Genomic DNA, 115,343 nt, shown 5'->3' on the forward strand with positions numbered 1-115,343 from the left:
GAGATATTACCTTGTATTTGCAAGGCTAAATCCGACATTGAAATTGAAAGCGTAAATTATGCGTTAAAAGAAAAACGCGCATAACTATGCAAATTATAAAAAGCCCGGCTTGTTATGCCGGGTTTTATTTTATTATTTAGGCACGAATCTGAATACCGGATAAGAACTCATCGGCGGTCAACATGGACACTGCTTTGTCGGCAATCTCTCGTCCGTCATCATCGAATAAAGACAAGCGGTAGCCTAATGAATTTTCTTGATTTTTTTCTTCCGGAGCATGGAGCCACATAGAAATAACGTCCTGATTATCATCGCTAAGCGCCTCTCCTAAAACAACTTTCTGACTCGCCACCTGATACCAAACCATTATTTTTGAATGATGGAACATGCTTACCTCCCTGAGCAAAACCCGCGACGAACTATCATTTTAAGCACAATTGAAACAAATGCACGTTGCAAATAAGCGACAAAGTTGGCATCTATTTAAAATCATCAATTTAAGCGATAGATGATTTTCTTCTAAGAAATATTTATGAAAGCATGCGAGTAATAAGAAACATATTCATTCACTTATTACTGCATGCTGCTCGGTAGGAGTTTGACAGTTTTTTAAGCTTGTTCTAGCCAGCAATAACACTTTGAGGGACATACATTTCTTTTTCCCTGGTCAGTGAACTGTAATTCGGAAACATGGTTTTTCCTGAGAGATAGCGTCTCAACATATCAGCTGCGACTGTCGTGATAATGGTCGTTTGGTCAGTTCTAGAAAACGTTCGGTTAAAGGTGAGTGTCTGCCCCCACTCCCCTTCTCTTGCCGACATAGCCACTGAAAAAGTTCTTTCTGTTACTTTACCTGTAGCGATGGCTATATCGGTCGCACATTTATCTTTGGTCGCACCTGCAAGTGCAAACGCAGCAGCAAGTTCATCGTTATCACTGTTCCCGACATCCACTTTATTACCGAGTACCCACCCATGGCCGCAGTAATTAGCCGCTTCTTCGTTTGAGTGAAGCCATTGCGACAAACTACCGTGAGTCGATTGCTCCGCAGTCGAAATCGACAGCTTTTTCTCGAGAATCAAATGGCCGACATTCTCTTGCATTGATTCATCAACGCTCACCACGTTACTTTCTATCAAGTTGAAAACCAGCTGAAGTAACTTAACGCGGTTATCTAAATCACCTTTAGGGCCAAATAATTTGACTTCAATATAAGGCAGATAGGAACGGTAACCTAAGAAATAGCCTTCGGGTAGCTGCACTTTATCAAGTTTATCTGACAACGCGGACTCAGAGGTCCCAAAGGTATGAAGTTTGCTACATTCATAACCGGTAACGTCAGCATACTTCTGTTTCAGGTGTGGCAAAATCTGAGACTCTGTCATCAACTTAAATTCGCTTGGTACGCCAGGAGTAAAGTAAAAATCACAATCGTTAAAGTTCAACAAAAAACCGCAAGCAGTACCGATTGGATTATCCAGAATTACCGATCCTTGTGGCAACATAGCTTGCTTACGATTACTTTCTGGCATTGCAACACCGCGAGCACTAAAAAACTGCTCCAACTTCTCTAGCCATTCAGGATAAAGCTCTAACTCCTTATCCGAGGCTTGCGCTGCTGCTTCTGCACTAAGATCATCCGTGGTTGGGCCTAATCCACCATTTACAATGACAACATCACAGTTAAAGCTCAACATCATCAGCTCTTCAACCAGCGCTGACTGGCTATCACCAACCGTTGAACGTTTCGATAGGGAAAAGCCTTGTTGAAAGAATTTTTCTGACAACCAAGCCGCATTAGTATCAACGATATCGCCGTGAAGGACTTCTTCACCGGTACTTAACATCGCTATTTTCAACATAATTATTTTTCCTTTCAGGAAGCCTTTGGTTTTATGTCACAAACAAAGACAATCAAACTGCATGTTTTCATTGTTTGAGTGTAATTAAGAAACTAAGTTTCTTAATTAAGACAATTTCCGGTTTCCATTCCTCTTGCTTTAATGGATAATTGTGAGCCTGATCATAATAAGATATAGACTGTGGAGTTTATCCGTGTACAAAAAACACATCACCGCTTTGATGTTGTTGGCTTCTGCTTGCGCCAATGCCAATATCTACGATTCTCCTCAACATATTGAGTTCTCTTATACCGTAGATAACACCGAAAACTACAGTCTTTTCAGCAACTCTTATTCCTATAAGCCTAGCAATAGTTATGCCTTAGGTTTAACAGAAAGTGAATTAAAACTTGAAGAGCCAGAACTCCCTAGATATCTCACTGTACAAAGTGAGAAAGATTGGGATTACCTCAAAGGCCAAACTTACACCATTTTAGGTCTTAGTGTTGCGACAGTTGGCTTGATGACACTACTGCCGGAATCCATAACAAAATGGGATGAAGAAGATCGTGATTTGAGTGGTTTAGGTACAAAATGGAAAGATAATGTAACCTCAGGACCGGTTTGGGACCGAGATGACCATTTCTTAAACTATGTCATGCACCCTTATTTTGGTGGTGTTTACTATACAGCAGCCCGTCACGCTGGGTTCAATGAATTTGAATCTTTTTTATACTCTGCCACTCTCTCTACCTTCTTCTGGGAATATGGTGTAGAGGCCTTTGCTGAAGTCCCATCATGGCAAGATCTCTTCATAACGCCCTTCTTTGGTGCCGTTGTTGGTGAGATGATGTTTGAGGCAGAGCAAGACATCGTCGCGACTGGCGGTGAAGTTTGGGGATCTCAAACCATGGGTGACGTAACCTTGTTCTTCCTTAACCCTGTTGGGCACATCCACGGCTGGGTAAGCAATGCTTGGGGCGGCAGCGCTGAATTTCAATATAATAGTAAACCTTGGTTTGGTAATCAGGGGGCCGCGAAATTTGCAATGGATGCTGGTGCCAGCTACGACAGCGTTTTCTATGGCGTAGAAATGAAAATCAGCTTTTAACCTGAATTCAACAGTCATTGAAAAAGCGGCACTCAGTTGCCGCTTTTTTATGCCTGCTGCACAATATTATCCCCATAACCTAGGAGACAAGGCTAAAATTTGACCTGAATCAAACCTAACTTTCCTGCGACTCCTACACTCAATTTAGTTCTATAAAAAGAAATGCTTGCATTCAGGAGGCACATTATGAATTGCACATTTATCGTCAACTTTGTTGGTAAAGCAACCCCTGCCACGATCAAGCAGTTGGCGGCGGTCACTCACGAGAATGGAGGAAAATGGTTAATCAGTAAAGTGAACTTTATTGAGAATCAGGTAGCTGCAGTCATCAAAGTGGAACTCCCTGAGGAGTCAGCGGATGCAGTTAAAGCGGCCTTTCGCAGCAACGATGAGTTATTGGTCCAGATAGTCGACTCTGAAAGTAATACGCACAATGCCGATGCCATCTATCAGGTCCGCTTAGACTCCAATGACCGAGCGGGCATTGTTAATGAGATCACCCATGTTCTGGACAATCAAGGCATTAATATTCTAGATATGGACTGCCAGCGTGTGTTTATCGCGGGTGGTGGAGGCGTTAGCTCTAGCTTGTTCACGGCGAATATCGCATTGAAGTTACCGACCGAAGTTCAGATAGACGATGTAGCTAAAGAGCTTGAAGCCTTAAGCGAAGATATTCGAGTCATGGTGGAAGCATAATAAACACAAAGAGCAGCGATTAGGCTGCTCTTTTAGGTTATTCGACACTCCACTGTGAGAGCGAGCGTTTGAAATCTGAATAATCGAATTCATTTAGCTTCTGAATTTCACCGCCTGAGCGTTCACAGTACACAGAAGGCATTCTTAAGCCGTTAAACCAGTTAAGCTTCACCATTGTATAGCCCGCACTATCTAAGATATGAAGACGCTGACCTATTTCCAATGGTTTATCAAAGCTAGCTTCACAGAACTGATCACCCGCCAAACATGAACAAGAGCCAATCACATACCCATGCTCACCTTTATCCGAAGCTTCTAGAATAGAAGCGGGTTCATTGTAAATTAGCGTATCCAAGCGATGAGCTTCAGTTGCAGAATCAACAATCGCTGTTTCTTTAACGTTCTCAACGATATCCACCACGGTCACAACCAAGTCTGTTGTCTTGGTGATGATAGCTTCACCCGGTTCAAGGTACATTTGAACACCGTGCTTCTCAGAAAAGGCTTTAAGCGCTAAGCCAAGTTTTTCGATGTCATAGCCCGGCCAGGTAAAAAACACACCTCCGCCCATACTCACCCAGTCAAGCTTATCCAAGTACTGACCAAATTGCTCTGAGATGGAGTCAAGCAGACCGATAAACGCGTCGACGTCTTTGTTCTCACAATTCATGTGGAACATCACACCGTCAATATCTTCAAAGACTTCTGGATCAATATGGTCCGCTTGCACACCAAGACGAGAAAACTGACGCGCTGGATTCGCTAAATCTTGGCCGGCATAACTCACACCTGGGTTAAGGCGTAAACCCAGCGAAGCCTTTCCTTCTACAATGTGTCTATACGCAGCCAATTGATTTTGTGAGTTAAAAATCATTTTGTCGCAAATATCAGCCACATCACGGACATCATCCTCACTGTATCCAACACTGTATGCGTGAGTTTCACCACCAAAAGTTTCATGCCCCAGCTTAACCTCGAATGGGCCGGAGCTCGTTGTGCCATCCAAGTAAGGCTTGATGATGTCGAAAACACCCCATGTAGAAAAACACTTCAACGCCAGTACCAGCTTCACACCCGAGATTTCTTTGAGTTGCTTGGCTTTTTCTAGATTTTCGACCAACTTATCTTCATTGATCATAAAGTATGGTGTTTTCAGTTCGTTTTTTTGCATTTTATATTCTTACCCAATTAATACCGTAAAAATCGAACAAAGCCGACACTAGTGCATCGGCTTAATCTTATAAATCCAAATTAAGAACAATAAGTGCTTACTTTAGTTTGTGGATAACAGGTTGACCCGGCTCTAGTTCCTGAACATGCCAATCAAGACCAATGCTTGGCATAGTCTCAAGGAATGGGTCTGGATTGAGCTGTTCCATATTGAACACACCTTTATCCGCCCATTCACCACGGAAGAACTGAAGTGCAGCGGTGATCGCTGGTACACCTGTGGTGTAAGAAATTGCTTGATGCTCAACGTCTTCGTACGCAACTTCATGATCAGCGTTATTGTAGATAAATACGCTACGCTGTTTGCCGTCTTTCGTGCCCTGAACCCAAGTACCGATACAAGTTTTACCTGTATAACCTGGGGCAAGAGAAGTTGGGTCTGGCAGCAGTGCTTTAAGTACATGTAGAGGCTGTACAACCGTACCATCGTGAAGCGTCAGCGGATCTGGGCTTAGTAAGCCGATGTCACGCATACAGTTGAAGTAGTTCAGGTATTTATCGCCAAAGCCCATCCAGAACTCGATACGTTTAGCTGGAATGAACTCTTGCATAGAACGAACTTCATCGTGCGCCATAGAGTACACTTTGTGCTTACCCACCAGCGGGAAATCGAATTCAAGCATACGTGAGTGACACGGGACTTGTTTCCACTCTTCATTTTCCCAGTAGAAAGAGTCCCCTTGGATTTCAAGCATGTTAGTTTCTGGGTCGAAGTTGGTCGCGAACTTCTTACCGTGATCACCTGCATTTACATCCATTACGTCAATGGTGTCGATTTCATCAAACAGATGCTTCACTGCATACGCTGCAAATACCGAAACCACGCCCGGATCGAAACCAGCACCCAAAATACCTGTGATGCCCGCTTCAGCGAACTTCTCACGGTAGCCCCACTGCCAATCGTAAGCTTGAGGAACTTGCTGGCCTTCAGAACATAGGTCAACAGCAACAGAGGTATCTAGGTAGTTCACTTTTGCTTGGTAACAAGCTTCCATGATCGTCATGTTAACCCAAGGAGGGCCTGCGTTAATGACAAGGTCAGGTTGAACTTCTTTAATAAGAGCAACTAATGCCTCAACGTCATCCGCATCAACAGCACGCGCTTCCAGCTTCTTCGATGGGTCTTTCAGGTTGTTTTTCTTTTGAATAGATTCGATGATTTTTTCACACTTGCTCACTGTACGTGATGCAATAGTGATATCACCCAGTACTTCGTTGTTTTGCGCAGCTTTATGTGCAACTACCCAGCCAACGCCGCCTGCACCAATCTGTAGAATTGCCATAGTTTTCCGTTACCTTAATTACGCCAGCTCAGCGGCTAGCTTATTGATTTTAATTAGTAAAGATTCAAAATCAGCCATCGTCAGGCACGGATTAAGAATCGTAAATTTCAATGCGGTTTTACCATCAACAATGGTTTCACCTAATACCGCAACGCCACGAATCAAGGCTTCCAGTCTTACGACTTTGTTCAGCTCGTCCAGATCTGCTACCTGAGCATTTGCTACGCGGAATAACACTGTCGACAATGATGGCTCAGCCAGCAATTCTAAGTTGTCGTCGCTACGAACGAGATCTGCGACTTGCTGAGTTTGTTCGAGAAGATGGTCATACATGGCACCCAATGTATCTGGACCAACATTCTGCATCGTCATAAAGACTTTCAATGCGTCGAATCGCTTCGTCGTCGCAATCGACTTATCCACCAAGTTAGGCAACTCATCATGCTCACGGTTGAGGTAATCCGCATGATGCAGCAGATACTTGAAGTTGTGTTTGTCTTTAACTAACAAAGCTCCACAACTGATGGTTTGGTAGAACAACTTATGAAAGTCAACGCTGACTGAATCTGCGCGCTCAATACCTGCTAGACGCTCTTTGTGGCGGCTTAAAATCAGTGCACCACCGTAAGCACCATCAACATGCATCCACATCTGGTGTTTTTGCGCTGCATCGGCAATCACATTCAAATCATCAATTGCACCATGGTCAGTGGTTCCTGCCGTCCCAACGATGGCAAATGGAATCAACCCTTGAGATTTCGCCTCGCTAATCACTTCATCTAGCTGAGCGACATCCATCGTGCCGTTACTATGAGCATCAACGGTTAGCACCGCTTTCTCACCTAACCCCATCCAAGATGCTGATTTCTGAACCGTAAAGTGAGACTTTTTCGAGCAAATAATACGAAGTTTGTCGGCGTAATCCGGCAATCCAAATTTCTGGATAGAGTGTCCTGACAGCTTGTCTGCAACCCTATCACGAGCCAGCATTAAACCCATTTGGTTACTTTGGGTACCACCACTGGTAAATATGCCGTCAGCCTGTGTGCCAAGCTCGTACTTCTCGCACAACCAATCCACCACTTTCTGCTCCACATAAGTCGCAGAAGAGGCTTGGTCCCAGGAATCCATTGACTGGTTAAGAGACGCAATCATCGCTTCTGCTGCAACGGCCGACATTAGCGGCGGAGTGTGAAGATGAGCGATACAGTTTGAGTGCTGGGTGAAAATAGCATTCTTTGCCACTAGTTCTGCGGTGTCCGTGATCACATCCGTCAGGCTGGCATTTTTGTTGTTTAGATCAACCGCATTAATCGCCTGTTCTAACTGCTTTGGTTCAAGACCTGAATAAGGCGCATCGACTTGTTCAAAGACTTGTTTCATTGCCGCAGTTGTGTGATTCATAACTTTGCTGAACTCATCACTGCCAGACTCACCGGTATGAATGAAATGCTGTTTCCATTGCTGATTGGCGTCTTGCGGCTCTACATGGCTTCCACCAGCGACCAGAATCGCCTCTTCCAGCACTCGAAGTGCAAAGTCGATCTGCTCAAAGGTGATGATCAATGGTGGCAGGAATCGAATCACCGAACCGTCACGTCCACCTTTTTCAACCATCAGCCCTCGTTCAAGGGCTGCTCTCTGAATCGCCAAGGTCAATTCACCATCAGCGACTGGCTCACCAAATTTATTGCGTTCTGTACCGGGTTTGCGGATTTCCACACCAAGCATTAAGCCTTTGCCACGAACTTCAGCAATACAGTTGACTCGTTTTTGAATCGACTCAAGCCCCAAACGCAAATACTGACCAGCAACATTCGCATGCTCAACAAGATTATCTCGCTCGATGATTTCCAGTGCTTTCGCCCCAGAGACCATCGCCAACTGATTACCACGGAATGTGCCCGTGTGCTCACCTGGCAGCCAAGTATCATGTTTCTTATTGATGACCAGGAGCGACATTGGCATACCGCCACCAATCGCTTTCGATAGGCAAAGAATGTCTGGCACAATGCCCGCTTCTTCAAACGCAAAGTTGTAGCCTGATTTACCTACACCACACTGAATCTCGTCAAAGATCAGTAAGATACCGTGCTCATCGCAGATACGACGTAGTTCTTTCAACCAAAACGCAGGCGCAGGTACAACACCGCCCTCGCCCTGAACAGGCTCAACAACTATAGCGGCTGGTTTCATGATTCCAGCTTCATCATCATTGAGTAGACGCTCAATGTAACGGATACCGGCTCTTGCACCTTCATCACCACCTAAACCAAATGGGCAGCGCAGACTGTAAGGGAATGGCATAAAGTGCACATCTGACATCAAGCCAGTACGACGCGCTTTCGTTCCTAGATTACCCATCATTCCCATAGTGCCATTTGTCATGCCATGGTAAGCGCCACGGAAAGCAAACATGGTATTACGGCCTGTGGTTTGCTTCGCCAGTTTGATTGCAGCTTCCACAGCATCCGCACCTGACGGACCACAAAATTGGATCACGCAGTTTTCGCTCAGCTCTTGAGGAAGAAAATTCTTCACTGAGCGTATGAAATTTGTTTTGGCTTCTGTTGCGATATCCAGCGTCTGATAAGGAAGACCAGAGTCGAGCTGATCTTTGAGTGCCTGGTTGATTTCTGGATGGTTGTAACCCAGAGCCAACGTACCCGCACCGGCAAGACAATCTAAAAATATTTGACCGCGAGTGTCTTCAACCAGTGCGCCATAAGCTTGTTTGATCGCAATCGGAAGGCGGCGAGGATAAGAACGTACCGCTGATTCGTGCTCGGCCTGATCTTGTAATACCAGATCAGGTGTCAGATCATAAACGCCTGCAACGACAGGAATCTGGGTGGAAGAAAATGGTGTTGCGATAGCGGTGTTGTTCACCGAATTATCGACTTCAAAGGCTGTGCTCATGATTTAATCCCTTTGAAATGTAATTCTCCTGCCATACGTGAAATGCAAATAGCAGGTACAGTTATCCATTTCGTGTAACTCAAATAGCGCGTACACGAAATCGCTCCATCATTTCGATGGACTACATGTTCAATAGGTAAATCAAGGTTCAGTAATGCTGCTGTTTTGCAAAACAGGGCATTTAGGAAGAACTAAGCTGATTAATGGTTGTTTGTTATGTGAGTTCAATGTTGGGTTTCCCATAAACATGCCGCTACAGCGACAACAGTATCCCGTCTATCGACAAAAGGACTTGCCGATACCTACCCTACGGAGTGTTCACTCAGCCTGAATGCTCACTACGCGTATCCCCCAGAATGTCTTTTTGCGACTCACCTCCGAGATTGCGCGCGAAGTTATCACAAAATGAAAACAGTTCGCAACATTTTTTAATTTTTGGCTTTCCGATTATTTATCAACGTATCAAAAAGGCTGATCTAGCATCAGCCTTTTGTTGATTTTAAACCTCTTATGCTGCATCTGTTTTTAATATTTGAGCAAGCATATTAAGCTCATCAGTAATAGAATTGTTGACTATCAATCCTGCGTCCTCAAATGAAGAGGTTACCCCTTCCATAACAATGGTTTGCTCCTTCCCTTCATCTGTGACAGTTAACACCACATCATCTTCATCAACAACCAACTCAATCTTATCGATCAAGTCGGCGACTTCTACATTATCGTCGTCTTGCAATATATCGGTAAGGTCTATTAGATCACTACCTAATTCAAAATTATCAATGACATCTGTCCCACTATCTAGGGTTGAATCGAGCCAAGTAAAGACGTTGTCCTCACTGTCTCCAAGCATCATCTGGTTACCTAATTGAGAGGTCAACTCATCCCCGAGCTCAGCAGATAAAACTTCATATTCAGGTGAATCTGATACATCAATAGTCACCGTTGCTTCGTTACTCACTGCAAGGTCTGAGTCAACAGCCACATAGTCGAATGTAACATCTTCAGTAATGTCCTGAGTGCCTGATATATATCTTAGCTCCCAGTTCCCGCCTGTTGACGACAACTCCATTTGTACAATCGGATTATCTGGCGACGAGTAGCTAAAATCGTAAAGGATTTGGCTATTACCCACGTCTCCTTCATCTTTCTGATACTGCTCGACATGCGTGGTACCATCTTCAAATGTATACGTGACTTCTACATAAACATTACTATTAGTGTTGAACTCAGCCCCCATACCATCTAAACCAAATGTAACAACATCGAGTGGATTCTCACTAAAGTCGACAATTAAAGTTTCTTGGGTGTTCATACCATTACCATCGGTATCCCCTATCCCCCAGCCTACATGTGGAACCCCTCCGGTATATTGTTTTAGGGGTTTGTCATTGTTGTCAGCGATGCTAATTCCAATCGTATTACCGTTCTCCAGTGTAATAAGACGCTCTGTGTCGCTAACATATTCACCCCAATTGTAAAAACCATCCTCACCTAAAACGATGTCTCCTGAATCACCGCTATAGCCAATTTCAAACGGATCACCAGCCCCTGGTACATAAGTAATGTTGTCCGGGTTAAACAGTTTATCAACATCCACCTCATCTCCAATGGTATGAAGATCGGCTTCAGTCAGTACACGTGTTTCACCAAATTCATCGGTATACAGTAAGGTTCCGTACTGTGGAAGTGATGTGATCATCACATTGAGCTGGACATCATTAAAATCGTCATCCTCATCAGATATGTGGTCTAGCGCTTCAGTATCCGAGTCAAACACAATAGGCACAATAATGGCGTCACCAGCATCAACATCAAAGTCTTCTGCCACTGGAATTTCATTCACATTAAGCTCTGATAAAACCACATCAATATCAGTAGCTTTTTGTGTACCAAAACCATCGACTTCAGTCGCCGTTATCACGAGGCTATGAACATTCGCCAGTGCTTCGAAATTATTAGTAAATGCCAAGACACCTGCGGATGTGAGGGATATGGCCCCTGAACTCGGATTGATGGTAAAGAGAGGCTCATTTGAATCATTAAACACATTGGTTTTTATGCTGTAGGTAACCGCTTCACCATCCGCATCCGTCGCAGATACTGTACCAATTACGTATTCGTCATTATTGTTTTCAAAGTACGAGAAGGAGTATTGGTCACCATCATTTGGGTCAAATACAGGAGCGTTATCATCTAAATTGATTTCTTCCAGTGTGACATTGACATCTGTAGCCTTCACTTCGCCTAGACCCGCGACTTCAGTAGCGGTTACGACAAGGTTATGGATATTAGTCGCCAACTCATAATCGTTGGTAAAAGCGATTACCCCCGCGACAGTCAAGCTGATCTCACCAGTCCCCGAATCAATCTCAAATAGAGCTTCATCAGCATCGTTGAGCACGTTGGTTTTAATGCTGTAAGTTATCGCTTCTCCATCCGCATCGGTCGCATTTACTGTACCGATAACATAGGCATCAGTAGAGTTTTCGTCATAGCTAAAATAGTATTCGTCTTGCTCATTGGGGTTTTGGAATATGGGCTCATTATCATCAAGATTAAGCTCACTCAGTTCGACAGTTACATCGGTCGTTTTTACTTCACCAAAACCTTCATCTTCGGTCGCAGTCACCACAATATTATGGACGTTTGCCGCCAATTCATAGTCGTTAGTGAATGCTGTGACGCCAGCCGCAGTAAGACTAATTTCACCACTGTTTGCATCAATCTCGAATAAGGGTTCATCGGCATCATTTAGCACATTCGTGGTGATGCTATAGGTGACGTTCTCTCCATCGGCATCAATGGCGACTACCGTACCGAGCACATCGCTGTCTACCGAGTTTTCGTTATAACTGAACGCGTAGCTCTCTGTAGACTCTTCTCCATCGTAGAAAACAGGCGCGTTATCATCGAGATTAAGCTCACTCAGTTCGACAGTTACATCGGTCGTTTTTACTTCACCAAAACCTTCATCTTCGGTCGCAGTCACCACAATATTATGGACGTTTTCCGCCAATTCATAGTCGTTAGTGAATGCTGTGACGCCAGCCGCAGTAAGACTAATTTCACCACTGTTCGCATCAATTTCGAATAAGGGTTCATTGGTATCATTTAGCACATTCGTGGTGATGCTATAGGTGACATTCTCTCCATCACTGTCACTCGCAGAGACCGTACCAAGTACATCCTCATCCAATGAATTTTCATTGTATTGGAAAGAGTATCCACCATCTTCATCTGTATCTTCAAACACAGGGACGTTGTCATCGCTATTTAGCTCATTAAAGAACACATCTACGTCAACTGACTGAGGTCCACCTATGCCATCCCCCTCCGTGACCGTAACAATAATTTGATGAACATTGTCCAATAGCTCAAAGTCGTTTGCATATGAAGCGGCCCCTTCATCTGTAAAACTTATTTCACCCGTATCAGGATCAATTTGGAATAAATCTTCACCGTCATCATTCTGAATGTTCGTTGAAATACTAAAAATGAGCACATCATTATCAGGGTCAACGGCTGCGACTTGACCAAGAACCGCACCTGATAACGAATTTTCAGGGATATCGAAAGTATACGCTCCATCTTCAAAAGCAAATGTGGCCAAGTCACCGTCATTCTGAGTCTGGAAGTCATTGGTCGCAACAAATTGAGGTAGGTCATTGGTACCATTGATGGTCACGGTCACACTACCCACAGTGCCATCCGCAGATTCGATTGGAAATACATCAACCAAGGAGTCGCCTATGTTGAGCTCATCAAACGCACTGTTGGCAACGTAAGTCCAGTTACCATCCGCATCAATAGAAAAAGTACCATGTTCTCCGGCAACATCATCTTGCACAACAAATGTTGGCACATCCGTTTCTGTTGCCTCAATTAATCCATTAACAACTAAAGGAGAATCTGTTTCAAAAACCGTGACCGAGTCATCCCCAACAAATAACGCCTGTGCGACTAAATCAAGTAGTGTCAGGCTCTGAGTTTCAGACAGCCCTTGAGACTCTAGCCCAGAGGTATCAAACTCTGTCTCTGCGAGGGTTTCAGCCCCCGTTCTTTCAATATCCCCACTTCCTGTAGGGCTTGAACCATTTTGCCCCCCAGCAGCGGTCGCAAAATCTTCATTTTGCGTTGGGTCTACACCTTGTTCGATTTGTTCAAAAATGGAGGCGATTTCATTATCCAAATTGATATCGAACGTTTCCCCATCGTCGGCAATAAGCTGAGCATCAATATCCGTCGCTGCTGTGTCCCCTTGAGCAACTACCACAACGACTTCCCCCGGCCCTGGTTCTTCTCCTGGCAGCAGCGATCTTAACTGGCCATTGATATCAATCACAACAGTCGTATTTGCCATTAAGAATGGCGCTAGTGTTTTGGCATTCATAAGCAGATCCTCGGTCTGCAATACGCGCAAAACCTCTACTCCAGTGATAGAAGTTTTTTAAAACGCGCATTTATACATGATATAAACCTTAGTCGTCACGCCATCGACTCACCAGTTAATAACAAAAAAGTCCATACGAAAGTTTATAACCCTCGGATAAAGTTCGACTTTTTTATTTTCGAAAAGATTCTCATATTGCAGCGGTCTCGACTAAGCTTCCATTAGTGTATTCAAGTTCGAAGTCTGTACCTGAAGTACACCAAATACTCTCTCCTTTTTACTAACAAGGAAAATTAAAGGAGGCTCCCTTGAACTGGAAAAAAACAATTTTGGCAAGCTGCATTATCGCAATAAGCTTTAGCAGTTATAGCCAAACACTTGAGCAAGCGGTGGCAATCACACTCGCGACCAACCCTGAATTGAAAAGTGCCTTCAATGAATATAAGAGCGCCCGAAAGCAAGCTGATGCTTCCGGAGGAGCCTATCTTCCTAGTATCGATCTTGATGCGGGCATTGGTTATGAAGAAATCAACCCAGCAGAATCCACTGGACGGTCAGATACCGACCTAACACGAAAGGAAGCGACGATAAGCCTAACTCAGCTGATCTGGGATGGTAACGCTACACTGAACGATATGGACCGAACTGCTGCTGAAGCAGAGTCGATCAGACTTCAGCTCTGGGCAGATGCCTCCGATTTAGCTTTGCAAGTAACTCAGGTTTACCTAGATGCGGTAAAGGCTACCGAAGTACTGGCATTATCAGAAAGTAACCTCGCTGTGCATAAAGATATCTACCGAGACATTAAGCGCAGAGCAGAGTCAGGGATCGGGTCAACTGCAGATGTTTCTCAAGTCGAAGCCCGTATTGCTAAAGCACATGGTAATTTACTGGCAGCCCAAAATAATCTCGTTGATACTCACACCCAATTTAGGAGATTAGTCGGTCAGACCCCTCTAGGTTTGATCTACCCGAGGGCGGATGAGTCAATGCTGCCCCTTTCGCTTGATGAGGCCTTGGATGTGGCATTCAATAGACACCCTGTCATACAAGTATCAAAAGTCGATGTCGATTCTGCTCGTTATCAATACAAACAGTCTAAAGGCAATTATTACCCAACCATTTCAATCGAAGCCAGTCAGACTTGGCGGGACGATGCGGGAGGAGATGTTGGAAGTAGTGATGAAGCTTTGGCTATGCTTAGGCTCAGTTACAACCTCTACAATGGTGGCTCAGATAGTGACTTATCCGAGCGTGCCGCGTATCAATTAAACAAGGCAAAAGACTTACGCAGCAATGCCTATCGGCAAGTTGAAGAAAGCTTAAGGCTTTCTTGGAGTGCTCTTGACCTTACGCTACAGCAGAAAAACTTCTTGGCTGACCACGTTGACTCTGCTTCAGAGACTGTCATTGCATACGAAAAACAATACCGCATTGGTCAACGAACGTTACTTGATTTACTCAACACTGAGAATGAGCTTTTCGAGGCAAGGAAAGATTACCTCGATGCCCATTACTCAGAACAGTACGCAAAATATCGTGTGATGAATGCCACCGGTAACCTGCTAGATGCTTTGCTGGTTGACGTACCAGCAGAGTGGGCACAACGAGTGGAGTATTGATTATGTTGAAAAAAGCCTTACTCTCGCTCTCCGTTTTAAGCCTGACAATGTCTAACACATTAACGGCAAGCGAAGATGAATACGACTATATAGATACACCAACCGCCAATCAGATATCAGATATCACCGACGATGATAGAGATGGTGTCGTCAATGCCAGAGATATATGTCCAGACACGCCCCTCAATGCTCAAGTAGACAATGATGGTTGCGGCACTTCAGTCAGAGAAGAGGAGGAACTACAGCTTAGGATTCTTTTTGCTAACGACTCTTACGAAATTAACCCTATCTTTTCTGATCAAATCCAAACCATGGCTGAGTTTTTAGCTAAATATCAATCCGCTTCCATACAGATTCAAGGCTATGCCAGCAAAATCGGTACACCTGAATATAATTTGGAACTATCCAAGAAACGGGCTCATGCAGTACAGGATGAACTTTTATATTTTGGTACCGAGCCAGAGCGAGTAACTATCGTGGGCTATGGTGAGACGAGACTGGAAGCCGATGGCGATGATGAGACCTCCCATGCTTTAAACCGAAAAGTCACGGCTACCGTTGTTGGTTTAACGGAAAAAGTAGTTGATGAATGGACCATTTTCACAGTCATAGAAAAATAATTCATCGAAAAAAAACGCTCCTACCGAGGAGCGTTTTTTTACTGTTCAGATTTATTGATTAGCTTCAGTCGCTGGCTTATCTGCCAGCGTTGTCTTTTTTGGTAAAGAGATGTGCAGTAGTACGTAGCCTATTATCGCGGCCGTCGTTGAGCCCATCAATATCCCGAGCCTCGCATAAGTATCAAACTCTGCGTTAACTGGGCCAAATGCCAGTGATGAGATAAAAATCGACATCGTAAATCCAATACCACACAGCACAGAGACCGCAAAGATATGTCTGAAAGTGATCCCCTCTGGCAACTTCGCCACGCCCGCCTTAACGGCAATCCAACTAAAGCTAAAGATACCCAAAGGCTTACCGAGCAGCAGACCAAGAGCAATCCCTAGAGGTAGCATTGAAGTCAGCCCGTCGACAGAAATCCCTTCAAGAGAAATACCTGCATTAGCGAAAGCGAATACTGGAAGGATACCAAAGGCTACGTATGGGTGAAGTGCGTGCTCCATATGTTTGAGTGGAGACCTCTCACCTTGATTTCCTTTAAGAGGAATCGCAAAACCTATGACTACACCCGCTAACGTCGCATGCACACCAGATTTGAGCACAGCAAACCAGAGTATTGCCCCGACAATCATATAAGGTGTTAACTTAGTGACCTTCTTCGAGTTGAGCATAAACAACGCTGCGGTCATAGCAAAACCAACTGCAAGCGCAGAAGTTGATAAGTCACCTGTGTAGAAAAGCGCGATAATGACAACAACACCAAGGTCGTCAATGATAGCCAGTGCCAGTAAGAATACCTTCAGGCTTACTGGGACACGCTTACCCAGCAATGCCATAATACCTAACGCAAAAGCAATGTCGGTTGCAGCAGGAATAGCCCAACCTTGAATAGCTTCAGCATTACTGTAGTTAAAGGCAACATAGACAAGGGCTGGTGCGAGCATACCGCCTACAGCAGCGATCGCCGGGAAAATCGCGGTCTCACGAGATTTCAAAGCCCCTTCAAGAAGCTCACGCTTAACCTCCAGACCAATAAGAAGGAAGAATACAGCCATCAAGCCATCATTAATCCAGTGTGAAACAGACATGCCAAACACATAAGAATGCAACACTGTTTGATAAGTATCGTTAAGTGGTGTGTTAGCTATAGTCATTGCGATTGCAGCAGCGATAACGAGAAGAATTCCCCCTGCTGACTCCATTTTGAAGAAATCGCGAATAATATCACTCATGATATCGTCCTTTTATTTATTATGTTAATAAACGATGAACAAAGAATAGAGTTGAGTTTATAGATATCGATTCTTCAGGAAAAATCGCTTGTTTGGATGTTTAACTTCGGAATTTTCGATATAAACACTCTAATGCAACGCTTATTCCTTAAGTAATTATAGGTAAATTCAAAAAATTACCAACACCAACAAAAAACGCAGTTCCTCAAATAGTGAGAAACTGCGTTTTAGTCACTTAGTCGTTCGTTTTTACTTAGTATCCTGTCAACTGCATAAAACCTTTCGCCTTATGAGTGCCCGTCGTTTGAATTGGCCCCTCCCAATAAGGAACAACGAACGGTAGCCAGAGCTGTTGGTTAAGCGCCTGAGTTGTCAGGTTAATATTATATCGAGGGATATGAATATCCCATTGTAGCGGGATACGTTTTCCATTGCTAAATAGAGTCGACTCATGAGGTTCGATTGTTATATCTTCTGCTGATAGATTAACCACCTTTCCATCATTGCGAGACAGCGTGCCAAATAAATAAGGTAATTGCTGGGCATGGCGATAACGACTAATTGACAACGTCGTTTCATCATCAAGATGAAAGACAAACCAATCCCAGCCTTTTTGCCCCTCAACAATGAGACCACTACCCCATTCCTTGCTCATCCAAGCGCTCCCCTCAACAGGAACCAACAGACCTGAATCTAATTGAAGAGCACCCTTTACTTTGATAAATGGGCTGGTGAGATTGTAAGACGCAATCGGCAGAAGATCGTGTTTTTCAACGTAGCCTTTATCACCCGGTAATACATAAGGCCCATGAGCCACGGCTTCTAGCTGAACATTGAAACTATCGCTCGCGGCACTCAACTGTCCCGGGAACGGAGTTTGCCCTAGCGAGCGCCAAGACCAGTTATCAATCCAGAGACGAAAAGGCCGATTAGCCATACCCGCTTGACCAATACCGCCACGAGCGAGCCTTTGCTCTTTCCATACTTTGTCTTTATCCGATACAACAACGTGGGATACATAAAGTTGAGGGTTTTGCCAACCCATTCCCTCTCTATCATCCATCGCCACTCTGAAGTAGCTCCATTGAATGCCGTATTGTTTGCCATTGACATCTTCAACATTAGCAAAAAAGTGCCACCACTCATGCTGATACTCATCATGAAAGCGAAAGTCTTGGGGTATTTTAACTGGGATATTTGGTAATACGGGCTCAAACACCTGGGTCGATTTAGATTGCATCACATTCTCAACAGAGCCCTGCTGAGTAACCGGAGGGGCAAGATAGAACCAAAGGTACACTCCTCCAGCAATCACACCTGCAAAAATAAGCAGCATCAATACGCCAATCACTTTGGCTTGGACTGATTTTCGCATTTATAACGCATCCCTTAGCGATTTCATTGGCGTATTTCGAATCATCCTCAACACAGGTAGCGCTCCAGCCAACATCAATGAGCCCATCGCCATTAAACTGGTCTGGAAATACTCTTCAGGAATCATTTGCAGTTCAAGTGTCCAGCCGAAAGATTGCTTTATAACAATATCCACAACCAAGTTGGCTAAAGCGAGTCCGAGCGGCAATGCGATTAATATAGATATGGCACCGAAGACAAACAGCTGCAGCCCTCCCATTACAACTAGCTCCTTACCAGACATGCCTAAACAACGTAGTAAGGACACGTGCCTTTGCCTCGATACTTCGCCAGCTACGGTCGCAAAGAAAATACCAAACACAGCAATAATCAATGTAATATTGCCGAGTGTATCTGCAATGGAGAAGGTTCGGTCAAACACTCTCATTGCCTGCTTATGGATGTGGCCATTATCGAAAATACGCTCTGAATTCAAACGGAATACAGATTCCATACGCCGTTTAAGACCGATAGAGTTAACACCATCCTTGAGTACAGCGCCAAGTGCTACCGTCCCATTTCCTGCAAACGCATACAACCAATTTCGGTGGGAAAGCAGTACTTGGTTATACGGGTTACCGTAGTCGTAATAGACGCCAACCACTTGCCAGCCTTGTCCCAACTTGCCCGATAAATCAATGTAATCACCCGGACGGATACCAAGCTTTAGCGCCATCGATTCACTGATCATCACACCTTTAGAATGATGGAGATGATACCAGTAATTAGGAATACCCAGCTTGACCGTAAGAGAATCCAACTCACCTTCTGAAGCGCCAGTGCTGACTACTTGAAGTACACCTTTGTTGGAGTTGACTTCTTTCTCCCAGCGCCACCAAACAGAATCCACTTCCGGTTGTTTAGACAGCCAGCCACTCATGCGTGCAGCCGCACTATTATTGGGGTAGATATACAAATCAGCAGCTAGACGTTGGCTTAACCATTTATCAGTGGTATCACGAAAACTCCCCACCATGGTTTCAACGCCGATATTAGCAGCCATTGCTAACATAAATGCCATGGTTGCCACTCCACGATAGCTCATGCTAGCGGCAGCATCGGCAAAGAACCAACGAATCTTCACCCATTTAAGAGAATAAGAAAGACCATCGAAAACTTTCCATATCAAATACGGCGTAAATAAGGCGACACTCAATAGCATTAACCCAATGATTGCCAAGCCAGACTCCTGAGTTTGAGGAGCTTGATAAATCGCAATTGCAGCAACACATAATGCGCACGCTAATAAAGCCTGAATGGCAAACTCAATGCCTGCAAAACGAACCAATGATAGACGAGCAGTTAATCGAATTGGCTGTGCTCGTAACAAGCGTACCAGCGGCCAAGCACAGGCAACAAAAGCACCAATCACTGTCATATATAGACTGTAAATGCTCGACTTCCAACTCCACGCGATGAGTAGCCCAACGTTGGCATCATAAAGATCACCCAAGCTGGCTGATACCGATGGAATCAACTGGTTGGCAAGTAAAATGCCAAGGACACTTCCACAAAGCCAACTAACCAGAATGAGAACCAAAAGCTCCATACACAAAGCTTTCGCCAACTGCCACCCCGAGACCCCAGTCTGGCGCATCGCACCGACCAAAGGCTGTCTTTGAGTCAGAGATAATGACATCGCTTGATAGAAGATAAAAAGACCAACTAAAAACGCCAACATCCCCATTGCGCTTAAATTCATGTGGAAAGCCTTCGTCAGCGACTCCAACTCTGCACGAGAACTACGCATAATACTCATGCCATTAGGCAGGTACTCTTTCAAACGAGCAAGCTTTTCAGGGGGCATCTCTCCGCATGCAATGACAGAAATACCTGAACTTCTTTCTAGCATACGTAGTAAAGAAATATCAGCAATAATTCGAGTACCATTTAACCGCTCTTGCGTATCAACAACGATAGGGCCTAATTTGCTGCCATCACTCAAGACGATAAAATCGTTATCTTGCCATTTCATATGTGCCGCAAGATCTGAACTCACCATAATTGGATATGGGCTGTTCATTAACTTAAGAGAAGAGAAGTCATATATGCTGGTCGCCGGATGGAACTGCAGCATCGCAACTGGATCCACTCCCACTAACATAAGGTCTGTACCATTGGCCATGCTCACGCGCAGACTTTCAAAGGGAGCACATTGGTTGAACCCATCACGGCGAAGCTGAACATAGAAGCCCTGTGGGATTTTATTGGTCACATGTTTAGGGCGTATACGATAAGGAAGAGGATTAGAGAAAAGTTTTTCACCGTGCTCATAACTTTGTCTAGCGTGTTCATTGATAGAGGTTACTCCCACTAACAACGATACACCCAACGTAAGACCAAGCCAGACAAGAAGAATTTGAAAAGGGTAGCGTCTGTAGTGCCCAAGCAGTGCTTTAACTACGGGCCATAACATGAAGCTGCCCTCCTTGAAGACGAATTCTCCCTTCCATATGTTCGGCAACACGCTCACTGTGTGTCACGAGCAATAATGTGCATTCCAACTGGCGAGTCAGTGTGGTAAGAAGGCGCATAACCGCTTCAGCATTACGCTCGTCAAGGCTTCCCGTTGGTTCATCGGCCAACAAAATCTTGGGTTCCATATAAAGCGCACGAGCAATAGCGGCTCGTTGCTGCTGGCCACCTGAGACTTCTTCAGGGTAACGCCCAAGTAATGGCATTAAATCGAGAGCAGAGAGGATCTGGCGCCATAGCCCCTTGTCCTCAGGAAGCCCTTTAAGCTGTCGACAGAAGCGAATATTGTCAGCGACATTAAGGGTGGGAAGAAGATTAAACTGCTGAAATATAAGACCAATATTATTTCGTCGATAGGCCGTACGTTTCGTTTCAGCGATTTCATGCATGGAGAAGTTAGGAAACCATATTTCTCCTGAATCGACCGTATCCAAGCCCGCGATCAAATTCAGTAGCGTACTCTTGCCAGAGCCACTTTCGCCCATCAGAGCGACTTGATCACCTTGTTCTAATGTCAACTCAGCACCTTGTAAGACAGGGTGAAACTCGCCACCATCGACATAGCCTTTACATAGGTCTGTTAGCTGAAGCATTAAAAGTCTCTTAATCGTTCAAAATTGGACTGTGAATCTACACTAAAACCACGCTGGGAGGAAGTATTTTGGATACTGGATCACAAGATATGCATCAAAACACACCAGATGAACGATTCATGTCTAATTTTCGATCAAATTCTTCATCCAGCGTTGAGTTTTCATTCTATACAAAGAGCCGCCCCATTTAATGGCTTCTTCTGTTAAAAAGAGTAGGAAAACCCACTCAGGCTCCCACCCTAAGCCAATGGCCGCAAATGCTGCGAGGGGTATGCCAATTAACCATTGAGCAATCAAGTCTTGATAGAGGCAGAACTTTACATCTCCCCCCGCTCTGAGCACACCAACGATCACCATCATCGGGACTGAACGTAAAATGATGCCAAAACAGAGAATCACCATAAACTTCTCAGCCAGTTCACGAGTCTCATCGGTCAGCGCGCTGAAGGCATCGAGCACCACGCCTTGACATAAGTACAAGATCAACGCAACGACAATGCCAACCATCAAACTCAGTATGGTCATGCCAATCGCCTGATAATAAACCGCCTCATAGTGCTTTGCTCCGATTTGGTTACCGACCAACACCGCTGCTGCATTGGACATGCCGATCAGTAATGCCAAAGCAATGGACTCAACGGGAGACATCACAGACAACGCAGCAAGACCTTGAACACCGGACTGACCCATAATGGCGTGATAGGCAAACAGCCCACCCGCCCAAGCAAGGAAATTAAACGTAGTGGGCAGAGAAAGTTTTAGAAAACGTACAACTCGCGACCACTCCACTACTGCTTTGAGGTCTTGAATTCCAAACGCTAGAAGATGCTTTTTCGCGTAGATATAACCAAACAGCGTGGCTACTTCAATCGCTCCACTCATCACAGTAGCTATGGCGGCACCTTTGATTCCCATTGCAGGGAAGCCCAACTTACCGAAGATCAACACCCAGTTAAGAAAAATATTGGACACAATACCAATACCACTAAAAAAGGTACTGATACCGGGTTTGTGCATCGAACGCAGACCGACAGACATACTGGCCACACAGGCTACTGCAAACATGGTCACTGCTGTGATCACCAAGTACTGACTACCTAACTGATTCACTTCCTGAGATTCGGTGGTCAAAGACATAATTTCGCTCGGGAACAGGATGAAAATCACCACAGTAAACGCAGCAAAAATCATTGCTACCAGCCAAGTTAGAGCAGTACTTTCTTTGACGCCTTGCCGATCAGCCGCCCCCCAGTATTGAGCCGTCAGCAAAGCCCCACCAGTCGTTACTCCTACTAGCATGATAGTAGTAACAAACGTGGCTCTAGCGGCTACGCCGACCGCAGCTATCTCGGCTTCGCCTAACTGGCCAAGCATTAATACGTCCACTAGGCCACGACTGGAGAACATGATGCTTTGAAGCGTAATGGGTAAGGCGATAGCGATCATTCGTCGCAAAAACTCACCGCGTGTATGGAATAGAATCTGTGAGACCGTGCTCAATTACTCACCTCAAACGACAACACTATGATAGAAAGGGAAAAATATACCGTTTATTATATGATCAGCCTTGCTCATAAACCATATTATTAATAAGGGGTCGAGATGAAAAAAGTGCTAGTACTGGGCGCATCCGGCTACGTGGGTTCGCAATTGCTACTGCAATTATGTAACAAAGGCTATCATGTAACAGCAGCGGCTCGGCAAATTGAGTATTTGAAAGCACGAGTTACTCCCCACCCCAACCTTGAACTCATTTATCTTGATCTCGCTGATCAAGAAACAACACTACGTACTGTACCAGAGTTTGAGATCGTGTATTTCTTGGTGCATGGGATGGCACACGGCCATGACTTCCTTGAATACGAACTCTCCCTCGCTGAAAACTTCAAACTGGCCTTAAAAGACAGCCATATCAAACACGTTATCTATCTCAGCGCAATTCAACCTCAGACAGGTAATTCCGAGCATCTCAAAGCACGCCGAATGACAGGCGACATTATTCGCAAAGCAGGCGTACCCGTGACTGAACTCCGAGCTGGAGTGATTATAGGCCCCGGCTCTGCCGCATTTGAGATTATGCGAGACTTTGTCTATAACATGCCTCTACTTATCACTCCGAAATGGGTCGACTCTAAAGCCAACCCTATCGCTTTAGAAAACCTCAATCACTACTTACTAAAGCTGGTCGAAGAATCCCCTACCAGCCACGCACTTTTCGAGGTCGGCGGGCCTGATACTCTTAGCTATCGAGAACAATTTGAAACCATTAGCGCCGTTATTAGAAAACCTATCAAGCTCTGGTCAACATCATTACTTACGCCCCAACTCGCATCACATTGGCTGGGCATTGTCACTTCAGTTCCATCAAGCATAGGTGCCGCGTTGCTCTCTGGTCTAGAACACGATTTTATCGCCGAGTCAGATGACATTCGTCAACGCTACCCTCAAACACTTATCAGCTACGAACAAATGGTTAAAAAAAGCATCGACGAAGAAGGTCATTTTGTTCGCAGTGAAATCTGGGGCTTCGACCCTGCTGCATTGACCCGCTGGCAAGCAGGCTACGGCTATTACCCCAAACAAACTGGCGCCAGCATAGAAACAGACTTGAGTTTTGAGCAACTATGGAAGGTGATTAAGCAAATTGGCAGCAGAAAAGAGGGATACTTTTTTGCCAACCTAATGTGGCGTACAAGGGAATGGCTCGATCTGTTTTTTGGCGGAGGGCGACCGGTGCGGCGCTCTCCTCCCGGGCCAGAGTTGCAAGTGGGTGACTATATTGACTCTTGGAAAGTGATTCGCTGCGAAAAAGAGCAATTTCTGTCACTATTGTTTGGTATGAAAGGCCCTGGCCTAGGGCGCTTAGAGTTCCTATTAGAAGATCTAGGAAAAAAGCGCAGGCTAACCGTAACGGCCTGGTGGCACCCGCAAGGGCTACGAGGCTTACTTTACTGGTTTGCCATGATGCCTGCGCATCTGTTTATATTTAAAGGCATGGTGAAAGCCATTGTTCGAAAAGCAAAAGAGCTTCCTTAACGGAAGCTCTTTTCTAATCCAAAAGCACAGCAAGCTAAACTTGATAACCGATTGGAATCTCAGCCAAATGATTGCCTTGGTTACCTGGATAAACCAGATACTCGCCATGGTACTTAACGTTTGACTTGTAGTCGGTAATTTTGTGCAACATAAAACCTGCTGCCGACGCTTTTTCAACAAACTGCGCGTGGTTACCACGAACAAACCAACTCATTGGCTTTATCAGCGTTTCCCCGTCAAAACAGTCATCACACTGGTTAGTACACAGCGCGAAAGAGTTTGGGCCTTCAGTAAAAATCTGAACTTTACCGCAGTTAAGAAGCGGCTCTGACGTTGACACTTCCCAACCGCCTTCTTCCATCTGGTCGAGAAATGCATTAATTTCACTGTCTTTAATCACTCGCTCCGCTTCCCCTTGAGGGAAAAACTCAGCATAGAACTTAGAAATACGCTGGAAGGTAAACATCAGCCCAGCTTCGTTACCTTTCGAGCGCCCCGCTTTTTGCCAGCGAGTGAGATCATCAACCACGCAGCGATGGAAGCGTTGTGATTTGAGAGCACGAGTCACCCAACGCACCAGATAATGATTGTTCGCCACAGGCGCATCTACAGCCTTACCTGATTTATGATCAGTGGCCAGCTCTTCCAGAGCGGTATTGACTAAGTTTTGAATTTCAACAGTGTACTGAGACATTACGCCTTTCTTCCAAATATCCAGTAAAATGCGGCGGACAGAATTGAACACGCCGTCATAACAGTAATCATTGGCCAAGTCGCCCCATCAGGCAACACAGCAACCACAACGCCAATCACAGAACCGGTGCCAAAGCGCAGCGTTCCTGCTAGTGAAGAAGCCGTACCCGCCATAGCTGGGTATCCACTGAGCAATAAGCCCATGGTGTTACTACCAATTGTCGACAAGGTACCAATGAAAAGGACCACGAAAGGTACAGTGCCCCACAGCCCTAGGTCAAGCATCCAACCAACAAATAACCCCAATCCAGCGACAAGTTGCACCAACAGAGCAAATCTGAGCATGGCATGGGAGCCGACCTTCTTCACCAGACGGCCATTAATCGTTGTCATAATGATCATCGCCACGATGTTCAGTGCAAACAAATAGCCGAAATGATTAGGTTGCACGCCATAAATATCGATATAGACAAACGAACCTGCGGTCAGAAACGCAAACATACCTGCAAACGAAAATGAACCAGACAGAATTAATCCCATTGCAATCGGGTTTCGACATAAGCGGACATAGTTACGCATTGTGGTAGCAAATCGAAACGGTTGCTTATTCTCTTTACTTAACGTTTCTGGGATTTTCCAAAGGACTAATGCAATCACTACCGCAGCAAATGCAGCCAGAATCCAGAAAATCGCGCGCCAGCCAAACCAAACCGCCACATACCCTCCAATCATAGGGGCAATTAAAGGGGCAATGGTAATGACTAAGGTCACAAACGACATAGCACGAGAAAAATCCTCGCGATCAAACATGTCACGAACCACAGCCTGAATGATGACAGCCGCCGCTGCGCCCGCAAAGCCTTGTGCTGTACGTACCCAAATCAGGGCTTCTATGCCCGTTGTGGTGGCACTCACTACAGATGCAAGTCCAAAAAACAAAACACCTAAGATCAGAACGGGCCTACGGCCATAACTGTCGGCGAGTGGACCATGAATCAACTGACCAATGGAAAAACCTGCGGTATACGCGGTTAAGGTAATTTGCACTGCCCCGTCTGCCACGCCTAGGTCACGGGCGATGGTTGGCATCGCGGGCAAGTACATGTCGATGGCTAGTGGCGTCAATGCGCCGATGGCACCCAGAACAAGAAAAAGAAGAAAAGTGATTTGGGGTGCTTTGGTTTGCTCTAATGCAGTATCAGACATAAATCTCCTACTCGGTTGCGTTAGATATGCAGCTTCCGTGCTGCAACCAAACAGAAAAGAGAGACTCGCATCCACGAGTCTTGTAGCCGATCTATACTGAGCGATATCTCTATAAAAGACTAGTTCCTAGTTGGAACTAAACTATTTCCAACTTAGATGATTAGTTCCAGACTGATTCAATTTCTTCTTGCGTCAAGTAGCGATACTCACCAGGTTCCAACTCGTCATCCAGAATGATATTGCCGATACGTTCACGGTGTAGGTGCTCTACTTTATTACCCAACGCCGCAAACATGCGTTTTACCTGATGGTATTTCCCTTCCGTTATGGTCAGCAGTACTTCTTTTTCTTCTTCATCAACGATTTCCAGTTTCGCTGGCAAAGTGGCCGCCTTTTCATTGCGAAGTTCAATACCCTGCTCAAACTGTGCCACATAATCAGCCCCAATCGGGTCAACCAGCCAAACGCGATAAGTTTTTTCACATTTGTGTTTCGGCGAAGTAATACGGTGTGACCACTGACCATCATCGGTGATCAACACTAGACCTGTTGTATCTACATCTAAGCGCCCTGCAAAATGAAGATCTTCCATCTTCACTTCGTCGAGTAACATAAAGGCTGTTTGATTAAATCCATCTTCATGCGAACAGACAAAACCATCGGGTTTGAACAACATGATGTAACGAGGACCCGGTTTCTGAATCTCACGTCCTTGCCATTCGACAATACAGTCATCCGTCACTTTCACCGCACCACTTTTCTGTACGATATCGTTGACGGTGACGTCACCACTTTTAATGATTTTTGTTGCTTCTTTACGTGTCGCACCCAGTGCATCACACAAGTATTTATCTAAACGCATGAATACCTCATCTTAATCAGGTGAGGTATTATAGAGCCACTAGACTAAATAGTTGAGCTATTTCACACAATTTATGTATACACTCCGCCCATACCAAGCCGACTCGGTGAAAGCCGTTATCCACTATTTCCGCAAGCACTCCAGCCCCGCCGTCCTTGTGCTACCAACAGGAGCAGGAAAAAGTCTGGTTATTGCTGAGCTCGCCAGACTGGCTAAGGGACGAGTGTTGGTCATGGCGCACGTCAAAGAGCTGGTTGAGCAAAACCACACTAAATACGAAGGGTACGATCTCAAAGGTTCAATCTACTCTGCGGGTTTAGGCCGTAAAGAAACTGACCAACAAGTGGTTTTTGCATCAGTGCAGTCTGTGGTCAGAAATCTCGATGACTTCAAAAACCAATTCTCGCTACTTGTGATTGACGAGTGCCACCGCGTTCCGGATAACAAAAACACCAGCTACCAGAAAGTGATTTCTCACCTGCGTGAGCTGAATCCGGGCATCAAAGTGCTCGGTTTAACCGCCACGCCTTACCGACTTGGCATGGGTTGGATTTACCAATATCATACACGCGGCCTAGTCAGAACAGAAGAACCTAGGTTCTTTCGAGACTGCATTTTCGAGCTGCCTATTCGTTATTTGCTTGATGAAAAGTTCCTCACCCCTGCTCGCATGATGGACGCTCCCGTGCTGAGCTATGACTTCTCACAGCTTAAACCCGCAACCACAGGTCGCTACAAAGAAGCGGAGCTGGACATGGTGATCGACAAAGCCAAACGGGCGACGCCTCAAATTGTCGAGCAAATCATTCACCTCGCTAAAGACAAACAAGGCATCATGGTTTTCGCGGCAACGGTCCGGCATGCTCAAGAAATCTACGGTTTGCTTCCTGAGGGCCAAACTGCTCTTGTGATTGGCGACACCCCAACACCTGAGCGCGACACCATCATCCAAGATTTTAAAGATCGTAAAATTAAGTACTTGGTTAATGTATCCGTGTTAACGACAGGATTTGATGCCCCTCATGTCGACCTGATAGCCATTCTTCGCCCAACCGAATCAATCAGCTTATATCAGCAGATTGTTGGACGAGGGCTACGTCTTTCTCCGGGCAAAGAAGAGTGTCTGGTATTGGATTATGCAGGCAACAGCTACGATCTCTATCAGCCTGAAGTGGGTGATGCCAAACCTGACTCCGACAGCGAAATCATTACCATCCCCTGCCCGGCTTGTGGCTTTAACAACAATTTCTGGGGAAAACTGGATAACAATGGCTTCTTAGTTGAACATTATGGCCGAAAATGTCAGGGCTTTTTCGAAGACGAAGAGACAGGTGAACGAGAGCACTGTAACTATCGTTTCCGCGCTAAATACTGCGGGGAATGCGGTGCTGACAATGATATCGCTGCGCGAATTTGTCACGAATGCGATGCCACCTTAGTGGACCCAGACAAAAAGCTTAAAGAGGCGTTAAATTTAAAAGACGCCTTGGTATTCGAGTGCCTGTCGATGGATTTGAGTGTTCACAAAGATGACAAAGGCAAAAGTAGCCTCAAGGTCTCTTATGTGGGGGAAAACCAAGCTCAGGTGCACGAATTCTGGTCTTTAACGACCAAGAAACAGAAGCAGACATTCAAAAATATGTTTGTTCGCCCTCACCTAGCGGACAAACATCGTCCTTTTGATGAGACTTCTCCGGCCAAAGTGGTCAATAATCAACATCGTTTCCGCCCACCCCAGTTTGTGATCGCGCGTAAAGCTGGCCGGTTTTGGAAAATGCGCGATAAAATCTTTGAGGATGAGCTGACCAACTAAGCGGCTCCGTCAATATTATTCACTTTGTATTCAGAAAAGATTTATTATACTCAGCCATAGAATTTCCGAGAAGGTAACACTATGTATCATAAGCAGTTAGTCTGCGCCCTTGCCGTCACATTTTGTGTTGTGCTTGCTTATCCCTCCTATGCGGACAAGCACCATGATGGGCACGCTCTCGTGCAAGATGTCCATAAAGCCGGGACAGAAATTGAATTCGAAGAAGATCAAGATGAAGTTTATGACGCTGTTCGTAAAGGTTATATTCGTCCCTTTTCCGATCTTTATGCTGCAGTAGAACAAGACCTTCGCGGACGCATTATCAAAGTCGAACTTGAAGAAGATGATGACATCTGGATTTACGAACTAAAGTTAAATTACAACAACAACATCATCAAAGTTGAGTACAACGCGAAAACGCTTGAGATGATGCTCATCAAAGGTCGCAATTTCAAACAAGCTCTTAAGAATTAGAAGAAGAACGTCATGAAAATACTTGTAGTGGAAGATGAACCTCGCCTTGGGGAACAAATCATAGAAGCCCTTGAACAGAACGGTTGGGTACCTGAACTGTCAACAGATGGCATTGACGCACTCTACCGTGCAACCTCCGAGGAATGGGATGCGATTGTACTTGACCTTGGCCTACCAAAGATTGATGGTTTGACCGTTCTAAAAGGCATTCGAGATGAGAACATCAACACGCCCGTCATTATTCTGAGCGCGCGTGATACCCTAACTCAACGCGTTGAAGGCCTTAATGCAGGTGCAGACGATTACCAGACCAAACCGTTCGAAATGGTTGAACTGATCGCTCGCATTCGCGCCCAGCTTCGCCGAGCCTCGGGTAATGCCTCACCGGTTATGCAAGTCGGCAACCTTAGCTTAGATACACGCTCATCTAAAGTCATGTGGCAAGGCCAAGCCGTTGACCTAACCGCACTCGAATACAAAGTTGTTGCTTACTTTATGCATAACCCTGAGAAGGTTATTTCTCGTACCGAGTTGGTAGAGCACATCTATAAACAAGACTTTGACCGCGATTCAAATACCATCGAGGTGTTTATTGGCCGCATTCGCAAAAAAATAGCCCCTAAAGTCATCAAAACGGTACGAGGACTGGGGTATCAGCTTAATGCCGAATAAAAAAACGCATTTACTCAAACGGCTCAGTCTAAAGAGCCGTCTAGTGCTGGCCGCTGTTGTCTGGCTAACAGCCATGATCATCGCGGCAGGTGTTACAGTACCTTCTCAAGTTTACGTCTACATGGAAGGTGACGCTAAAATTCAGCTTGCTACTTACATGGATGAGATCGCGGCTACGATTGAGGCGGATGAGGAAGGCAATGTAACCATCACCACTCCTCTCTCTGATCCAAGGTTCAACCGCCCATACAGTGGACTTTACTGGTCCGCCAAAACAGATAAAGACTTACTGCGCTCTCGCTCCCTATGGGATAAAGTGCTAACCCCAAAAGGCAAACATGATTTGCTGGGTGCTCGAGGTGAAAAGCTCATCTACATTGAGTCCACACTGTACTACCCAGATTATGATGGCCCAATTGAAGTCACTATCGGTATTGATGAACAACCGATAGAAGACACGGTACGCAGTCTGATGGGCCAACTTTGGGTTATACTCGCCCTACTTTATCTTGGCATCCTGACCCTTATCATTATTCAAGTGCAGTGGTCTCTGAGCCCACTCACCAAGATGCACAAAGAGCTCTCTCAACTGCGTTCAGGTAAAAAGACCCAGCTTGAAGAAGATTATCCACGTGAAGTAGCTCCTGTCGTTTCGGACTTAAATGCCTTGGTTTTCCACTATCAAGAGTTGTTAGAGCGAGCTCGTCACCATGCGGGGAATTTATCCCATGCACTGAAGACTCCCCTTTCTGTCCTTAAAAATGAAGTCGCCAACAAAGACGAACACACAAAGCAACATCTTCAACCTTCGCTCGATCAAATTCAAAACCAGATTGACTATCACTTAGGCCGAGCTCGAATGGCGGGCTCTAAGAACATTTTATCGGTTAAATCCTACCCTTCTAGACGTGTGGATGCGATCTCAATGGCTTTCGACAAAGTCTATGCAGAGCGTGATATTACTTTGATCAACGAACTGGACTCAGAGTTAGTTACCGCCGTAGATCAAACCGACTTGGATGAAATGATAGGTAATATTTTGGAAAATGCTTACAAGTGGTCTAACAGTATCATTCGCGTTCACTCCGCTCAAAATCACCACAATGCAGAAACCATCGACATCATTGTTGAAGATGATGGTAAAGGCATCCCTGATGAAAAACTCGAACAAGTCACCAAACGCGGAGTTCGTCTAGATGAAACGACTCCAGGTACAGGATTAGGCTTAAACATTGTCAGTGAAATGGCCCACAGTTATCGCGGTAAATTGACACTAGATCGAAGTTCCATGGGAGGGCTGAAAGCCATATTATCGCTAAAAATTACCCACTAAAACGACTAAAAACTCAAGAGCAGGCTCCTGCTCTTTTTCATATCTGAACCGATTTCAGCCGCCACATCTTTATGCCCGTTCGCTTGGAACGCCGCCTTTCATTTACATCATTTGAGAACAACAGCACTGAGACAAATCATTATTCATGATGATTCAGTTAACATTTTCAGGTGGGGCAAACACAATGAGCAAATATTGTTCAAGAACTGTTTTATTCTCATGAAAACAAAGTTAATCATTGCTCTTGCTGCCGCTCTAAGTACGAGTACAGTTCATGCGGAGGTTGAAGAGACACTTCCTAAAGACCCTTTTACAGCTCAAACAAAACTGGGCTTTATCTACACTGAAAACACCAGTTCTTCCCTGTCATACAATACTGCGTTGAATTTAAAATACAGTGAGAACCAATGGGAACATAAAGGTGGATTTGAAAGTTACTATACAGACGCTGACAACGACGATGATGGTGCTAATCGCTATACGATCAACGCTGGCTCAACCTACGATTATACCAAGGCTAGCTTCTTAAAAGCTGCCACACGATTTGAGAATGACCTATACGGTACATATCGCAAGCAATGGGTTTTAATGAGTGGTCTCGGTTTCTATTTACATAACACAGAAACAGCCAAGCTGTCTGTATCACTCGGTCCGGGTTATCGAATATCTGAACGTCAGCCAAACGACAGTGAATTCCCTTCTTTACGCAACTACGAAGTGATCGCAACTTCGAATATTGATGGCTCAGTATCGTTTTCAGAAACCTTTTCTGTGGGAGCCGCCGTTGACGTCGCGCACGGTGAAGAAAATACCCATTACAACACCAAAGCGTATATGAAGAATATTCTCATGGGCAGTTTGGCGTTGGTTTTCGATGTGGAATATATCTACAACACCACAGTGGCAGACGATCAATCTAACGATGAAATCTACTCAACCATGAGCCTCAGTTACGATTTTTAAGGTTATTTCATTTATTAATTAGATTAACACTCCGTTAGGTTTGAGTTATGAAACAACATCAAAACAGATAAAAGCAAGAGGCTAGACAAGGATGATCGAATGAATAAAGCCCTATTGGTATTAACTATTACCGGCATAACTATAGCTGGTGGCAGTCTTGTCACCAGCTACCTACGCGTAACTCAAGATAAACGCATAGACGAACAGGACGTGCTAACCGCGATTCAGAATGACAATCAACTCACAACACCTGAGCGTATCGTTCAGACTTCGGAGCTGTTTATCGGAGTCGACTATGAAACCAACACTCTCACTTCCATCAACTCAGAGAAGGAGGAGTTGGTTAAAAACTTTAATCATGTCGATTGTTTTACCCTACTTGATTACGTGACTTCCCTCGCCTTCTCGGACTCCTTCAACCAGTTCGACCAAAACCTTAAGCTGGCACGTTATCTCTACGGCAACGTTGATTTCATTACACGTCGCCATTTCTTTTCTGACTGGTTAGACGACAGTGCATTTCATGTCCAGGATGTCACCCGTCAGCTAGATGCGAGAGCCGTTACGACGGTCAAGCAAATCAACCAAAAGACCCCAGAGGGTGAACGTTGGATCCCTTCTGTACCCATAAAGTACAAAGATATCAGTTTTATTCCGCGTGAATTTGTCGATGACGCTTTGATTAGAGAACTAAAAAGTGGCGACCTGATCGGCATTTATAGTCATAAGCGAGGATTAGACGTATCCCATACCGGCATTTTCATAGAAAATGGAGACACTCCGCTTTTGAGACATGCTTCATCTAAGGAAGGGAAAGTCGTTGATAGTCCGATGCTGGAATATTTAGGCAATAAACCAGGTATTATTGTTTATCGATTCTCTCCAGATACAGCCTCAAGCTAAAAAAAAAAACGGCAACGAAAGGTTGCCGTTTTGTGCCCATTAAAGCCCGTGATTAATAAGTCATATGCAAAACGACTTTGTGCCCCACCAGAGCAGCACTATTTTCACCCAACTTAGCCACTTTCATATGGCCGTCAAAAGAACCAGGCCTGACAAACAATTGTTCAACCATGCCTTGACGTAAAGGTTCAATATCCAACGGTTCATGCTCTTCTACAGCAAAGAACACACCATCACTATCAAGTTCATAACGACCCGAACCTGTGTAACCCACGCGGCTTTTCGGTAAAACCGCGTACACATCGTAACGGCTGTTCTCTTTTAAGGTAAGCTCAAGACGTAATGGCAACGTGGCAGAGAAATTCTCATCTGGATCACTTGAAGTCACATGTGCCACCGTGTGGCTTATCATATGACGATTCAGTTGGTTATCGTCACTGTAAGACACCGCCGCTCCGACAACCGCACCAGCGATAAGAGGAATGATGGTCAATAACTTATTCACAACTCACAACTCCACTCTCTGCACTGAAACTCAAAGATCGACCTTTGCTATCCACTAACAAGGTGAGTTCATCAAAATCATATAGCGTCGCGTTCTGGTAGCTCACTTTCGCTCCGTTGTTTTCGGGTGTGAACCAGCAAGAAGCAAACTCTTGCTGTTCGAAAGACGTGTACGCTAATGGCGAATGCGAGTGTTCGACGATCAAGTAACTCGATACAGCACCAAAAGCAAACAAACCGACGGCCATTAATTGGGTACGGTACTGCGCGATTCGACTGCCTAACGTCTCTTTAGCTGGCGCCAAAGAAGCGGGTACCTCGACAACCTCAGGGGCTGCGGCCTCAGCAGGTTCTGGATTAGACTCCGGTTGATACTTTTCGACACGACCAACAAACTCATAACCTGTTCCACGAACCGTGCGGATGATTTCACCCGCACGATCTTCCAAGGCTCGTCGGCAGTTTGAGATACAGTGCAGCAGGCTACTGCTCTCAACCACAATACCTCGCTTCAACCAAACCTCATGCATCAGTTCATGCTTGGTTAACGTTTCTCCGACATGATCAATCATGTAAGTCAACAACGCAATTTCATTGATTCCAATTGGATGGCGGACATTGCTTCCCTGACTATGGATATACCCCTGTTCAATATCAAGAATATGACTTTCATTAATGATTAACACGTCTTAGCCCTCCACAAGCTGCTTACGCGCCAAGCTTTTTTCGCGTATTTTAGCAACAGCGACATAAGCCATAGGCACAAAGAACAAGGAGAAGAAAGTACCAATTGTCAAACCACCCACCAGAACAAGGCCAATATTCACTCGACCTAATGAACCGGGGCCTTCAGCTAAGGCAAGAGGCAGAGAGCCAATGATCATCGTCAGAGACGTCATCAAGATAGGACGAAGACGAGAACGCGCACTCATCAATGCCGCCTCCATAACTTCCATCCCTTCTTTACGCTTAAGGTTGGCAAACTCTACCATCAAAATACCGTGTTTGGTTACTAAGCCTACCAAAGTCAGCAAACCAATCTTGGAGTATAGGTTCAAGCTCTGCCCAAATACACTGAGCGTTAATATCGCACCAACCAGACATAGAGGAACGGTGATCAGAATAACCAGTGGGTCAACGAAGCTTTCGAACTGTGCAGCAAGGATCAGGAAGATAAAGATCAATGCCAGACCAAATAGCATCTGCATACCCGCAGAGGACTCATTAAGCTCTTTAATGACACCGTCATATTCATAGCTCTGCCCCGCTTTTAGCAACTCTGGCAACTGAGCATCAATGAAGGCTTGAACATCATCCGCGCTGTAACCAGGGACTAAGTCCGCCGTAATTTCCGCTGCATCCTTGCCACCATATGTTTTGATGTTCGATTCTGCAGTTACTGGTTTGATTGAGACAAACTGAGACAATGGCAACCTCTGACCCGATTCAGAGCTCACATAAAGCTTATCTAAGACTTTAAAGTCCCCCAGCGCTTTACGGTTAACCTGAACCTGAATTGGGTAAGTAAAACCATCATCGGCTTGTAAATCCGCGGCTTTCACTGAACCTAAGAAAGTTGAAATCGCATTAGTAACGTTAGCGTAGTCAACACCGGATAATACAATCGCATTACGGTCAATTGACAAATCGAACCTTAACTGGTCACGATGCGTTGAGTTATCAACGTTCGATAGGCCTTCATAGTCTTCAAGCAGCTTCACCACTTTTTCTGCAGTATTAGACAGTTCATCCAGATCACGGTTGACTGTTGTGATCTGCAGAATCAGATTGTCCGCAACATCAAGGTTATCTGCAGAACGTACTGAAAAAGAGGTCGTGTAAGCGGAGATGATTTCACTCGCTCTAGCACTCATCTCTGCAATGACTTCATCTGCACTCTTATCGCGCTCTTCCCAAGGCTTCAACAATACATGGTTAGTTGGAGCGGTTTCGATATAAGCAAGATTGGCTTCAATCGCATCATTTCCTCCAAAGACTTCATTGATTTGACCAGCATTTTCAAGGTCATATAGACGACCAGCGCCAGCAGGTCCATGAGAGGATACTTCTATAAAGCCAGTATCCTCTGTTGGCAGAAGGACTTTAGGCATGAACCAGACCGCGACAATGGACAAAGCAATCAAAGCAGCCGTACCTGACATCACCATACGTGGACGTTTAAACCAAGCATTCAAATAAGCCATATACTTATCTGTCATTGCATTGAGCTTAACTTCAACCCACTGGAACCACTTTGGTGACACCGTAACAGAGCGTAACATGTACGCACTCATCATCGGAGATAAGGTTAAAGCGACAAATCCTGAAATAATGACGGCTGCTGCCAGCGTAAAGGCAAACTGTCTAAATAAATCCGCTGTCAAACCAGACATTAAGCCAATTGGAAGGTAAACCACTGCCAATGTTAAAGTCATCGCAATAACGGGGAAAACGATCTCTTTACAGCTTTTAAGCGCCGCTTGGAAAGGAGGCAGCCCTTCTTCAATATGACGATAACAGTTTTCAACCACAACGATAGCATCATCGACCACCAAGCCGATGGCGAGAATAATGGCAAGAATGGTCAGTACATTAATGCTAAACCCTAGTAAAGCCATCACTGCAAATACGCCAATGACACAAACTGGAATAGTGATCAGAGGGATCGCTGCGACGCGTAACGAGCCTAAAAACAGCACCACTATCGCAGATACAAGGACAATTGCTTCGACCAAAGTCATAAACCCTTGGTCGATAGCCTCTTCGATGAAGTCCGCTTGGTTGTAAACCATCTTCATCTCAATGCCTTCTGGCATTTCCATCCTTGCCATTGCATCTTTTACGCGATTCGCTACTGTCACTGGGTTTTCAGTCTTCAAAGGAAGAACCTGCAGAGACATAGCCACATCGCCGTCAACGTGCAGCATACTAGGCTCTAAACTCTCTTCTCCCATCTGAATATCAGCCACATCGTTAACGCGAATGATGTTACCATTATCGACACGAATCACTAAGTCACGAACATCTTCGATAGACGTGACCTGATTGACAGGGTTGATTGAGAAATCACGAACTTCGCCTTTAATCGTGCCAGCAGTAAATGTGGCATTATAAGTACTCAATGTCCCAACCACATCTGACGCACTAACATTCAACGCCGCCATACGCTCAGGCTGCAGCCAGACGCGAATTGCTCGATTAGAGCCACCATATGGACCCCATACACCACCCACGCCAAGTACGTTCTTAAATTGAGGCGCAAGCTGTTGGCTGATGTAATCAAACATTTCTTGTTTGTCCATCGAGCTACTGCGATTGACAAAGGTAATGATATTACTTGGCATCGATGTCTCAGAAGAGTCATCGGTAACCGTTGGCTTGTCAGTCATCGCTGGAGGGAAATCAGAAATACCATCCACTTTGCTTCGCAAGTTATTCATCAAACTTGCGTACTCAACATCACTGATCCCATCTTCAAATTGAATTTTGAGAGAACAGCTGCCCTCTTGGCAATCTGTGGTCATGGTTTTAATCTTATCCAGACCAGTGACAGCAGTGATTAATTCTTCTGCCACATTTTGCGACATAAACTCAGCACTTGCTCCCGTAATCGAAGCACTTACTGACGCAGAAGCAGTTTGACGTTCAGGAAAATATTGAATAGCCAGTTTCTGATAAGAAACAATACCCAATAAAACGATCGCTATACTTAAAACAGATGCAAATACTGGGTGTTTAATACATATCTCAGGAAGCTTCATCCGTCACCTCTTCAGTTTTGGTATCCGTTGGTTCCACGACCGCTTGTGATTCTTCTGTATTAACTTCAGCGGCCTCTGTTTCTGGAGTTTCAGAACTTACCGGCGTCTCATTTTCCGCTACTGTTTTTTCTTCCTCGACCTGTTTTTCAGGTTGGGCTGGTAGAGTCCGAGAAGGCAGTGTGAGCTGTGACTTGGTCTGCTTAACCGCCACGCGAGAGCCTGAAGTTAGGTTTTGACGCCCCGTAACAACCACTGTTTCGCCTAGATTCAAGCCAGACTCGATCACAACATAGCCATTGTTGGTATTTTCACCGAGTGTGATAGGACGCTTGATGGCCTTCTCATTTTCAACAACCCAAACAAAGCGCTCATCACCGTCTGTCTCAATTGCCGTTTGAGAAACGACCACTTCTGCATGTTCCTCACTAACGGTCTGGGAGACCTTAGCAAACATGCCAGGGACCAACGCATTGTCAGGGTTGTCCAGATGCGCGTGAATTTCGACTCGACCCGAGCTTTCGTCTACAAGTGGTGCGATGTAATTAACGGTACCAGTGAAAGTCTGGTCTTGGTAAGCATCCACGGTTAATGACACTGTTTGACCTAACTTAGCTTTACCAACTTCTGATTGGCTGATCGAGTAATGCACTTCAACTGGATCAAGTTTAATAAGGCTAACCAGTGCTGTTGCTGCTTCTACACGGCTACCGACAGAATGGGTAAAGTTCGTTAACTGGCCATCAAAGGGCGCAATCAACTGATAATTTTGCATATCGGTTTTCTTTTGGCGAAAATCAGCACGCGCTAGGTTGGCCTCCTGCTTTAATTCTTCAACATCCTGCGCAGACATGGAGTCAGGCTGCTTCTTTAAGAGGGCCAAAACACGATTCAATTTAGACTCGGCGAGTGCCAACGAGCTCTCTGCTTTATCCAGTTCAGCTTTTGCTTGGTCATCATCAAGCTGAGCAATCAACTCACCTTCCTTAACAACATCACCATCACTGAAGTTCAATGCTTTCAGCTTTTCACCTGCACTGAAAGTCAGCGCGGCTGAGTCTGTAGCTTTAATTTTCCCGACTTCATTAATTGAAGCCGTACTGGATTGTTCAGCAACAATCTCTACGGTCACCGGAGTGGCTGGAGCTTGCTCTTCTGCTGTCACGTTCACGGCAAACACGGAGCTAGCAGTACATAAAACAGACAGTGGCAACGCCTTGTAATTTTTCATGATTTGTCTCTAATTGATGAAACTTGCCGCTTGTTATACCTAAGATTTTTCTTGCTAAGTTAGGGCTTTGTCAGGTGAATGATATTTAATCATGAACCATTATAAAAAAACCTCAAAGTCATGTTTTAAAAGAAAAAATAGCATAAAAAAAGCCAGCATTAAGATGCTGGCTTTGCACTGTTTTTGTACATTATTTTTCAGCGGTTACAAACAGGTAAGAATACCTCGGTGCCACCAAGATCGTTTGCTCTTTACCAATCCGGATCACTTTTAGCTCTTCCATTGAATGCATTCCTCGTTGACTAAACATCGTTTCCATTAAGTTCAGTGTTTTTCCTTCAGGGATCACTCGTTCTGCAGAAGTGGGCATCAGCGATAAACCATAAGAGTTAAAATCGTACTGACCCGTCGTATTAAATCCAATCATGTTATCTGTTAGGAAGTACAACTCGTATTGGCCAGAGCGCTTTAAATTCAGTGAGGCACGCATCTTAACAAGCTCACTCCCTTCTCGATCAGGCACCACAATTTGCGTATGACTATCAAAGTTCTGATTCATTGTAGGTGAATTGTCGTATGCCGCCAGTCCACCAATGAGTAGGCCTGCTATCACGCTGAAAAGGGTTATTTTCTTATTCACACACCACCTCCACTTCTTCCGGAAGGTAGCTGACCGACGTCCCATCCTGATCCACCAGTATCACCTGATTTCCTGTTTGAAAGGCACGTACGTTAGCTAAAGTAATCGGCTCATCCGTCTGTACGGTGCACCCTAAGTAACGCGTTTCTATATACTCAGCCTCCACCCAAGGTGAGCGAATAGCTGAGATAAGAAGATAACCCACCAGAGCACTCAAACTAAACACCACTAAATAACGTGCATTCTGCTTCCTCAATACTGATGACGCTGCATCCGCCTCTCCAGAAACGTTCAATGATGTAGATTGAGCTGACTCATCACTGTTTTCCTCAGGCTCATAATCTCTGACATCACCATTAAATTGATAACCAACACCACGTATGGTGCTGATAATTTCACTATTTCTGTCTTGAAGCGCTTTTCGGCAGCTTGACACACAATGAAGCAAGCTACTTTCTTCGACAATAACCCCTTTCTTGTGCCAGACCTGTTCCAGAAGTTCTGACTTAGATAAAGGCTTATGAGGGTGTTCGATCATGTATTGAAGCAACGCAACTTCATTACCGCCAAGCATAGTTTTTTGTCCGGATTCAGCATCTTCCACTGAGCCAGCAAGCAAGTTGAGAATATGATTATTATTAATTATCAGCATCGTAATAGACTGAATATAGGCAATTTATATACCTTAACCATATCTTAAAAATTATAAAAAAGGAAAACTCAGCTGATTGAAGCTGAGTTTTATTAGAGATTATGCTAGCGAGATTCCAGTCTAATCGCTAATCGCGTAGAGAGGTACTCCACCTCCCCCTTCATTACGCGCCACTTTAAACGTGGCTATACCCTGAGTCTTACTGCTCTTTATAATGGCCGAACTTGTTTTCCATCTCTTTATTACGCATTTCACCGAAAAAGAATCGGCGCACATTGGCTTTGAAGTAAGTCATGCCCACTTTGAAAATACCCTCTTGTTCTAAGCGGTGAGGATCAAAGCCGAACGTCAGATTCAAGAAGCGAAAGCGCCATGTTTTGCTAGCACGCTTCACGTAATCACAGCCTTCACACAAAACGATTTGCTCATCAAAACCATTCAACTGCTCGTGAACACGTTTGGTCGAGAAAATACACGCCCCGACCGCTGTGGGAAAAATATACTGTGTCGTAAACAGACCTAAGTTAAACAAACCATAACCTAGCTTGTGTACCACAGGCAGATCTTTGGCGCCCATATACACACCCGCAACCTCAAGCTGCTTTTCTTCTAACTGGCTGACGACGTTAGCTAAAAAGTTTGGCGCTAGTCGCACATCGGCATCGAGAAATAACAAACGCTCATGCTTTGCCATAGATACGCCCGTATTACGCCCTAAACTCTCACCACGTGTATCCATCTTATGCACGGTCAATGCAGGTAAAGAAGCCTCATACGCACTCGCCACTTCTCTAGTTGCATCTTCGCTGTCTGAGTCAACAAGAATCACTTCAAAACCACGGTGTGTCTGTTTACTCAAATCTTCCATTAGGCGGCCAATTCTCTTCTCTTCATTCAACGCGATAACCACAATACTTACTGAACTCATAAAAACTCCTCAGTCGATCTCTCATTTACGATATGAACAATACTGTGGTGAGGCTTAATCACGCGTGAGAAAGATATTCAGATTCGGTTCATTTGAATACTTGTTTGGAGATGACAATATGGCTATCTTGCATTTGGTTCAATCGACAGTAAGCGACTGAAAATATTTACTCAAAAGATACCTTGTTAAGCGGGTTTTCTATTGCGAGAAAAACCAGAGAGTGATAGTATCCGCGCTCGCTTGAAGAGTTACTACCAATTACTCGAAAGCGCTTACCACATTCACGCGAGGTCGCATCGCAGAATGTGACGTTATTTTTTCATATTTGAGAGTAAATACTATGAAATTTGAAGCAGTAGTACGTACTGAACTAGGTAAAGGTGCGAGCCGCCGCCTACGTCACGCTGGTCAATTCCCTGCTATCGTTTACGGTGGTGAGGCTGCACCAGTATCTATCGTTCTTAACCACGACGACGTTGTTAACCAAATGGACAAGCCTGAGTTCTACGAAGGTATCGTTCTAGTGATCGATGGCGCTGAAGTAAAAGTTAAGCCACAAGACGTTCAACGTCACGCTTTCAAGCCAAAAGTTGAGCACATGGACTTCATCCGCATTTAATTCCCTACCAAGGAATTAAATAGGATTACATCCAGCCTTTTGCATAAAGAATATCGGCCTTACCAACCGAGACTTCTAAAAATTCGAAACCCCGATGCTACCAACATCGGGGTTTCACCGTTTTAGTGCCCCAAAAACAATATTTACTCATAATCATAATTCTATGATTACTTTTGTTTTGTGTGGATGTTGGTGCACTACGATTAAAAAACACCTCGCAGCTCTCTTGCCACCTGTCACGGTTCACGATCGCAACGCATCTGACATTTTCATTAGCTGTGTATTGTTAGGTAATCCGCACCTGTCTTTTTGGCCAACCGACTCCCTTTCCTACACTTTCGGCTTGAACTGTACCTCTCTTTGGCTCAAACTAAGCACTGTGTATTTAAACAGTACTTAGTTGTATGCATGTAATCCCAATCTACGCAAGCGCAGGTGTATCAGGTTTTGAGTCACCTGCCGCTGAATACGCTCAACTTGGTTGTGACCTGAATGAATTCCTTATAGATCACCCAAGCTCAACTTTTATCGGTCAAGCTAAAGGCGATTCGATGCAAGGGGTTGGTATTTTTGATAATGATATTCTGATTGTAGACCGCTACCCTACCGCTCAACATCTAGACATAATCGTTGCAAACATAAATGGTGAGTTTGTATGCAAGCAATTCGACTTAACCAAGCGATTACTACTTTCTGCCAATCCAAAGTATCGACCTGTTCCGATTATGGAATATGACACATTTTCGATAGAAGGCGTCGTTATACGCTCCATTCGCTGCTTTAGGCCTTGTTACTTGTTGGACTAATATGTTTGCTCTCGTTGACTCTAATAGCTTCTATTGCTCTGCAGAGCAAGTGTTTCGGCCAGAATGGAGAGGAAAACCTGTCGTTGTTCTATCAAACAATGATGGTGTGATTGTGGCGGCAAACCGACAAGCAAAAATAGCAGGTATTCCTAAATTTACGCCCTATTTCAAAGTTAAAAACCTTTGTGAGCAAAAAGGGGTCATTGTTTGCTCATCTAATTATGAGCTTTACGCTGATTTATCATCAAAGATGATGGACGTAATAGGACGCTTTGCACCTCAACAGTATGTTTACTCAATCGATGAGTCGTTCCTTTCATTTGAGCGTGTTTACCCTGCAATTCCTGACTTAAAAGAGCATGGCTTAAAACTGCGTAAAGCTGTTTGGAAAGAGTGCCGTTTACCTGTTTGCGTTGGTATTGCACCTACCCTCACCCTTTCAAAAATCGCGAACCACTGCGCTAAAAACATTCGTGATCATCAGGGAGTGTGCATATTAGGAAATCAGCAAGATATAGACAAGGCTCTGTCTTTGTTCGAAGTTTCTGACGTCTGGGGTATTGGCAGGCGCTTAACTACTCACTTTAAACACTTAGGCATTACTACTGCCCTGCAGTTAAAGAATTACCCTGTTGGTCTTGCTCGTAAAAATTTTAACGTTGAAGTCGAACGAACAGTGAGAGAATTAAATGGTGAAAGCTGTAAAGTATGGGATAACGTCCAGCAAGATAAAAAACAGATTTACTCAACTCGCTCTGTGGGTGAACGAATCAAGACACTTGATGAATTGACTCAGGCACTAAGCCAACATGCAAACATCGCTTCCCGTAAAGCACGTAACCAAAAGTCACTTTGTAAAGTGGTGCTTTGTTTCGCTGCAAGTAGCTCTTATGATGAAAAAACATTTTCATATAGAGCTATACACCGCTTCGCTTACCCGACTTCTGACGTGAACCAGATAACTAAAGCTTGTGTTACCATGGCTAAAGAAATCTATAAGCCTGGTGTGCCTTACTATAAAATTGGGGTGGGTTTGCTTGATTTGGTTGATGGTAGATATGCTCAACCTGACCTTTTCAACCCTGAACCAAATAACGATAAGCTTATGTCTGTGTTTGATAACATCAATGACCGATACGGAAGAGATACTGTTTTTCTTGGCGCTCAGGGAATACAGAAAAAATGGGCTATGCGTAGAGATTTGCTCACTAGACAATACACAACGAACTGGCAACACATACCTATCATTGCGTGTAAGTAATACTCTATATGTTGTAGAACGTCTATCCTACAAGATAGCCATGACTTAACTCACGCATTCACTTACATCATGTTGTCCAGAAATGAGCCTATACGTGACGAGCTCAAGCCACATTATGTATATCAGAACGCTCAAAGTACGTATATGCCCTTACAACTTAAAGGGGAACTTTTCGTTACGCGTCACCCCTTGCTGACATGAACTTTCTATTGAAAATGGGGTTCAACGATTTGTTTTTATGGATGTTTATTGGTAACTTGTTCGAATGAACAATATTTCTGCACTCACTTCATCTTTCTTCTGGTGGCGCTCTAACTAGAGCGGCACTGAATTCTTACATTCTTTAGCTGCTGGAAGGTAGCTAAGTATGTCACTTCTTTTATCTCCAGTAGCAACCTATTTAACTAGGAGATAAAATCATGCTGAAAAAGCAATCAACTGAAATACGAGAAGTTATCTTAACCGGAGATAGAGCGACCGGCCCATTGCACCTCGGACATTATGTCGGGTCTTTAAAACAGCGTGTCGACCTACAGAACACTCATGAGCAAACCATTCTTGTTGCGGATATACAAGGCCTTACTGATAACGCTCATAACCCGAAAAAGGTATCTTCGAATATCCTAAATGTGGTTGCGGATTACTTAGCAGTCGGCATAGACCCATCTAAAACGACCATTTGTCTACAGTCACAACTACCAGCTCTTGCCGAATTAACTATGTATTACAGTAATCTCGTTACTATCAGCCGGCTAGAGCGAAACCCAACGGTCAAAAGTGAAATTCAAAACAAAGGATTTGAACGTTCTATTCCAGCAGGTTTTCTTACCTACCCTATATCTCAAGCTGCTGATATCACGGCTTTTAATGCCTCTCTAGTTCCCGTTGGCGATGACCAGATACCCATGCTAGAACAAACCAATGAGATAGTGAGGAAAATAAACTCATTAGCTGGAAAAGATGTCTTAAATGAATGCCGTCCTTTACTCAGTAACGTTCCCCGTTTACCTAGTACAGATGGTAAAAATAAGATGTCTAAGACGATGGGCAATACCATTAATCTCGGTGCCAGTGAAAAAGAAATCTCTGTAGCGGTCAAATCCATGTATACCGACTCCAATCACCTGAGAATAGAAGAGCCAGGGTCCATCGAAGGCAATGTCGTGTTTACCTACCTTGATGCTTTCCATCCAGATAAGGATTATATCAGCCAACTCAAAGAACATTATCAACGCGGCGGGCTGGGTGACGGCACAACAAAAAAAATACTAGAAGAATGCTTACAAGAGCTACTTAAGCCCATCAGAGAAAGAAGACAGATGTTTCTTAATGATCGCGCCCAATTAATTGATGTTTTGAGGAAAGGAAGCCAAACATCTAGAGAGAAAACAGAGACCGTTCTTTTTGATATTAAAGGGAGCTTTGGACTAAATATTTTCTGAACTGATGTATTAATTCAGACCTGATCTGACAGTTACTCCCTTTTCGACTCGTTCCTGTCAGATTAGATCTGAGCCATTTCCTTTTCACATAGTTTTACTCGCCATTCATCATTGTTCTAAAGAACCATTTTGCTATAAATCAGCACTAAAGTAGCTTCGCCAGCAATGTAATCCACGAGTGATATGGGCTAAAGGCTAATACCCTTGTTTATTAAGTTGATAGAATAAATGTCTCCGCATCGCCCTAATTGTTACAGTGACAAGAAATTCATATTAAACATAATTCATATGTGATTCATATCCTATCCTTTTTAATCATTTCCTTTAAAGTTGGCTCACCTTTATCAACTTGCTCAATCTGGTTAATGAAACGGACACTACTTTGGGTCGTGCTGCATGGGTTTGCCATGCTGTGTGTTCTGATGAATCTTTTCACAGGCTTTCGCATTGCAACAGTAAGCCATCCGCAATGGCTTTTCTTCTCGGTGTGGCTTCCTCAAGGGCAATTGCATTCAATCCACATCTATTCCGGTATTGCGTTGAGTGCTTTGGCGCTCTCATATTGTATTTATCGTTGGAGGCTCAAGCCGAGTGTTAAATCGAACCAGCGTCGAGGCATAAACGCATTTAATCAACGCTTCATTAAAGTCAGCTACCTCCTCTTCCCTGCATTAATTGTGACTGGGTGGCTGCTGCTTGGCGGTTACGCAGGTGATGCAAGCAAGCTTCACTTTTATCTTGCACACGGGGCACTACTTTACGTATTTCTGCACGCTGGCGGTTACTTTATTCAATATGGTGTGGCGGCATTTCTCACTATCTTTTCAACTCGAATAACCAAGCATGAAATACTGCAAATATTAGCCGTATTAACGCTTACCCTTCTCCCTTGGGCGGGCATCTTTCTGACTTCCTCTGCGGTGCTGACGGCCACAACCCTACCTTCAGAGCAAGTTATCAACATTGATGGCATTGCCGAAGAGCCCATTTGGCAAAATACACCATCGACCTACGTAGAAACCTATGGTGGAGAAGGGTTTGAAAATGGGCATACTCGCATCAGCATCAAAGCGCTCCACAACCAGCAGGATATTTTCTTCCACATCACTTGGGATGATCCAACCGAAAGTCTGGATCACCTCCCTCTGGTTAAAACAGACAAAGGTTGGCAAGTCCAAGAAGACGGCTTTTATCGCTTCGACGAAAAGCGATTCTATGAAGACAAACTTGCAATTATGATCTCCAATTCATGCAACCTAGGCGCCGATGGAACCGCTCACCTTGGGCCTAAGCCACTAGAGGGAAAACCTGCCAATTGGCACGGCAAAGGTTATCACTATTCGCCAGATAACAGCCTTCGTGATCTATGGCATTGGAAGGCTGTACGAACCAATGGCATGTATCAGGCGGATGACAATTCGTTCACTACTCCTCAGCAAGTTGACCCAGCGAAGAGGCGCTATACCGCTGGCTATATCACTGACGGCAAAGAGTCTGGGGCTTACGTCATGAATTGGCAGTGGTATTCACCTAATGGCGTCACCCCGAAACGACTGCCTAATACAGACCTAACCGGCTCTTTTTCGTCTATCAACCAATCTACGAATCACACTCCTTACCTGAGCTGGCACGACACCAAGGTTTACTCACATAACATTGACCAATCTCCCCTCAAGACGCCCCTTCCTTCGGTATTACATAACTCCAATCAGTTTGAAGGTGACCGAGGTGATGTCCGTGCATTTGGGCAGTGGAACAACGGAGCATGGTCACTCGAAATCGCTCGAAAATTAGATACAGGATCAGCTCAGGACATTGCAATACATGATGGTGTATGTCTTTGGGTTGCCGCTTTTGACCATTCCCAAATAGCACACACACGACATGCTCAAGGCATACGTTTGGCACTTGAGGTAACACAATGATCAAACGACTGTCGATACTCGCTACTTTGATTGCAAGCATAGTGGTCATCGCCTACTTCAACCCCATTGAGCAAGCAGAACCACAACCATCACGATGGCAAAAGGTAACTATGAGAGGTCAACCCATCGATATCTGGAGTGGGCCTTGGAACTGCGTGTTGGATAAGAAAACTGGATTACTCTGGGAAGTAAAAACAGACTCTGAAAACATCCATGATTCGTATTGGTCGTACTCATGGTTTGATGGCACGCGAGGTGTCCCAGATCGCGGTGATTGTTTCTTTGACGATGGTCGCTGCGACAGTTTCGACCATGTCACTCGAACCAACGCCGAATCCTTGTGTGGCCGCAGTGACTGGCGACTCCCCACAACGGACGAGCTCTCTACACTGATTAACCTCTCGGTGCCGAATGGACAGGTCAAAATCAGTGGCGGAATTTTCCCTAGGGTGCGCAAAGGTGATTACTGGACAGCAGACCATTCGATTCCTTTAAGCGGCTTTTACTCTCGATTGGGCGAAGGGGCAAACGCCGTTGACTTTCGTGATGGGCAAGTGAAAACCCTTCCCTATCGAAATGCCGCCTTTTTAATCTTGGTCACTCAAGCCCGATAGTCGAATTTTCATGGTCAGTTTAGACCGATTCTAACCCATAAACTATGGACTTTATTATGATTCGAAGGATTGCAACACTGTCACTTATAGCCGTAGCCGGGCTCACGAGCCTGAATGCGGGAGCCGCGGCACAATATCATCGAGTAGTCTGGGACAGTGACCCTGCTCGAGAAGCGGTCATTGGATTCTCTCCTAACGGCGAGAGTGAACAACCCTATGTGCAATATGGAACGTCAACCGATGAAGCCACATGGCTAACCAAACAGCCTAGCTACGATCATGTATTTGCTGGCGACTTACTCAGCTATTTTGTCCGATTGGATAACCTGACGCCGGATTCCCCCATTTACTATCGTGTCTGTGACCAACAAGGTTGTGGTGAGCGCTTTTGGTTCCGTACCGCTCCTATAGACAATAGTGAGTTTGTCATGATCGCTGGGGGCGATACTCGCACAGGGTGGACCAACCGAAGAATGGGGAATCAGCTAGTCGCGAAGGTTCGCCCCTTATTCATTCTTCACGGCGGCGATTACACCAGCCAAAACAGCGCGTCGCAAATGGCTCAGTACTTAGAAGATTGGGCATTGACCTTTTCCAGTGACCAGATAGATGGCAAAGCGTACAAACGTACCTACCCATTCATTCCAACCCACGGCAACCACGAAGATTACGATTACTCAACGCTGTGTAAAGTGTTTGGAGTCGATGCTGACGGTAATGGCGAGTGTAATCCTTTTGATACCTACAACGTTGTTAACATTTCGCCATTACTTCGCGTCTACACGCTGAACAGCCAATTTCGCAAAAGTGGCTGGTCAAGCTATGCCTCCCAAATGAACAAATGGCTAGAACAAGATTTGGCCACTCATGGCGAAGAGAACATCTGGCGCGTGGCACAATACCACAGACCAATGTTTCCTCACGTTTCATCCAAGTCTGATAGCCCAGATCTGTTTAGCTGGTGGGCAGAGTTGTTTTACCAGCACAGTATGAATCTCGTTGTCGAATCAGATAGTCACTTAACCAAAGCGACCCGAGAACTGAAACCGGACGGTAACGACTTTGTTAGTTCGCCAACCGGAGGAACAGTGTACATCGGTGAAGGCAGTTGGGGGGCAGCAGCCCGCTCTGCTAATGACCCTAAAAGCTGGACGCTAGATGCAGCAAGTATTCAGCAAGTAAAAGTCATTCAAGTGTTGAAAAACTCCATGACCGTCCGAACTGCGCAGTTTGATGCTTCAGCTTCAACGCTGACAAGAGAGGAGAGAGAAGCGGATAGCCTCCGTTTACCAGAGAACGTGAATTGGTGGTCACTCAACGAAGTCGGAGAAACGATGGAATTGGTTCAATCCGCGGATCGTCTCTCGATACTTAAAAATCAAGATCCTGATACCTCCCCTTCGTTCATTCGCTTATCCGCCACACAAGATGTTTTTGTCGCACAATCACAGCCAGACACTAACTTTGATGGACACGAAGATGGCTTGCTCGCCGATGCATCTGATTCTACCTACGGCAGTACCATGAGCCTCATGACCTTTGACGTTTCATCCATTCCAACTTGTGTCGACATAGCCGGTGTTAAGCTTGAATTACAAGTCACCAACAAATCTTATGGTAAATATGGCGCTCATGTCGCTGCACAGGAGTGGAAAGACTCATCGGCGACCTGGAATTCGGTGGATGGTGAACAAATCGCCGGAAGAACACTGACCCAATTCATACCATCATCAACGGGAACGGTCGATGTTGATTTAACCGACAGCCACCTACTCGACCTATGGAATCATGATGGCAATTTTGGCCTAGTCATCGCGTCAGCCGGTACGACAGATGGCCTTGACTTTGATTCAAGCGAAACAGGTACACCACCAGCACTAGTCGTGAGCTACAACGAACGCAAAGACTGTGAGACACCTGTTAACTCATTATCGTTACCAACCAGCGACGATACCTTTATCGCCTCCAGCAAAGCTTCTGAAAACTTCAACAATCATGCAGACGGCTTACTTGCTGACTTGCTTGATACCAAATATGGAAAAACCAATGCGCTGATGAAGTTTGATGTCTCTGCATTACCTGAAGGCGTTGAATTCGATTCAGTGATATTGGCATTACACGTGACCAATGCTTCGACTGGCAATTTTGAATTATATCGCGTCAATCAAAATTGGAATGAGCAGACGGCGACCTGGCAATCGATTTACGATCATGGCGGTTCTGGCGACTACCTAACCACCTTCTCACCAAAAGAGACTGGTGTTTACCGTATCGATTTGACCAACTCGGGCTTACTTCAATCTTGGCTTAACGGAGAAAACACTGGGCTTATCATTGTACCCAAGAGCCTCAATGGTCTTGATATCAGCTCCCGCGAACTGGGAATGGGCCCCGTTTTAACAGTCACTTATCATTAGCGACTACGAATAGCTCGGTTTCAATCTGGGCGAAAGTTTCAACGCCCAGATTGAACGCTTTCACAGTTATTGGACGCTGACGTCTTTCTCACGAATTTGCTGGCTGTTGATATGCGCTGCCGCTTTTTGAGCAGCCGATTCTATAAGCGTAAGATCAGCTTCCGTTTGAATAGAGAGATATTGGTGGCCTCTGAAATCTAAATCAAAATACCGAGCGGTCATCACAAATGGTTCAATAAAACACGATGGACACGTAGATTGATAGCCCGTAGAAATGACCGACATGCTTTTTCCTGCCCATCGCCGACCTAAAAGCTTGTCGTTCTCCGTCAAGTCCGACAACCTGTCAAAAAACACTTTCATCTGAGCTGACATCGAATACCAGTACACAGGGGACGCCCAAACTATATGGTCTGCATCCACCAATGTATGCATCAACTCAAGAAAATCATCGGATTCGTTCCGATGTTCGTAGTCGTAATATGTAATATCATAATTTGACAAGTCAAACACGCGGCCCCCTGAAACAGCAGCAACGGCTTCAGCGAATTGAAGCGTATTGCCATCTGCCTTTGATGAGCCAAGCACAATCGCGATTCGCATATCTCGATCTAATTTTACATGATCTAAATTGCCCATTACGCCTCCCAAACCTGACGCTGCAATACAACGCGGTAACCATCGATGTCTTCAAAAGTACATCCAACGTTTTCCCAATAAGGATTGAATGAGGTCACTTTCTGAAAACCCGCATCGAGCATATTCTGACAGCAACGCTTCCAATCACTTTCGTCAGGTAAGTAAAACACCAGTAAGTTATCTTGACTTGGTGCAGGCGCAACATGGCTGCCGTAGTAGTGTGTAAATTCTAAATGATAGGGATGAGCTGGATGACCGATGATGGTTCCGCTAAAACCTTCATGGTCGGTAAAGCTGCTCAGCAATTCAAAGCCTAAGCCGTTGATATACATATTGGTGAGAGTATCTAATTCGTTCGTTGGTCGAGCGACACGCAATGTTGAGTTCCTTGGGATCATAGTTGCTCCTTATCAAAATCCTGTGCTCAGCGATGCCCCATCTCTGGGCCTCCTTTAAACTAAGAAAACGCAGGATAAAACCTCAACCTAACTTGAGATCAAGAACCAATTTCTTAGATGCACCTTGTTTACGAAAGAGTCCAAATTGCTCACTCGGCCTCTAAAGGCTCTGTGTCACTTTTCCATTCCCTGCAATCCCGAAATGCACTATGCTAAGACCGCCCATAACAATGGGTACTTAATACATATATTTATTCTCAGGGCGGGGCGAAATTCCCCACCGGCGGTATATCTTTAACAAGATGAGCCCGCGAGCGCTCGATTCGTCGAGGTCAGCAGATCTGGTGAGATGCCAGAGCCGACGGTTATAGTCCGGATGAGAGAGAATTGATGCACACCAGCTGTTTCATTGCGAAACGCTGGTGCATTTTGCGTTGTCTTCTATCCCATATTGCCCTGATTCTGGTAAACAATAAGGAAACACCATGAATCAGACATCTTTACTTGCCGAATTTGGCACTCCTATCGACCGCGTCAACGCGGCTCTTGATGCTCTAAAGCGCGGACAAGGCGTTTTATTACTTGATGATGAAAACAGAGAAAATGAAGGTGACTTAATTTACTCTGCTGAACATCTCACACCCCAGCAAATGGCACTAATGATTCGAGAATGCAGCGGGATTGTCTGCCTGTGCTTAACGGATGACAAAGCCACTCAACTCGATTTGCCGCCTATGGTTAGCCGTAACGACAGTGCGAACCAGACGGCATTCACAGTTTCAATTGAAGCTAAAAAAGGCGTTACCACCGGCGTCTCAGCCCATGACCGCGTCACCACTATCCAGACCGCTATTGCGCCAGATGCAAAGCCGCAGGATTTGGCGCGCCCTGGGCATGTATTTCCCTTACGTGCACGCTCTGGTGGCGTTTTAAGTCGCCGCGGCCACACAGAAGGAACGGTCGACTTAATGACTCTAGCGGGCTTAGCTCCTGCTGGCGTTCTGTGTGAAGTAACAAACCCTGATGGCACCATGGCTCGCGCTGCAGAGATTGTTGAGTTCGCACGAGAGCATGGGATGCCAGTTTTAACGATCGAAGACATCGTCGCCTATCGACTACAAAACACCAGCTCTTTAGCCAGTTGATCGTAAGGAGTAACGCCTATGTTTACAGGAATTGTCTCCTCCATCGCGACGATCCAACGGATTGACGATCGCGGAGGAATTCGAACCTTTGAGCTTGAGTTTGTCGATGACTTTTGCAAGGACTTAACCATTGGAGCAAGTGTGGCCGTTGACGGTGTTTGCCTAACGGTCACACACCAAATCAGTGACACCCGAGCATCTTTTGATGTTGTCCTACCGAGCATTCAGATCACGACTCTCGGCAGCGAGCAGGTCGGCTCACTCGTCAATGTGGAACGGGCCGCCAAAGACGGCGCCGAGATTGGTGGCCATCCTTTGTCCGGGCATATCGATGCTCAAGCTCCGGTTGTCTTAATCGAAGCAATAGACAACAACTATCGGCTGCGTTTTGGGCTCCCTGAAAACTTGAGTTCTTATGTGTTTGCAAAAGGATACATCGCCATCAATGGTGCCAGCTTGACCGTGTCCGCTGTCGATCATCAAGCTCAGTGGTTTGAAGTCTGGCTTATTCCCGAGACCCGACGTCAGACAACGTTGGGCGCTAAGTTGGTCGGTGATCGAGTTAACATTGAAATTGACCGTGGGACTCAAGTGGTTGTCGACACCATCAAGGCATCTGTCGCTGAAACCTTGGGACCTTTACTGCCCCACTTTGAGCAGTTTCTCGCTGCACGAGGCAGTAGTCTCAATGCTCTGACTCATACAACAGCACGTCCTCTGCAACGACCTTAAGCTTTATGTCGCGCCATCGCTTAGCAACGGCGCGGCATTATTACTGATTTATCAAGAGCCCTACCCTGCTCTTTTAAGTTACACCACTCTTTAGCAGTAGATCATAACCTGCAAGAAAAGGCGCAACATTGGAGGAGACAATCTATTTAGACAAAGGTGAAGTCTAGAAATCAGACACTATGATACAGATCACTTATGAATATTGAGTTTTCTATAATAATTAGCTTTCAATATTAATCTCAACTCATATAACACCAAGGAGGGATTCAAATGAAAAGGGGAATCCTAGTCGTCGCTTGCCTTGCCAGCCTAACCGCGTGCAGCAGCTCAAACCAACTGACTGTTTTTGACGGACTAACCTACACCGCCAAAAACGAAGGAGGGATTAACGACCCGATACGTTTTTATCCTCTGCAAACGACTCAAATAAGTCTAGATGGTCAGCTGACCTATCAGATTGGAGATTTGTGCTATTCAGACAGAAACCGCTCGCCAATGACTTCAAACTGCTTTAACCAACCATCAGGTAGTAACCCAGTCAACGCAACGGTAATTCAACATGAGTATAAATCGGATAGCGAAGATCCAATCGCGATTTCAACCCTCGCCTTTAACCTCAATCAGGCCCTCACAAACGCTACATTAAATTTAGCCACATGTAACGAAGAAGAATGCCAAGAAGCGCTCACTTCGAGTAGTAAGAGCATCAATAAAGCCGCCAATACTCTTCAGGAAGAATTGAATAGAACAAACGTAAGGGTCTACAACTGGAGTGATACTATCAAGCATTCCGCCGACAGCGGTTCGGAAAGCCTAAAAGCCTCAGGAGAATCCGCCACTCAGGGGATCACTATCGTTAATGGTTACAGCATCAATGAACTCAAGATCTCATGTATCAACAGTAAAGCGATTACTGCAAGCAAATCGGATCATTTGAAAGTCGTCACTAAAACCCTTGCCGCTGATTCTATTTCTTTCATCAACACCCAATCAAAAATATCAGAACTTGCCGCGACGTTGGATGCCAAAGAAATTGCGCAAGATTTAAAAGGGTTTTCGAAAGAGTTGCTCGCTTTAGAACTTTCATTAAAGTCCGCCAGTACAATTTCTAGCATGGGAATGCTACATAAAACAGGTACGGTCGTAGGCCCAGCAAACAACTCCAAAGCTTCGACTTACCTAGCCGTACTAACCGATCTTGAAGATTTAAGGGAACATTTTCCAGAGTGCGAAAAATGATACCAGTGATCTGTCAGTTCTAAATTGACAGATCACTCCCCAATCGACGCCATGTAAGCCTCATAATCTTGACCATGAGTGAGATAAATTTGTTTTAGTTCACCAGACTGGATAAGTTGTGGCATATGGGTATCAAACATCTCAATGAGCTTGTTTGATGACTCGGTGTTAGAAAATACGACGTAAAGTTTCTCCCCTTTCTTGGCAACTTCAGTAACAAGCGCTTCTGTCGCTAACAATTCTGAACTAGCCATGCTTGATGGATAGTCTATTAGAGCGTTCACTCTGCCCTTTTTTAGAAGTTTCATCCCTTGCTCGGCGCTGTCTACCTCAACCAGTTCAAGCGGAATATCTTTAAGGAAGCCCTTCTCAAAACCATAACCCCGAACCCATGCGACTTTCTTATTTACCAATGATGAAAGCTGCAGCTCTTCCCAATCAAGCGAGCCTCGAGCAAATACAACAATTACATTTTCTTCCACACTAAGGTGCCATTGTGGATATAGAAACGCATCCGCGTTTGGATAAAAGTAATCGCCCAGATAAGCGCTGGCTTCCTGTTTTCGGACAAGATGCTTGGCTCGTTTCCATGGCAATACTTCTAGGGAAAGGGGAACATTCAAAGGTTGGAAAACGGCTTTAATAATTTCCCAGTAAAAGCCTGTACCGTCGCTGTTGGTGTAACCGGACCATTCTTGGCTAACTATTTTAATTCGTTCACTATCACTGGCGTAGGAAACTGAAGTAACCATCAGTAATACCACACTAACAAGCCAAGACTTCAACCTCATTCGCAGACCTTACCTTTATCAATCCTTATAAATAGAGTCTAGTCCAGCAGATATAACAGAGGCTTGCGAATTTGGCTCACCCGCGTGCAACAAGGTCTTTGCTGAATGCCTCTAATAAAAAGTCGATAAAGACCTTTTTACGTTTCGGCATGAGTTGCCTATCTGCGTAAACCAAACTCACAAGCACTTCTGGCATCTTATATTCAGGAAGCAGTTGTATAAGTCGCCCGTTAGCAAAGTGCTCTCGGCAAATGAATTCAGGTAGTACTGCGATGCCAAGCCCGTCCAGACAGGCTTTCAGACAGGCGGTAATGGTGTTGACTCGCAATCGGTGTGGCAGGTCAATTTGCAATGAGTCTCCGTCTTCCGGGATCAAATGCCATTTAGGTAACCTCACCGCGCGGTTATACACCTCAACCATTTGATGCGGTGGAATTAAGTCACGATGAGACTCAATTCCGCCATGCTCCTCTAGATACTCTGGGCTGGCAACCAATACACGCTGTGATTTCGTCAGTGGACGAGAAACCAAAGCAGAGTCTTCTAATTCACCAATTTGCGCGTACAAATCAATGCCTTCAGCGATGATGTCGACTTCTCGATTCGACAGCTCAAGGTTTATGGTGACGCAGGGGTATTCTTTGAGAAAAGCGTTGATGTATGAGCCCATGATTTGATGACCCAACTCAACAGGCAACACCACATTTAAAGGCCCACGAATCAAATCCTGATTGGCAGACACTTCAAGCTCAGCCTGATTCATGATCTCCAGCATTTGCAGGCTGGATTGATAAAACCGCTCACCTTCCGGTGTTAACACTAGACTTCTCGTTGAACGCGTGATCAAGCGCACACCTAGATGCTTTTCCAGCTCAACTAACTTTCGGCTCACAGTTGACTTGGTCATATTCAGCGCATCTGCTGCATGAGTAAAACTCCCACAATCAACAACTTGTGCGAAAACGGTAATCGCATTCAAATCCATCTCATCACCTTACGCCTCAATTGGTTAAATTTTTACAACAGTGTTTCTCTTTTTTCCTATCTTATCAATCAATCCAGATTATTTACAATTTGTAACATCCGCCGTAGATGAAAACTGAATACGAGAAAAATAATGACAGATACACATACTGATACTAAGCCAGCAAAAACCAGAAAAGCCCCTCTTATCGCGACAGCCATTATGCTTTCACTGGGTTTGCTGGGCAGTGGATACTGGTTTGGATACGGTCAGTACTTCGAATCCACCGACAACGCCTACCTTCAGGGAGAGATCACCACGATTAGCCCTAAAGTGGCTGGCTACATTGAACACTCCTTTGTCAGTGACAACCAAAAAGTCAAAAAGGGCGATCTGTTAGTCCAAATTGATGACCGTGACTACCGCACTGCTCTCGAACAAGCGAATGCACACCTCACCGTCACACAGTCCAGCGTAGAGAATTTAAAAGCACAGCAAACCTTGCAACAAAGCCAAATTCATCAAGCAGAAAGCCGCGTCGATTCAGCAAAAGCGGAATATGATCGCGCTGTGCAGCAAGTACAACGTTCACGCAGCCTTCTTAAACGCAACTACGCTTCGCAAGATGAAGTCGACAACATGCTGGCTCAACAAAAAGTCACTCAGGCCGAGCTGGATGAAGCGAAAGCGAGTCTGGTTGCAGCTCACGATCAACTCGCGGTCATCGATAGCGACATTAAACAAGCTCAGGCATCCATTGTTGAGTCTCAAACAGCCGTCGAGCAAGCTCAGCTCAACCTCGACTACACCAAAATCTATGCGCCGGTAGATGGTATCGTGGGCAAGCGCAGTGTGCGTGAAGGTCTATTGGTTCAAGCTGGCACACCATTAATGAGCTTGGTGCCGACGAGTGATGTCTGGATAGAAGCTAACTTCAAAGAGACTCAATTGAGCGGCATTCATCAGGGACAAAAAGTTGAGATAGAGCTTGATGCCTTTCCGGGCCAACCATTAGAAGGTGTTGTAGACAGCTTTTCACCTGCCACTGGCGCTAAATTTGCGCTATTGCCTCCGGAGAACGCGACAGGTAACTTCACCAAGATTGTTCAGCGCGTACCAGTTAAGATCACCATCCCTGACCAACAAGCATTGAAAGGCCGACTGCTACCGGGGTTATCGGTTGTGGCAACCATCGATACCAGAGGTTAATCCATGTCGGAAGCAACCTTAAACGCACCTGCCGTTGAAGAAAATGAAGTGTCAACACGCCACTGGATCTCTTTATTTGGTGGTTTGATTGGCGCCTTCATGGCCATTCTTGATATTCAGATCACCAACTCGTCGCTGAAAGACATACAAGGTGCCTTGTCTGCGACTCTGGATGAGAGCTCATGGATTTCGACATCCTATTTAGTCGCTGAGATGATTGCTATCCCACTCAGTGGATGGTTGTCTAAAGCCCTAGGCAAGCGTCGTTACCTGACTTGGACTACAGCAATCTTCACACTGTCATCACTGCTTTGTTCCTTCTCATGGAACATGACCTCGATGATCGTCTTCCGCGCAATGCAAGGGTTTAGTGGCGGTGCATTAATTCCTCTCGCCTTCTCTCTGGTTATTCAGCTACTGCCGATTAACAAGCGAGCCGTTGGTATGGCGTTGTTCGGTGTTACCGCTACGTTTGCTCCGTCCATTGGTCCAACGTTTGGTGGCTGGCTGACAGAAAATCTTTCCTGGCACTACATCTTTTATATCAACATTCCACCAGCGCTCCTGGTGATTACAATGATTCGCTATGGATTGGATGACGAGAAGTTAAATCTAAATACCCTCAAAAAAGCCGATTGGTTCGGCATTGCGACCATGGCGTTAGGTTTGGGCTGTCTCGAAGTGGTGTTAGAAGAAGGAAACCGTGAAGAGTGGTTCAGCTCTAGCTTTATCATCACACTAAGCATTATCTCTGCCGTGAGCTTAGTGTACTTCATTATCAATGAGTTACAGCATAAGAAGCCCTTAGTAAACCTAAGATTGCTACGTGACGGGCAGTTTGCCATGTCGTGCATCGCTTATCTGATTTTGGGCATGGCCTTGCTAGGTTCAATCTATGTTCTACCTCTCTACTTAACTCAGATCCAACAATACAATGCGATGGAGATTGGTGAAATCCTGATGTGGATGGGCTTTCCTCAGCTCTTGATCTTTCCGCTGGTTCCGAAGCTGACTCAAATCATCAAACCTAAGTATTTAGTTACCTTTGGCTTCGCGATGTTTGGCTTGAGTTGCTACGTCAATACTCACATGACGATAGATTTTGGTGGTCACCAGCTCATTCTGTCGATGATTCTACGTGCAATTGGCAGCCCGTTCATTATGGTACCTTTATCTCTGGTCGCGATGAAAAACATCAGCAAACTAGACACTCCAGATGCCTCAACTCTAACCAATGTTATGCGTAACCTTGGCGGTGCTTTCAGCATTGCCATCATTGCGACTTTACTCGACAACAAAACCCGTGAACACCTAGCACATATTAAAGAATCTCTGCCGTCGGTGAGTGCATTAGGTTGGGATACGCTGCACCAGCAACAAGCCTTCTTTATGCAATCTGGAAGTGACGCCGCAACAGCCATGATGCAAGCTGAAGCCAGTTTACTCAGTACTATGCAACGCGACGCCGCGATCATGGCCTACAACGATGTCTTCCTGATGATGGCCGCTTTTCTAGCGTTAGCAGCGGTACTTATTCTTAATATGAAGAACTAAATTCATAGCGAAGGTACAAATCTGGGCGCGACGTTACCAAGTCACCTCGCGTCCATTTTCCACCACGAAGCCTGAACTTAGAATCGTTGTCATAACCAATACGTTTTTGGGCTCGACAGAAAAACTTTCTGATAAGGCTTTTGCCAACCCCAACTGTAGCGCGCTCACTGACTTTTCTGACCAGACTGACGGTAAGAAAAGGTTGGCAATGATTTGGTACGGCCTCCCCTCTTGTCGCTCAGTCCGAACAAAATTAATGGTCATATCTGTGGTAGGCTGCTCAGACAAACTACCCCAGCGCTCAATAACTTCACCGGTCTCTGCTTTGCAAACCAAATCCGGCGAGATTGTACAATGTGCTATTGGCATATCAGCCCCCTGTTTTTTCCGATTTAAACAGATATAGGGCAAGCAGCGACACTCCTACTTCTAACATGAGATAGAAATGCATTGTACTGTTGGTTTCACCATCGCTTACCAAGCCGATGATTCTCCCCGTCGCTATACTCCCATTGACAAAAATGACGGCCAGTAAGCCTGTACTGTGTGTTGACGTTTTTTGCGAAAGTAGGAACAGGATAAGCGCGACACCGATAGACATGCCCCCATAGGTTGCCCGCATATCAACCAGCATGGATGCAGAAGTCGCATATCCACCAGTCGCATGGCTAAGCATACTGTTCGGGGCAATAGCGAACGCCAGACCATAGAAAAAGAATACGGCAGAAGTCAGTAGAATGAGGCCTTTTGACATAGGGAAAATTCCTCTACCCCTAGAACACTAGTTTGGCTTAACCTGAGCGAGCTTGAGATATGAGTGTAGTTCACCATTTTTGTATTCGATGGGGGAAGAGGCAAAAATGCCTCAGCTTGGTTCATAGTCCCCCCCTCCTAACTAACAAAGATGATGATTCACTCGTTTGAATTCTTCTATCGCTCGCTTATCGGCCTCAATCGAAACTGAATCTGATTCAAGCTTTTCCCAACTTACGCTCTCCGCTTCCAGTGCTTTAATCTCACCTTGCCACTCAGTCACAACGTAATAATGCAGAAGCTGTAACTCAGAGGTGGGATGGTAAAGAGAACACAAGTAATGATACTTATTGGCGGTAAGATCCAATTCTTCTTTTAGCTCACGGCACAGGGCTTGTGGCTGAGTTTCGCCATCTTCGATATGTCCACCGGGAATACAGGTTAAGCCAGGGTCACTCGCTTTATGTATCGATCTCTTTTCCAGCAGTATTCGGTTGTTATCCAATAAAAGAAATGACACACATTCAAAAGGCTGCATTAATTACACTCCCTGTATTTATCATTTTGTCATGTTTAGCTTGCCATTGTTTTGATGTGTTTTTTCACTTTTTTCAATGCCATACGCTGCTTTAATGGAGAAAGATAGTCGATAAACAGATTACCTGCCAAGTGATCGATTTCATGCTGCATGACAATCGCAAGAAAATCATCACTTTCAATCCTCACAGGTTCGCCGTGTCTATCTAGAGCTTCAACGACAACGGATGTGTAACGCTCAACATCAGCATAATAATCCGGGACGGATAAACACCCTTCTTGTCCCATCGCTCGATTCTTACCCTCTACTACTTCTGGATTCACTAATATCAGTGGCTGATCTCGGCTCTCCGACAGATCAATAATCACGATAGCCTCACGGTGGCCCACTTGAGTTGCCGCCAAACCAATTCCATTACTTGTCGCGTAGAGTGTTTCCAGCATGTCATCGATTAGGGTCTGAACAGATTGAATGTCCGATACTTTTTCAGCTTTTATCTTTAGCTTTGGATCTGGTGCGGTAAGAATCTTTAAGACAGCCATTAGGTTCCTTATATGAAAACTAGATTGCGCAAATAACCTATCATTTAGGCTATATAAGTCACTGTAAATAATGAATATATGCGGAAACGCTCAAAGTTATTAGCTTTGAGCGTTTCTTCTAACAGATTGAGTGACGACAAACCGAGACTTAGAGCGTCATATGCAAAATTGGAAATGGTTTTCCCATATCATCAACAGGTGAGCGCGACTCAACATGGAACCCCATGTGTTTATAAAAGTCGACCGCCATTGGGTTTTGCTCATTCACATCTACTTTGCTTACACCAAGATGCTTAATGGCATATTGCAATAATGCTTTCCCTACTCCCTTTCCTCTCGCGGCGTCTAACACAAACAGCATTTCTACTTTTGCTTCATGAACACCCATAAAGCCTAGAATGTTGCCGGTTTCGTTTTTTATACACTTCAGTGTGACGGCCGGAAAAGCTTGTTCAATAATAATAGGTTTAAAAAACTCAATATCTTCTTCTGTTATGAAGTCATGAGTCGCTCGGACTGAGTTTTCCCAAACATCCAGCATCTCTGCGAAATTTTCAGGAAGCACATTTTCTACATTCATAATGAGTCACTTAATTCGTAAGTTGTATCCATGTGCAGCCGCGAATGCGGATCCTAGCAACCGAAAGGAACAATGTATAGATTGAAGAAAAGAAATGATAGGATGCTAACTTTTCGCTTCCAGATTCAACCCAAGTTCACTTTGCTTACGTTTACTCAAACCTGACGCAACCAGCCGATAAGACTCGCGCAAGTAGTACTCTAGTTCTTCATCGAGTTCACCCGACGTTTCCACTTGCTGAATCCATTTCATACCCCGATTCGCAAAGTAAGGCGCAGGAATATACCCATAATGATCGCTGAGAAAATCAAAATTTAGCGGGGAGGTTTTAAATGTAAAAGCGGGTTTGTCCGATTTGCCCCAACCGCCGACGGCAAATACCTTTCCTCCCACCTTCCAAACATGAGAGTCCCCCCATTGCACAATATGCGTAGTCGCGGGAAGTTCAGAACAAAACTGATTAAACTGCTCGTAAGTCATGTTTATCTCTTCAGTCACTTTTAGATCGAGGTTAACGAGAGCTTAGCGCATCAAGAACAAATCGTGATCGTTGCTCAACACTACCTGTCGGTACTTCCGTTAAGGTGTAGCCAAACAATTGATACGCTTCGCGCATTTTTTCAAAAGTGGCCACGGCTTCAGCAAAGTCTTGCTTCCTTTCCGCATCGTTGGCAAATATCTCTTTCCAAGGTGGGAACACAAACACCTGTAGGTTATGCCTGAGTTGATTGCAGTGCCGTGTGAGATTCTCAGTGAGGGGCAAACCTTCTAGTAAGCTGTAACCGTAACTATCAACAATGCTTCGATCAAAAAATACGTACTCTTCCCCAACACCAATTCGACGATACTTGTCGACTTCTGCTGAAACCATGGCGTCACGAAAAGCGGTTTTATCCAGCCATGGAAGGGCATTGCCACCGCTCTCTACCTGTTGTTGAATCACTCGTCGACCAACTTCGTCAACGGTCTTGTACCCTAGACTTTGCAGGTGCTCTATAACCGATGTTTTCCCTGAACCGGGCCCACCTGTAAATACAATAAAACGTTCCATTGAATTCCTATTAGCTGAAAGGATAAATCTTATTTTATTGCTACTTAGCGAAAAACTAATGGTACAGCAATGATGTGATATCAAGAAAGAAGTGAAATCTGAGAAGAGCTACCTTGAAGAGTTTAGGCGGGATAACTCTATCCCGCCCAGCAAGAAAAGTCAGTCGATTACGAGGCGCTTACCACCAAGCTTCTACCTGCATACCAACACTGATTTCTGTGTCTTTACCAGTGCCAAAAGCATTATCATTTTCTGCATCATTCAGATACGTAGCGAATACGCGAATCTCAGGTCGAGACCAAAAACCCGCTTTAGGTACCCAAGCCTGTGCAACAGTAAACTTGCTACCTGCACTATCTACGTTATTAATCTTTTCTGAGAAACCACCAATTTCCAGAATGGTACGCATTCTATCTGTCCATTTGTATAGCGGACGAACTACCACGCTGAGTGTGGAATCATCCGTCGCAGTACCATCCACATCTGTGGCTGTGGCATAACGGATAGAGTGACCAAATTCAATTTTGTCTCCAACAGAAACAACACCCCAGTTGATCAGACGGTAACCTTTCGCATCGTTGTTTGCAGCATCACGAACCAGACCATTACCGTGACCAAATGTCGTCATTTGCTCCGCGTAACCAGAGTTCGCTAACTGTAGGATTGTTTTGTTGAAACCATTGTCCAGTGATTGCTGAAGGCTTGCCGTAAACATCAGGCTGTTGTCGGCATCCAGTGACTGACCACTACGTTCGTTGCCCGCGTGATAATCCAAGCCGACTTCCAGATCTGCATTTTCCCACATTGGGATGCCAGCGTATCGAACATCGGCAATAACAGCCGTCGTTTCCTGACCATCATCTAAGTCGTCAGCCACAGTATCTTGTAGAAGCGCAACGGACAACTTACCCGGCCCCATATTAATGTGTTCAACACCACCACCGATACCGCTGACGTCCCAGTAGTAGTTATCTACGATATGAACGTCGTGACGTTGGTAGTAACGCTCACCCGCCCAGATAGTAATGTCTTTATCTTCAAATAAACCTGTTGCCTGAACGTTCAGCTGTGCTAACTCAACACTGCGATCTTTGGAGTTTTCATCTTGCCCTTCCCAGTATTTAAGCATCGAGTCAACCACAAAGGAGACTTCGTCTTCTGCATAGACTTCTTTTTTCAGGCCAAACTCACCATACAGATCATCTTCGTTACCAAGACGACCGACCTTGTTCACTTCCCATTTGCTGTTAGAACCGCCCTCATTACTTAGCCCGACTCCACCACGCATGTAGCCGTAAAATTCGACGGGAGAAGTGGCGGCTAATGTGCTGGTTGATAGAATGGCAACAGAAAGTGCACTGGCAATAGGTAATAGTTTCATAATTCTTTCCTTGTAGCGTAAAGCTCAATTGATTCACTCAAGTTTGTATATTTTATGACTTATGGGAACAATCCCATGGGATCGATCCCATCCTGAAGTGATAAGTAGACCAAGGAAAGCAATCACTGTAATTATTGTGATCGCCTTAACTATTAGAAATATTAATAAGTGAGCTGGTTATCGGTTTGACAATAGAGCGGCTGAATAAGAAAACCGCTCAAATTCATTCAAAGAGAAATAGAGGACAATGGAGAAAACAAGTAGAAAAACCAATTAAGCATTGATTTTAAATAGAAAAGTTTAAAGCAAGTGAATACTATTTGTGCTCAACAAAAATAAGCCGGTTCGTGTCAAACCCTTTCTCGTTGGCCATAGCAACAAACTTGTTAATGACATCTTGCTCTACTGAAGCGGTGCGAGCTAACAACCATAGGTAATTATTATTAGGCCCAGACACAAAGGCGTAATCGTAATTTTCTTTCTCAAGCTCAAAAACAATGTATGAGCCATAAAATGGCCCAAAGAATGATACTTTTAGATAGCCTTGATCTGCGCTTCGAACAAAATACGCCTTGCCTTCCGCTTCTTTCCATTCGCTAAGCTCTTCGGAAAAACCGCGGTTAATCACTTTAATGCCCCCATCATGTTTTAAGCGATACTCTGCGGTAACTTGGCTGAGCCCTTTCTCGAAAGAATGATCGAGCCTTGCGATCTCATACCATTTTCCCAAATACCTATCGATTTTAAAGCCTTGTACAGGTTTCACATCTTTCGGCATTCCTAAACAGCCGCTGATAAAAAGTACCGCTAGCAAAAAAATTACTCTGTTCATCATATCTCGCAGTCGTCTATAACCTTGTTGTAAAAATCACAAACCTTTTAGTGCCAATAAAGGATCACTTAGATATGAAAGGGAATAGGATTCAAAAGTTCACATGATACATTCTTGTGACAATTTGGCTTGTTCAACCCCATTCTCAATCAAAGCGATAGCATCTTCACTATTCACCGACGACAACAATTGATCTACTAGTTCAGAAGCGGTGGATTCAGAGGAAGTTTCAACCAAGCAGCTGTATGCATTTGCAATATGCTCCTTAGCTTGGGTCAAAGCTTCTGGGTTATCAAAATCAATGCTGATGGCCTCCTCTATAGATGTCGCCATTTCTTTAGCAGACTCAGTTGCAGCGCCAAGCTGATCAAGGTTTAACTTATCCAAGTCAATTGACTCCACTTGCTGCTGAATATCATCCACCGCTTTATTGGCGGCTTCTTGCGCTTGATCGATGGCTTTCGTTGCATCATCACAACCAATTAGAGCCCCTAGCATCACAATTAAGCTCACTGTTTTCTTCATGAATAACCTTTTTAGCCTTGTATGTTGTTAGACAATCTTAAAACAACATGAATCTCGAGCAAACAGGAATAAGGTAACGGATTGTTGATGAGCTTTTCTCCAAGTAATGCGTTTAATCCATGGTCGGATTAAACCTTCTTAACAAATTGCGCCGTTACCATCATTTCCCCTGTTCCATCGACTTTACAGTCCAGTTGATGATCCTTGCCATCGACAATACGTCGAATCACTGCTTTCGTACCAATTTTTAAGACCAGTGAGCTTCCCTTCACCTTAAGGTCTTTCGCTAATGTCACCTTATCCCCTTCAGCGAGGAGTGTTCCATTGGCATCTTTCACATGCAAAGTTTCAGCTTCCAATACTTCGGCTGGATTCCACTCATAAGCACACTCAGGACAAATCAGATGATCTTGGTCTTGATAAACATACTCAGATTGGCAATTAGGACATGGGGGAAATGACATCTTAAAAGACTTCTCTACAATTATTTTTCAATATGATACTGCGAGTTTTAGCTCTAAGCGAGCCATTACCTTCAACAACGAAAAGGCTTTTTAAGTACCCCAAAAGGGGGATATTTAACACATTGATAGTCTCTGAGATGCTTATTTTACAAGCCAGGCCAGAATAGCTCTACTCGAATACCACTTGGGTCGTAACACATAAGATGTTTGGCAGGGCCGGATTTAACAAGCTCAGGACCAAACTCAACCTCAATCCCTGATTTGAGGAACTGCTCTCGTAATTGATCTAATTGCCCTTCACTTTCAACAAGCAAGGCTAAATGATGTAAGCCGACATTCGTTTTTCGGTCAAACGGAGTAGGGTTAGCAACCTGGGAAGACCATAGCGTCAGCATGATATTGCCATCACTAACAAATATGGCTGGATAATCGGGGTTCCTCTTTACTTCATTCCAACCTAAGTGCTCAATAAAAAACTGAGTACTGGCTTCTAAGTCAGATACGGTTAATCCTACGTGATGTATACCTTTTGTTAATGCTGCCATTTCATTTCCTTATTATGTAAGTTATTGATGATAAATCATAAAACAACAAAAATTAGCAACAACACACATATTTAAATCAAGTCATTCAATATTTTCGAACAAAGAAATAAACGCTAGCCAGTAAAAAAGAGCGCCAACAGGCGCTCTCTATATAACCAGATGCTAATACTACTCAGTAAAGGTCGCGTTCAATTTCACCTTATAGTGAGCATGAATGTTTGACGAATAGTGGCTAGCAACCAGTTTTATCTTCAATTTCTCTACATCAACGGGTTGCTCCAAAGCAACAGATTGTCGGCCAGGGAATTTAAGGTAGCTTGAATAAACTCGGTTGCCATTTTCATCATGAATGAATGCAACGACAGATTGATTTCGAGCGTTGTCATTTGTTTCAACGACCAGCTCTAAAGACTTCACTTTCTTATTATAAGTTGGGGTAATTTCGATCCAATCCGTCACTGGCTGACCAAAACGGACATACATTGATGTTCCTGCTGAATGTGTTTCGTCAAAGTCAATTACAGGATCGTGATCAGGAAAGCTGTTTACGTCGTTCGGCTTGCTGTTACCAAAATACTCTTGAATTAAGCTAAAGTTGTCTCCGTCATAATCGGTATTTGCATCGAGTCCAACTGAGTTATAAGTTTTCTTCCACCATGTAGGTAGATGATCGTTGTCAATACGCGAGCTTTCACCAAAGTTAAAACGAAAATTCCCTTCAAATCGCTGACTCGATTGAGAAAAATCTGCATTATACAAAGAGATAACAGCTCGATAATTATCCTGCCAGTAAGCGATAGGCGTAGCAAATGTGTGCTCACCAATACCTGCGCGACAGTCTAGATAGTGCAGTAACGTACTCGCACTATCGTAAATACTAATCTTACAATCCATTGAAGAAGGCTGGTTGTTGTCATAACCTAACGTTGCCAAGTGGCGTCTGTCTTCAGGTAGTGAAAGGTTAACGGGAATATTCAAGCGCTGACCTTTATATATCGTCTGACTTACTTGGGTATTGTACGTTTCCAAGTGAGGATTAGTGTTCGCCACTGCCGCGAACGAGAGAAAGGGAAGCGCAAATAGAAGTTTTGTTTTCATTACATTAACCTATAGCCATTTGTTATTAATAACCTAAAAATCGATTTACAGATGCTATTGATCACAAGTAAGGTATGTAAATACTCAATTGAAGAAACCAATTGATTTACAAATAGCTATAGGTTGTTACATCGTAAAATGTGACTGGTTTAATCTAGAACGCACTCTCCTTTTAAGTGAAACCCCTTAGGCAACTTCTGTCTCTTCTTGGTTCCGCTCATCTACTGGCTCAATCTCAGCATCTCTTAGCTTTTGAATGAGCACAGGCAGATCATTACGATAAAAGCTAGCATTGTAGCCTTGAGCAGCAGATGGTAGAGACTGAACAAACTGACACAATGGCTCGCATGTCACAGTGACGTCATCACTATTATTAGGGACGAGCAACACCTTTTCATTAACCGTCAATAACACGCTTTCTAATGACTGTTCGTAATGTTCTACGTTTTCAGACGTTATCGGCTGAAAAACAAAAAAATAGTTCGGCAATCGAATCATCGTGCTCTCATCCTGCTTGGACAAGGCTCCAGAAAACATCCATTGCTGAACTTCTGACTTGAATCGCTTTTTCATTTTTTCGACACGCACGGTCAGTGCTTTTTTCGCATATTGTGCTTCCTTTTTCCGTTTAGCTTCAAAATAGAAGTACAAGGCAAAGAGGGTTAATAAAACAAAAAGGAGCGTAATAAGAATAAAAAAAGGCATGATGATTAGCTTAAAATTAGGTACTGAGTATCTGAAAAATAAAAGGAATTATATAGAATGATTCCACTTGGAATCAAAGGTTATTACTCAATTGGTAACATAAAGAGGATATACATAGATAACCAATAGCAAACCACTTCATTTCTTCATGAGCAGCTCTACATGTGAACGTCACTTCAAGCACAACATTCTTAACCTTCACAATAAGCCAAAAATCACACTTTTCTGTTCACGGAAGTCGCTATAAAGGTACAGGTCTAAACGAACCGAGGATGATTCAATGCCTGAGAAAAGCCCGTTTCTTAGAGAGGTATGTGAGTATATGAGGTTAAGTGGCTACAGTATTCGTACTGAGAAATCGTATCTGTACTGGATTCGTTCGTTTATTTTCTTTCACGATAAACGACACCCTCAAGATATGGGCGCATATGAAGTAACTCAATTCCTATCCTACCTCGCGAACTCTCGTAATGTGGCCATAAATACACAAAAGGTGGCACTTAATGCGCTGGTTTTCCTCTATCAGAGCTATTTAAAAATTGATTTAGGGGATTTGGGGTTTAGCTTAGCCAGTAAGCAGAGACAGTTACCGATTGTATTGACGCCGAGTGAAATTAAGCAAATCCTTTCTTATCTAGATGGAAAAGAAAAACTGATTATTGAATTACTTTATGGAAGTGGGTTAAGAATCTCAGAGTGCCTAAGGCTTCGGGTACAGGATATCGATTTAAACAACTTGTCTATTACCGTGAGGGATGGAAAAGGCAAGAAAGACCGTCAGACATTACTCAGCCATCAGTGTGTTAGTCAGTTACACCAACAAATAGATGCAGCTAAAAAGTTACAGCTAGCTGACAACCAGCATGGTATTGGCCCATCTTTACCAAATGCACTGCATAGAAAGTATCCTAACGCGTTTCAACAACTCGGCTGGATGTTTATCTTCCCCTCACCTTCTATTTCTCACAACCCACACAATCACCGCCCTTCTAGGCACCACCTTCACAGCAGTGTCGTGAGAAAAACCTTGAGTCGAGCTGTAGCTAAAGCCGATATCAACAAAAAGGTATCATGCCACACATTTCGCCATAGCTTTGCGACACACCTACTGCAGGCTGGCAGAGACATTCGCAGTGTTCAAGAGCTGTTGGGTCACAACGACGTTAAGACGACACAGATCTACACACATGTGATAGGCCAGCACTACGCGGGCACAATAAGCCCATTAGATAACCTCAACTAGTTCGCTCATAATACGTCTAGAGCAAACCGAGCGCTACGTGCTTCCGACAGAGAGCATCCGGTTCGCTCCATCAATTCATTTAAGGTGATAGCAGAGTTAGAACGCAATAAGCACTCAAGCTGTGCAGCAAGAGGCTCACAAGGCGGTGCATGGAAATCAATAAACGCTTCTAGTTTGTTCAACACAAACTCTAAATTCGATGCATGCTGATGTAAAGAATTGACCAGATCACGTAACGCTTCAGGTTCGCCAATCAGTTGCCAATCTCTAGACCGACGAATGCGCTTTAGCTCACAGTGATGTTGTTTGGCGATGACACGTAACTGTTTGTTCTGTTCACTACCAACCCGACGAATCAGCGAAGGGAGGGGAATAATCAGCTTATCGGTAAGCATCTAGTATCTCAATTGGATAACACTGGGGCACTGTAACCTACTCTGATATTTATGCCGAGGCTTTATTAGCACTCACATTAAACAAAGAGAAAAACTCTTTACCAGACAGGGGCTGAGAAAACAAATAGCCTTGATATTCATCACATCGCTCCTGACGAAGAACCTCCAGTTGATCTTCATCCTCTATTCCTTCTGCGACCACTTTAATGTTTAAACTGTGCCCCATCTGCACTATCGTTCTCAGCAACATTCTGTCGGAATCGTGAATTGCACAATCATCAACAAAACACTTATCAATTTTTAATACATCAACCGGAAGTTGCTTCAGATACTTCAAGCACGAGTATTCCACACCAAAATCATCAATCGCAATTGAGATTCCCAACGCTCGCAGTTGCCCACAAATATCCGTCACACTCTCAGGATCTTTCATCAATGTGGACTCCGTGATCTCAATCTGTAATAAGTGGGAAGGCAGTTGCACTTCTCTAAGAATTTCACAGATCACTTTAAACAAATCGGTGTGAGCAAACTGTACATTGGACACATTTACCGACACACAGATATCAATCCCCTCATCATGCCAAGCTTTAATTTGCTTACAGGCTTCACGTAAAATCCAGTGCCCTAAGGGAACTATCTGCGCTGTTTTCTCAGCAACCGGAATAAATTCCGCTGGCGTTATCGCCCCTAACTGTGGGTGTTTCCATCGAATCAGAGCTTCCGCACCAACCACTTCCGACGTGGTCGTAGAAACTTTGGGCTGATAACAAAGCACAAATTGATCTTTGGCTAACGCTTCTTTAATTTCTGTTTCTATCTGATGCTGGCGAATCGTCTCATTCAGCAAGGCTTCATCAAACCAGCACACTGTACCCGCTCCTTCCGAGCGCGCTTTGTACAATGCAAAATCGGCATTTTTAATCCAAACATCGGTACTTTCAGAGGCGTCTCTCGCAAAAGCGACGCCAATGCAAAACCCAAGCCTATGACTGGTATTATCTATGTTAAATAAGGTTTTTTTGTGCCTCACAAGAATCTCGACTACTTCATCAAGCACCAGTTCCACCCCGGTGGACTCGACCATAAGAACAAATTCATCTCCTCCCAACCGATACAATTTTCCATAGCCACCAACTAATTGCTTAATATGATTAGCAAACGCCACCAACAACACATCACCATGACGATACCCCAAACGGTCATTCACATTCTTAAACCCTTCAAGACCAATATGCAGCAAGCCAAAATGGTCAGCATTGCTGCCATTGACTTGTTTAATATCACTGTAAAAAGCGTGCAAGTTTGGCAGTTTAGTTAGATAGTCAGTGACACTCTCTTTCTTGTAGGTAAGTGCTTGTTCTCGTGCTTTAACATAGAAATATGACATCACGGTCAATGCAATGGTAATAGCACTGACTTCGGTAGCCACTTCGACGAATAACTCGAAGTCAGTGGTCGTTAATTGGTAAAGATATCCATTGATGAGCGCCGCTCCCACCGCGATCGGCCACAAGGAACCTGGGAACAATACGATGTAGCACAAAGGAATGAGCATTAAACTATCTCGGATGGAAGCTACATCAAACGGTTCAATCAGACCGCCGACTAAGAACATAGCCACACCAGAGAATGAAAATAAATGTCGAAGTGTTAAATCAGACGAGATTAAAGACAGTATCATTAGTATCGGGAATAAGAAGAAAATTCTCGACCAGGTGTGATCCTGATTGACTAGGCTATAAGACACAACCCCTACAGCACAAAGGAAAGCAAGGTTGGCAATAATTTGAAACCACTCTGTACTGTTATTCTTATGCACACCGCTTCCTTACTGCATTAGCAACGTTAACTACCTCACCTCTTAAAATTAGTAATAAAATGTTTTCTTGCCCACTTTAGGCGTAAAAAAACCTCTCATAAGAGAGGTTTCATATCAAGATTCGTTAGACTTGACTATAAGCCTAGCTCGTCAGTCAACGCTTTCATCTGCTTGAGATCCATTTGATGCACCCTGATCATCTGATTGACCTGACTTAAACGAGAGTTGGCTTCATCTTGCTTGTCACATGAGTCAGATTTTGCTTCCCAAGACGTCCCCGCCAGATACAGATCACAGTCTTTTTTAAGTTGCTTGATTTTAGGCTCCAGCTCTTCCCGTTCTTTTTCCAGCGCTTCTAATTCTTGTTTGACCTTAAGCTCCTGCTGGAAAAGCTCTCTAGAACGCTCAAACATTGTCGCTTGCATATCGGCTTGTCTATTTAGCTGCGTATTTTCTCTATTTGCCTCTGCAATTTCTTGCTTTTGCTGATTGAGTTGCTCTTCAAGAGACAAATTGACTTTCTCAAGCTCCGACACTTCAGAGCGTAGTGCTGCCAGAGCCGCTTCATGCTCTTGTTGCTGCTCATCAATGGCTTGCTGAAGTTTAACGGCAATTTCATCATCGACTTTCGCAACCTTAACTTCGACTTGGTTCACGAGTTGTTTCTTATCTTCAACCAGTGACTGATACTTTTCTTCCAGCCCATCATATGCTTTTTGCCATTTATCAGCCGTAACAACGGCTCCGGCAAGGCCGCCTAACGCTAGGCCTATGACACCTGCAATGACAATATACAAATAGCTGCGCTTGTCCCGTTCTTCGATGACCACAACATCATCATTCTCAACTTCAGACTCGTTGTTCAATTCTTTGCTCCTACAGATTTAGCGCATGAGTTCCGTAACCACTAGTGTCGTGGTATAAACTAGAAAGCCAGAGACCAGTGTTATGACGACGTATTTTTGCAATTTTTCATTGGTTCTATATCGTATTAGCACAAACGCTAACGCCACCAAAAAAACTATAGCAATCAATCTTGTCATACTCTCTCCTTAGCCAGACTCTGCGAGAACCTCAATAGCCTGTTAACTCATTCATTTATACCATTTTTTAAGAGCATTGGGTCAGAGTTCAGTTTGTTTTACACTCATTTGATTCAATTATATACATTCCCATTCCAGTTTCGTTATGTGATATCAAGCTAATCGTAACAAAACACAACCTTTTCAGTCTAAACGGCTAAGACTAGGCTTTAACAGAATTAAATTTGGGCCTGCATCAAATATAAGGTATAACGAACTATCTCGAAAGTTTGAGGCAAAATAATGAAACCATATAAGTTAGAAAATAAGAAACGCCGTATCCAGAAGAAGCTATTTTTGGGTGAGTTCGCGATGCTTGGCTTTGAAGTCAACTGTGAAACAACGATCACTGACTTTGATAGCTACGACGCGTTTGTTGACGAGTTCATTGATTACATCGATGCACTTGGATTGAGTTTTGGTGGAGGTGGCCTAGAGTTGTTTGAAGGCTTTATTTGTCACTCAGAAAGATATCAAAGCGTAACAGAAGAGCAGCAAGCCAAGGTTGCTGCATGGCTTGATGCGCGAGCTGATGTGAAATCAGTGCAGGTTAGCGAGCTGGTTGACGCGAACTACTTCTAAGCTTTGCAGTAGCGCCCTACTCAGGGCGCTATTACTATGTCATATCTATTTCACTTCCAAACCTAGATTGTATTGCGCCAAGCATCGGGTGACATAACTCACTTTCAAAAACGCAGCTATTACGATGGTACTGATATGCGCCGCAATTTGAGTATTCAGGCTGAAGGAGTTAGCGTATGGATAAGAAATCAGCACGCTGACCACCAGTGCGAGAAAAGTGACAACCAGTCCAATATTTGAAACAGTCAAAAGTGTTTTAAATGCGGTGCGAGTTGGTTGAGCAAACATAGAGACCTCACTAGATTATTTTGTTTTTCTCTCTACATAGCATTCTTCCTGCCAACTTTAAAAATTCTATATAATCAATAAAATAAAAACGCCATCAAGTTAATCAGAGTCAATAAGACTCAATAACAATCAAGTCAAAAAGACACTAAATGGTCGTTTTATTTAAACTCAATTTAAACACTCAAACACTCCATCCAATAGTTTTTCAACCAGATAAAACTCAATAATTTTAATTAGTTAAACTTTCACATATATCAATTAGTGTAAACACTCTAAATACTATTGATATGCCAATTGATTTGTATGTAGTATGGCTTCTTCAGAGCAACGAAATTCAACTTTTCGCCTGCTCTGATATTCATCGAGAGCTTAAGTTAGTCCGCAGTCAACTTGTTGTAAGTCTCATTCCGCCATGAATTCCTACTTCATTAGTGAGGAGAGACCTCCATGCGATATTTAGCCTTATTCGCTGCCTTATTTTCATTAAGTACAAATGCATCACCCAATTTTCCTGATTTATCCGATTATCAAAAAATCGACAAAGTACCAGGAACAACATCACTTTCACGTAACGTCGGCGTCATCGGAAACCAAATTATTTTTAAAGATTTTGGCGTTTGGAAGTTTGGCCCAAGGCTTCCGGTTACCGGCAGTGGATATACCGATAAGTACATCTACAACACAGACCGCTTTATTGCTATCGGCTCCAACTCTGAGCACAAAGTTTGGCTGTATGAGCGCGAGAACGCATTCAAACCGAACTGGACGTTATCTAGTACAATCGAATTGCCAGACGACGTTGATCCACAACTTTCTCTATTTGGTGAGTCTGTTTACCTTGATGACCAGCTACTCACAATTTCCGATCCCAAACAAAGAAGCGTTTACGTATACCTCAGAAACTCTGGGGAATGGCAACTGGTCGATAAACTAGACGTCAATAGCTTCCCCGACCCTACTTTTCGATCTTTAGGATTTACTGTTCGCCGTCATGCGAACGAGTTGTACATCAGCGAATCTTCGGCTGAGCGTATCTTTATTTTCCGAAGTAGAGATCTTAATACTTGGCACTTAGGTGATGTCATTGAGTCACCAGATAAAACCCCGACTCAATCCAGTCAGTTTGGCTTCGCGTTTGACGTGAATAAACACTTTTTAGTCGTAAGTAGCTACACAACATCGTACGTGCATATCTTCATAAGACGCCACCCCTACGAATCTTGGAGCCTACAGCAAACGATCAAGCAAGCGGATATCGATACCGAAACAGGCGATTTCGGTCATGATGTGGAGCTAGATCGTACCACCTTCATGATCGGTGATGACGCGCTAGGTAAAGTTTATCGTTTCGATATCCAAAAAGGTAAAGAGTTGTCTTGGCAATTGGCTGACATCTTTCAGACTGGAGATGGAAGCAGTCGATATGGCTCTAGTTTTGGGTTTGAATCTGGCACGTTATTGATTAGTGATATCCGTAATGCACACCTATTTACGCGCCCTACTTCAAAAGTGAACATTGAAGGATATGTGTATTCTCAGGCTGGTATCCCTGTTCAAAACGCAGACGTAAGGGGTTACTTCTCCATCGCTAGAACAGACGCTAATGGCGCGTACACTTTACCTGTACCAAGAGGTTGGAGTGGCAACCTATACGCGGAAAAGTTTACTGGGGCAATTTACACCAGTCAAACCATTGATCTCAGTCGCACATATCAAGATGTCACACTCGAAGACTTTACTATTTCAGAGCCGATTATGTTTTCTACCACTATTGCCATCTCAGGAAACTGCCGTGATTCTGAAATGTACATAGAGGAAATTCCTAGAGGAGATCAAGACAATGTCTTTAGTCGACGTATTCGATTTGATCTTCGCCATGGTACTAGCGGAACCTTAACCCCTATCTCTGAAATCTGTGACGTGACCCCTACGCAAATTGAGTATGACTTCGTGGATGACAATGTAAGCTATAGCGTCAATGCACGACACAAAGAATAATCCTTTAACTGAGCCTCTAAATTTATTAGAGGTTCTTCCATACCTCACATTTCCAATCGTTCCCCACCTTGTAAAACATGCAAAATAATTATTGAATTACACAAAAATAATGATAGAGTTCACACGTTGACAGCAACCAGTGCTATCAACCAACTTTTGCTCGCTTTACGAGCAATCGTTCCAATGAAGACTGCAGGAGAGTGGTTATTTACCAAGTTTTAACATTTGGACAAAATAACCTACCGAAGAAGTAAATCTTTCAGGTGCTGTGAAAACAGCGAGGACTGTAGTTGGAGGAACCTCTGGAGAGAACCGTTAAATCGGTCGCCGAAGGAGCAAGCTTCATACTATCAATGTGTGTAGTGAAACTCTCAGGCAAAAGGACAGAGGAGTGAAAAGAACAACCTAGCTATGATCGCTTTTCTGCCTGTAGCGTTTGTTGAGACTTGTCGTCTCTACCCTTTCACTCTTCTCCTTAGTAATGCTTTATCAATTAAGGGGAAATCATGGATAACCTTCAATCTTTACTTAAAACTATCGACAGCTTTGTCTGGGGTCCACCACTGCTTATCCTGTTAGTGGGAACCGGTGTCTACTTTACTTTTCGCTTAGGCTTACTTCAGTTTCGACACCTACCGACTGCACTGAAAATGGTTTTCAGCAAAGATGATTCTAAAAAACCAGGTGATATTTCAAGCTTCGCCGCTCTTTGTACCGCGCTTTCTGCCACCATTGGTACAGGTAATATTGTTGGTGTCGCAACCGCAATAAAACTTGGTGGCCCGGGTGCACTGTTCTGGATGTGGCTTGCTGCTCTGTTCGGAATGGCGACCAAATATGCAGAATGCTTATTAGCCGTTAAATACCGTAACGTAGATGACAAAGGCCAGATGGTTGGTGGGCCAATGTACTACCTCCAATATGGAGTGGGTTCTCGTACGCTCGCATCGCTATTCGCCTTCTTCGCTTTGGGTGTTGCCTGCTTCGGTATTGGTACTTTCCCTCAGGTAAACGCGATTCTAGACGCCAGCCAGATCTCTTTTGGCGTGCCACGCGAAGCATCCGCAGTGGTACTGACGCTACTAGTGGCGTTTGTCACGCTGGGTGGTATTCAGTCAATTGCTAAAGTTGCAGGCAAAGTCGTGCCAACGATGGCGCTGTTCTACGTATTGGCTTGTTTGAGCGTGATTGTCATCAACAGCGATCAACTGCTCAATGCTATCGAGCTGGTTCTGGTGTCTGCTTTCACACAAACGGCGGCAACAGGTGGCTTCCTTGGTGCGAGCATCATGCTAGCCATCCAGTCGGGTATTGCTCGTGGTGTTTTCTCTAACGAATCGGGTCTTGGCAGTGCTCCCATGGCAGCAGCGGCGGCGAAAACCGATTCGTGTGTGAGACAAGGTCTGATTTCGATGACAGGTACCTTCTTCGATACCATCATCATTTGCACGATGACAGGTCTTGCACTGATCCTGACTGGTGCCTGGCAAAGTGACTTTGCCGGTGCAGCGATGACGACTCACGCTTTTGCTGTTGGCCTGAATGCTGAAACGCTTGGCCCTATTCTGGTTTCCGTTGGTTTGATCTTCTTCGCCTTCACAACCATTCTGGGTTGGAACTACTATGGTGAGCGCTGTGTCGTATTCTTGTTCGGCACCAAAGCCGTTCTGCCATACAAGGTTATCTTCCTTGCTTTGGTGGCATCAGGCGCTTTCCTACACCTCGATATGATTTGGATTATTGCTGATATCGTTAACGGCTTGATGGCGGTGCCTAACCTGATCGGTTTGATCTTGCTACGTCATGTTGTGATTGAGGAAACGAAAGCGTATTTCAAAGCCGCTGTCGATAACATAAAGCAGCCTCAGATGCAGAGCTAACCAATAAAAAAACAGCGGCTTAAGCCGCTGTTTTTTATTCTTCCACCATAAGTTTCACACCCAAGCCAACGAGAACCACTCCCGTTGTTGCTTCCATCCGGCGCATAAACTTAGGGCTTTTAAGTAGGTTCTTCGCTGAGTTCAAAGTACCTGCTAAGCCACACTGCCAAATCATGGCAATCACAAAGTGGATAGCCGCCATCAAACTGGATTGCAAAAATGCCGAGCCCTCGGGATTGATAAACTGAGGCAAGAACGCGAGATAGAAAACCGCTGTTTTCGGATTGAGAATATTTGACAGAAACCCTTCTCGAAGCGAGCGTTTCATATCCAGATTATGCGTATGAGACTCCATATTCGATAGAGCAACATCCCCTTTCCAGACCTCTCTTAAAGTCGTCGCTCCCAGCCATATAAGATAAGCGGCACCAACCATCTTTACTGCATTAAACAGTTCTGCCGACTGAGCCAAAATGGCGGAAATACCAATTGCTGAAAACGTCGCGTGAACAAACAGACCTAAACAAATACCTAGACTGGTGGCAACGCCATCTTTCACTCCACCTCGGGAAGAATTGCGTAGCACCAGCGCAGTGTCCAGACCCGGTGTTAGCGTTAAAATGGTAATGGCGATCAGAAACGCTTCCATATTGTTAATCACATCTACTCCTTTCTATGCCTCTTCTCGAATTCATCGAGGTCATTTGATAACCCTCTTCTATCATCAAAACGTCAGTGAATAAACAACGAGGTGGAATTCTTTTTCGCCATACCAATAACATTTAAATCACTAAATGCTAGAAATAGTGTGATTTAACAGGGACTCAATCCAATGGATGTAACCGGATAGTACTTGGTCTGATTACGCGAGGTTGATACACTTTCCTTCTCCTAAATAGTCACGGAAGGCGACCCATGAGCGCATTCGAAAAACTCAAAGCACATTCTAAAAAAATCTCTCATTTCAGCCACCTTGCTTCTATTTGTGGTTGGGACCAAGCAGCAGTTATGCCTAGCGGCGGTAACCAAGCTCGCTCTGAAGCCATGGCGGAACTCTCGGTTCATATTCACGGCCTTCATACTCAGCCTCAACTGGCAGACTGGTTTGCAGAAGCCGAAGGTGAATCACTCAACACAGATGACAAGGCGACACTTCGCGAGTTGAAACGCCAGTGGCAGCAAGCCAACCTTCTCCCAGAAGAACTGGTGCAAGCTAAATCTCTCGCAGGTTCCAAATGTGAACATGCATGGCGTACACAACGTGGTGACAATGACTGGGTTGGGTTCGAGAAGAACTGGGCTGAGGTAGTGAAACTTTCTCAGGAAGAAGCGCAAATCCGAGCAGAAGCAAACGGACTCACTCCATACGATGCCATGTTGGATATCTACGAACCCGGCACCAGCTCTGCATCCCTGGATACTTTGTTTAGCAATGCGAAAAGCTGGTTGCCAGAACTTATCGATGAAGTGATTGAAAAGCAGTCTTCTGAGCAGTTTGTTCAACCTGAAGGTAAATTCGCAACAGATAAGCAGAAAGCACTTGGTCTCGAAGTGATGAAGCTACTGCAGTTCGATTTTGAGCATGGTCGTTTAGATGAGAGTGTGCACCCATTCTGTGGCGGTGTGCCATCGGATGTACGAATTACGACTCGCTACGACGAAAACGAGTTCGTTCAATCGCTGATGGGCATTGTACACGAAACGGGTCACGCTCGTTATGAACAAGGACTACCAAAACCTCTTGCTGGATTACCTTCTGGTGAAGCTCGCTCTATGGGTATTCACGAGTCACAATCGCTATTTTTTGAAATGCAGGTCGGGCGCAGCGACGCCTTTATCGCTCATCTGGCAGGTTTTGCGGCCAAGCATTTCGATGGCCATAACCCAGCGCTATTCTCGCAGGAAAATTTCCACAAGCTATACACCCGCGTGAAAAAGGACTTCATTCGTGTTGATGCCGACGAGCTTACCTACCCTGCTCACGTTATTCTGCGCTACGAAATTGAGCGCGATCTGATCAACGGTAAAATCAAACACACTGACGTCCCTGAACTGTGGAATGAAAAAATGCAGGCTTACCTTGGACTGTCGACCAAAGACAACTTTAAGAACGGTTGTATGCAAGACATCCACTGGACAGACGGCGCATTCGGCTACTTCCCATCTTACACATTAGGGGCAATGTATGCCGCGCAGTTTATGGCGGCAATGAAGCAAACTGTTGATGTTGATACAGCCATTCAAGCTGGCGATTTAACGCCAATCTTTAGCTGGCTATCAGACAATATCTGGAGCAAGGGAAGCTTACTCACAACAGATCAGTTAGTGAAGCAAGCGACAGGCGACACTCTCAACGCGCAATTCTTTAAAGATCACCTCAAGAATCGCTATCTAGGCTAAACGCTAAGGCTGGTGAATTCACCAGCCTTTTTTATTTCTCAACCTGCCAAAAGTCTGAAATCCCAGCAACGCCGTGCGCACCGTAGCTTTGTGCATGTTCTACGTTATGGGTACTTTGCCCACCGAGGGCAAAGGTTGGCATGTTCGCCAATTTGGATAGCTCCGCAAAGCGCTGCCAACCAATCGGAGTGGCATCAGGATGAGAGTTCGTCGCTTCCACTGGCGAAATAGTAATGAAGTCACACCCCGCTTTATTCGCCAGCTCAATCTCCTGCTCATTGTGGCACGATGCCGCCAGGTATTGCGCGCCGCTGTGACGAACTGACTGAATTAAAGCCTTATCTGAGAGGTCTTTCGAAGTAAGGTGCACGCCATGAAAAGGAGCTACATCCGAGCCGTCATAGGAAGCAGAATTGACTAACACAATCCCTTTCACGTTGGGACCAATTGCTTGCTTTAGAGACGATAAACTGTACGACTTGGCTCTCAGTTGGCACAAACTGTCAGCGCCTTGCAAAACAAGTAATTGCGCCAACTCATCTAAACTCTTCTCATTACGGGTAATGGCGTACTTTGTAGGTAACAACATTGGCGACTCTTTTCTCTTAAATAAACTCTGCTAAACATCTGAAATGTTACTACTTGAGCGCGAGATTTTCACTACCATCGTCACCTGAGCAGTTCAAGAAAATACAGACTTAAAAATAGCTATGCACAGCATCGCTATTTTACTAGCCCTATAGTTCACTGCTTTGGAAGCCAAGGTCTTGACCTTGGCTTTTCAGTATTAGGCAAGCTCTCCGGCACCTTGCCTTGAACGTTCGCTATTCTCGACCAGAAACACTGTCGCGGTCTGCTTTAGTAATTCCCATTCTTCGTCTTCAACGAAAATGCCCTCTCGCCATGAGGACTGCTGTGCATCGACGAGCTCCTTAGCATCAACATACACGTTGTAGCCTTGCGAACTGGCGCTGACATCAAAATCACTTACCGCCAATTCAATCGTCATCGAGTGATAACTTTCTATCGAACCACGGCTCTCTTCTGAGAAATACAGTTCCGGTGCAATATTACCTCGATTCAAGACGTACAATACATTTTTAGGGCTGGTGCCATTGGTCCAGCGAGCACGACACGCGATACCTTTAGCTGCCAACTTCACTAACTCGCTGTACGCCAACCAACGGTTATGGCACTGCTTGAGCTCAATTGTAATGGCTTTAGATTGGACCATTTTCTCCAGCGCAAAATCCAACACGGCAGGTAAGTGACAAGCCACACTGCTATTGTGCAAATCCACCTCTAGACTCTCATCAGAACGTTGCGAAATCGACACCGCGCAGTCAGAATCTAAGCCAAGAAAACGACTGGCATTATTAAAGTGACGGACACCATGCAATCCGGCCATTTGTAAATCGGCCACCATATTGGCAATGACATCCGCTTCACCACACAAACGACGTGCGCCTAAGAATGCTTTATTGACTGCCGCAACCAGCTCATTGTGTGACACGATCATAATGCGTTTCCTCCTTGGACCTTGTTCGACTGACGATTCTGGGTCTCACTTTCGGTTGGCATTAAAGGGAAGATCCAATTGTCGTTGTGCTGCTCTGAGCCGATTTCGTCCAGCAAAGGCGCACCTTGAAAGAAGGTCACCCGTACCCAGCGATCTGAGCGGGGATCAAATTTCGTCGCACCAAAGAAAGCCAGCTTACAGCGCAGCAAATACATAGGCAGTGCATCTTGGCGTAACACGTTCATCTGAATATCACCCATCTGGCGATGGCCCAAGGTCCAGACTCGACGCGCAATTGAGCGATATTGAGGATGTTGTAATAGAAACTGAGCCAGTGACATCTCACACGGCTGTTGAGAGACTGCGTTAAACAGGCGGTTGACCTGACGGCCGATATCAAGCGGCAGCTCTCGGTCTTCACCGGATTCCTCTCCGCGAACCCCAAGTCTCGGTTCTTCTTTATCCTCAGAGCGATACCAGAACCAATAGTTGTTCTCTGCCAACGAATAATCGGCGTCAATCGCCCAGCGATATTTATCGTTTAACACATCAAGCAAATCACCAACACTTTTCCCACTAGCAACAGACAAAGTTTCATCGGTGTTCATCTGCTCTTCAAAACGGTTAACCAGTTCGGGATAAAGCTCGATCAAACAAGAAGTGACAATCTCTTGAGTTTCCAAACTGTAGGTCGTCAACCCCTCCATCACACCCTGCCAGTTGGGCTGTTGTGAAGTGATGTTCGCCAGATCTTTATGAATAAGAGTCAGCTCAGCAATCGCCTGTTGATTCAACGCATTCTGATGCGGATTGATGGTCACTACCTGCTCTAAATGTTTGATGGCTTTATTCAATAACTGACTCAAAGGCCCATGCATCTCTGAATCGCATGGCTTTACTAAAACCTTCGCTAAAGCACTTTCACGTGCCGTCATCCATTGATCAACGATACATGGGTGATTAATCAAATAAGGCGCCATTCCCAGCCCAGTGGCATTACCAACGCCAAGATAGCGTTGCAGTCCTCGGTCTAACTCCACTGCATTTTCACCACCTTGCTGACGTGCAAGGTAATGCACCCAATCGAGACTGAACTCGCGCAGCAGGTACACAGCGCACATCTGCGCACTGAAGGACAGACTGAAGTCCGGGTTGTTCTCCAGTAGCTTGAAGTCCGCAATCCCAAACTTACCGTTGCCATACACGGCTGTTGTTCTGAGGATGTAACCCACCTGTGCCAGCTCTTCGCCTTGTGGTTGAACGCCTTTAGCCAGCGCCGAGACAATATGTTCGAACACTCGTACACTTTTGTTTGCTCTTGCCAGCACCAACACATTGTTTGGATTGCGCCCAGCTTCCTGAAGCGGAACATTGGCACGCAATTGCTCAAGCAAACTCACATCAACATCACCGTAAACCAAGGCAAACGTGACATCCCACCTTTCCGCGATGACTCTGTCATTGCGCTCTTCGTCTGCAATCTGATCACAAAACACCACGAGATGATAAACATGGTGCGGGGTGTTAAGTCGATAAATGACATGGCCAAACCCTTGCGGGCACAGTTGCCAATCATGACGGCTCACCTGCCATTGCTGTCTAGCCATTTTGCGAATCAGACTGCGTACAAAACTGATTCGATTTTGGTGCATAGCTCCTAGCCTTTCTGGCGCCATGACTACCTCTGCATTGCGCAACGATGTTTCAGTGTAAGTAGAACGATGTGCATCCATTTTGCTCACCACCTGTTGTTATTGTAAGAATGGTTAGAGTGTGCGGATAATTTCCGCACACTGTTCACGTTATTTGTTGTTAATAAGTAGTCTCTAGTACCCTTGTGCTTTCGCCATCTTGATCGCGATTTGTGGCGCATTCCAAAGTGATGGCAGCAGTATCAATGACACCGGAACCGCAGTGATCACGATAAAAGACTGCAATGCAGAGATCCCGCCAGAACCCAGTGAAATCAGAATCAGCGCCGTTACACCCATGGCGACACCCCAGAATGTACGCACGATGGCATTGGGCTCAGTATCTCCACTGATCACCACGCTGATGGTGTACGTCATGGAGTCACCGGTTGTAACGATGAAGATCGTCGTCAGGATAAGGAACAGCACCGACACCACCATAGGTAACGGTAGTTGTTGAGTGACCGCCAATAGCGCACCCGGCAGATTGAAACCTTCGAAAGCTTTACTGACACTACCTGGCTCAGCAATTTCAAATGCCAGACCAGAACCACCAACAATGGTGAACCAGAAGCAGGTCGCCAGTGGTGCCACAATGCTAATGGTCGAGATTAACTGGCGGATACTGCGACCGCGGGAAATGCGCGCAATAAAGATCGCCATCATAGGTCCATAGCCAAGGAACCAGCCCCAGAAAAAGACCGTCCACCAGCTAAGCCAGCCTTCATCCCCACGATAAGTCGCCATTGGGATGAAGTTATCGAGCATGCTGCCCACACCCTGAATGTAGCCGTTGAAGATAAAGTTCGTTGGGCCAAATAGAAGAATGTAGATCATCAGAGCGATAGCCAAAATTACGTTGTAACGGCTAAGCATCTGCATTCCACGATTCAGACCACTCAGAGCAGACAAAGTATAAAGTGCGATGGCAAACAGAATAATGATCAGCTGAGTGGTAAAGCCGTCGGGAATATCAAACAATGCGTTTAACGCGTAGCTAACCTGTAGACCTAGGAAGCCAATTGGACCTATCGTCCCTGCAGCAACCGCGATGATGCAACACGCATCAATGATCGCACCCGTATGACCTTTTAATGCACGTTCACCAAGAACCGGATAGAGAAGAATACGAGGTTTCAGCGGCAGACCTTTATCGTAATGAAGATGCATCACCACAATGGCGGTGAGACTGCCAACAATGGCCCATGCAAGGAACCCCCAGTGCATAAAGGATTGCGACAGTGAGTTGACGGCTAACTGTTGAGGGTTATCTTGTGGGCCGTAGAGTGGTGGTGGGCTAACGTAATGAGCAATTGGCTCTGCCGCAGCCCAGAACACACCACCACCAGCGAGTAAGGTACAGAAAATGATCGCAGTCCAGCGGAAAGTATCCATTTCGGGTTTGGTTGTGCCACCGAGTATCACCTTACCTGTTCGCCCTGCAGCGAGCCCAAGGCCAATAAGAAAGGTGAGAAGCAGTAGCAACTGCCAGTATGGACCAAACACTTTCACTGACCAGCCAAATCCTGCATTGACCAGATTAGACAGCAGTTCGCCATCATAGAGCGCTAAAGCAACAAACAGAGCGATGAACCCACCGCTATACCAGAAAGCGGGATTGCTCAGCCCAAGCTTGTCAGGCGAATTTTCATTGGCAGACGTATTGTGCTTAGCCTGTGATTTGTCAGATGCCATGTTCATTGCGGCAGCTTTCATGCTATTGGTTAAATCAGACATATGCTGACTCCAGAAGTTTTTCGGTAGTGGCGATCAGGCCAGCTACACGAGTGTATTCAACGACCCACCTTGTTTTAGTTGTTGTGGTGGGCTGCTCCATGTTTGGGTTAAGGTTTATGAAATAGGCTCAAGTCCTTCTTTCAGAAAGTTAAACCAGTTATCACCCAGTATTTGTCCCGCCTCGGACTCACTGAATCCATGACGAATTAATCCGTTGTAGATGTTCTCCATCCCTTTACTTCCGCTAAACCACGGCAGCGCATCCGGCCAGCCCGAATTGCTTGCAGAGCCTTCGCCATAATCCATCGCCTTAGACCAGCGCCCATTGCGCATCCACTCCAACACTTGTTGTGGTTGGTTGAGGCATAAATCGCTGCCAATACCAAGGTGTTCAACACCGAATAGCTCGGCCGTTTTCGCCACCATCTGGCAGAAATCCTCTAGTGAACATTGGCTGCCGTTTGGCAAGTGAAATGGGTAGAGACTGAAGCCAATTAGGCCACCACGCTCCGTCAGCGCTTTAATCACTGTGTTGGATTTGTTACGAAGCGCATCGTGAGCAAAGCTCGGGTTCGCATGGCTAATGCAAATCGGGCGAGAAGAAAGGTCAATCGCTTCCAGCGTCGAACGTTCCGCGCTATGGGACATATCAATGATCATCCCCACTCGGTTCATTTCTGCGATAGCTTGCTTACCAAAGCGAGTAATGCCCGTATCGTTTGCCTCGTAACACCCGGTCGCAAGCAAACTTTGGTTGTTGTAGGTTAGCTGCATAATCAGTAAACCTTGGCGGCGCATCACCTCAATCAGGCCAATTTCATCATCAATTGGCGAGCAGTTTTGCGCACCAAAGAAGATGCCGACCTTGCCTTGTTGCTTAGCGGTTTCCACATCGGCCATTGAGTAGATGGGCATGATGAGATCGGAGTTTTGTTCAAAACGTAAATTCCATTCAGCAAATCGGCTCAGGGTTTCACGTGCATTTTCGTGATAAACAATGGTCGCATGTACTGCGGTGATTCCACTGGCCTTGAGAGTTTGGAAATACTCTCTGTCCCAGTTGCAGTACTGAAGTCCATCAATGATGATTCGTTGTTGGTACATAACCATTCCTCATTAATTCTTTGAACTGCTTTATGTCGGGCAGCCCAGCGACTGCCCAATGCAGATTTAGTACGGACGTTGATATGCCGTTTTCACTACGGTGTAGAACTCTTTGGCGTATTGGCCCTGCTCACGAGGACCAAAGCTAGACTCTTTACGGCCACCAAATGGAACGTGGTAGTCTGTCCCTGCAGTTGGTAGGTTGACCATCACACAGCCGGTCTGTGCTTGCTGTTTGAAGATGGCACTCGTGCGCAAGCTTTGCGTCACAATCCCGCCAGTCAGACCAAAGCGAGTATCGTTGGTGACAGCAATCGCTTCATCCAAGTCAGCAACTCGAATCACGCTCGCCATTGGCGCAAACACTTCTTCCTGATTCACTTCCCAGCTGTTTTGCGTGTTGAGGAATAACGTTGGCGACATGTAGTAGCCATCATGTTTGAGGTTCAAACGCTCGCCACCATACGCTAGCTCAGCACCGCTTTGACGTGCTTTCTCAATCCACTCGAAGTTTGCCTCTAGCTGATTGCCATCAACGACAGGGCCCATAAAGATGCCCTCTTCCAACGCATGGCCTACCTTAAGTTCGCTCATGCGTTTGATCAGCGCTTCTACGTAAGCGTCATGGATCCCGTCCATCACCACTAAGCGTGAAGAGGCTGTACACTTCTGACCCGCACCGGAGAATGAACCCGCGATGGTTGCTTCGACTGCAATTTGAATGTCTGCATCATCGGCAACTACTAGGGCGTTTTTGCTGCCCATTTCAAGCTGGCAGCGAACAAAGTTTGGTGCTGTTGCCGCCGCCACTTTGCGTCCTGTATCGACGGAGCCAGTAAAGCTCACACCATTCACGTCTGTCGAATGAATCAGTGTGTTACCAACTTGAGAACCGCTACCCAATACCAAGTTAAATGTGCCTGCTGGCAACCCTTGGCGATGAATAATTTCAGTCAGTGCAACGGCACTGGCTGGCGTCAAGTTGGCAGGTTTCCAAACAACGCTGTTACCAAATGCCAGCGCTGGCGCTATCTTCCAAGCAGCGGTTGCAGTCGGGAAGTTCCAAGGAGAAATAATGGCGATAACACCTACGGCTTCGCGAGTCACTTCAACAGAGACCCCTGGACGGACGGAGGCAGCGTTATCGCCAATCTGACGCAACACTTCGGCAGCGAAATATTGGAAGAACTGGCCTGCACGGTAGATTTCACCGCGACCTTCAGCAAACGGCTTACCTTCTTCACTCGATAGTAACTTTCCTAGCTCATCGCAACGGGCAATCAGTTCATCACCAATCGCTTGCAGTACTGCCTGCTTGCGCTCGATGGGTGTTTTTTCCCACTCAGGTTGAGCCTGCTTAGCCGCCTGAATAGCTTGTTGAACCTGAGCTTCACTCGCCTGAGCAAAATCACCCAGATTCTCGCTGATATCGGATGGGTTAATGTTGGCAACGGTATTGATGCCTGACTGCCATTCGCCGCCAATGTAGAGCGATTTTTCGGCCTGAACCTTGTTTAATGATGTCATGATTGCTTCCTTTGTTCTTGCTGACGGCTTTACTCGCCATCAGGCTGTTATTCGTAATAAGGGGTTACTGGGCTTGGTTCGCAGAAGCGTAAACGACAAACTCCACCAACATCTCTTCTCTTGCCAGGCCAGCAACGACCATGGCAGCACGATTTGGGTACGGCGCGTCAAAGTACTCGGCGTAAACTTGGTTAACCGTTTTGAGGTATTCGCGGTCAGTCACGTAAATCAGCACTTGCAGAACAGAGTCCAATGACTCGCCTGCGCATTCTAGGGTGTGCACCAAGTTGTTAAATGTCTGACGGGTTTGCGCTTCAATACCCCCTTCCACTACAGCACCAGTAGCATCAATCGGGATTTGCGCGGTGTACAGCGTGCCATTGTTAACAATCGCCCATTCCAGAGGAGCCTTTGAAGCGAACAGTGATGTTTTGACTGGGTGTTTTTGAGTTTGAGTATTCACGTGCCTTCAACCTTTTGTAACCAAATTGTTTCGCAATAGTTAAATCTTGCACTTTGACAGACGATAAATCGAACGGTAAATTTCTTACATTCGATAAAAAAAACTTATCACCTTACTGAGACTATGGTGAATAAAGGGATGGTAAGGAGTCCGAGTTGAGCATCAAATTTCAACAATTAAAGCATTTTGTGATGGTGGTCGAAGAAGGCGGTTTTCGCGCAGCATCACATCGCGCCAACCGTTCTCAGGCCGCATTATCTACATCAATAAAAGAGCTGGAAAAGATATTGGGACAAGCATTATTCGAAGCGGGTAACAAAGCCAAGTTAACCCCATTTGGTGAAATCTGCTTGCCGAAGATCGTTCAGTTTCTCAATATCTACACAGCGCTAGACAACGATTTGCGAGCTGCTGCAGCCGGCCAGCAAGGAAGGGTAAAAATTGCCAGTGTTCCCTCTGTCGCCGCTAAACTCATTCCGAGCGTTTTAGGAGCATTCTGCGAGCAACACCCAAACGTAGAAGTCAGTTTGATCGATGACAATGCCGCAGGGGTCGAAGCGAGATTACTCTCTGGCGAGGTTGATTTAGCACTGGGAAACCCGTCTCATCTCGATGATGACAACATGACGTTCACGCCTTTATTATCGGACCCGATTGGTGTGGTGTGTTTGAGTGATAATCCGATTGCGACTAGCCGAGAAGGCATTGAGTGGCAAACATTGCTCAAGCAGCCATTTATTCGTAACGGTACCTGCACTTTGCTTGATCCGACGCCTGCCCGAGCTCTAAGTCAGCAAGCCCTCTACTCGGTAGAGAACATTACCTCGCTGTTTTCCGTATTAGAACTGGGCATCGGTGTCACAACCCTGCCGAAATTGGCCTTCCCTACCAATGAAACCAGATTGGTATGGATACCACTTATCGACCCGCCATTGGAAAGACAAATCGGTATCTTCACGCTCAGCGACCGCACTATTTCTCCGCAGGCACAAGCGTTTCACGATTTATGTGTGGAGTACTTAAACTATCAGGATGATGACAGTCAGGATTGATTATAAAAGCAACCCCGCCAAAATCAGCGGGGTCAGGACTAAAACCACTTTGGCTGGTTGAGTGTCAGCCAGTCGGATATGCGCCGTGCTACGGCGCCTGACTGCTCCATGCTGGAGAGGTGACCGCAGCTTGGTAATACGTGCAACGTCACATCTGGGATGTGCTTAGCCATCAGTAAGTGATTGTCGATAGGACACAGCAAATCATCTTTGCCGGTAATGACGAGGCATGTTCGTCTTCTCACTAGTTCTACTGTGGGGAATCAACACCTTCACCGATAACGCACCAATGTTTATCAACTTTGTTCGTGGCTGCTCGATTGTCGTTGCCATCAGTGTTGTTGCCTACGCTCTATATTCACTACGAGGTTCTAAAACAGTCAAACCGGAGCAGGTTGAGACGGTGGAATAGTTCTGGGTTGTACCCAATCAAAGTAGCCTAATAAACCAAAAGCCTTATTTTAACTTAAGTAAGGCTTTTTCTCTTTATGACTACGTACCTATTTATGTTAGGCTTGCTGTGTTTTTGTCACTAGATGAACGATAACCCATGAACTCCACTAAGCAGACAGTCACGTCAAAAGATGTCGCAAAACTCGCCGGTGTTTCTCAATCAACCGTTTCTCGTGTTTTCGTTCCTGGCAGCTCAGTGTCAGAGAAAACAAAACAAAAAGTTTATGAAGCTGCTAAAGCGTTGAATTACCGTCCCAATGCGTTTGCTCGTAGTCTAACAACCAACGAGTCCAAACTTATCGGTTTGGTTTTTCCTGATGCCGATTATCCGATTCATATGAAAACCCTTCAGCTTATTTCGTCAGAACTACAAAAACTGGGTTATTCAGCAGTTTTGATTCCGTGGCAGGTTGATGACAAAGAAAATCATTCTATCCCTAATATATTCCAGTACCGCGTGGATGGCGTGATTGCCGCTTCGGCCACGTTCAACAAAAGCCTCTATGAAGAGTGTGAAGAGTTCAATATTCCCATTGTTCAATACGCGCGTGTCGTCGAGGGAACCAAAAGTAGTTACGTGATCAGCGATAACTATGAAGCAGGCCAACAAGCCGCACAATTATTAGTTGAGTGCGGCGCGAAACATCCCGTCTATCTAACAGGCGAAGTACCAACTTTCACCAATGATGAACGCCAAAAAGGCTTCTGTAGTGAGTTTGAAGATTTGACAAGTACGCTCCCTCAAGTTGTTGAAGCAAACTACGACTATACCGCCGCGCTTGACGATATTCGTCAGCTGCTAAAAAGGACAGAGCGCCCTGATGCAGTGTTCTGCGCGACGGACAATCTGGCGATGGCATTAACGGATGTCGCTCGCTATGAATTTAGCTTACGTATTCCTGAAGATTTACAGGTGATCGGTTTTGATAATATCCCTCAAACCGAGTGGCTGAGCTACCAACTCACAACATTCAGGCAGGACTTCAAGCGCCTAGCCAGAGAAAGCGTCAAAATTGTGGTAGATCAAATCAACGAGCAAAACACCAGCATGGTCAAAATGATGGTGCCAGTTAAACGGATTGAACGACGCACGACCAGCCGTGAGTAAGTCGCGGCTCATGCTTTTCTAGAATGATTCTGAATGCTAATGGGTAAAGCTGAGGTTGGGTAACTGAAGTGGTACCTTTACCAAATAAGATACCTACATTATGAGGGATATTAAGCGATTAAGAAGCTTCTAATTTGCGTTGATGAAACGTTCAGCACTTGCGAACAAAGTCTCACACTTTTTTTTCTGTTTAATATGCTCAGGGCTGCCTTCAGCCATAGAATCAAGCACTTCTTTCGCTTTATTATATTCGGCTACCATGAGAGAAAATCGCTCTTCGAAGTTACTTTTGCGAAGTTTCTTACTTGATTTTTTTAAAGGTTTTTTCATTTTCATCTCACAGTTCCCATAGCTTTTTTTGTTCTCGTTCTAATAAAATATTCTCAATCTTTTTTCTAACTGTGTGAATATTTTCTTTACGATCACCATTGGCATCGCTTTCTAAATTTTCTGTTTTCGATTTTCGACCACTTGCTTTTTTCACAGCCTAATCTCCTTTGCCTGATGAAAGATAAAAGTGTCCCAAGACCATACCTTGTGAACTTTTTATTTCCCCAGTATTTTCGAATTCACAGAATGTGAAATTCAAGTCAAGGCAGTGAGTATGTACTCTCGGGAGGATATGACGCCTTAAAACGTCGCTATTGAGTTGGTTTATGGTCGATGACCAAGAGTCTTTGTTGTGATTAAGGTAATATTTAATTTGGTACAATTAACTTTTCTCTTTAGGTATTCTCTGCTCACGCAATACGTAATACCAATATGTTTTTCGATTACTTCTTCTATTCATTTCACTCCTTAATAAGTGATTAAAGGGAGAGATCTCGCCATAACTAGGAAGCTAGCAAGATCTCACCAAAATTCTTACAGTACTGTAACGTTAGCTGCTTGTGGGCCTTTGCCGCCCTGCTCTACGTTAAAAGATACTTTTTGGCCTTCAGCTAAAGTTTTAAAGCCATCACTAGCAATAGATCTAAAGTGAACAAATAGATCAGCACTTCCATTATCAGGTGTGATAAATCCGAAGCCTTTTGTTTCGTTAAACCATTTTACTGCGCCAGTTGTTTTATTTGACATGTATATCTCGATAGATTGAGTTGAAAATAGAGCTACTAAATAAGGAATGAAGAAAAAGGTATCGCAGGATAGATATGACGAGTCAAATCGAAAAAAACTGAGAAGATCTTGAACTAAATAAGTTATCAATAGCTCACTGTTTTGAGCTGGTAGCCACTATACACTGTATGAGCACAATAGATACCTATTTATTTGATTATTTTTAATATCTTTAAAAATCAACAAGTTAAAAATAATCACAATCTACTTAAAACGATGATATCTTCTATCGACTCATGTCTGTATCTCGGCCACTATTGCATGGCGGCCGAGATGCACACTTATTAAGACTCTACAAACTTCTTTCCCATGATCCAATCCGATACTTTTATAAAGTTAAGCGTATCGACGTTGTGCTTCTTAAACACTTTCACTACTTTCTCATGCATCATAATATGAGGGGTACTGCTGAATTTAGGCATAAAAACCAAGCGTTCTTCTTCTGGTATCGCTTCTAATTTTTCATCACTCAAACAGTATTGTTGAATTTTTTGCCCCTCTCTATTGGGATTTCTTTTCCTAATGGCACACCTATCCATATCCAACACATCCATTTTTTCAAATACGTTGAATACCCAGTAATCGTCATGGCTCTTACCATGATCATCCACAATCACTGCGGGATAAGTTTGACAATATTCATTATCAATATTGCCAAGTGACTGCTTAATAGCATCGGAAAACACAGGATAGGTTGAATCTAAGTGTACCTGTTTAATTGGCCTTGAAACCCCTTTCGCCAAATCTTCATCGCGATAGCAATTTTCAAAAAACATTGGCTCACCACCACTTAGCTTAGTGTATTCATAGTCCCTCATGGATGAATGTTTTTGAGGTTTTAGATACAAAGTATTTTCATCATAATCTTTAAAAACAATATAGTATTGATCGTTAAATCGACTCATTTTCCTACCTTAGACGTCTGACTTGATACCTGATCGTTTTGGTATTCCACGATAAACGAATCAACAAAATACCATGCCCTTTAGTATTCATCTCCAAGTTGATAACTTTCAATGGAATAAAATTTGAGATAAGGAATTTTTTTCTCCAGCTTCCTCTTGATGGTTTTATGTACAACTATTGGAGCTAAGTCATCTCCCCCCATCTTGAAGACCAATCTCTCTGATTCCCAAATTTCATCAAGAATAACGTGATTTAGGCTGTATTTTATAACATGTGGTTCATCATCAGGATCATCATGCTCATAAACTGAGCGATTTCTATCCCAACAATCAAGAGATTCATATATATTAATTAAAAAGTAATTATCTTTGGTGTTGTTTATTATTGCCGGATACAGTTTTCCGCCATAAATGCCGTCATCAAAAACCTCTTTTAGATCTTCAGATATAATAAAGCTAGGTGTGCAGAATAACATTTCTACATCAGCATCTAACTTTTGACCATTCTTGGTGCTAAATCTTAACGCCGGCTCTCCATAGACGAGTTCACGGTAATGAAACCTGCGAAGATCGGTAGAATCAGAAGGTATTACTGAATATCCTTCAACATTATAATCTGGACTCATAATGTAGTATTCATGATCGTATTTCATTTTACGTCCCAACTTCTAAAGAACATACGTCAGATGGTTAAATGTCTATTAAATGCTGAATAGTCTTAGCCCGATATTTAATAATGTTGCAATAGAACCCATCAACGACAAAAGGTGGGAGCGGTAACTCCCTTCCTCATTGGGTTAGACATATATTTAATACTCTGAAGCATCTCATATCATGCTCAACAATATTAGTTGTCTTTGGGGTCACGAATTTTTAATGTTGGTCCCCATACTCAAATTCACTGACTTTAAAGAATTTGATGCCTTTAACATCGTATTTTTTAAAAATATCGACTACTTTTTGATGAAAGAAGATTTTTCCTCTTGATGTATTTCCGATCTGAAAAATTAAACGTTCGTTTTCTGGAATAGCATCCAGCACATCTTCTCGAAGTCGGTAATTATCCATATCTGGTTTAATAGAAAACCCATCAATGTCCTTACTTCCATCACTTGGCATATAGAATTGACTTCTCTTTAGATCGATACAATCTAAGTCATCAAAAGTATTCAGTGCCCAAACGCCTTCAACAGCATTATTTTGTTCATCTTGAATGATCGCAGGAATAAACTGACTGCCGTAAAGGCCAGCTTCAAGCAGCTCTTTAAGTTTGTTTGTGACCACAAAGTTCGGTACGCTAAATGCTATAGTGTAATCTTGCTGCAAATAATCCAAATTATCATTATCAGAGACAAAAGTAAGTGGCTTTATACCAAAACTCAACTTTTCAAACTTCCAATGAGTGCTTGCCGTATATGAGGTTGGTGTGAGGTCATTGTCATAGTCCTCAAATTCATAATCCGGAAATATAATATAATAGGATTCATCATAAATATTCACAGTATTACCTTGTCTTAACCTATAATAAATAACTTATTTAGGATTTGAGTGAAACTCTAAACAAATTCCATTCCAAAACGATATTGACTAACTTTGAAAAATTTTACTCCTTTGATATTATTATTGGAGAAAATATCAACAATTCGTTTATGAACAAATATATTTGTAACGTCAGTATTATCCATTACAAAAATCAGCCTGTCATTCTCAGGTATTTCATCTAGAACTTCATGAGAAAGATGAAATGATTTAATAGAAGGCAGAACATCTATTCCTTGCAAGGACTTAGCCCCTCCAGGGTATATGGCAATTGATTGATTTCGGTCCCAACAATCCAAAGGTTTAAAGACATTCAGCGCCCATACATCCTCTCTGATTCCTTTATCTTCACCTTTTACAATGGCAGGATAAAATTTAGAACCGTATAAGCCTTCTTCTAACTCAACCTTTAACTTGTCCGTAACAACAATACTGCCTATTGGGAAAAATATCTCATAATCACCACTAGCAAAGCTCAAATCAGATGTTTCGGTTGTAAAGATTAAAGGTTTTTGTCCAAAATCAAGCTCTTCTGAGTCATAGTTTCGCTTTGCTGAAGAGTCATCAGGTTCAATGTCATATTCTTCATAGTCTGGATTTGCAAACAATAAATAGTAATCTTCATTGTAATCTTTCATTTTATCTACCGACTTCTAACTTATATGGGACTTGCTTAAAACTACTAAACTTTGCATGATCTACATTTCTATTGCAAACTCTTGATTCACCTATACTATATTTTGCAAACAAAGCGGGACCTGAGGTTTCTCCACCACAGCCAGGTTCATTTTTCTCAAATGCTTTGTAAGCTTTTGTTAAAGGTATTTCAAAGTCACTAATTTTTGATAACACAGAACGACTATACAGGCTAATATACCTTCGAACTGTTCTCTCATTACCAGTAGCACAATTATCTTCTAACTTTTTAGTTGCATTCCTCAACATATTCGCAATGTGCTTATGGTAGGATTTAGGATGGTCATCATCACTATCATTATTGTCTACAAAACCAGGGTGATTACCTCGATGAACCTGAACCCTTAAATAACAGGCTGCATCCATTTCATTAGGCAGAGCTACTAAATTCTCTTTAACGTTAATATCGTACCCATAACTAATTAACTCTTTGTCTTTTTTTGATTTGATAAAGCCCTGTTGCGACAACAAATGATGCACTTGCATTTTTATCCCATGATTAATTGGGTGATTAGGATCTTTTTTAGCCGGTTCCAGTACAACTTCTCTATATCCTTTAGCCATAGTGAACTCTATATATACTCTAACTCACCCCGTTTATAACGAGGCGTTTTATGTTGGTTGGAATGACAAAGCCTACAGCTTGCATCTCGTTTAACCGCTTTCTTTTTCGCAGTCATGGTTGTAACGGGCTTGCCTTTAAATTTCCCAAGTGGGCGTTTAACCAGTTTTTCCGCTAGTTCCTGATAATCAGACAGTACATCAATCAAGCTTTCCACTGCCTTAATAAATGAATCCAATGCTTTAGCCGCATTTCTTATTCCCTTGACCTTCTTAGCACCTCCCGCAAAACGGGCTACCAGTGTCGCAATACGAGCCGCTGCTCCTGTGCCTAACGTACAAATGGCCAGCACAACGGTGAGAATCAGTTCAAGAATCAAATATGTGCCCGCTTTACCGCCGTAGTAGAAATAGAAGTTAGGTGGAATAGCCTCAAGCATTAAAGACAGATAAGTCACATAGGTCAGAATCGTGTCGTGATCTTCTATGATTGCCATTGCGTTAGGGAACTGCTCGTGGCTCTTTATTTCCTGTGCCCAATCAGGGTCAAGCTCCATCAACACCGTGTCAACAAAGGTTTCGACCGCATCGACATCACCATTAGAGATTTTCTGTGGCAGCTCTAGAATCGTCTGTCGATGCTTAGCAATACACTCTAGCTTTCGCACCACATCTTGACTTTCCGCGTACAGCTTACTCACATCTTCAATCGCTTCATCGACAGATTCAAAAACACTATCTTGGAATGAGTCAAACTCTCTTCCTAATGTTTCCAATACCCAAGTCGGATTTTTCAGTTGCCCCTTCTCGTTAAGCATTGCCTTGGTGATGGAATTGAACTTATCGACTGAATAAATCGCCAATTTATCGACAGCAGAAGAAGATAAATCTGAAATAGTGTCCGCAGCATCTCCCCAAAAACTAGGTGACAACATATCAACAATATCAGCGCCCCAAGCTTGTGCACCGTCAATCACACCATCACCTAAAGTCCAGTAACCCTCTTCATCCCATTGTTGTTGGAACCCTTTCATGTCCTCAACAAGTGCGTTGTATGTACCATCAAGTGTTGCCTCAACGCTGTCTTGGATATTGACTATTTGCTCCTCAATACCTGGCTCACCAACGAACTCTGCAGTCACGATATCTGTGTTAGGCTTTAATGTGTCAAATACCGCTACACCACCTTCAACTTGGTTTGTTTCTACAGCCAAATCTATGGTTTCAGATTCCGTGCTATTCAAAGGTAAAGCATTAAGTGACGCGTTCTCTTCATGCACCACCGAGTTAGCGGTTATTTTGAGGTTTTGAGCATAGATAGGTGTCTGCCACCGATCGGAATATATTGCACGGACCTTGACCCATTTCTGCTCCTCTAAATCTATCTTCGGTATCGCATTCACCACCACTTCAATCGTTCCTGCTTCGGCAGAATAAACATGGTCAGGCGCTTGAATGACCGAGACACCCGACACATCACTCATAAGTTGGCCAGCTTTTTTCTCCATACGCTTGAAAGCTTGGCCGAGGTTATCGGACAGCTTTTTAGCATAGGTATCAATGGTACTAACATGCTTTTCATAGATATCAGAAGACAAGTAAACGTAATTCAACCGACTAGCTTCAGACTTCAGAGACTCAACACGCCCCTTTATCTTACTAAGTAGACCTTCAAGTTCAGAGTTGAGTGTTTTCTTAGCCTTATCCCAAGGGTAGCTATTGATGAAAGCCTGTGGATTGCCCTTACCACGAGCGCGCATGTAAGCCAGCATACGGTCTGCGGTTTCATGTTTGGGTAAACGAAATAAGACAGAGAGGATTTCCCCTTCTTCCATCACCATTGGTAGGCCATTCGTCAGTACACAATCAAAGCTGGTATCAGAGAGACTCTCAATCCCCGCTATCAACGATTCTGCCAATACGCTGAACTGAAAATCAGGGTGTCTAAATTCAAAGTGGGCTTTCGTTTCGGCTTTCACAATATCGGCAAAATACCGGTCAGCTGTGAGGCTAGGCCCCATGGTTCCCCAGCCTTCTACTGGCGGGGCAATACGGTTCGGGTGCCAGAAGGTTTGCTGTCCCTGAGCAGACCTATCAAAAAAGTCATAGTCATTGTAATCCGGCAAATAGTGCGGGTTGGTGATACGAACAGGCGTCGTAACAAACTCATCCGTACTTTCTTTAGCCAGAATTTTGATTTGACCAGGCTTTAAGCCTGATACTTTGCTTTTGCCAGAGTCGTCAAAATGACCGGGAGACAGAGAACCACCAGAGACATCGGTAATATCAAAGTCTGCATTTTTTAGTAGCGTTCCATCCGGGTACCTTGCCTTAACGTAGACGGTATAAGTCCCTTCTTCATCTTCACTCACGGTAACCGATGGGTTTTGCACTCCACCAAGGCACATAGTGTTAGCCTTGTTCATCGTCATTTGGTCAGAAAGTCTTGCGACACCTTTCCCTTCGATGACCACATTCGGTGATGCGGATATAAATTCCGCCTCAGATTCTATCGTACCCGATGCCACACCTTTTTTGTCCCCTCCGGCATCACCCGTACTTTTAGCAAATTTACTGCCCTTTAAAGCAATGCTGTTACCACCGTCCGCTGTGACTGTCGTGGTACCTTCGACTAAATCCGCTGACTTAGCGTTGTTACCATATGGAATAGGCACAACTGAAGGGCCTACAGTTGTAAGGCACACATCAGGCAAAGTGGCGTTAGCCTCCCCACCCGAGCCTTTATGGACGATACTGAGACCATTCGCATTGATAGTGACTGACATATCTACTCCTAGTTATCTCTTATCTACAGTCAGTTCAACGTGACTTTTGAGCCTTTAATCTTATGAACTTTTTCAGCATGACTCGAAATGTATGTCGCCTTAGTCGTAATACGACCATCATTACCACTGAACTTCGTTGTGACGTTACCAGATCCAATCGTGACTTCTTCTGTGCCTTCTAGAACTACACGTTCGGCTTTGATCACCAGCTCTTTTCGCTCTGCTAATGAGAGATAAATATCCGTCAGGATGGGGACATCAAGGTCATCGCCAACAAATTCAATCCGACAATCAAGTTGATTATCGATTGCCAAATGAATCTCTGAGCGCGTAAAGCCTCTGCCCAAAGCCGCCCAAACAGGCTGCCCGTAATTATTCCCAAAGAAGTCGATTTTGACTCGGTGGCTTTCTGGGTGTACTTCTTTTACCCAGCCAATACGAGCATCCTGCTTTAACGTTGAAGAATCAGTAAAAGGTTCCAGCATCATTGAAAGATCGCATGATTATATTAGAACCTATTATTCTACCGATACGAGATTCGATCACGTAATGTCAAAAAAGAAAGACTTTTATTTATATGCAAGGAAAATAACAACACAAACCACTCATAACACCCACCGAAACCACCATAAAGAAAGTTAAGACCGTCATTTTGACCAATCCCAGTCTTTAAAGACGAACCAAATTATGTGATGTAAATCTCATTATTTTTGTCGAGTCATACTTACTCAGACACATCAGACGATGAATCGTTACCAGTGCACATGTTGGTACGGATTCAAAGGGGTGGTTGACATCAGAGAGATGTGAAGTGTACTTCAACACGTCGGCCATACTCGATGGCACTATTCTCATAGTACCACCCGTATTGGCTGATCAGCCGTTCGGTCAATTCTAACCCCAAGCCGAAACCCAACTCTTCTTCTCTTTCACCATGGGAAAGATTGCGGTTCGTGATAACCAGACGACTTTCGGCTTGTTCAATAGACACTTCGCCTTGATAGGTATGCTGAAACGCGTTACGAACGAGATTAGTGATCACAATTCGACATAGCCCAAGTGGTAATGAATGCTTCGTCTCACCTACATTGAGGCTAACTTTGACCGCTTTTCCTTGCAGTAAGTATTCGAGTTCATGATCGATCTGAGTAATGAGATCACCAATCACGAGATCACTGAATGGCAATGTCTTGTCTTCTTGTCGGTTGAGCCACAATAGCGTTTCAGTCAAATCTGTCATTGTGTACCCTGCACGCTCAATACGTTCCAACACTTCAAGCTGCTTGTCCTCATCCAACTTCTTAAGGATCATCTTTTTCAGTAGCTCTGAATTGGTACGAGTAACAGCTATCGGCGTTCTTAGTTCATGGCTAGCATAACCCAAAAAGCGCTGCTCTCGTTCAAGGCCTTCCTGTACACAGCTCAAACTGGATCTGATGATTTCTGCCAATGTGTTGAGCTCACTGTAGTCAAACCCCGGAATTGGCTGGCTGAGCTTTTCTTTGTCCAAGGATTTCGCCCAGTCTTTAAGCTCCTCTACGGGAGTTGAAACACTGCGAATAAAGGCAATAAGTATCAAAGAAAACGCTAAGATTGCAGCGATGGCAACAAACACGATGTAGATAAACTGAGGCATTTCACCCGGAGAAAATTCATTATCGAGAAACAACACCGACGCGTACCTGACGTCTCCTTTGTGCTCCATTTTCATTGCGAAATAGCCCGCTTTAGGCGACTCAATAAGAGGGACTCCGACAACTTTTTTAAGTACTTCATTGAGAACCAGTTCGTTTGGATTCAGGTTGTCTTGAATTGGCTGAGGTAAGTCTTGCCATCGTCTTGCCACTGTCAGGTCATTGATTTTCACTGGAGTGTTATCCGTCAATTCAACTTGGTACGCCTGCGTTCGCATGAACCCTGTCATAGCCATATCCAAACCTGAAAAGAAGTAACTTACCGCAACACCAGACATCGCTATAATCGTCAACGACCCTGTCAGTAGCATGGCAAACAAAAAATAAAGCCTCAGGCTACGTCTTATTTTCATTGAGAAGTCTCTTGTTTCAATGCAAAGCCACGTCCTGTGATCGTATGAATCAATTTGGTTTCAAAACGGCTATCGACGGCTTTTCTCAGATTAAACATGTGCACCTTTAGGCTATTACTGTCTGGTTGTTCATCCCCCCACACACTCTGCATCAATTTTTCACGAGAGATAGTATTGGGACTCGCCCTAACCAAAGTTTCAAGTAACTTGAAGCCGATTGGAGAGAGCTTTAATGGCTCACTAGAACGGGTTGCGGTCTGAGTCTGTAGGTCAACTTCGAGATCGGAAACAGAAAGCTTAGTGACTTGCCCACTCCGACGACGAGACAATACCTGTGCACGCACAATCAGCTCTTCCATAGCAAATGGCTTCACCAAATAGTCATCTGCTCCTTTCGAAAAGCCCGTTAACTTGTCATCAAGGGTATCTTTTGCCGTCAACATCAGAACAGGCACGTCACCCCCTTGCTCTCTGAGCCTTGCACACACTTCCAGGCCATTCATTTTTGGCAAGTTCAAATCTAGAATCACCGTGTCGTACTGGCCTTGTTGAATCAGGTTTAATCCGGACAAGCCATTTGCAGCGTGGTCACACTGAATGTCTTCCAGAGCGAGGTAGTCAACAATCGCCTTAGCTAAATCCAGATCATCTTCGACCAGTAACAGCTGCAAGTTTTCCATGACTACCTCTTACTCTATGAAACTACTATTAATTTAGACGTTAAACGCTTTGAGCGAGCTTTTTCTCACCCAACACCGCTGCCTTCACTTTGTGAAGACCATTATGAATATCACATTGGATCAGTAGAAGTGATGGGGTCAGCACCAATGTAATCATTGTCGCGAACAAAATACCGTAACCTAACGCAGCAGCAGCTGGAATTAGGAACTGTGCTTGCATCGAGGTTTCACTCAGCAATGGTGCCAAACCAGCAAAGGTCGTGACTGAAGTCAGCAACACTGCTCTGAGTCGGCTGCTGCATGACTCAACAATCGCTTCATTCACCGGAGCGTTATACTTCCGCGTTAGTTCATTGAAGCGTGATACCAGCAATAAGCTGTCATTGACCACGACACCACTCAAGGCAAGGATACCATTTAGCGACAGGATACTGATCGTCAGATCATTCAGCCAGTGACCTAAGATTGCTCCAACTATACCAAACGGAATCGCTACCATAATGATGAGCGGTTGAACGTAAGACTTTAATGGTATCGCCAGCAACGCAAAGATCACTATCAACGCCATAATGAAGGTCGATTGCATTGAATCTGTCGACTCTTGCTGCTGCTCCGCTTCCCCAGTAAAGTCAATTTTTAGTGTTGGATATTCTGATTTTAGCTGTGGAACCAGTGTTTTCTCCAACTGGGCCACCAGCTCATTAGACGACACCACATCTTTATCCACCACCGCGGTCAAATAAACCGCACGTAAGTTGTCAATACGCGTAATTTCCGCTTGCTGATAATCAGAATAAACATTCGCGACCGACAACATTGGCACTACTTTTCCATCTGGAGTGCGGACACTCGATTGCTGAATATCCGCCAGCGTTTGGCGAACACCTTCTGGATAGCGAACTCGAACTTTGACTTCATCTTTCCCACGCTGAAAGCGCTGAACAATGTCACCACCGAAGGATTGTAATACCTGTTTCGCGAGACTCGAGGTATTCATCCCTAGCGCACGCCCCTGCTCGGTCAGCTCAAAACGGTATTGCGGCTCACCGAGATCCAAGTTGTCATCAATACCGCTCACACCCGGTGTCTGTTCCAGAGCCTGTTTAAATGTATTACCTGCCTGGGTTAGGATCGTGTCGTCGCTAGCTTTGAGCTCTACTTTAAAGTTATCGACCATTTCCATTGAAGAGAGCACTTTAAGCTTCTTCATCCCTTCCATCTGCCCGGACATCTGCAACCACAATTCAGCAAACTCACCTGAGCTGTAAGTCGCATCCGTAGAAAGTTCTACTTGGACGGTTCCAGTGCGGTCTTCATCAGCAATCACCTGAAGGCTAGTAATATAAGATGTATTCTGATCGTTGCTCTCGCTACTCGCTCTCAACTGCTGATCAGCCTTAAGCGCATTGGCTTCCAATTCAAGAAGATTTGTTTGAGTCTGACCAAAGCTGGAATCGTTGTACATGCTGATTTCAGCACTGACCGTATCGCCTGCAATCTCAGGGAAGAAAGCGATTCTCACCGCTCCAGTTAATGGCATGCCAATCACCAAAATAAACAGAGCGATAAAGGCCATGACCACAGCATAACGGAACTTTAACGCCTGCTTAATCACCTGTTTGTACACTTTATGATTGAACCACTCCAACCCGTTGTCCGCGCCTTGTTGAATGCGGTTCCAGATGCCTTTCTTATCACTTCGATCGGTATTCATATGGGCAAGATGCGACGGAAGAATAAACTTGGATTCAACCAACGATAGTAGCAAACAGATGGTAACCACAGTGGCAAACTGAGCGTAAATCTGGCCCATTTTTCCATCAACCGCTGCAATTGAAAGAAACGCCACGACGGTTGTCAGCACGCCAAACACGGTCGGCGCCGCCACCTTTAATGTTCCGACAATCGTGCTATTGAGTGAGTCTCCCTCTTTCCGTCGCGTCGAATAAATACTTTCCCCGACGACCACGGCGTCATCAACGACAATTCCCAGTGCCATGATAAAGCCAAACGTGGTCATCTCATTGATGGTTAAGCCAACAAAAGAGTCGGTCATAAAGAACAATGTGCCGAAAAATACGAACGGTAAGCTCGCTGCAACCCAAAATGCGACACGAATGTTCAAAAACAGCGCCAGTACGATAAACACCAGAGCAATACCTGTGAGGGCATTTTTGGCCAGAAGAGACAATCGCTCTTTGATCAGCGTACTTTTGTCATACCAAGTCTCAACGCTGACGTTGTCAGGCAACAGGTTACTGCTACGCCACTGTTCTACCACTTGTTTGGCTTGCTCTACGATTTGCACAACATCGCTGTACTCATCCATGACAATCTGAATGCCCATCGAGTTGCTTTGGTTGTATCGTGACAGGCTGAAAGTGTCTTCCTCAAAGGTATCCGTGACACGGGCAATATCGCCTAGCGTAATTTGGCTGCCGTCGGAATAGGTGAGAACAGGGATCGCTTTAAAGTCTTCAATCTCGTAAGCCTGCTCAGAGACCTTAAGACGGACTGTTTTCTCATCATTACGCAAACTGGTTGAAATACTAGTAGATGATTCGGCATTAATTGCATCAGATACATCTGTGAGCGTTAAACCATAGGCTTGCAATTGACTCTCATTGACCTCGACCGAAATCATAGGATCAATTTCCGCTTTAATCTCCAGATCACGAATGGCGCTTTCTGCTAGCAAATCGGCTTTAAGCTGCTCCGCCAAATCCTGCAATGTAGCACGGTCCGCGTCGCCATAAAGTTGAACCCATAAAGCGTGGTCCTGCATCCGAGCCTTATCAATCACAGGGTTGTCGGCTTCCGCTGGCAAATTGTTGATGGCATCTACTTTGGTCTTCACGTCAGTCAGCAAAGCATCGAGACTATAGTTGGTCTCTTTTTCGATGGAAACATGGCTACCCGATGCGCTGGAAGTCGACGTAATGCGCTTTATGCCGGCGACCGTTTCCAGAGCTTCTTCAATCTTTATCGATATCCCCTCTTCTGCCTGGATAGGATCGCCACTGTCATAGTTGACAGACACAGTCACAATGTCCGGCTCTAAACTTGGGAAGGCTTCCTTGCGTAATGAATTGACCGAAAATAAGCCGACGATAATCACCCCTAACATGAGCAGGTTAGCGGCAACCGGATTTTGCGCGAACCAAGCGATCATGCCCTTTGACGTTTTGGTTTGGTGCTCCATATTACCCCTCCTCCGTTGGCGTGACTTTCATACCTGGCTTGAAATTACTCAGCGGTCTGACAACCACTTGAGCCCTTTCTTCAGCCAAGCTCGGAGTGACATACACTTTGCCATCACGACCAAACAGCTTGCTGACGTTCGATTTGTGCAGCAAACCTTGCTCATCTACCGTCCAGATTTCACCCTGCTGAGATATCGCTGACGCTGGCACTTCCCAAAGACCATTAACTTCAGCTCCACTCAGTGTTGCTTTTACGAAGGTACCCGGATACAGAGGTGAGTCTGCTTCGAGAGGTTTATCTACAACCACAACCAGTGAGCGCTGGCGCGTGTCCTGAGTCACGTGTTGGAACTTTCTCTCAACCTGACCAAGCCATTGGTGAACACCACTACTGTCAGTCAATGTCACCTGCCAGTCCCCCATGTCGCTTGAGGTTGGCAGATTTGCCCATTGCTGCTCTGACAACGGCACTTCCACTTCAACACGTTCAACGCTGTATAGAGTGGCGACTGCGCCGCCCGCACTCAAATAGCTCCCCGGCTGAACATCTCTGCTCACGACTAGCACCGTAAAAGGCGCACGTATTACCGTGTCTTTTAGGTCTTTTTCTGCTTTGTTTAACGCCTGCTTTGCATTGGCTAATTTTGCTTCAGCGCTGGCGAGTTGAGGCTCTCTAAGGACCAGTGGTGAGTTCGGCTCGCCACTCAGACCTGAACGTTGCCATTCCGATTTAGCCTGCTCTCCTTCTCGCTGCTCTTCCAACAACTCAAGCTCAGCCGTTGCAACATCAGATTTGGCCTGAGCTAACGCCTGCTGATATGACGTATCATCCAGCTTTGCCAGTATCGTACCTTTAGTGACTACTTTTCCTGTCTCAAAATCATCAGATAGGGTGGTAACTCGCCCACTGATCTCACTGGCATAGTTAAGTTGGTAGCGAGATCGAGTTTCACCATAACCCACAACCTGAGCCTGATAGCTGGCACTGGTTGTCATCTGCACTGCAACTTGCTGGAGGTTTAAGCTTTCTTTCACCAATGGCTGCTGCAAAGTTTCCATTGCTTGTTGCTCAGACTGGCTATTTTCACTCGCTTGAGCCATATAGCTACTGTTATAGCCAATGGCGGCAAAGATGCTTCCGGCAGCAACAAGTGTCGCCGCTAGAGTGATGGCATTTTTTTTCATGATGATACTCCCAAGCCCAGAGCTAGGCCTAAATCGATTCGGTTAAATAAACGTTGATAAGTAACGTTAACCAGTTGAGCTTCGGTGTCGTAGGTCTGCTGCTGAACGGTCAGTAAATCAAAGATGTCGACCAGACCTTTTCGATATTTCTCTTCGTAACTGACAAAGCTACGCTTCGAACTTGTGAAGGCTTGATTAAGATGCAATTGCTGCTTTTCAAGCGAATACTCCTGCCCAACAGCGTTTTCCACTTCATTGATCGCCGTCAGCAAGGTTTCCTGATAAGCCCAATAGCTTTGCTCCGTGGTGAGTTGAGCAATTTCGGCCTGAGATTTAAGCTTTCCACCCTGAAATAGTGGCGCCGATAGTTTTCCGAGTAAGCTCCACAGTGGATCTGTTAGCAAGGCTTCGCTGGGTGACTGGGCAATATCCGTTAAACTTGCCGTCAAACTGAACGATGGCAGCATAGCTTTGTAAGCAGCGTCGGTACGAAGGGCTTCAGCTTCGATATTGTAGAAAGCTTGTTGTAGATCTGATCGGCCTGCCATATTCTGCTGGGCAAGAGAGTCGAGAGGGTTGACGACTTGTGGAAACGTCATCGCTACCTCTGGCTGCTGCAACTCGGATTGCCATTGCCCGGTTAACAGTTGGAGGCTGCGTCTGCTCTGTTCTAGATTTTCTTCATACTCAGCGACAGTTGAGCGCGTCGACGCCGTGCTGGTTTTCGCGTTATCTAAGTCTTCCAGACTGCCTAGTCCCACTTGATAACGCTCTAAAACCAACACCTCGTTATTTTCCAACACATCCAACCTTCTCAGCTCAATATCAAGTAGTTGCTGGTTGACGCTAATTTCTAACCAATTACGCATGATATTAGCCGCCAACAAATCTTTTGCTGATTGCAAACTTGCCTGAGAGGCCGCAACATCTTTTCGTGCTGCTTCGCTGCTATCTGACAGTTTTTGCCACAGATCTAGCTCCCAGCTCACGGTCACTTCGCCGGTATAGCTGTCGTCGGTATCTTCTTTGGATTGACCTGTAAAGCTGGCATTCGCCGTAGGCAGCTGGCCTGCCACCGTGATTCCTTGCTGGGCATAAGCAATTTTCAGTGCAATCACGCTTTGTTGCAGACTGGGCCTATGAGCAAACGCGGCTTGCAAGTATTGATCAAGCTCAGGGATAGAGATCAAATCCGTCAGTTGAGTCGGTTGGCTGATGTCGTCAGCCTCAAGTGAAAGTTGTCGCTCGGCTACCACCTGCCCCAGCAATTGTTCTACAGACTGGGCTCTATTCAGCTCAGCCTGTCTGACAAAGTCTGCACTAGTTCCCGACACACAACCCATAACGCCTACTAGCGTCAGTGCAAGAATAGAATATCGCAATGTCATCGTTGTTATCTCCCACTAATCTGCAAGCAAGGTAACAAACGAAGGGGTTAAGGTAGGGTTAAGAGCAACTCTATATGCGTATTAAACGTGAGAAAATACTCAGGCTCCTGTGATAAGGCTTCAGGCTATACACGACAGAGTACACTTACCACTTCAGAGCGCTATGTGTCAGAGGTTTTTAGGGGCATGTTGCCCCTGTTTCCTTAAACGGCCTTTATATTCAATATGTTGTTGATTCCGGTTTCATCGACAAAATCTTGATCATGACTGACCAAAATAAAAGGCCCTGAGTACTCAGCTAACGCTTCAGCCAAAAGTTGCTTTGAGTCAATGTCTAGATGGTTGTCAGGTTCATCAAGCAATAGTAACGGTGAACTGGGTTGATGACTCACCATCAATATCGCCAGCTTCATTTTCTCTCCACCACTTAGCATAGAAACCGTTTTAAAGACGCTGTCTTTACGAAAACCAATTCCAGCCAGCACAATCCGAGCTTCACGCTCTGATAAATTAGGACAAAATTGACACAGCGTAGCTAGCACACTGAGCTTCTCGCTCAACAAACTAAAATGTTGATCAAGATAGACAGTTTTTGTTTTGCGTTTCAATCCTTGGTGAAGATTTCCCGTGGGAGAGTTCAGCGCTTTTAATAGCGTCGATTTACCGCAACCATTAATACCTGATAGATGTATACGGTCTGTCTTCCCTATCCTTAAGCTAACAGGCTGCCAACGACGTGTATCTACGCAGAAGTCAGTGATGGAAGCCAGATTAGCTCGTGTTTCCTTGTGAGGTTGAGCCAGATAAAAGCTCTGTTTTTTCACTTCTTCTTGCTGTTTTTTTAAGGTCTCCAGCTTGTGCTGGTTGCGCTTCAACTGGTTGTTTTGATTGGTAATAGCAGCAGAGCGAGTGGCTTGCGCGCTATCCTTCATTGCATCCATAAGAATTTTGGGTTGGCTCCCTGACTTTCTGGTACGATTGCCCATCGCCTCTCGCTGCTGGGCTTTTTCGGCATTGAGCTGGTTCTGACGCTCAATCTTCTTCTTTTCTGATTTGAGGTTGTCAATCTTGCTGCTTAAAGCCTGTTTCTCTACGTTATATTGGCGCTGGAATTCATCATAACCACCTCGATAGCTTTTCAAACCTAATGATGAGAGGTGGCAGATAACATCAGCACAGCGTAGTAACGCTCTATCATGACTGACCAATAGAATCTTACCGGGGAATGCTTTGAGTTTATTTATCAACCACTGTTTTCCTTGGGTATCGAGATGATTGCTTGGCTCATCAAGCAACAAAATATCCGGACTTTGCTCAAACAAATAATAGAGCTGAAGCTTAGCCAATTGCCCTCCACTTAGGTGGCAACAGAAGTCATCCAATGACAGCGCAATGCTCAAATGAGCCATAAGCTCTATTGCTCGCTGCTCTACCTCCCAGTCATCGCTAAGGCGGTCAAAGTCCTCCTGACGGGTGCTTCCTTGTTCTATAGCCCTCAGAGCCTGACGTTTGTCATCGATACCAAGGTATTGCGCAATGGTCATATCACTGACTAACAACTCTGAAGGTAACTGCGAGTACGTAGCAACCCTCCCTTGACGTTCGACATTACCAGCGTCAGGCAAGCAGTCCCCCGTGAAGATGGAAAGCAACACCGACTTACCACTACCATTTTTTCCAGTTAGGCCAGTAATACGATGATTTAACGATAAATTGATCGAACGGAATAACCATTCACCCGTTTCAAGCTGATGTGAAATTTGAGATGCAATTAATGCAGGCATATCGCCTCCTTTTTAATTCAAAAGGGGTCGCCATTGTGCGGTGATATGGCCGAGCGTATAAAATGCCGAGATGATCCAGATAAACTGGCAAGAACCATCATTGGTGGATTTTAGAAATGTACTAAGATTGCGGCAACGCCCACTAACCCCGAGTGTCCAAAGTGTTGTTTATATTGGATGTCAGGAAGTTAGTTGTTCATTTAGGCGTTAGCTCCTAGAGAAGTGATGTGCAGATTATAACCAGCTTTATTTAAAAGTTGCAATATCGCACAGGAGATAATAGCAAGAAAAGATAACCACTCGAACTGTTTCGCCACAATGGCTAGACAGTAAGGCCTAACACGCCTTAACTCTCAGATTTTGAGGCTTAGACTCAAGGTATCTATTAGTGAATATTTATCATGTTATATTGCTCACAAAGCATACTTAATAGATAAGTGACGCAGACTCGAAATTCAAATGTTGGCTATTAGGATAAACAATGAGTATAACGTTCAGAGATGCAAAAATTTGTGATACGAAGGCAATCAGTGAGTTGATTTTACCTTTAGCAAAAAAGTATGTTTGTCCAACGTGTGATCCCTCAGTACAAGGTGTTTTGCTCAAATCCATGTCAGAAGAAAAGGTAGAGCATTATCTTTCGACAAATTATCACTACGTCGTTGCGGTGACTGCAAATGATGAAGTCATTGGCGTAGCAGGGATTAGAGACAACTCACATCTGTATCATCTATTCGTAAACGATCGCTTTCAGGGCCATGGACTTTCTCGTCAATTGTGGGAAGTGGTTAAGGAAAATGCGCTAAATAACGGCAACAAGGGGATATTTACAGTCAATTCAGCGATAAATGCGGAATGCGTATATTTACGTTTTGATTTTAAGCGCACTAAAGGTATCAGAAATCGCCAAGGTATGATTGATATTCCAATGATGTTAGAGGCTAGTTGCTAACAAATAGGTGGATATGCTCTTATTGCTTTTGTTACTCGAAATGAAAACATGATCTCAACACGGCTGTATAAGGATGAAACTATAAATTATGGATGAAACAGTCTTTCCAAATATTCAGTTAAGTCATATTGAAATATATGTCAAAGATATAGTAAAGATGGAAGACTTTTATACGAGGAAGTTAGGTTTTGTTGTCACTGACAGAGGCGAAGGGGAAAATGGTCTGGTTTTTATGAGTCGCAGTCCTGAAGAACACCACCAGATTGTACTCAGTCCCATACACTCGTCTAGGCTTGATGAAAGCCCAATTGATCATATTTCTTTTAGAGTGAAAAGTATTGGTGATCTAAAGCTTTTCAATTCATCATTAAGGTCAGTTTCTGGCATCAATTTGCAAACTGTATCTCACGGCACCACTTGGTCTATATATTTTCGTGATCCTGAAAACAATAGATTTGAAATTTTCACAGATACACCATGGCATGTAAATCAGCCATGTAAGTTCCCTATTAATCTAGAATTATCTGATCAAGAGTTAATTGAATTTACAGAGAATGAGGTTAGAACCATGCACGGTTTTTGTCCAAAAAGCGATTGGAAAATCGCTCATAAAAAGAGTTTAGGCGAATTTGCTTAACCAAGACCGTATAAGAAATTCAAAAGCCAACAGAAAGGGAGTAGTAACTTGATGCTATTCCCTTTTGTTTTTTCTATTAAGTTAACCGAAAATCAGAACTTAATATTCATACCAGCAAAGACTACATCGGACTCAAAATCATCAGCCAACACAAACTTCCTATACTCTAGGTTTAGACCAAGGGTACTAAAAAATATCAGCTCAGTACCCACTCCATAGTATGGGTGCAATCCGGTGTGAGAATCCGTTCTTTCCGTCTCGCCGGAAGGCGTATAAGTTTTCTCAACATCGGAATAATTCACGCCTCCAACCGCATAGAGGTTAAGGAAAGAGATAGGAGACACACCCGCTTTCAAACCTGCAAACCCAGTGGAGTATGTCACTTCTTGCTTGGTTGTCCCCAACACGGTAGTAACGATGTTACTGGTCATTCCCTCAACCGCAGCGTAACCAAACTCCGCAGCAAAGTTCGGGTGGAATTGATACGCGTAATCAATCTTGCCCGCAAAACCTGAGTCACTCCAATCGTTAGGACCGTCCGTACCACCTCCTCCAATCCCAAATCCAATTTGGTGATTCCCTGCAAATGCCGTTGAAGACAGTAATAATGGCAATAATAAAAGCGCTTTTTTCATAACTGATTATTAATCATAGACACGAAACAGGAGCGGAAAATAACACAACAACTCAACATGTTGTATATTCTTTTTGTATGACTTTGTCATAATATTGTCTTCGGTTCGCAGCAGCCTATATGTCCTCTGACGCTGTGTTATTTAATATAGAGCGATATTTACACTCTAGCTCTTTCAAGGCAGCTTCTATACTTGGCTCTGGTTTACTCAGGTGAGTAATCAAAGTCATAAAATAGCAGTCTAAAAATAGGGGTACTTTCTCTGCTGGATTGGCAGATAAGTTTGAGTATGCGAACACTGCATCATTGTAAGACTGGTAATAGTCCATATCCCAAATCACCTCTTTAAGCAGAGCTCGACTTAGGTTTATATTGGAAAAATAATAACCATAATAGGTTGCCGCAAACTGCATCCCCGCTTCCAACATGCCATTAACTGGCCTGGAATGCCCTTGTTCAGCAAGTAGAGTAAGCTGATTGAGCATCCCTTCACGTAAGATCGCTAACTTGTTTTCAAAATGACTAAAGACTGTACCATCAGCAACGCCTGCTTGCCTTGCTATCTGGCGAGTAGATGTTTCCTGATACCCCTGCGTTTCAAACAATTCCCATGCAGCGCTAAGAATCCGCTCTTTTGTTTGTTCTCTCTTACCCATGCTTTTTTCATCCCAAATATCGCTGTGAGATCATACCTATACCCAAACGAGTTGACAAATTGAGCGCGCTCACTTAATAATTGAGCATGCTCAATTACTTTTGGAAATCGTAATGAAAGAATCCCTCAAAGAAGTCGTAACTCTGCTATGCAGATGGACAGTATTTATCCCAAGCTTATTTTGTTTCTCTTACATATTAAGGCCGATACTGATGGCAATATTGATACCAGGTGGCCTTTTGTTTCTTGCCATCATTGGAGGTTCAGAGGTAAGAAAAACAATGAAAAAAATGCTATTGTCGTCTTTACCCTAGCGGGTCCTCGATTTGCTATAAAAAGTGGCATTGATGGTTCACTGCCGCTTATTTCTTCTTTATACCTGCCAAGGTCAAATCATTGGGCCAAGTGAGGGTTTGATCACTTACTTTTTACAATTCAACACCTCAAGCTCCTCACTTATTATGTCATTTTTGGAAAAAGACAATAATACTTCTTCCAATAATCGAAGAATAACACTAGCTTAAGTGATTGATATTTGGTGATTAAGCTTCCAAAGCGTGCTTTATTGACCAAGAAAACACACAAGTGTGAATTTCTGCTTCTGGTTAGAATTGAGTTTCGAATTTAAAATATGCAAAACCAGAAAATAACAAGCACGTCACAAAGGAAGCAAAGGGACGCCATGAGTAATCAAGCGCTAGTTCAGACATTCATCGACATTGTCGGCCAAGACCATGTGTTAACCGATAACAAAAAAACCGAATATTACCGCTCAGGCTTCCGCTCGGGTAAAGGCAAAGCACTGGCCGTTTTGTTTCCCGGTTCATTAGTTGAACAGTGGCGTCTGCTTCAGGCCGCAGTAGAAGCGAACTGCATTGTGATCATGCAGGCCGCCAAAACCGGTCTGACCGAAGGGTCTGCACCAAGTGGTGACGATTACGACCGAGAAGTTGTGGTGATCAACATCATGCGTATTAACTCACTGCATTTGATTGAAAACGGCAAACAGATCATCAGTTTACCGGGTGTGAGTCTTCACCAACTTGAGAAGAAGCTTAAGTCCGTTAACCGTGCGCCTCATTCCGTGATTGGTTCTTCTTCAATTGGCGCAACAGTTGTTGGTGGTATTGCCAACAACTCCGGTGGTGCTTTAGTCAAACGCGGCCCTGCGTATACGGAATTAGCGCTGTTTGGCCAGGTCACCAAAGAAGGCAAACTAGAGCTTGTGAATCATTTAGGCATCGAAGGCCTTGGTGAAACACCAGAAGAGATTCTGACCAATGTTGAACAAGGTAACTTTGACCCTTCTAAGATTATCCACAGTGACGCGATGGCATCAGACAAAGAGTACGAAGCTCGCGTTCGTGACGTCGATGCAGAAACCCCTTCCCGTTTTAATGCTGATTCCAGACGCCTGTTTGAAGCCAGTGGTTGTGCAGGTAAGCTGGCAGTGTTTGCAGTCCGTGTCGATACCAACCCTGTCGCTGAAAAAGAGCAGCTTTTCTATATCGGCTGTAGCGATCCAGCAAAGATGACGATGCTGCGCCGTGACATGCTGAGTGACTTTAAACATTTGCCAGAAATGGGCGAATACATGCATCGTGACATTTTCAATCTGGCGGAAACTTACGGTAAAGATGTCTTCCTGTCGATTCATCACCTAGGCACTGACAAATTGCCTAAGTTCTTTGCGCTAAAAGCAAAAGTTGAGTCGATCCTGAAACGCATTCCGTTTGTGTCAAAAGATTTGCCCGATATTACGCTTTACTGGCTCACCAAGCTGTTCCCACAGCACCTTCCTAAGCGCATGCTGGAATTCAGAGATAAGTACGAGCACCATCTGATCCTAAAAATGAGTGATGGTGGTATCGATGAAGCGAAAGAGTACCTGGAGAACGTCTGGTCTAAGCAGGACGGGTGTGAGTACTTTGTTTGTGATGCTGATGAAGGCAAGAAAGCTCTGCTTCATCGCTTTGCGGCTGCGGGTGCTGCGATTCGCTATGAAACCATTCACTCCAATGAAGTGGAAGACATTCTTGCGCTGGATATTGCTCTGCGCCGAAACGACATTGACTGGGTGGAACAGCTACCAGAAGAAATCACCAAAGACTTAGTTATGGGCCTCTACTACGGTCACTTTATGTGTCATGTTTTCCATCAGGATTACATCTTCAGAAAAGGCGCGGATACGAAGAAGATCAAACAGAAAATGCTTGAGCTTTTAACTCAGAAAGGCGCCAAATACCCAGCAGAGCATAACGTAGGCCACCTCTATGAAGCAGAAAAGCAGCTTCAGGAGTTCTACCACTCGTTGGATCCTACTAATACCTTTAATCCGGGTATCGGTAAAATGAGCAAGTACAAACGTAACTGCAGTTGCTGTGGTGGTTAACAGGCTTATTTAAAATAAGACCCACTCTGAGCTTTTTCAGTTCTTAACTCAAAGAGCTCAGAGGCCTTCTCACGATCACTCTGCTACATTACCCCAAAGCTACGTTATTCTGGCTCCAGCCAAATTTGTCGCACAGCATTTTGAGTTGGTTCAGCTCATTTTGAGTCTGTTCAACCAACCAGTTAAGGATTTCGCTGATCATGGGAGAATGATTACGTTGATAACAATAGTATTGCCAGTCGCTATGTTGAAGTGAAAGCTGTTCAGGGCATTTGAGAAACTCACGCTTGAGTTCAGGTAATACCAACAGCAGATCTGTCACTGTCACTCCCTGGCCGGATAGGCAGGCACTTAGCGCTAAATCCAAGCTGAAGAACACGGTATCCCTGCCCTTTTTCGCCCCTTTCAGATCAGCGTTGCTTAACCAGTTTTTCCAATCCTGATGATCAAGGGTGGCATGCAGATGTGGCAACGTCAGAACGTCACTTAACTGAATATGCTGCTTAGAGAGGGATTCAGCGTAAACCGGCGCCATAAACTCATCACGAAGAAAGGTCACATCTGAGCGATTCTGGTATCGCTCACGCTTTCGCGTGTTCACGATCAGCAGATCGCAGTCTTCAGAATCGAGAGGTGGATCTTCTTCAATCGATGGGATGATAACAATCTCGTGCTCAGGGTATCGCTCGTTGAGCATCGCAACCTTAGGCATCAGAATACGCGTGGCGTAACTGAGCGCACTTTTGATCACAATACGCTTCTTATTCGGCACCGCCCACTGAGCAATCAAGCTGTCTAGCGCAACGTAGTTTTTGCGCAGCACTTCATAGAGATCTTTCCCTTGCGTTGTTAACTCAATCGCTCGATGTTTTCGGCTCACTAGAGATGCTTTTAGCTCATCTTCAAGTTGCTTTATCTGACGGCTAACCGCACTTTGGGTAACATTAAGCTCATCAGCCGCTTTGGTAAAGCTCATAAGGCGCGCCACAGATTCAAAGACTTTCAATCCGTTGTGTGAATAAGGGAGACGGTTATAAGGGGACATAATTCACTCGCATGATCTGAACTCATGTAAGAGTGGCATAAATGTCATTTGAAGGCCAGCCAGCAAACTCGTACCTTATTGTGATAACGATCACGAGGCACACAATGAAAAAAATTCTCTCTCTGGCATTTCCACTGATAATTTCGCAGCTCATCGCAATGGCACTGGTTCTGACTGATGTCTGGATGATGTCGCGACTCAGTGTGTCTGCGCTGGCAGCTGGAGGATTGGGGGCGTCCATCTACAGTTTCGTCTTTATTGTGGCGAGCAGCACCGTGGGTTGTGTGGCAAACTTAATTGCGATTGCTTATGGTCAACGTATTGCGAGGCCAGAATACGGCAATCAGCAAATCCGCTTAGCAGTAAAAGGGGCTGTACTACTGACGGTGATCCTGTCTGCGATCTTAACCTTGTGTTTTGCATATGCACCGCAACTACTAGCACTGGCAAAGCAGCCTCAAGAACTGGCTGGCCCAGCTATGGAATACCTGGACGCATTAAAATGGGCCATGCTGCCGTCTCTGATGCTACTGGTACTGCGCGGCTTAACCAGTGCGCTTGGTAATGTTCGCTCGATCATGGTGATGTCATTACTGACCGTTGCGCTCAACGTACCTATCAGCTATTTGCTTGCTTTCCAGCTAGAGCTTGGCTTGGCAGGACTTGGCGCGGGTACCGCTTTAGCGGCGTTCATTGTGATGATGGGCTACGGCTACTGGGTGTTTAAGCGCCCTGAATACAAGCCGTTTGCGCCGTGGAAAAATACAGAAGAATACTCGCTATCATTGCTTAAACCTTTACTGGCGATGGGATTGCCTATTGCACTGGCTGCGCTGCTTGAACACGGCCTGATTTACGGTGGCACTTTGATGGCAGGCACCATCAGTATCGCCGCGCTCGCATTGCACCAAATTCTGCTGCAATGCCT

At 44.6% G+C, this 115,343-nt stretch carries 106 protein-coding genes, 2 pseudogenes and 2 riboswitches (2 of these 110 running past the window's edge); of the genes and pseudogenes, 37 read left to right on the forward strand and 71 right to left on the reverse strand.

What is annotated here, in order from left to right; translation table 11 throughout:
* A protein-coding gene (yfaE, locus tag L1D31_RS10620) for a class I ribonucleotide reductase maintenance protein YfaE (protein ID WP_239837103.1) crosses the window boundary here: on the forward strand, positions 1 to 84 show its 3' end. Its footprint begins 195 nt before the window's first position; only the last 84 of its 279 coding nucleotides appear in the window; its start codon lies beyond the left edge, outside the window; its stop codon occupies positions 82 to 84.
* A 52-nt stretch (positions 85 to 136) separates the two neighbouring features.
* Here the strand turns inward: yfaE and L1D31_RS10625 are convergent, their stop codons facing one another.
* Together L1D31_RS10625 and L1D31_RS10630 are read right to left on the reverse strand one after the other, a co-directional pair.
* Positions 137 to 388: a hypothetical protein gene (locus L1D31_RS10625; RefSeq protein ID WP_045973853.1), complete on the reverse strand. Its 252-nt coding sequence runs from the start codon at positions 386 to 388 to the stop codon at positions 137 to 139.
* Between the two features lie 232 nt (positions 389 to 620).
* The gene (locus L1D31_RS10630) at positions 621 to 1,862 is read right to left on the reverse strand and encodes a CinA family nicotinamide mononucleotide deamidase-related protein (protein WP_239837104.1); all 1,242 of its coding nucleotides are present in this window, start codon (positions 1,860 to 1,862) and stop codon (positions 621 to 623) included.
* A gap of 193 nt (positions 1,863 to 2,055) precedes the next feature.
* Here L1D31_RS10630 and L1D31_RS10635 point away from each other — a divergent pair, with 193 nt between their 5' ends.
* On the forward strand, positions 2,056 to 2,952 hold the full coding sequence (locus L1D31_RS10635; RefSeq protein ID WP_239837105.1) for a DUF3943 domain-containing protein: 897 nt from the start codon (positions 2,056 to 2,058) through the stop codon (positions 2,950 to 2,952).
* Between the two features lie 186 nt (positions 2,953 to 3,138).
* Positions 3,139 to 3,651, forward strand: a complete 513-nt coding sequence (locus L1D31_RS10640; RefSeq protein ID WP_239837106.1) for an ACT domain-containing protein — start codon at positions 3,139 to 3,141, stop codon at positions 3,649 to 3,651.
* 37 nt (positions 3,652 to 3,688) lie between these two features.
* On the opposite strand, the gene nspC is transcribed toward L1D31_RS10640, so the two are convergent.
* From nspC to L1D31_RS10660, 4 genes are all read right to left on the reverse strand, one after another.
* A complete protein-coding gene (gene nspC / locus L1D31_RS10645; RefSeq protein WP_239837107.1) occupies positions 3,689 to 4,822 on the reverse strand; it encodes a carboxynorspermidine decarboxylase in 1,134 nt (377 codons plus the stop codon).
* A gap of 97 nt (positions 4,823 to 4,919) precedes the next feature.
* Positions 4,920 to 6,164 carry a carboxynorspermidine synthase gene (locus tag L1D31_RS10650; RefSeq protein ID WP_239837108.1) on the reverse strand — a complete coding sequence of 415 codons (1,245 nt, stop codon included), beginning with the start codon at positions 6,162 to 6,164 and terminating at the stop codon, positions 4,920 to 4,922.
* Between the two features lie 18 nt (positions 6,165 to 6,182).
* Positions 6,183 to 9,083, reverse strand: coding sequence for a pyridoxal phosphate-dependent class III aminotransferase (locus L1D31_RS10655; protein WP_239837109.1), 2,901 nt, complete (start codon positions 9,081 to 9,083; stop codon positions 6,183 to 6,185).
* Between the two features lie 508 nt (positions 9,084 to 9,591).
* Positions 9,592 to 13,473: a VCBS domain-containing protein gene (locus L1D31_RS10660; protein ID WP_239837110.1), complete on the reverse strand. Its 3,882-nt coding sequence runs from the start codon at positions 13,471 to 13,473 to the stop codon at positions 9,592 to 9,594.
* Between the two features lie 308 nt (positions 13,474 to 13,781).
* Here L1D31_RS10660 and L1D31_RS10665 point away from each other — a divergent pair, with 308 nt between their 5' ends.
* Both L1D31_RS10665 and L1D31_RS10670 read left to right on the forward strand, forming a co-directional pair.
* Complete coding sequence (locus L1D31_RS10665; protein ID WP_239837111.1) at positions 13,782 to 15,095, forward strand: TolC family outer membrane protein; 1,314 nt, start codon at positions 13,782 to 13,784, stop codon at positions 15,093 to 15,095.
* A 2-nt stretch (positions 15,096 to 15,097) separates the two neighbouring features.
* Complete coding sequence (locus L1D31_RS10670; RefSeq protein ID WP_239837112.1) at positions 15,098 to 15,715, forward strand: OmpA family protein; 618 nt, start codon at positions 15,098 to 15,100, stop codon at positions 15,713 to 15,715.
* A 51-nt stretch (positions 15,716 to 15,766) separates the two neighbouring features.
* On the opposite strand, the gene nhaA is transcribed toward L1D31_RS10670, so the two are convergent.
* The 5 genes from nhaA to L1D31_RS10695 form a co-directional block, all read right to left on the reverse strand.
* A complete protein-coding gene (gene nhaA / locus L1D31_RS10675) occupies positions 15,767 to 16,948 on the reverse strand; it encodes a Na+/H+ antiporter NhaA (protein WP_239837113.1) in 1,182 nt (393 codons plus the stop codon).
* Between the two features lie 253 nt (positions 16,949 to 17,201).
* Positions 17,202 to 18,188 carry a lipocalin-like domain-containing protein gene (locus L1D31_RS10680; RefSeq protein ID WP_239837374.1) on the reverse strand — a complete coding sequence of 329 codons (987 nt, stop codon included), beginning with the start codon at positions 18,186 to 18,188 and terminating at the stop codon, positions 17,202 to 17,204.
* Between the two features lie 135 nt (positions 18,189 to 18,323).
* A complete protein-coding gene (locus L1D31_RS10685; protein WP_239837114.1) occupies positions 18,324 to 20,777 on the reverse strand; it encodes an FtsX-like permease family protein in 2,454 nt (817 codons plus the stop codon).
* Positions 20,758 to 21,429, reverse strand: coding sequence for an ABC transporter ATP-binding protein (locus L1D31_RS10690; protein WP_239837115.1), 672 nt, complete (start codon positions 21,427 to 21,429; stop codon positions 20,758 to 20,760). The genes L1D31_RS10685 and L1D31_RS10690 overlap by 20 nt, the downstream gene beginning before the upstream one ends.
* Before the next feature lie 123 nt (positions 21,430 to 21,552).
* Positions 21,553 to 22,929 (reverse strand): MATE family efflux transporter, encoded by a 1,377-nt coding sequence (locus tag L1D31_RS10695; protein WP_239837116.1) that lies wholly within the window; start codon positions 22,927 to 22,929, stop codon positions 21,553 to 21,555.
* Positions 22,930 to 23,031: 102 nt separating this feature from the next.
* On the opposite strand from L1D31_RS10695, the gene L1D31_RS10700 reads away from it, so the two are divergent.
* A complete protein-coding gene (locus L1D31_RS10700) occupies positions 23,032 to 24,465 on the forward strand; it encodes a DUF2867 domain-containing protein (protein WP_239837117.1) in 1,434 nt (477 codons plus the stop codon).
* Between the two features lie 34 nt (positions 24,466 to 24,499).
* Here L1D31_RS10700 and L1D31_RS10705 read toward each other — a convergent pair whose 3' ends face one another.
* The 3 genes from L1D31_RS10705 to rsuA all read right to left on the reverse strand — a co-directional run bounded on the left by L1D31_RS10705 (position 24,500) and on the right by rsuA (position 27,226).
* A complete protein-coding gene (locus tag L1D31_RS10705; protein ID WP_239837118.1) occupies positions 24,500 to 25,159 on the reverse strand; it encodes a DUF2913 family protein in 660 nt (219 codons plus the stop codon).
* Entirely contained in the window at positions 25,159 to 26,364 is a 1,206-nt protein-coding gene (locus tag L1D31_RS10710; protein ID WP_239837119.1) for a Bcr/CflA family multidrug efflux MFS transporter, read from the reverse strand. The genes L1D31_RS10705 and L1D31_RS10710 overlap by 1 nt, the downstream gene beginning before the upstream one ends.
* A 160-nt stretch (positions 26,365 to 26,524) precedes the next feature.
* Entirely contained in the window at positions 26,525 to 27,226 is a 702-nt protein-coding gene (rsuA, locus tag L1D31_RS10715) for a 16S rRNA pseudouridine(516) synthase RsuA (protein WP_239837120.1), read from the reverse strand.
* A 73-nt stretch (positions 27,227 to 27,299) separates the two neighbouring features.
* On the opposite strand from rsuA, the gene L1D31_RS10720 reads away from it, so the two are divergent.
* The 6 genes from L1D31_RS10720 (at position 27,300) to L1D31_RS10745 (ending at position 33,384) form a co-directional block, all read left to right on the forward strand.
* Positions 27,300 to 29,039, forward strand: a complete 1,740-nt coding sequence (locus tag L1D31_RS10720; protein WP_239837121.1) for a DEAD/DEAH box helicase — start codon at positions 27,300 to 27,302, stop codon at positions 29,037 to 29,039.
* A gap of 81 nt (positions 29,040 to 29,120) precedes the next feature.
* Positions 29,121 to 29,513: a PepSY domain-containing protein gene (locus L1D31_RS10725; RefSeq protein ID WP_239837122.1), complete on the forward strand. Its 393-nt coding sequence runs from the start codon at positions 29,121 to 29,123 to the stop codon at positions 29,511 to 29,513.
* Between the two features lie 12 nt (positions 29,514 to 29,525).
* Positions 29,526 to 30,185 (forward strand): response regulator transcription factor, encoded by a 660-nt coding sequence (locus L1D31_RS10730; RefSeq protein ID WP_239837123.1) that lies wholly within the window; start codon positions 29,526 to 29,528, stop codon positions 30,183 to 30,185.
* Positions 30,175 to 31,518 (forward strand): ATP-binding protein, encoded by a 1,344-nt coding sequence (locus tag L1D31_RS10735; RefSeq protein ID WP_239837124.1) that lies wholly within the window; start codon positions 30,175 to 30,177, stop codon positions 31,516 to 31,518. The genes L1D31_RS10730 and L1D31_RS10735 overlap by 11 nt, the downstream gene beginning before the upstream one ends.
* Positions 31,519 to 31,737: 219 nt before the next feature.
* Positions 31,738 to 32,481: a DUF481 domain-containing protein gene (locus L1D31_RS10740; RefSeq protein WP_239837125.1), complete on the forward strand. Its 744-nt coding sequence runs from the start codon at positions 31,738 to 31,740 to the stop codon at positions 32,479 to 32,481.
* Between the two features lie 99 nt (positions 32,482 to 32,580).
* Positions 32,581 to 33,384: an N-acetylmuramoyl-L-alanine amidase-like domain-containing protein gene (locus L1D31_RS10745; RefSeq protein ID WP_239837126.1), complete on the forward strand. Its 804-nt coding sequence runs from the start codon at positions 32,581 to 32,583 to the stop codon at positions 33,382 to 33,384.
* Between the two features lie 52 nt (positions 33,385 to 33,436).
* On the opposite strand, the gene L1D31_RS10750 is transcribed toward L1D31_RS10745, so the two are convergent.
* From L1D31_RS10750 to L1D31_RS10780, 7 genes are all read right to left on the reverse strand, one after another.
* Positions 33,437 to 33,889, reverse strand: coding sequence for a hypothetical protein (locus L1D31_RS10750; protein WP_239837127.1), 453 nt, complete (start codon positions 33,887 to 33,889; stop codon positions 33,437 to 33,439).
* Positions 33,882 to 34,574, reverse strand: coding sequence for a winged helix-turn-helix domain-containing protein (locus L1D31_RS10755; RefSeq protein WP_239837128.1), 693 nt, complete (start codon positions 34,572 to 34,574; stop codon positions 33,882 to 33,884). Before L1D31_RS10755 ends, L1D31_RS10750 begins: the two co-directional genes overlap by 8 nt.
* Before the next feature lie 3 nt (positions 34,575 to 34,577).
* Positions 34,578 to 37,649 carry an efflux RND transporter permease subunit gene (locus L1D31_RS10760; RefSeq protein ID WP_239837129.1) on the reverse strand — a complete coding sequence of 1,024 codons (3,072 nt, stop codon included), beginning with the start codon at positions 37,647 to 37,649 and terminating at the stop codon, positions 34,578 to 34,580.
* The gene (locus tag L1D31_RS10765; RefSeq protein WP_239837130.1) at positions 37,636 to 38,877 is read right to left on the reverse strand and encodes an efflux RND transporter periplasmic adaptor subunit; all 1,242 of its coding nucleotides are present in this window, start codon (positions 38,875 to 38,877) and stop codon (positions 37,636 to 37,638) included. The genes L1D31_RS10760 and L1D31_RS10765 overlap by 14 nt, the downstream gene beginning before the upstream one ends.
* Before the next feature lie 190 nt (positions 38,878 to 39,067).
* Positions 39,068 to 39,517: a hypothetical protein gene (locus tag L1D31_RS10770; protein WP_239837131.1), complete on the reverse strand. Its 450-nt coding sequence runs from the start codon at positions 39,515 to 39,517 to the stop codon at positions 39,068 to 39,070.
* On the reverse strand, positions 39,510 to 40,169 hold the full coding sequence (locus L1D31_RS10775) for a winged helix-turn-helix domain-containing protein (RefSeq protein ID WP_239837132.1): 660 nt from the start codon (positions 40,167 to 40,169) through the stop codon (positions 39,510 to 39,512). The genes L1D31_RS10770 and L1D31_RS10775 overlap by 8 nt, the downstream gene beginning before the upstream one ends.
* A gap of 199 nt (positions 40,170 to 40,368) precedes the next feature.
* The gene (locus L1D31_RS10780) at positions 40,369 to 41,097 is read right to left on the reverse strand and encodes a glycosyltransferase (protein WP_239837133.1); all 729 of its coding nucleotides are present in this window, start codon (positions 41,095 to 41,097) and stop codon (positions 40,369 to 40,371) included.
* Positions 41,098 to 41,437: 340 nt separating this feature from the next.
* Between L1D31_RS10780 and rplY the strand changes: the two genes are divergently transcribed.
* The 7 genes from rplY to L1D31_RS10815 all read left to right on the forward strand — a co-directional run bounded on the left by rplY (position 41,438) and on the right by L1D31_RS10815 (position 50,181).
* Positions 41,438 to 41,716: a 50S ribosomal protein L25 gene (gene rplY / locus L1D31_RS10785; protein WP_239837134.1), complete on the forward strand. Its 279-nt coding sequence runs from the start codon at positions 41,438 to 41,440 to the stop codon at positions 41,714 to 41,716.
* Between the two features lie 404 nt (positions 41,717 to 42,120).
* Positions 42,121 to 42,522: a translesion error-prone DNA polymerase V autoproteolytic subunit gene (gene umuD / locus L1D31_RS10790; protein WP_239837135.1), complete on the forward strand. Its 402-nt coding sequence runs from the start codon at positions 42,121 to 42,123 to the stop codon at positions 42,520 to 42,522.
* Between the two features lies 1 nt (position 42,523).
* Positions 42,524 to 43,783 (forward strand): Y-family DNA polymerase, encoded by a 1,260-nt coding sequence (locus L1D31_RS10795; RefSeq protein WP_239837136.1) that lies wholly within the window; start codon positions 42,524 to 42,526, stop codon positions 43,781 to 43,783.
* Between the two features lie 419 nt (positions 43,784 to 44,202).
* On the forward strand, positions 44,203 to 45,225 hold the full coding sequence (trpS, locus tag L1D31_RS10800) for a tryptophan--tRNA ligase (RefSeq protein ID WP_239837137.1): 1,023 nt from the start codon (positions 44,203 to 44,205) through the stop codon (positions 45,223 to 45,225).
* 365 nt (positions 45,226 to 45,590) lie between these two features.
* The gene (locus tag L1D31_RS10805; protein ID WP_239837138.1) at positions 45,591 to 47,150 is read left to right on the forward strand and encodes an ethylbenzene dehydrogenase-related protein; all 1,560 of its coding nucleotides are present in this window, start codon (positions 45,591 to 45,593) and stop codon (positions 47,148 to 47,150) included.
* The gene (locus L1D31_RS10810) at positions 47,147 to 47,764 is read left to right on the forward strand and encodes a DUF1566 domain-containing protein (RefSeq protein WP_239837139.1); all 618 of its coding nucleotides are present in this window, start codon (positions 47,147 to 47,149) and stop codon (positions 47,762 to 47,764) included. The genes L1D31_RS10805 and L1D31_RS10810 overlap by 4 nt, the downstream gene beginning before the upstream one ends.
* 56 nt (positions 47,765 to 47,820) lie before the next feature.
* Positions 47,821 to 50,181, forward strand: a complete 2,361-nt coding sequence (locus tag L1D31_RS10815; RefSeq protein ID WP_239837140.1) for a DNRLRE domain-containing protein — start codon at positions 47,821 to 47,823, stop codon at positions 50,179 to 50,181.
* Positions 50,182 to 50,247: 66 nt separating this feature from the next.
* On the opposite strand, the gene L1D31_RS10820 is transcribed toward L1D31_RS10815, so the two are convergent.
* Both L1D31_RS10820 and L1D31_RS10825 read right to left on the reverse strand, forming a co-directional pair.
* Positions 50,248 to 50,820: an NAD(P)H-dependent oxidoreductase gene (locus tag L1D31_RS10820; RefSeq protein WP_239837141.1), complete on the reverse strand. Its 573-nt coding sequence runs from the start codon at positions 50,818 to 50,820 to the stop codon at positions 50,248 to 50,250.
* Complete coding sequence (locus tag L1D31_RS10825; RefSeq protein ID WP_239837142.1) at positions 50,820 to 51,218, reverse strand: VOC family protein; 399 nt, start codon at positions 51,216 to 51,218, stop codon at positions 50,820 to 50,822. The genes L1D31_RS10820 and L1D31_RS10825 overlap by 1 nt, the downstream gene beginning before the upstream one ends.
* Positions 51,219 to 51,467: 249 nt before the next feature.
* A riboswitch (FMN riboswitch) is annotated at positions 51,468 to 51,610 on the forward strand.
* Positions 51,611 to 51,703: 93 nt separating this feature from the next.
* Between L1D31_RS10825 and ribB the strand changes: the two genes are divergently transcribed.
* From ribB to L1D31_RS10840, 3 genes are all read left to right on the forward strand, one after another.
* On the forward strand, positions 51,704 to 52,363 hold the full coding sequence (gene ribB / locus L1D31_RS10830; protein WP_239837143.1) for a 3,4-dihydroxy-2-butanone-4-phosphate synthase: 660 nt from the start codon (positions 51,704 to 51,706) through the stop codon (positions 52,361 to 52,363).
* A gap of 18 nt (positions 52,364 to 52,381) precedes the next feature.
* On the forward strand, positions 52,382 to 53,095 hold the full coding sequence (locus tag L1D31_RS10835) for a riboflavin synthase subunit alpha (protein ID WP_239837144.1): 714 nt from the start codon (positions 52,382 to 52,384) through the stop codon (positions 53,093 to 53,095).
* Positions 53,096 to 53,365: 270 nt separating this feature from the next.
* On the forward strand, positions 53,366 to 54,334 hold the full coding sequence (locus L1D31_RS10840; protein WP_239837145.1) for a hypothetical protein: 969 nt from the start codon (positions 53,366 to 53,368) through the stop codon (positions 54,332 to 54,334).
* Positions 54,335 to 54,366: 32 nt separating this feature from the next.
* Here L1D31_RS10840 and L1D31_RS10845 read toward each other — a convergent pair whose 3' ends face one another.
* Positions 54,367 to 55,125, reverse strand: a complete 759-nt coding sequence (locus tag L1D31_RS10845; protein WP_239837147.1) for a transporter substrate-binding domain-containing protein — start codon at positions 55,123 to 55,125, stop codon at positions 54,367 to 54,369.
* Between the two features lie 76 nt (positions 55,126 to 55,201).
* On the reverse strand, positions 55,202 to 56,110 hold the full coding sequence (locus L1D31_RS10850) for a LysR family transcriptional regulator (protein ID WP_239837148.1): 909 nt from the start codon (positions 56,108 to 56,110) through the stop codon (positions 55,202 to 55,204).
* A 132-nt stretch (positions 56,111 to 56,242) separates the two neighbouring features.
* Between L1D31_RS10850 and L1D31_RS10855 the strand changes: the two genes are divergently transcribed.
* Positions 56,243 to 57,298 carry an HlyD family secretion protein gene (locus L1D31_RS10855; RefSeq protein WP_239837149.1) on the forward strand — a complete coding sequence of 352 codons (1,056 nt, stop codon included), beginning with the start codon at positions 56,243 to 56,245 and terminating at the stop codon, positions 57,296 to 57,298.
* A 3-nt stretch (positions 57,299 to 57,301) separates the two neighbouring features.
* The gene (locus tag L1D31_RS10860; protein ID WP_239837150.1) at positions 57,302 to 58,852 is read left to right on the forward strand and encodes a DHA2 family efflux MFS transporter permease subunit; all 1,551 of its coding nucleotides are present in this window, start codon (positions 57,302 to 57,304) and stop codon (positions 58,850 to 58,852) included.
* 33 nt (positions 58,853 to 58,885) lie between these two features.
* On the opposite strand, the gene L1D31_RS10865 is transcribed toward L1D31_RS10860, so the two are convergent.
* From L1D31_RS10865 to L1D31_RS10930, 14 genes are all read right to left on the reverse strand, one after another.
* Complete coding sequence (locus L1D31_RS10865) at positions 58,886 to 59,221, reverse strand: hypothetical protein (RefSeq protein WP_239837151.1); 336 nt, start codon at positions 59,219 to 59,221, stop codon at positions 58,886 to 58,888.
* Position 59,222: 1 nt separating this feature from the next.
* Positions 59,223 to 59,606, reverse strand: a complete 384-nt coding sequence (locus L1D31_RS10870; protein ID WP_239837153.1) for a DUF4345 domain-containing protein — start codon at positions 59,604 to 59,606, stop codon at positions 59,223 to 59,225.
* A 141-nt stretch (positions 59,607 to 59,747) separates the two neighbouring features.
* Positions 59,748 to 60,143 carry an NUDIX domain-containing protein gene (locus L1D31_RS10875; protein WP_239837154.1) on the reverse strand — a complete coding sequence of 132 codons (396 nt, stop codon included), beginning with the start codon at positions 60,141 to 60,143 and terminating at the stop codon, positions 59,748 to 59,750.
* A gap of 35 nt (positions 60,144 to 60,178) precedes the next feature.
* Positions 60,179 to 60,685: a peptide deformylase gene (def, locus tag L1D31_RS10880; RefSeq protein ID WP_006962566.1), complete on the reverse strand. Its 507-nt coding sequence runs from the start codon at positions 60,683 to 60,685 to the stop codon at positions 60,179 to 60,181.
* 148 nt (positions 60,686 to 60,833) lie between these two features.
* Positions 60,834 to 61,265, reverse strand: coding sequence for a GNAT family N-acetyltransferase (locus L1D31_RS10885; RefSeq protein ID WP_239837155.1), 432 nt, complete (start codon positions 61,263 to 61,265; stop codon positions 60,834 to 60,836).
* Between the two features lie 105 nt (positions 61,266 to 61,370).
* Complete coding sequence (locus L1D31_RS10890; protein WP_239837158.1) at positions 61,371 to 61,745, reverse strand: MmcQ/YjbR family DNA-binding protein; 375 nt, start codon at positions 61,743 to 61,745, stop codon at positions 61,371 to 61,373.
* A gap of 31 nt (positions 61,746 to 61,776) precedes the next feature.
* Positions 61,777 to 62,316 carry an AAA family ATPase gene (locus L1D31_RS10895; protein ID WP_239837161.1) on the reverse strand — a complete coding sequence of 180 codons (540 nt, stop codon included), beginning with the start codon at positions 62,314 to 62,316 and terminating at the stop codon, positions 61,777 to 61,779.
* Positions 62,317 to 62,494: 178 nt separating this feature from the next.
* A complete protein-coding gene (gene lamB, locus L1D31_RS10900; RefSeq protein WP_239837162.1) occupies positions 62,495 to 63,697 on the reverse strand; it encodes a maltoporin LamB in 1,203 nt (400 codons plus the stop codon).
* A gap of 316 nt (positions 63,698 to 64,013) precedes the next feature.
* Entirely contained in the window at positions 64,014 to 64,529 is a 516-nt protein-coding gene (locus tag L1D31_RS10905; protein ID WP_239837375.1) for a lipocalin family protein, read from the reverse strand.
* 99 nt (positions 64,530 to 64,628) lie between these two features.
* On the reverse strand, positions 64,629 to 65,054 hold the full coding sequence (locus L1D31_RS10910; RefSeq protein ID WP_239837163.1) for a hypothetical protein: 426 nt from the start codon (positions 65,052 to 65,054) through the stop codon (positions 64,629 to 64,631).
* A gap of 128 nt (positions 65,055 to 65,182) precedes the next feature.
* Positions 65,183 to 65,518: a zinc ribbon domain-containing protein YjdM gene (locus L1D31_RS10915; protein ID WP_239837164.1), complete on the reverse strand. Its 336-nt coding sequence runs from the start codon at positions 65,516 to 65,518 to the stop codon at positions 65,183 to 65,185.
* A gap of 146 nt (positions 65,519 to 65,664) precedes the next feature.
* Entirely contained in the window at positions 65,665 to 66,063 is a 399-nt protein-coding gene (locus L1D31_RS10920) for a VOC family protein (protein WP_239837165.1), read from the reverse strand.
* Positions 66,064 to 66,231: 168 nt separating this feature from the next.
* Entirely contained in the window at positions 66,232 to 67,161 is a 930-nt protein-coding gene (locus L1D31_RS10925) for a hypothetical protein (protein ID WP_239837166.1), read from the reverse strand.
* 186 nt (positions 67,162 to 67,347) lie between these two features.
* A complete protein-coding gene (locus L1D31_RS10930) occupies positions 67,348 to 67,866 on the reverse strand; it encodes a hypothetical protein (protein WP_239837167.1) in 519 nt (172 codons plus the stop codon).
* 280 nt (positions 67,867 to 68,146) lie between these two features.
* Here L1D31_RS10930 and L1D31_RS10935 point away from each other — a divergent pair, with 280 nt between their 5' ends.
* Positions 68,147 to 69,109 (forward strand): integron integrase, encoded by a 963-nt coding sequence (locus L1D31_RS10935; RefSeq protein WP_239837168.1) that lies wholly within the window; start codon positions 68,147 to 68,149, stop codon positions 69,107 to 69,109.
* Positions 69,110 to 69,114: 5 nt separating this feature from the next.
* Here L1D31_RS10935 and L1D31_RS10940 read toward each other — a convergent pair whose 3' ends face one another.
* The 3 genes from L1D31_RS10940 to L1D31_RS10950 all read right to left on the reverse strand — a co-directional run bounded on the left by L1D31_RS10940 (position 69,115) and on the right by L1D31_RS10950 (position 72,192).
* Positions 69,115 to 69,504, reverse strand: a complete 390-nt coding sequence (locus L1D31_RS10940) for a ribosome recycling factor family protein (RefSeq protein ID WP_239837169.1) — start codon at positions 69,502 to 69,504, stop codon at positions 69,115 to 69,117.
* Positions 69,505 to 69,553: 49 nt separating this feature from the next.
* Positions 69,554 to 71,326: a bifunctional diguanylate cyclase/phosphodiesterase gene (locus tag L1D31_RS10945; RefSeq protein ID WP_239837170.1), complete on the reverse strand. Its 1,773-nt coding sequence runs from the start codon at positions 71,324 to 71,326 to the stop codon at positions 69,554 to 69,556.
* A gap of 134 nt (positions 71,327 to 71,460) precedes the next feature.
* Complete coding sequence (locus L1D31_RS10950; protein ID WP_239837171.1) at positions 71,461 to 72,192, reverse strand: chromosome partitioning protein ParA; 732 nt, start codon at positions 72,190 to 72,192, stop codon at positions 71,461 to 71,463.
* Positions 72,193 to 72,651: 459 nt separating this feature from the next.
* On the opposite strand from L1D31_RS10950, the gene L1D31_RS10955 reads away from it, so the two are divergent.
* Complete coding sequence (locus L1D31_RS10955) at positions 72,652 to 72,990, forward strand: 50S ribosome-binding protein YggL (RefSeq protein ID WP_239837172.1); 339 nt, start codon at positions 72,652 to 72,654, stop codon at positions 72,988 to 72,990.
* A gap of 45 nt (positions 72,991 to 73,035) precedes the next feature.
* On the opposite strand, the gene L1D31_RS10960 is transcribed toward L1D31_RS10955, so the two are convergent.
* The gene (locus L1D31_RS10960) at positions 73,036 to 73,278 is read right to left on the reverse strand and encodes a hypothetical protein (protein ID WP_239837173.1); all 243 of its coding nucleotides are present in this window, start codon (positions 73,276 to 73,278) and stop codon (positions 73,036 to 73,038) included.
* A 447-nt stretch (positions 73,279 to 73,725) separates the two neighbouring features.
* Here L1D31_RS10960 and L1D31_RS10965 point away from each other — a divergent pair, with 447 nt between their 5' ends.
* The gene (locus L1D31_RS10965) at positions 73,726 to 75,276 is read left to right on the forward strand and encodes a hypothetical protein (RefSeq protein WP_239837174.1); all 1,551 of its coding nucleotides are present in this window, start codon (positions 73,726 to 73,728) and stop codon (positions 75,274 to 75,276) included.
* A 292-nt stretch (positions 75,277 to 75,568) separates the two neighbouring features.
* A riboswitch (glycine riboswitch) is annotated at positions 75,569 to 75,673 on the forward strand.
* Positions 75,674 to 75,782: 109 nt separating this feature from the next.
* Complete coding sequence (locus L1D31_RS10970; protein WP_239837175.1) at positions 75,783 to 77,156, forward strand: sodium:alanine symporter family protein; 1,374 nt, start codon at positions 75,783 to 75,785, stop codon at positions 77,154 to 77,156.
* 34 nt (positions 77,157 to 77,190) lie between these two features.
* On the opposite strand, the gene L1D31_RS10975 is transcribed toward L1D31_RS10970, so the two are convergent.
* Positions 77,191 to 77,805 carry a LysE family translocator gene (locus tag L1D31_RS10975; protein WP_171354491.1) on the reverse strand — a complete coding sequence of 205 codons (615 nt, stop codon included), beginning with the start codon at positions 77,803 to 77,805 and terminating at the stop codon, positions 77,191 to 77,193.
* Positions 77,806 to 78,071: 266 nt separating this feature from the next.
* On the opposite strand from L1D31_RS10975, the gene L1D31_RS10980 reads away from it, so the two are divergent.
* Positions 78,072 to 79,556 carry a carboxypeptidase M32 gene (locus L1D31_RS10980; RefSeq protein WP_239837176.1) on the forward strand — a complete coding sequence of 495 codons (1,485 nt, stop codon included), beginning with the start codon at positions 78,072 to 78,074 and terminating at the stop codon, positions 79,554 to 79,556.
* Positions 79,557 to 79,587: 31 nt separating this feature from the next.
* Here L1D31_RS10980 and L1D31_RS10985 read toward each other — a convergent pair whose 3' ends face one another.
* The 7 genes from L1D31_RS10985 to L1D31_RS11015 form a co-directional block, all read right to left on the reverse strand.
* A complete protein-coding gene (locus tag L1D31_RS10985) occupies positions 79,588 to 80,145 on the reverse strand; it encodes a thiamine phosphate synthase (protein WP_239837177.1) in 558 nt (185 codons plus the stop codon).
* A gap of 198 nt (positions 80,146 to 80,343) precedes the next feature.
* A complete protein-coding gene (locus L1D31_RS10990; RefSeq protein WP_239837178.1) occupies positions 80,344 to 81,075 on the reverse strand; it encodes a DUF3726 domain-containing protein in 732 nt (243 codons plus the stop codon).
* Positions 81,072 to 82,808 (reverse strand): hypothetical protein, encoded by a 1,737-nt coding sequence (locus L1D31_RS10995; protein WP_239837179.1) that lies wholly within the window; start codon positions 82,806 to 82,808, stop codon positions 81,072 to 81,074. Before L1D31_RS10995 ends, L1D31_RS10990 begins: the two co-directional genes overlap by 4 nt.
* Positions 82,809 to 82,901: 93 nt before the next feature.
* Positions 82,902 to 84,503, reverse strand: coding sequence for a BCCT family transporter (locus tag L1D31_RS11000; RefSeq protein WP_239837180.1), 1,602 nt, complete (start codon positions 84,501 to 84,503; stop codon positions 82,902 to 82,904).
* A gap of 114 nt (positions 84,504 to 84,617) precedes the next feature.
* Positions 84,618 to 85,607 (reverse strand): membrane dipeptidase, encoded by a 990-nt coding sequence (locus L1D31_RS11005; RefSeq protein ID WP_171347776.1) that lies wholly within the window; start codon positions 85,605 to 85,607, stop codon positions 84,618 to 84,620.
* A gap of 66 nt (positions 85,608 to 85,673) precedes the next feature.
* Positions 85,674 to 87,134: an aldehyde dehydrogenase family protein gene (locus tag L1D31_RS11010; RefSeq protein ID WP_239837181.1), complete on the reverse strand. Its 1,461-nt coding sequence runs from the start codon at positions 87,132 to 87,134 to the stop codon at positions 85,674 to 85,676.
* 64 nt (positions 87,135 to 87,198) lie between these two features.
* Positions 87,199 to 87,597, reverse strand: coding sequence for a RidA family protein (locus L1D31_RS11015; RefSeq protein ID WP_021456840.1), 399 nt, complete (start codon positions 87,595 to 87,597; stop codon positions 87,199 to 87,201).
* 155 nt (positions 87,598 to 87,752) lie between these two features.
* Here L1D31_RS11015 and L1D31_RS11020 point away from each other — a divergent pair, with 155 nt between their 5' ends.
* Positions 87,753 to 88,649 (forward strand): LysR family transcriptional regulator, encoded by an 897-nt coding sequence (locus tag L1D31_RS11020; protein ID WP_239837182.1) that lies wholly within the window; start codon positions 87,753 to 87,755, stop codon positions 88,647 to 88,649.
* A gap of 38 nt (positions 88,650 to 88,687) precedes the next feature.
* Here the strand turns inward: L1D31_RS11020 and L1D31_RS11025 are convergent.
* Positions 88,688 to 88,894: pseudogene (locus L1D31_RS11025) on the reverse strand (alpha/beta hydrolase); the annotation flags it as partial.
* On the opposite strand from L1D31_RS11025, the pseudogene L1D31_RS11030 reads away from it, so the two are divergent.
* Positions 88,879 to 89,061, forward strand: a pseudogene (locus L1D31_RS11030) (sodium transporter); the annotation flags it as partial. The pseudogenes L1D31_RS11025 and L1D31_RS11030 overlap by 16 nt on opposite strands.
* 138 nt (positions 89,062 to 89,199) lie before the next feature.
* The gene (locus L1D31_RS11035; RefSeq protein ID WP_239837184.1) at positions 89,200 to 90,210 is read left to right on the forward strand and encodes a LacI family DNA-binding transcriptional regulator; all 1,011 of its coding nucleotides are present in this window, start codon (positions 89,200 to 89,202) and stop codon (positions 90,208 to 90,210) included.
* Positions 90,211 to 90,339: 129 nt separating this feature from the next.
* Here L1D31_RS11035 and L1D31_RS11040 read toward each other — a convergent pair whose 3' ends face one another.
* The 16 genes from L1D31_RS11040 to L1D31_RS11115 form a co-directional block, all read right to left on the reverse strand.
* A complete protein-coding gene (locus L1D31_RS11040) occupies positions 90,340 to 90,540 on the reverse strand; it encodes a hypothetical protein (RefSeq protein WP_239837376.1) in 201 nt (66 codons plus the stop codon).
* Positions 90,541 to 90,547: 7 nt separating this feature from the next.
* On the reverse strand, positions 90,548 to 90,694 hold the full coding sequence (locus L1D31_RS11045) for a hypothetical protein (protein ID WP_239837185.1): 147 nt from the start codon (positions 90,692 to 90,694) through the stop codon (positions 90,548 to 90,550).
* 380 nt (positions 90,695 to 91,074) lie between these two features.
* Positions 91,075 to 91,287, reverse strand: coding sequence for a cold-shock protein (locus L1D31_RS11050; RefSeq protein WP_239837186.1), 213 nt, complete (start codon positions 91,285 to 91,287; stop codon positions 91,075 to 91,077).
* A gap of 323 nt (positions 91,288 to 91,610) precedes the next feature.
* A complete protein-coding gene (locus L1D31_RS11055; protein WP_239837187.1) occupies positions 91,611 to 92,231 on the reverse strand; it encodes a DUF1629 domain-containing protein in 621 nt (206 codons plus the stop codon).
* A gap of 80 nt (positions 92,232 to 92,311) precedes the next feature.
* Entirely contained in the window at positions 92,312 to 92,884 is a 573-nt protein-coding gene (locus L1D31_RS11060) for a DUF1629 domain-containing protein (RefSeq protein WP_239837188.1), read from the reverse strand.
* A 220-nt stretch (positions 92,885 to 93,104) separates the two neighbouring features.
* On the reverse strand, positions 93,105 to 93,731 hold the full coding sequence (locus L1D31_RS11065; protein WP_239837189.1) for a DUF1629 domain-containing protein: 627 nt from the start codon (positions 93,729 to 93,731) through the stop codon (positions 93,105 to 93,107).
* Between the two features lie 56 nt (positions 93,732 to 93,787).
* Positions 93,788 to 94,408, reverse strand: coding sequence for a DUF1629 domain-containing protein (locus L1D31_RS11070; protein ID WP_239837190.1), 621 nt, complete (start codon positions 94,406 to 94,408; stop codon positions 93,788 to 93,790).
* A 1-nt stretch (position 94,409) separates the two neighbouring features.
* Positions 94,410 to 95,030: an AHH domain-containing protein gene (locus tag L1D31_RS11075; RefSeq protein WP_239837191.1), complete on the reverse strand. Its 621-nt coding sequence runs from the start codon at positions 95,028 to 95,030 to the stop codon at positions 94,410 to 94,412.
* Between the two features lie 8 nt (positions 95,031 to 95,038).
* Positions 95,039 to 97,813, reverse strand: a complete 2,775-nt coding sequence (locus L1D31_RS11080) for a DUF4150 domain-containing protein (protein WP_239837192.1) — start codon at positions 97,811 to 97,813, stop codon at positions 95,039 to 95,041.
* 29 nt (positions 97,814 to 97,842) lie between these two features.
* A complete protein-coding gene (locus tag L1D31_RS11085) occupies positions 97,843 to 98,301 on the reverse strand; it encodes a hypothetical protein (RefSeq protein ID WP_239837193.1) in 459 nt (152 codons plus the stop codon).
* 308 nt (positions 98,302 to 98,609) lie between these two features.
* Entirely contained in the window at positions 98,610 to 99,860 is a 1,251-nt protein-coding gene (locus L1D31_RS11090) for a HAMP domain-containing sensor histidine kinase (protein WP_239837194.1), read from the reverse strand.
* A complete protein-coding gene (locus L1D31_RS11095) occupies positions 99,857 to 100,540 on the reverse strand; it encodes a response regulator transcription factor (RefSeq protein ID WP_239837195.1) in 684 nt (227 codons plus the stop codon). Before L1D31_RS11095 ends, L1D31_RS11090 begins: the two co-directional genes overlap by 4 nt.
* 40 nt (positions 100,541 to 100,580) lie before the next feature.
* Positions 100,581 to 103,742, reverse strand: coding sequence for an efflux RND transporter permease subunit (locus L1D31_RS11100; protein ID WP_239837196.1), 3,162 nt, complete (start codon positions 103,740 to 103,742; stop codon positions 100,581 to 100,583).
* Between the two features lies 1 nt (position 103,743).
* A complete protein-coding gene (locus tag L1D31_RS11105; protein ID WP_239837197.1) occupies positions 103,744 to 104,928 on the reverse strand; it encodes an efflux RND transporter periplasmic adaptor subunit in 1,185 nt (394 codons plus the stop codon).
* Positions 104,925 to 106,316 carry a TolC family protein gene (locus tag L1D31_RS11110; RefSeq protein WP_239837198.1) on the reverse strand — a complete coding sequence of 464 codons (1,392 nt, stop codon included), beginning with the start codon at positions 106,314 to 106,316 and terminating at the stop codon, positions 104,925 to 104,927. The genes L1D31_RS11105 and L1D31_RS11110 overlap by 4 nt, the downstream gene beginning before the upstream one ends.
* Before the next feature lie 203 nt (positions 106,317 to 106,519).
* Positions 106,520 to 108,100 carry an ATP-binding cassette domain-containing protein gene (locus L1D31_RS11115; protein ID WP_239837199.1) on the reverse strand — a complete coding sequence of 527 codons (1,581 nt, stop codon included), beginning with the start codon at positions 108,098 to 108,100 and terminating at the stop codon, positions 106,520 to 106,522.
* A gap of 481 nt (positions 108,101 to 108,581) precedes the next feature.
* Here L1D31_RS11115 and L1D31_RS11120 point away from each other — a divergent pair, with 481 nt between their 5' ends.
* Both L1D31_RS11120 and L1D31_RS11125 read left to right on the forward strand, forming a co-directional pair.
* The gene (locus L1D31_RS11120) at positions 108,582 to 109,052 is read left to right on the forward strand and encodes a GNAT family N-acetyltransferase (RefSeq protein ID WP_239837200.1); all 471 of its coding nucleotides are present in this window, start codon (positions 108,582 to 108,584) and stop codon (positions 109,050 to 109,052) included.
* 88 nt (positions 109,053 to 109,140) lie between these two features.
* Complete coding sequence (locus tag L1D31_RS11125) at positions 109,141 to 109,689, forward strand: VOC family protein (protein WP_239837201.1); 549 nt, start codon at positions 109,141 to 109,143, stop codon at positions 109,687 to 109,689.
* A 92-nt stretch (positions 109,690 to 109,781) separates the two neighbouring features.
* Here L1D31_RS11125 and L1D31_RS11130 read toward each other — a convergent pair whose 3' ends face one another.
* The gene (locus tag L1D31_RS11130) at positions 109,782 to 110,324 is read right to left on the reverse strand and encodes an outer membrane beta-barrel protein (protein WP_239837202.1); all 543 of its coding nucleotides are present in this window, start codon (positions 110,322 to 110,324) and stop codon (positions 109,782 to 109,784) included.
* Positions 110,325 to 110,439: 115 nt separating this feature from the next.
* Positions 110,440 to 110,979, reverse strand: a complete 540-nt coding sequence (locus tag L1D31_RS11135; RefSeq protein ID WP_239837203.1) for a TetR/AcrR family transcriptional regulator — start codon at positions 110,977 to 110,979, stop codon at positions 110,440 to 110,442.
* Between the two features lie 112 nt (positions 110,980 to 111,091).
* Here L1D31_RS11135 and L1D31_RS11140 point away from each other — a divergent pair, with 112 nt between their 5' ends.
* Together L1D31_RS11140 and dld are read left to right on the forward strand one after the other, a co-directional pair.
* On the forward strand, positions 111,092 to 111,292 hold the full coding sequence (locus L1D31_RS11140) for a hypothetical protein (protein WP_239837204.1): 201 nt from the start codon (positions 111,092 to 111,094) through the stop codon (positions 111,290 to 111,292).
* Positions 111,293 to 111,660: 368 nt separating this feature from the next.
* The gene (dld, locus tag L1D31_RS11145; RefSeq protein ID WP_239837205.1) at positions 111,661 to 113,370 is read left to right on the forward strand and encodes a D-lactate dehydrogenase; all 1,710 of its coding nucleotides are present in this window, start codon (positions 111,661 to 111,663) and stop codon (positions 113,368 to 113,370) included.
* Positions 113,371 to 113,458: 88 nt separating this feature from the next.
* Here the strand turns inward: dld and L1D31_RS11150 are convergent, their stop codons facing one another.
* A complete protein-coding gene (locus L1D31_RS11150; RefSeq protein ID WP_239837206.1) occupies positions 113,459 to 114,415 on the reverse strand; it encodes a LysR family transcriptional regulator in 957 nt (318 codons plus the stop codon).
* A gap of 104 nt (positions 114,416 to 114,519) precedes the next feature.
* Between L1D31_RS11150 and L1D31_RS11155 the strand changes: the two genes are divergently transcribed.
* On the forward strand, positions 114,520 to 115,343 hold the 5' portion of the coding sequence (locus L1D31_RS11155) for an MATE family efflux transporter (RefSeq protein ID WP_239837207.1). 517 nt of this gene lie beyond the right edge of the window; the window shows 824 of its 1,341 coding nt (coding positions 1-824); its start codon is at positions 114,520 to 114,522; its stop codon lies beyond the right edge, outside the window.

The sequence above is a fragment of the Vibrio sp. Isolate23 genome (genome assembly GCF_022398095.1).
Classification (GTDB): Bacteria; Pseudomonadota; Gammaproteobacteria; order Enterobacterales; family Vibrionaceae; genus Vibrio; species Vibrio coralliilyticus_A.

Excerpts from the sequence above, each read along its gene's own strand:
- L1D31_RS10875 (WP_239837154.1), bottom strand. The coding sequence starts at position 60,143 with ATGCAGCCTTTTGAATGTGTGTCATTTCTTTTATTGGATAACAACCGA.
- L1D31_RS11110 (WP_239837198.1), bottom strand. The coding sequence starts at position 106,316 with ATGACATTGCGATATTCTATTCTTGCACTGACGCTAGTAGGCGTTATG.
- L1D31_RS10720 (WP_239837121.1), top strand. The coding sequence starts at position 27,300 with ATGTATACACTCCGCCCATACCAAGCCGACTCGGTGAAAGCCGTTATC.
- L1D31_RS10630 (WP_239837104.1), bottom strand. The coding sequence starts at position 1,862 with ATGTTGAAAATAGCGATGTTAAGTACCGGTGAAGAAGTCCTTCACGGC.
- L1D31_RS11095 (WP_239837195.1), bottom strand. The coding sequence starts at position 100,540 with ATGGAAAACTTGCAGCTGTTACTGGTCGAAGATGATCTGGATTTAGCT.
- L1D31_RS11125 (WP_239837201.1), top strand. The coding sequence starts at position 109,141 with ATGGATGAAACAGTCTTTCCAAATATTCAGTTAAGTCATATTGAAATA.
- L1D31_RS11105 (WP_239837197.1), bottom strand. The coding sequence starts at position 104,928 with ATGAAAAAAAATGCCATCACTCTAGCGGCGACACTTGTTGCTGCCGGA.
- L1D31_RS11070 (WP_239837190.1), bottom strand. The coding sequence starts at position 94,408 with ATGAAAGATTACAATGAAGATTACTATTTATTGTTTGCAAATCCAGAC.
- L1D31_RS11000 (WP_239837180.1), bottom strand. The coding sequence starts at position 84,503 with ATGTCTGATTTAACCAATAGCATGAAAGCTGCCGCAATGAACATGGCA.
- L1D31_RS10820 (WP_239837141.1), bottom strand. The coding sequence starts at position 50,820 with ATGGGCAATTTAGATCATGTAAAATTAGATCGAGATATGCGAATCGCG.
- L1D31_RS11010 (WP_239837181.1), bottom strand. The coding sequence starts at position 87,134 with ATGACATCATTAAACAAGGTTCAGGCCGAAAAATCGCTCTACATTGGC.
- L1D31_RS11005 (WP_171347776.1), bottom strand. The coding sequence starts at position 85,607 with ATGTACCAACAACGAATCATCATTGATGGACTTCAGTACTGCAACTGG.
- L1D31_RS10990 (WP_239837178.1), bottom strand. The coding sequence starts at position 81,075 with ATGATCGTGTCACACAATGAGCTGGTTGCGGCAGTCAATAAAGCATTC.
- L1D31_RS10655 (WP_239837109.1), bottom strand. The coding sequence starts at position 9,083 with ATGAGCACAGCCTTTGAAGTCGATAATTCGGTGAACAACACCGCTATC.
- L1D31_RS10985 (WP_239837177.1), bottom strand. The coding sequence starts at position 80,145 with ATGTTGTTACCTACAAAGTACGCCATTACCCGTAATGAGAAGAGTTTA.
- L1D31_RS10700 (WP_239837117.1), top strand. The coding sequence starts at position 23,032 with ATGAAAAAAGTGCTAGTACTGGGCGCATCCGGCTACGTGGGTTCGCAA.
- L1D31_RS10735 (WP_239837124.1), top strand. The coding sequence starts at position 30,175 with ATGCCGAATAAAAAAACGCATTTACTCAAACGGCTCAGTCTAAAGAGC.
- L1D31_RS11060 (WP_239837188.1), bottom strand. The coding sequence starts at position 92,884 with ATGAAATACGATCATGAATACTACATTATGAGTCCAGATTATAATGTT.
- L1D31_RS10975 (WP_171354491.1), bottom strand. The coding sequence starts at position 77,805 with ATGGAAGCGTTTCTGATCGCCATTACCATTTTAACGCTAACACCGGGT.
- L1D31_RS11150 (WP_239837206.1), bottom strand. The coding sequence starts at position 114,415 with ATGTCCCCTTATAACCGTCTCCCTTATTCACACAACGGATTGAAAGTC.
- L1D31_RS10870 (WP_239837153.1), bottom strand. The coding sequence starts at position 59,606 with ATGTCAAAAGGCCTCATTCTACTGACTTCTGCCGTATTCTTTTTCTAT.
- L1D31_RS10705 (WP_239837118.1), bottom strand. The coding sequence starts at position 25,159 with ATGTCTCAGTACACTGTTGAAATTCAAAACTTAGTCAATACCGCTCTG.
- L1D31_RS10685 (WP_239837114.1), bottom strand. The coding sequence starts at position 20,777 with ATGTTATGGCCCGTAGTTAAAGCACTGCTTGGGCACTACAGACGCTAC.
- L1D31_RS10920 (WP_239837165.1), bottom strand. The coding sequence starts at position 66,063 with ATGGCAGCATTAACAAAAGGTATACATCACGTAGGATTAACCGTATCT.
- L1D31_RS10730 (WP_239837123.1), top strand. The coding sequence starts at position 29,526 with ATGAAAATACTTGTAGTGGAAGATGAACCTCGCCTTGGGGAACAAATC.
- L1D31_RS11115 (WP_239837199.1), bottom strand. The coding sequence starts at position 108,100 with ATGCCTGCATTAATTGCATCTCAAATTTCACATCAGCTTGAAACGGGT.
- L1D31_RS11050 (WP_239837186.1), bottom strand. The coding sequence starts at position 91,287 with ATGTCAAATAAAACAACTGGCGCAGTAAAATGGTTTAACGAAACAAAA.
- L1D31_RS10660 (WP_239837110.1), bottom strand. The coding sequence starts at position 13,473 with ATGAATGCCAAAACACTAGCGCCATTCTTAATGGCAAATACGACTGTT.
- L1D31_RS10810 (WP_239837139.1), top strand. The coding sequence starts at position 47,147 with ATGATCAAACGACTGTCGATACTCGCTACTTTGATTGCAAGCATAGTG.
- L1D31_RS10845 (WP_239837147.1), bottom strand. The coding sequence starts at position 55,125 with ATGAGGTTGAAGTCTTGGCTTGTTAGTGTGGTATTACTGATGGTTACT.
- L1D31_RS10760 (WP_239837129.1), bottom strand. The coding sequence starts at position 37,649 with ATGAAGCTTCCTGAGATATGTATTAAACACCCAGTATTTGCATCTGTT.
- L1D31_RS10650 (WP_239837108.1), bottom strand. The coding sequence starts at position 6,164 with ATGGCAATTCTACAGATTGGTGCAGGCGGCGTTGGCTGGGTAGTTGCA.
- L1D31_RS10915 (WP_239837164.1), bottom strand. The coding sequence starts at position 65,518 with ATGTCATTTCCCCCATGTCCTAATTGCCAATCTGAGTATGTTTATCAA.
- umuD (WP_239837135.1), top strand. The coding sequence starts at position 42,121 with ATGCATGTAATCCCAATCTACGCAAGCGCAGGTGTATCAGGTTTTGAG.
- L1D31_RS10955 (WP_239837172.1), top strand. The coding sequence starts at position 72,652 with ATGAAACCATATAAGTTAGAAAATAAGAAACGCCGTATCCAGAAGAAG.
- L1D31_RS10885 (WP_239837155.1), bottom strand. The coding sequence starts at position 61,265 with ATGAATGTAGAAAATGTGCTTCCTGAAAATTTCGCAGAGATGCTGGAT.
- L1D31_RS10805 (WP_239837138.1), top strand. The coding sequence starts at position 45,591 with ATGAAACGGACACTACTTTGGGTCGTGCTGCATGGGTTTGCCATGCTG.
- L1D31_RS11120 (WP_239837200.1), top strand. The coding sequence starts at position 108,582 with ATGAGTATAACGTTCAGAGATGCAAAAATTTGTGATACGAAGGCAATC.
- L1D31_RS10775 (WP_239837132.1), bottom strand. The coding sequence starts at position 40,169 with ATGCTGATAATTAATAATAATCATATTCTCAACTTGCTTGCTGGCTCA.
- L1D31_RS10940 (WP_239837169.1), bottom strand. The coding sequence starts at position 69,504 with ATGCTTACCGATAAGCTGATTATTCCCCTCCCTTCGCTGATTCGTCGG.
- L1D31_RS10745 (WP_239837126.1), top strand. The coding sequence starts at position 32,581 with ATGAATAAAGCCCTATTGGTATTAACTATTACCGGCATAACTATAGCT.
- L1D31_RS10865 (WP_239837151.1), bottom strand. The coding sequence starts at position 59,221 with ATGCCAATAGCACATTGTACAATCTCGCCGGATTTGGTTTGCAAAGCA.
- def (WP_006962566.1), bottom strand. The coding sequence starts at position 60,685 with ATGGCTGTCTTAAAGATTCTTACCGCACCAGATCCAAAGCTAAAGATA.
- L1D31_RS10860 (WP_239837150.1), top strand. The coding sequence starts at position 57,302 with ATGTCGGAAGCAACCTTAAACGCACCTGCCGTTGAAGAAAATGAAGTG.
- L1D31_RS10740 (WP_239837125.1), top strand. The coding sequence starts at position 31,738 with ATGAAAACAAAGTTAATCATTGCTCTTGCTGCCGCTCTAAGTACGAGT.
- rsuA (WP_239837120.1), bottom strand. The coding sequence starts at position 27,226 with ATGCGTTTAGATAAATACTTGTGTGATGCACTGGGTGCGACACGTAAA.
- L1D31_RS10910 (WP_239837163.1), bottom strand. The coding sequence starts at position 65,054 with ATGAAGAAAACAGTGAGCTTAATTGTGATGCTAGGGGCTCTAATTGGT.
- L1D31_RS10815 (WP_239837140.1), top strand. The coding sequence starts at position 47,821 with ATGATTCGAAGGATTGCAACACTGTCACTTATAGCCGTAGCCGGGCTC.
- L1D31_RS11080 (WP_239837192.1), bottom strand. The coding sequence starts at position 97,813 with ATGTCAGTCACTATCAATGCGAATGGTCTCAGTATCGTCCATAAAGGC.
- L1D31_RS10780 (WP_239837133.1), bottom strand. The coding sequence starts at position 41,097 with ATGAGTTCAGTAAGTATTGTGGTTATCGCGTTGAATGAAGAGAAGAGA.
- L1D31_RS10710 (WP_239837119.1), bottom strand. The coding sequence starts at position 26,364 with ATGTCTGATACTGCATTAGAGCAAACCAAAGCACCCCAAATCACTTTT.
- nhaA (WP_239837113.1), bottom strand. The coding sequence starts at position 16,948 with ATGAGTGATATTATTCGCGATTTCTTCAAAATGGAGTCAGCAGGGGGA.
- L1D31_RS10980 (WP_239837176.1), top strand. The coding sequence starts at position 78,072 with ATGAGCGCATTCGAAAAACTCAAAGCACATTCTAAAAAAATCTCTCAT.
- L1D31_RS10855 (WP_239837149.1), top strand. The coding sequence starts at position 56,243 with ATGACAGATACACATACTGATACTAAGCCAGCAAAAACCAGAAAAGCC.
- L1D31_RS10935 (WP_239837168.1), top strand. The coding sequence starts at position 68,147 with ATGCCTGAGAAAAGCCCGTTTCTTAGAGAGGTATGTGAGTATATGAGG.
- L1D31_RS10840 (WP_239837145.1), top strand. The coding sequence starts at position 53,366 with ATGAAAAGGGGAATCCTAGTCGTCGCTTGCCTTGCCAGCCTAACCGCG.
- L1D31_RS10895 (WP_239837161.1), bottom strand. The coding sequence starts at position 62,316 with ATGGAACGTTTTATTGTATTTACAGGTGGGCCCGGTTCAGGGAAAACA.
- L1D31_RS10905 (WP_239837375.1), bottom strand. The coding sequence starts at position 64,529 with ATGAACAGAGTAATTTTTTTGCTAGCGGTACTTTTTATCAGCGGCTGT.
- L1D31_RS11075 (WP_239837191.1), bottom strand. The coding sequence starts at position 95,030 with ATGGCTAAAGGATATAGAGAAGTTGTACTGGAACCGGCTAAAAAAGAT.
- L1D31_RS10835 (WP_239837144.1), top strand. The coding sequence starts at position 52,382 with ATGTTTACAGGAATTGTCTCCTCCATCGCGACGATCCAACGGATTGAC.
- L1D31_RS10690 (WP_239837115.1), bottom strand. The coding sequence starts at position 21,429 with ATGCTTCAGCTAACAGACCTATGTAAAGGCTATGTCGATGGTGGCGAG.
- L1D31_RS10925 (WP_239837166.1), bottom strand. The coding sequence starts at position 67,161 with ATGAAAACAAAACTTCTATTTGCGCTTCCCTTTCTCTCGTTCGCGGCA.
- L1D31_RS10765 (WP_239837130.1), bottom strand. The coding sequence starts at position 38,877 with ATGAAAAATTACAAGGCGTTGCCACTGTCTGTTTTATGTACTGCTAGC.
- L1D31_RS10960 (WP_239837173.1), bottom strand. The coding sequence starts at position 73,278 with ATGTTTGCTCAACCAACTCGCACCGCATTTAAAACACTTTTGACTGTT.
- nspC (WP_239837107.1), bottom strand. The coding sequence starts at position 4,822 with ATGCAAAAAAACGAACTGAAAACACCATACTTTATGATCAATGAAGAT.
- L1D31_RS11035 (WP_239837184.1), top strand. The coding sequence starts at position 89,200 with ATGAACTCCACTAAGCAGACAGTCACGTCAAAAGATGTCGCAAAACTC.
- L1D31_RS10625 (WP_045973853.1), bottom strand. The coding sequence starts at position 388 with ATGTTCCATCATTCAAAAATAATGGTTTGGTATCAGGTGGCGAGTCAG.
- rplY (WP_239837134.1), top strand. The coding sequence starts at position 41,438 with ATGAAATTTGAAGCAGTAGTACGTACTGAACTAGGTAAAGGTGCGAGC.
- L1D31_RS10795 (WP_239837136.1), top strand. The coding sequence starts at position 42,524 with ATGTTTGCTCTCGTTGACTCTAATAGCTTCTATTGCTCTGCAGAGCAA.
- L1D31_RS10970 (WP_239837175.1), top strand. The coding sequence starts at position 75,783 with ATGGATAACCTTCAATCTTTACTTAAAACTATCGACAGCTTTGTCTGG.
- L1D31_RS10965 (WP_239837174.1), top strand. The coding sequence starts at position 73,726 with ATGCGATATTTAGCCTTATTCGCTGCCTTATTTTCATTAAGTACAAAT.
- L1D31_RS11090 (WP_239837194.1), bottom strand. The coding sequence starts at position 99,860 with ATGAAAATAAGACGTAGCCTGAGGCTTTATTTTTTGTTTGCCATGCTA.
- L1D31_RS11100 (WP_239837196.1), bottom strand. The coding sequence starts at position 103,742 with ATGGAGCACCAAACCAAAACGTCAAAGGGCATGATCGCTTGGTTCGCG.
- L1D31_RS10850 (WP_239837148.1), bottom strand. The coding sequence starts at position 56,110 with ATGGATTTGAATGCGATTACCGTTTTCGCACAAGTTGTTGATTGTGGG.
- L1D31_RS10890 (WP_239837158.1), bottom strand. The coding sequence starts at position 61,745 with ATGACTTACGAGCAGTTTAATCAGTTTTGTTCTGAACTTCCCGCGACT.
- trpS (WP_239837137.1), top strand. The coding sequence starts at position 44,203 with ATGCTGAAAAAGCAATCAACTGAAATACGAGAAGTTATCTTAACCGGA.
- ribB (WP_239837143.1), top strand. The coding sequence starts at position 51,704 with ATGAATCAGACATCTTTACTTGCCGAATTTGGCACTCCTATCGACCGC.
- L1D31_RS10680 (WP_239837374.1), bottom strand. The coding sequence starts at position 18,188 with ATGCAATCTAAATCGACCCAGGTGTTTGAGCCCGTATTACCAAATATC.
- L1D31_RS11055 (WP_239837187.1), bottom strand. The coding sequence starts at position 92,231 with ATGAGTCGATTTAACGATCAATACTATATTGTTTTTAAAGATTATGAT.
- L1D31_RS10640 (WP_239837106.1), top strand. The coding sequence starts at position 3,139 with ATGAATTGCACATTTATCGTCAACTTTGTTGGTAAAGCAACCCCTGCC.
- L1D31_RS11040 (WP_239837376.1), bottom strand. The coding sequence starts at position 90,540 with ATGAAAAAACCTTTAAAAAAATCAAGTAAGAAACTTCGCAAAAGTAAC.
- lamB (WP_239837162.1), bottom strand. The coding sequence starts at position 63,697 with ATGAAACTATTACCTATTGCCAGTGCACTTTCTGTTGCCATTCTATCA.
- L1D31_RS11135 (WP_239837203.1), bottom strand. The coding sequence starts at position 110,979 with ATGGGTAAGAGAGAACAAACAAAAGAGCGGATTCTTAGCGCTGCATGG.
- L1D31_RS10725 (WP_239837122.1), top strand. The coding sequence starts at position 29,121 with ATGTATCATAAGCAGTTAGTCTGCGCCCTTGCCGTCACATTTTGTGTT.
- L1D31_RS10825 (WP_239837142.1), bottom strand. The coding sequence starts at position 51,218 with ATGATCCCAAGGAACTCAACATTGCGTGTCGCTCGACCAACGAACGAA.
- L1D31_RS11140 (WP_239837204.1), top strand. The coding sequence starts at position 111,092 with ATGAAAGAATCCCTCAAAGAAGTCGTAACTCTGCTATGCAGATGGACA.
- L1D31_RS11085 (WP_239837193.1), bottom strand. The coding sequence starts at position 98,301 with ATGATGCTGGAACCTTTTACTGATTCTTCAACGTTAAAGCAGGATGCT.
- L1D31_RS10930 (WP_239837167.1), bottom strand. The coding sequence starts at position 67,866 with ATGCCTTTTTTTATTCTTATTACGCTCCTTTTTGTTTTATTAACCCTC.
- L1D31_RS10995 (WP_239837179.1), bottom strand. The coding sequence starts at position 82,808 with ATGGATGCACATCGTTCTACTTACACTGAAACATCGTTGCGCAATGCA.
- L1D31_RS11130 (WP_239837202.1), bottom strand. The coding sequence starts at position 110,324 with ATGAAAAAAGCGCTTTTATTATTGCCATTATTACTGTCTTCAACGGCA.
- dld (WP_239837205.1), top strand. The coding sequence starts at position 111,661 with ATGAGTAATCAAGCGCTAGTTCAGACATTCATCGACATTGTCGGCCAA.
- L1D31_RS10670 (WP_239837112.1), top strand. The coding sequence starts at position 15,098 with ATGTTGAAAAAAGCCTTACTCTCGCTCTCCGTTTTAAGCCTGACAATG.